Origin of the sequence: Lachnoclostridium sp. An169 (genome assembly GCF_002160525.1) — a bacterium.
Taxonomy (GTDB): Bacteria; Bacillota; Clostridia; order Lachnospirales; family Lachnospiraceae; genus Mediterraneibacter; species Mediterraneibacter cottocaccae.
The window spans coordinates 1-90,393 of the sequence record NZ_NFKT01000020.1; the positions used below are offsets into that span (position 1 = coordinate 1).

81 protein-coding genes, 1 tRNA gene and 1 pseudogene are annotated in these 90,393 nt (G+C 49.4%); 7 read left to right on the top strand and 76 right to left on the bottom strand.

The window, feature by feature from the left end:
• Window positions 1–532: 532 nt before the first annotated feature.
• The 22 genes and pseudogenes from B5F07_RS13815 to B5F07_RS13925 form a co-directional block, all read right to left on the bottom strand.
• Window positions 533–1,084 carry a Coenzyme F420 hydrogenase/dehydrogenase, beta subunit C-terminal domain gene (locus B5F07_RS13815; protein ID WP_087161871.1) on the bottom strand — a complete coding sequence of 184 codons (552 nt, stop codon included), beginning with the start codon at window positions 1,082–1,084 and terminating at the stop codon, window positions 533–535.
• Complete coding sequence (locus B5F07_RS13820; protein WP_087161872.1) at window positions 1,051–1,347, bottom strand: coenzyme F420 hydrogenase/dehydrogenase beta subunit N-terminal domain-containing protein; 297 nt, start codon at window positions 1,345–1,347, stop codon at window positions 1,051–1,053. Before B5F07_RS13820 ends, B5F07_RS13815 begins: the two co-directional genes overlap by 34 nt.
• Before the next feature lies 1 nt (window position 1,348).
• Window positions 1,349–2,914 carry a polysaccharide biosynthesis protein gene (locus B5F07_RS13825; RefSeq protein WP_204248848.1) on the bottom strand — a complete coding sequence of 522 codons (1,566 nt, stop codon included), beginning with the start codon at window positions 2,912–2,914 and terminating at the stop codon, window positions 1,349–1,351.
• Window positions 2,915–3,270: 356 nt separating this feature from the next.
• Entirely contained in the window at window positions 3,271–4,311 is a 1,041-nt protein-coding gene (locus tag B5F07_RS13830) for a polysaccharide pyruvyl transferase family protein (protein ID WP_087161873.1), read from the bottom strand.
• Window positions 4,312–4,329: 18 nt separating this feature from the next.
• Window positions 4,330–5,472 (bottom strand): annotated as a pseudogene (locus tag B5F07_RS23705) (acyltransferase).
• Window positions 5,473–5,533: 61 nt separating this feature from the next.
• A complete protein-coding gene (locus tag B5F07_RS13845; protein WP_087161876.1) occupies window positions 5,534–6,442 on the bottom strand; it encodes a glycosyltransferase family A protein in 909 nt (302 codons plus the stop codon).
• A gap of 41 nt (window positions 6,443–6,483) precedes the next feature.
• The gene (locus tag B5F07_RS13850) at window positions 6,484–7,425 is read right to left on the bottom strand and encodes a DUF6625 family protein (RefSeq protein ID WP_087161877.1); all 942 of its coding nucleotides are present in this window, start codon (window positions 7,423–7,425) and stop codon (window positions 6,484–6,486) included.
• Between the two features lie 4 nt (window positions 7,426–7,429).
• Complete coding sequence (locus B5F07_RS13855; RefSeq protein WP_087161878.1) at window positions 7,430–8,602, bottom strand: O-antigen ligase family protein; 1,173 nt, start codon at window positions 8,600–8,602, stop codon at window positions 7,430–7,432.
• Between the two features lie 23 nt (window positions 8,603–8,625).
• Complete coding sequence (locus B5F07_RS13860) at window positions 8,626–9,702, bottom strand: glycosyltransferase family 4 protein (RefSeq protein ID WP_087161879.1); 1,077 nt, start codon at window positions 9,700–9,702, stop codon at window positions 8,626–8,628.
• 4 nt (window positions 9,703–9,706) lie between these two features.
• Complete coding sequence (locus B5F07_RS13865; RefSeq protein ID WP_330397829.1) at window positions 9,707–10,627, bottom strand: ATP-grasp fold amidoligase family protein; 921 nt, start codon at window positions 10,625–10,627, stop codon at window positions 9,707–9,709.
• A gap of 11 nt (window positions 10,628–10,638) precedes the next feature.
• Window positions 10,639–11,889: a nucleotide sugar dehydrogenase gene (locus B5F07_RS13870; protein ID WP_087161880.1), complete on the bottom strand. Its 1,251-nt coding sequence runs from the start codon at window positions 11,887–11,889 to the stop codon at window positions 10,639–10,641.
• A 114-nt stretch (window positions 11,890–12,003) separates the two neighbouring features.
• Window positions 12,004–13,068: an NAD-dependent epimerase/dehydratase family protein gene (locus tag B5F07_RS13875; protein ID WP_087161881.1), complete on the bottom strand. Its 1,065-nt coding sequence runs from the start codon at window positions 13,066–13,068 to the stop codon at window positions 12,004–12,006.
• Between the two features lie 148 nt (window positions 13,069–13,216).
• The gene (locus B5F07_RS13880; protein ID WP_242972533.1) at window positions 13,217–14,401 is read right to left on the bottom strand and encodes a glycosyltransferase family 4 protein; all 1,185 of its coding nucleotides are present in this window, start codon (window positions 14,399–14,401) and stop codon (window positions 13,217–13,219) included.
• 166 nt (window positions 14,402–14,567) lie between these two features.
• Window positions 14,568–16,010, bottom strand: a complete 1,443-nt coding sequence (locus B5F07_RS13885) for a sugar transferase (RefSeq protein ID WP_087161882.1) — start codon at window positions 16,008–16,010, stop codon at window positions 14,568–14,570.
• 139 nt (window positions 16,011–16,149) lie between these two features.
• A complete protein-coding gene (locus tag B5F07_RS13890) occupies window positions 16,150–16,863 on the bottom strand; it encodes an LPXTG cell wall anchor domain-containing protein (protein WP_087161883.1) in 714 nt (237 codons plus the stop codon).
• A gap of 25 nt (window positions 16,864–16,888) precedes the next feature.
• Window positions 16,889–17,656 carry a class B sortase gene (gene srtB, locus B5F07_RS13895; RefSeq protein WP_087161884.1) on the bottom strand — a complete coding sequence of 256 codons (768 nt, stop codon included), beginning with the start codon at window positions 17,654–17,656 and terminating at the stop codon, window positions 16,889–16,891.
• A 52-nt stretch (window positions 17,657–17,708) separates the two neighbouring features.
• Entirely contained in the window at window positions 17,709–18,704 is a 996-nt protein-coding gene (locus tag B5F07_RS13900; protein WP_242972534.1) for an LCP family protein, read from the bottom strand.
• Window positions 18,705–18,753: 49 nt separating this feature from the next.
• A complete protein-coding gene (locus tag B5F07_RS13905) occupies window positions 18,754–19,452 on the bottom strand; it encodes a CpsD/CapB family tyrosine-protein kinase (protein WP_087161885.1) in 699 nt (232 codons plus the stop codon).
• Window positions 19,434–20,195 (bottom strand): YveK family protein, encoded by a 762-nt coding sequence (locus B5F07_RS13910; RefSeq protein ID WP_087161886.1) that lies wholly within the window; start codon window positions 20,193–20,195, stop codon window positions 19,434–19,436. The genes B5F07_RS13905 and B5F07_RS13910 overlap by 19 nt, the downstream gene beginning before the upstream one ends.
• An 18-nt stretch (window positions 20,196–20,213) precedes the next feature.
• Entirely contained in the window at window positions 20,214–20,936 is a 723-nt protein-coding gene (locus B5F07_RS13915) for a CpsB/CapC family capsule biosynthesis tyrosine phosphatase (protein WP_087161944.1), read from the bottom strand.
• Between the two features lie 338 nt (window positions 20,937–21,274).
• A complete protein-coding gene (locus B5F07_RS13920; protein WP_087161887.1) occupies window positions 21,275–21,631 on the bottom strand; it encodes a SpoVA/SpoVAEb family sporulation membrane protein in 357 nt (118 codons plus the stop codon).
• Between the two features lie 25 nt (window positions 21,632–21,656).
• Window positions 21,657–22,688: a stage V sporulation protein AD gene (locus B5F07_RS13925; protein ID WP_087161945.1), complete on the bottom strand. Its 1,032-nt coding sequence runs from the start codon at window positions 22,686–22,688 to the stop codon at window positions 21,657–21,659.
• A 195-nt stretch (window positions 22,689–22,883) separates the two neighbouring features.
• Here B5F07_RS13925 and spoVAC point away from each other — a divergent pair, with 195 nt between their 5' ends.
• Window positions 22,884–23,348 (top strand): stage V sporulation protein AC, encoded by a 465-nt coding sequence (spoVAC, locus tag B5F07_RS13930; protein WP_087161888.1) that lies wholly within the window; start codon window positions 22,884–22,886, stop codon window positions 23,346–23,348.
• A gap of 19 nt (window positions 23,349–23,367) precedes the next feature.
• Here the strand turns inward: spoVAC and B5F07_RS13935 are convergent, their stop codons facing one another.
• From B5F07_RS13935 to B5F07_RS13995, 14 genes are all read right to left on the bottom strand, one after another.
• Entirely contained in the window at window positions 23,368–24,021 is a 654-nt protein-coding gene (locus tag B5F07_RS13935) for a PBECR4 domain-containing protein (protein WP_087161889.1), read from the bottom strand.
• A 281-nt stretch (window positions 24,022–24,302) separates the two neighbouring features.
• The gene (locus B5F07_RS13940; protein ID WP_087161890.1) at window positions 24,303–24,725 is read right to left on the bottom strand and encodes a stage V sporulation protein AB; all 423 of its coding nucleotides are present in this window, start codon (window positions 24,723–24,725) and stop codon (window positions 24,303–24,305) included.
• Window positions 24,679–25,350 (bottom strand): stage V sporulation protein AA, encoded by a 672-nt coding sequence (locus tag B5F07_RS13945; RefSeq protein ID WP_087161891.1) that lies wholly within the window; start codon window positions 25,348–25,350, stop codon window positions 24,679–24,681. Before B5F07_RS13945 ends, B5F07_RS13940 begins: the two co-directional genes overlap by 47 nt.
• A complete protein-coding gene (locus tag B5F07_RS13950; protein ID WP_191403481.1) occupies window positions 25,319–25,495 on the bottom strand; it encodes a hypothetical protein in 177 nt (58 codons plus the stop codon). The genes B5F07_RS13945 and B5F07_RS13950 overlap by 32 nt, the downstream gene beginning before the upstream one ends.
• 72 nt (window positions 25,496–25,567) lie before the next feature.
• Window positions 25,568–26,284: an RNA polymerase sporulation sigma factor SigF gene (gene sigF, locus B5F07_RS13955; protein ID WP_087161893.1), complete on the bottom strand. Its 717-nt coding sequence runs from the start codon at window positions 26,282–26,284 to the stop codon at window positions 25,568–25,570.
• Complete coding sequence (gene spoIIAB / locus B5F07_RS13960) at window positions 26,263–26,718, bottom strand: anti-sigma F factor (protein ID WP_087161894.1); 456 nt, start codon at window positions 26,716–26,718, stop codon at window positions 26,263–26,265. The genes sigF and spoIIAB overlap by 22 nt, the downstream gene beginning before the upstream one ends.
• Window positions 26,715–27,029, bottom strand: a complete 315-nt coding sequence (locus tag B5F07_RS13965) for an STAS domain-containing protein (RefSeq protein WP_087161895.1) — start codon at window positions 27,027–27,029, stop codon at window positions 26,715–26,717. The genes spoIIAB and B5F07_RS13965 overlap by 4 nt, the downstream gene beginning before the upstream one ends.
• 202 nt (window positions 27,030–27,231) lie before the next feature.
• Window positions 27,232–28,620 (bottom strand): tetratricopeptide repeat protein, encoded by a 1,389-nt coding sequence (locus B5F07_RS13970; RefSeq protein WP_087161896.1) that lies wholly within the window; start codon window positions 28,618–28,620, stop codon window positions 27,232–27,234.
• Between the two features lie 38 nt (window positions 28,621–28,658).
• Complete coding sequence (locus B5F07_RS22850; RefSeq protein WP_191403479.1) at window positions 28,659–28,796, bottom strand: hypothetical protein; 138 nt, start codon at window positions 28,794–28,796, stop codon at window positions 28,659–28,661.
• The gene (locus B5F07_RS13975) at window positions 28,797–30,080 is read right to left on the bottom strand and encodes a bifunctional folylpolyglutamate synthase/dihydrofolate synthase (protein ID WP_087161946.1); all 1,284 of its coding nucleotides are present in this window, start codon (window positions 30,078–30,080) and stop codon (window positions 28,797–28,799) included.
• A complete protein-coding gene (locus B5F07_RS13980; protein WP_087161897.1) occupies window positions 30,080–32,293 on the bottom strand; it encodes an LTA synthase family protein in 2,214 nt (737 codons plus the stop codon). The genes B5F07_RS13975 and B5F07_RS13980 overlap by 1 nt, the downstream gene beginning before the upstream one ends.
• Window positions 32,294–32,351: 58 nt before the next feature.
• Window positions 32,352–35,003, bottom strand: coding sequence for a valine--tRNA ligase (locus tag B5F07_RS13985; RefSeq protein ID WP_087161898.1), 2,652 nt, complete (start codon window positions 35,001–35,003; stop codon window positions 32,352–32,354).
• 522 nt (window positions 35,004–35,525) lie between these two features.
• Window positions 35,526–36,296, bottom strand: a complete 771-nt coding sequence (locus tag B5F07_RS13990) for a glucosaminidase domain-containing protein (RefSeq protein WP_242972535.1) — start codon at window positions 36,294–36,296, stop codon at window positions 35,526–35,528.
• Window positions 36,297–36,520: 224 nt separating this feature from the next.
• Complete coding sequence (locus tag B5F07_RS13995) at window positions 36,521–36,784, bottom strand: hypothetical protein (RefSeq protein ID WP_140398022.1); 264 nt, start codon at window positions 36,782–36,784, stop codon at window positions 36,521–36,523.
• A 236-nt stretch (window positions 36,785–37,020) separates the two neighbouring features.
• Here B5F07_RS13995 and ymfI point away from each other — a divergent pair, with 236 nt between their 5' ends.
• Complete coding sequence (gene ymfI / locus B5F07_RS14000; RefSeq protein ID WP_087161900.1) at window positions 37,021–37,752, top strand: elongation factor P 5-aminopentanone reductase; 732 nt, start codon at window positions 37,021–37,023, stop codon at window positions 37,750–37,752.
• 24 nt (window positions 37,753–37,776) lie between these two features.
• Window positions 37,777–38,502, top strand: coding sequence for a microcompartment protein PduB (gene pduB, locus B5F07_RS14005; RefSeq protein WP_087161901.1), 726 nt, complete (start codon window positions 37,777–37,779; stop codon window positions 38,500–38,502).
• Between the two features lie 27 nt (window positions 38,503–38,529).
• Here pduB and B5F07_RS14010 read toward each other — a convergent pair whose 3' ends face one another.
• From B5F07_RS14010 to B5F07_RS14075, 14 genes are all read right to left on the bottom strand, one after another.
• Entirely contained in the window at window positions 38,530–39,321 is a 792-nt protein-coding gene (locus tag B5F07_RS14010; RefSeq protein WP_087161948.1) for a nitroreductase family protein, read from the bottom strand.
• 99 nt (window positions 39,322–39,420) lie between these two features.
• Window positions 39,421–40,659 carry a GTPase HflX gene (hflX, locus tag B5F07_RS14015; protein ID WP_191403473.1) on the bottom strand — a complete coding sequence of 413 codons (1,239 nt, stop codon included), beginning with the start codon at window positions 40,657–40,659 and terminating at the stop codon, window positions 39,421–39,423.
• Between the two features lie 22 nt (window positions 40,660–40,681).
• On the bottom strand, window positions 40,682–41,257 hold the full coding sequence (locus B5F07_RS14020; RefSeq protein WP_087161902.1) for a tRNA (mnm(5)s(2)U34)-methyltransferase: 576 nt from the start codon (window positions 41,255–41,257) through the stop codon (window positions 40,682–40,684).
• Between the two features lie 30 nt (window positions 41,258–41,287).
• The gene (locus B5F07_RS14025; protein ID WP_087161903.1) at window positions 41,288–42,241 is read right to left on the bottom strand and encodes an Rpn family recombination-promoting nuclease/putative transposase; all 954 of its coding nucleotides are present in this window, start codon (window positions 42,239–42,241) and stop codon (window positions 41,288–41,290) included.
• A 328-nt stretch (window positions 42,242–42,569) separates the two neighbouring features.
• A complete protein-coding gene (locus B5F07_RS14030; protein WP_087161904.1) occupies window positions 42,570–43,640 on the bottom strand; it encodes a radical SAM protein in 1,071 nt (356 codons plus the stop codon).
• A gap of 19 nt (window positions 43,641–43,659) precedes the next feature.
• On the bottom strand, window positions 43,660–44,133 hold the full coding sequence (locus tag B5F07_RS14035; protein ID WP_087161905.1) for a DUF2304 domain-containing protein: 474 nt from the start codon (window positions 44,131–44,133) through the stop codon (window positions 43,660–43,662).
• 15 nt (window positions 44,134–44,148) lie between these two features.
• Complete coding sequence (locus B5F07_RS14040; protein ID WP_087161906.1) at window positions 44,149–44,850, bottom strand: glycosyltransferase family 2 protein; 702 nt, start codon at window positions 44,848–44,850, stop codon at window positions 44,149–44,151.
• A 481-nt stretch (window positions 44,851–45,331) separates the two neighbouring features.
• Window positions 45,332–46,573, bottom strand: coding sequence for a nucleotide sugar dehydrogenase (locus B5F07_RS14045; protein WP_087161950.1), 1,242 nt, complete (start codon window positions 46,571–46,573; stop codon window positions 45,332–45,334).
• Complete coding sequence (locus tag B5F07_RS14050; RefSeq protein WP_087161907.1) at window positions 46,560–47,687, bottom strand: glycosyltransferase family 2 protein; 1,128 nt, start codon at window positions 47,685–47,687, stop codon at window positions 46,560–46,562. The genes B5F07_RS14045 and B5F07_RS14050 overlap by 14 nt, the downstream gene beginning before the upstream one ends.
• 32 nt (window positions 47,688–47,719) lie before the next feature.
• Window positions 47,720–49,195 (bottom strand): flippase, encoded by a 1,476-nt coding sequence (locus B5F07_RS14055; protein ID WP_087161908.1) that lies wholly within the window; start codon window positions 49,193–49,195, stop codon window positions 47,720–47,722.
• A gap of 20 nt (window positions 49,196–49,215) precedes the next feature.
• Window positions 49,216–50,979, bottom strand: coding sequence for an ABC transporter ATP-binding protein (locus B5F07_RS14060; protein ID WP_242972536.1), 1,764 nt, complete (start codon window positions 50,977–50,979; stop codon window positions 49,216–49,218).
• Window positions 50,976–51,803: a hypothetical protein gene (locus B5F07_RS14065; RefSeq protein WP_140398023.1), complete on the bottom strand. Its 828-nt coding sequence runs from the start codon at window positions 51,801–51,803 to the stop codon at window positions 50,976–50,978. Before B5F07_RS14065 ends, B5F07_RS14060 begins: the two co-directional genes overlap by 4 nt.
• A complete protein-coding gene (locus tag B5F07_RS14070; protein ID WP_087161911.1) occupies window positions 51,800–52,312 on the bottom strand; it encodes a S24/S26 family peptidase in 513 nt (170 codons plus the stop codon). Before B5F07_RS14070 ends, B5F07_RS14065 begins: the two co-directional genes overlap by 4 nt.
• The gene (locus B5F07_RS14075) at window positions 52,309–52,575 is read right to left on the bottom strand and encodes a PqqD family protein (RefSeq protein ID WP_087161951.1); all 267 of its coding nucleotides are present in this window, start codon (window positions 52,573–52,575) and stop codon (window positions 52,309–52,311) included. Before B5F07_RS14075 ends, B5F07_RS14070 begins: the two co-directional genes overlap by 4 nt.
• 100 nt (window positions 52,576–52,675) lie before the next feature.
• On the opposite strand from B5F07_RS14075, the gene B5F07_RS14080 reads away from it, so the two are divergent.
• On the top strand, window positions 52,676–53,788 hold the full coding sequence (locus B5F07_RS14080) for a glycosyltransferase family 4 protein (RefSeq protein WP_162613136.1): 1,113 nt from the start codon (window positions 52,676–52,678) through the stop codon (window positions 53,786–53,788).
• Here B5F07_RS14080 and B5F07_RS14085 read toward each other — a convergent pair whose 3' ends face one another.
• From B5F07_RS14085 to B5F07_RS14155, 15 genes are all read right to left on the bottom strand, one after another.
• The gene (locus tag B5F07_RS14085) at window positions 53,789–56,422 is read right to left on the bottom strand and encodes a SpaA isopeptide-forming pilin-related protein (RefSeq protein ID WP_087161913.1); all 2,634 of its coding nucleotides are present in this window, start codon (window positions 56,420–56,422) and stop codon (window positions 53,789–53,791) included.
• A gap of 6 nt (window positions 56,423–56,428) precedes the next feature.
• Entirely contained in the window at window positions 56,429–57,853 is a 1,425-nt protein-coding gene (locus tag B5F07_RS14090) for a DUF4832 domain-containing protein (RefSeq protein ID WP_087161914.1), read from the bottom strand.
• On the bottom strand, window positions 57,850–59,124 hold the full coding sequence (locus B5F07_RS14095) for a glycosyltransferase (RefSeq protein ID WP_087161915.1): 1,275 nt from the start codon (window positions 59,122–59,124) through the stop codon (window positions 57,850–57,852). The genes B5F07_RS14090 and B5F07_RS14095 overlap by 4 nt, the downstream gene beginning before the upstream one ends.
• The gene (pelG, locus tag B5F07_RS14100; RefSeq protein WP_087161916.1) at window positions 59,114–60,595 is read right to left on the bottom strand and encodes an exopolysaccharide Pel transporter PelG; all 1,482 of its coding nucleotides are present in this window, start codon (window positions 60,593–60,595) and stop codon (window positions 59,114–59,116) included. The genes B5F07_RS14095 and pelG overlap by 11 nt, the downstream gene beginning before the upstream one ends.
• 41 nt (window positions 60,596–60,636) lie before the next feature.
• Window positions 60,637–62,091: a GT4 family glycosyltransferase PelF gene (pelF, locus tag B5F07_RS14105; protein WP_087161917.1), complete on the bottom strand. Its 1,455-nt coding sequence runs from the start codon at window positions 62,089–62,091 to the stop codon at window positions 60,637–60,639.
• A 77-nt stretch (window positions 62,092–62,168) separates the two neighbouring features.
• On the bottom strand, window positions 62,169–64,121 hold the full coding sequence (locus B5F07_RS14110; protein WP_087161918.1) for a DUF2194 domain-containing protein: 1,953 nt from the start codon (window positions 64,119–64,121) through the stop codon (window positions 62,169–62,171).
• Window positions 64,114–66,585, bottom strand: a complete 2,472-nt coding sequence (locus tag B5F07_RS14115; RefSeq protein WP_087161919.1) for a hypothetical protein — start codon at window positions 66,583–66,585, stop codon at window positions 64,114–64,116. The genes B5F07_RS14110 and B5F07_RS14115 overlap by 8 nt, the downstream gene beginning before the upstream one ends.
• A 22-nt stretch (window positions 66,586–66,607) precedes the next feature.
• On the bottom strand, window positions 66,608–67,534 hold the full coding sequence (locus B5F07_RS14120) for a hypothetical protein (RefSeq protein WP_087161920.1): 927 nt from the start codon (window positions 67,532–67,534) through the stop codon (window positions 66,608–66,610).
• 4 nt (window positions 67,535–67,538) lie between these two features.
• Window positions 67,539–69,740: an NAD-dependent epimerase/dehydratase family protein gene (locus B5F07_RS14125; protein ID WP_087161921.1), complete on the bottom strand. Its 2,202-nt coding sequence runs from the start codon at window positions 69,738–69,740 to the stop codon at window positions 67,539–67,541.
• A 47-nt stretch (window positions 69,741–69,787) separates the two neighbouring features.
• A complete protein-coding gene (locus B5F07_RS14130) occupies window positions 69,788–71,014 on the bottom strand; it encodes a nucleotidyltransferase domain-containing protein (protein ID WP_087161922.1) in 1,227 nt (408 codons plus the stop codon).
• Between the two features lie 119 nt (window positions 71,015–71,133).
• Complete coding sequence (locus tag B5F07_RS14135; protein WP_087161923.1) at window positions 71,134–71,688, bottom strand: tetratricopeptide repeat protein; 555 nt, start codon at window positions 71,686–71,688, stop codon at window positions 71,134–71,136.
• 20 nt (window positions 71,689–71,708) lie between these two features.
• Window positions 71,709–73,565 (bottom strand): heavy metal translocating P-type ATPase, encoded by a 1,857-nt coding sequence (locus B5F07_RS14140; RefSeq protein ID WP_087161924.1) that lies wholly within the window; start codon window positions 73,563–73,565, stop codon window positions 71,709–71,711.
• A gap of 166 nt (window positions 73,566–73,731) precedes the next feature.
• Window positions 73,732–74,472, bottom strand: a complete 741-nt coding sequence (locus B5F07_RS14145; RefSeq protein ID WP_087161925.1) for a GTP pyrophosphokinase — start codon at window positions 74,470–74,472, stop codon at window positions 73,732–73,734.
• A gap of 90 nt (window positions 74,473–74,562) precedes the next feature.
• A complete protein-coding gene (locus tag B5F07_RS14150; RefSeq protein ID WP_087161926.1) occupies window positions 74,563–75,606 on the bottom strand; it encodes a PTS transporter subunit IIC in 1,044 nt (347 codons plus the stop codon).
• 16 nt (window positions 75,607–75,622) lie between these two features.
• Window positions 75,623–76,054 carry a hypothetical protein gene (locus tag B5F07_RS14155; RefSeq protein ID WP_087161927.1) on the bottom strand — a complete coding sequence of 144 codons (432 nt, stop codon included), beginning with the start codon at window positions 76,052–76,054 and terminating at the stop codon, window positions 75,623–75,625.
• A gap of 158 nt (window positions 76,055–76,212) precedes the next feature.
• Between B5F07_RS14155 and B5F07_RS14160 the strand changes: the two genes are divergently transcribed.
• Window positions 76,213–76,476 carry a hypothetical protein gene (locus tag B5F07_RS14160; RefSeq protein ID WP_087161928.1) on the top strand — a complete coding sequence of 88 codons (264 nt, stop codon included), beginning with the start codon at window positions 76,213–76,215 and terminating at the stop codon, window positions 76,474–76,476.
• Between the two features lie 65 nt (window positions 76,477–76,541).
• On the opposite strand, the gene B5F07_RS14165 is transcribed toward B5F07_RS14160, so the two are convergent.
• The 10 genes from B5F07_RS14165 to B5F07_RS14210 form a co-directional block, all read right to left on the bottom strand.
• Window positions 76,542–77,936, bottom strand: coding sequence for an ABC transporter permease (locus B5F07_RS14165; RefSeq protein ID WP_087161929.1), 1,395 nt, complete (start codon window positions 77,934–77,936; stop codon window positions 76,542–76,544).
• Window positions 77,899–79,545: a COG1361 S-layer family protein gene (locus B5F07_RS14170; protein ID WP_242972537.1), complete on the bottom strand. Its 1,647-nt coding sequence runs from the start codon at window positions 79,543–79,545 to the stop codon at window positions 77,899–77,901. The genes B5F07_RS14165 and B5F07_RS14170 overlap by 38 nt, the downstream gene beginning before the upstream one ends.
• Window positions 79,532–80,308 (bottom strand): ABC transporter ATP-binding protein, encoded by a 777-nt coding sequence (locus B5F07_RS14175; RefSeq protein ID WP_087161930.1) that lies wholly within the window; start codon window positions 80,306–80,308, stop codon window positions 79,532–79,534. Before B5F07_RS14175 ends, B5F07_RS14170 begins: the two co-directional genes overlap by 14 nt.
• A gap of 166 nt (window positions 80,309–80,474) precedes the next feature.
• Window positions 80,475–80,545 (bottom strand) — tRNA-Gly (locus B5F07_RS14180).
• An 86-nt stretch (window positions 80,546–80,631) separates the two neighbouring features.
• On the bottom strand, window positions 80,632–81,300 hold the full coding sequence (ung, locus tag B5F07_RS14185; RefSeq protein ID WP_087161931.1) for a uracil-DNA glycosylase: 669 nt from the start codon (window positions 81,298–81,300) through the stop codon (window positions 80,632–80,634).
• Between the two features lie 55 nt (window positions 81,301–81,355).
• On the bottom strand, window positions 81,356–82,117 hold the full coding sequence (gene hisF / locus B5F07_RS14190) for an imidazole glycerol phosphate synthase subunit HisF (protein ID WP_087161932.1): 762 nt from the start codon (window positions 82,115–82,117) through the stop codon (window positions 81,356–81,358).
• A gap of 53 nt (window positions 82,118–82,170) precedes the next feature.
• Window positions 82,171–82,776: an imidazole glycerol phosphate synthase subunit HisH gene (hisH, locus tag B5F07_RS14195; RefSeq protein ID WP_087161933.1), complete on the bottom strand. Its 606-nt coding sequence runs from the start codon at window positions 82,774–82,776 to the stop codon at window positions 82,171–82,173.
• A 41-nt stretch (window positions 82,777–82,817) separates the two neighbouring features.
• On the bottom strand, window positions 82,818–84,245 hold the full coding sequence (locus tag B5F07_RS14200; RefSeq protein ID WP_087161934.1) for an alanine/glycine:cation symporter family protein: 1,428 nt from the start codon (window positions 84,243–84,245) through the stop codon (window positions 82,818–82,820).
• Between the two features lie 168 nt (window positions 84,246–84,413).
• A complete protein-coding gene (locus tag B5F07_RS14205; RefSeq protein WP_087161935.1) occupies window positions 84,414–85,973 on the bottom strand; it encodes a sensor histidine kinase in 1,560 nt (519 codons plus the stop codon).
• Window positions 85,974–86,651 (bottom strand): response regulator transcription factor, encoded by a 678-nt coding sequence (locus B5F07_RS14210; RefSeq protein ID WP_087161936.1) that lies wholly within the window; start codon window positions 86,649–86,651, stop codon window positions 85,974–85,976.
• A gap of 306 nt (window positions 86,652–86,957) precedes the next feature.
• Here B5F07_RS14210 and B5F07_RS14215 point away from each other — a divergent pair, with 306 nt between their 5' ends.
• Entirely contained in the window at window positions 86,958–87,518 is a 561-nt protein-coding gene (locus tag B5F07_RS14215; RefSeq protein ID WP_087161937.1) for a manganese efflux pump MntP, read from the top strand.
• 274 nt (window positions 87,519–87,792) lie between these two features.
• Window positions 87,793–89,160 (top strand): MATE family efflux transporter, encoded by a 1,368-nt coding sequence (locus B5F07_RS14220; RefSeq protein ID WP_087161938.1) that lies wholly within the window; start codon window positions 87,793–87,795, stop codon window positions 89,158–89,160.
• A 104-nt stretch (window positions 89,161–89,264) separates the two neighbouring features.
• Here B5F07_RS14220 and B5F07_RS14225 read toward each other — a convergent pair whose 3' ends face one another.
• On the bottom strand, window positions 89,265–89,516 hold the full coding sequence (locus B5F07_RS14225) for an HPr family phosphocarrier protein (RefSeq protein WP_087161939.1): 252 nt from the start codon (window positions 89,514–89,516) through the stop codon (window positions 89,265–89,267).
• Window positions 89,517–90,393: the final 877 nt, after the last annotated feature.

Sequence of the window (90,393 nt, forward strand, 5' to 3'; positions counted from 1 at the left end):
TGTAGTCTGGTCAAAAAAGTTGAGTACTAAACTTTTTTGACTTCATAGTGATGAGTCTATTATCTCATATCTGATGGTTTTGAAAAGGTACTCGCTATTTTGCGTTTACACACAAACTTTGGGATACTCCTCGATGAACAGCTTGCAGAGCTGGCCCCTTGGAGTGAAAAACTCCAATCTATCAAAAATTGCATGTGAATTATAGTGAATTACTCCAACTCGCAAAGGGCTGGAGTAATTTTGTATCTGACCGCATTAATATTTGGCGCTTCCCCTTTTTTTGTTGTATAAAAGTGGTATTTCATTCATTTAATATCACCCGACATTGATCAATTATCTTCAAGAACCAAGAGCAAGCCGTAGTTTTCTATTTTCGGCTTGTCCCCCCCGCTCAATATCCGGGCGGGTGTCTTAAGGATTATTTTTTTGAAAATCTCTTTTGCTTGTCTTTTAATAGACATTTCCCCATACTTTTGTATCATCTTATCGAAACTTAATGAATCCAAATCACTGTAGAAACAATTCCGTCCATCTATCTAACTGAACTATATTCTGACGGATTGTGGCTGACACCAACTTCGTAGGAAACCGCCTTTTTAATTAAATTTTTTGAAACAATTTCAAACAGACTATCACCTTTATCGGTTCTGGTAATAACCAGACTCGTTCCTTTCCCGTCGTTCATCTCTGGAGCCACATTATCGATACCCCAGAAATCTGCAATCGTCAAATCCGACTTATGATTTTTCTTAGCTACACACTCATAACACGATGGGCGAAGACAATAATCTCTAAGAAACATCACCATATAAGGATCTGTATCTTTGGATATATACATCGCTTTATGGTGCTCATCAATTCTCTTGTTACCAAAATCTTTCCAACTATCGTCTTTGCATCGGAAATTTACGCTGATCAGTTTTGCATTTTTCTGCTTTTCTACATAGTCCACATACTTTCTCCACAGTTTTGGAGACGGGGTGCCGTGGCAGATAACGTCTACGTAATACAGCTTGTCGTACTCTTTACTAAGAAAGCCCTTTAAACCATTTATCTGACAGCTCGTTCCGGAGAAGAGGACAATCCCCCCTTCTCCAGATCTTTTTTCACATTTTTATAGGTGTCTCCAACTATTGCCTGAATATATTTTGAACCACGAAGCTTATATATATCCTCTCTGTTATCCACACGGCAATAAACTGCCGCTCTACAATCATTAGATATTGCGACGCCATAGACTATGCCTCCCTGGTCAATCACATTATTCGCCAGAAGAGAAAACACCGCTCCGGACGAACTTTTCAGTCTTAATTTTTCATCCCTGGCGTATGCAGCATATGTATTCATATCACCCCTTCAATCCTGCTATTTTTAGTATTCGCTTAGCTTTTCCTTTTGTCATATGATCTACTAGCACAAGAGTTTGTTGGTATTCATCCATCTTATGGTAGACGAGAAAATATATAACGTTAGGAACAATCAGGCATATTAAAAAACGTACCACCAGTGTAGTAATAAGCCCCATGGAGAATCGATTACAAATGAAGTATGTCATAACACAGCTAATGAATACTATCAGGCAGTAGAATAATAATTTCTTCAAGTACGGTCTTAAATATTTCTTATCAAAAATCACTGTAAACAGATTGTGAAGAAGCCAAGGCATTCCGACACAGAGAATGGCTAGTACTGTTGATAGCAATATTCCGTATATTCCGATAACCTGTGCCAAAATCAGGTTAAGAACAAGGTTTGTAAGTGCTGCTGCCAAAGGCCGCAGCCTATCCTCATGCCACATTCCTGACGCATCTTTATAAAGATTAAACAGAGCATTATATTGACGAACAAAAAAATAAATCACAAAGCAAACTACTGCGGACATAGAGAGCATATAATTATTTCCTACCCATACCTCTATAAACGGTTGATAAAGACAGAGTAAACTAGCTGAACAAAAACCAGCAATCCAGGTAATGATGAAAGTAAATGTATTTAAATCCTGATAATTTTTATCTTTGCTCTCAACCACAATGCTATTTCCAATACCAGCTGTACATGCAGAAAAAACTATTGCAATTACACTATTTATGCCATTCAAAATAAAGAAATAATTCTGGTAAACAGCCAATACGGTTAAGCCGAGAAATGCTGATATAACGATTGTATCGGCAGAATCGTAAATGATACTACCTATCTTAGACGTAAATAAATCTTTTATTCTTTGATTGATTCTTCTTACTTCGATCTTATCAACACTTCCCCTGGGCGTGAATTGTGGATATAGCATATTTGAACATATCGCAGTTACAATGTTGGTTAACGCCTGAGTTGCAAGTGCAACAATCAAGTAAATATAATAATCATGGAATATCCATAATACGAGAATCTGCAATCCATACTGAATTGTATTGGTTATAAGAGTAACCTTTGAAACCACATCTACTCGCTGATGTGCTTGAAGTATAGAGTTTTTATATGCAAACAACCAATATGAAAGAACTGTCGTTCCCAAATTTAGTAAATAGAGAATATAGATATTAATACCAGGAGGAACTTCCCCACTGATAAGCATTGGAATAAAAGGAGTTAATATACCCCCTATGACAGCAATCACAAGGCCTATCACTCTATAATATCTTCTATAAAGCTTCATAAGCGCACATATAGCTGCATTATCGTCTTTTGCAATCGGCTTATACATACTATAAACCATTGCCGATCCGACACCCAGTTCGGCAAGATTCAATACCTGAAGAACTGATGTAAATAGTGAGTTGAGTCCTAAATACTGAGCTCCCATCAAATAGATCATGACAGTTCGCATTAAGAATTGTCCCCAAATTTGGTGCGCTTTTAATATGACGCCAAAGATAATATTTCTTGTTGCATTTTTAGTTCGTTCTATTTTTGCCATAATCTATTTACCCCCTATAGTTCAGCAATTCAAAGCAACCATAAAAAGTATATGGTAATCCAACAGCTTCTATAATTACGTCCGCAATGCGATAGTGCTTTTTATACAACTTATAAAAGCTCACCAGAGCATAACCCCATTCAATATCGTTTAGGGCTGGTGAATAAATTATTAAATTGCATAATTTGCTAGGCCTTTAGACTGTAAACTCTACATTGTTTGTTCAATAATTTTGTTCAGAAAAAACAGCAACAAACAAGCCAATATATTAATTATTTTAATCATCTACTTTGTTCCACAAATCAGATTATTACTATCCTTCTTTATCTCATTAAAGACTTATGGCATACAACTATTTATTTGAATGCCTGTTTTAAAAAAGAGATAGATTGTTCTCGATTATTAGACAAATTATCTTGGACAATTTCAGTATCTACAGATGGGTTAAAATAAAAGGTCTTGTCGTTATCAAAATTATTCTTTAAGCCAACCAATTTAGCCAATGACTTGATTCTTGAACTCATATCCATTCCAGTTCTTGCAAATGTATGTACATTTTTTTTAAATATAATTGAAAATACAGTCGCATGAAAAGAATCAGTCAAAACATATTCTGCATGATGAATCAGATAAACAAACTCTCCTGGTCCCAACTTAGGAGAAATTCCAAACTTGTTCCTTTGTAATATGTCTACAATAGTATACTTTTTTGACAACCTTGATAAGTAATTCTTGAAAGCTTTATTTTTCTCTTTTAATGCGTAAACAAAAATATATGGTTTATCTGGCACAAATTTAGGTTGAACCTCAATTTCTTCCCATTTTGCTCCATCTAACAGTAATGTAGGGTCAAGTACTATTTGCGCGCTTTTATTAGAAATCTTCTCTACAATTGCCTTTCCCTCTTCTTCCCGTACAGAAATCGCCTTAAATCTATTTAGTTCACTCCCCCAGTATTTAACCTTATCTTCAGGAAAATCTGCTATTCCAAAGCTTGCCGCATACGAAATTCTCTGAGTATTCTCTGCAAAGCAAAGTAAATCACAACCTCCAACAGATTCAAAGTACGGATTCCAGACTTGATCACTTCCCGTAACAAAATAATCAAACTCCTTAGATATACCCGCAGGAAACTTATTTGCTCCGACTGAATATTTACTAAATCTTATATTTCTATTGAAATCTTTAAATTTAACTATTTTGCTATGAATACAATATTGTAAGCAACCCTTTATCTTAGATAAAATTCTTTTTTTTAGAGAAGATACTTCATTATATCTTCTAAGAGTATATACATCAAAGCCCAAAATCTTAAGAATCTCTTGTAAGGCATAATTTTGAAGACGATTTCCAAAATTTAAAGATTGAATTGTAATGATTCCTATTTTTTTCCCCATTATTTCATTCACCTCTTTTTAAAGTTTTATTAGAATGGAATTGATAATCTTCTGTAGTTTTTCTTCAATTAGATTTATATTTTTTTGATGTTTATCAAAAAGATATTTTTCAAGTCTCTGCCGAATCCAATCCACTGTAGTGCAGAAAATATATATGCTAATAACGCTAATCATCCAATATGCCACAAATGTTAACGGTCCATACGAAATATTAATTGCCATAGTGTTCCATAAAAAGGTACGCATATACTTATTTTCATGAATTAAATAAACAGCAAAAGATCCTTTAGCTAAAAATGAAATCATTTTTTTAATATGAATCGACTTGAAATCTAAACGCATGGTAGTAAAGATTAAAAAAAACAATATGCTTGATATAAAAACAAAAATGGAATTATATACGCTATTGAAAATAGTAGATCCTTCAAAAAAAATGCTCCGTTTTGTAAAAACATATAGTAAAATAAAAGGTACTTCGCTTCCTAATGCGAGAAATGCACATAAAATATACCGTAAAACATTACGTTTGCCCTTTCCAACATTATATCTTTGTATATATGAAGCACAGAAATACAGATATATAAACCAGACTATCCCGGTACTCCCACCAAAGTTCAAATTGTCGCAAAAGAAAAAAAAGTTATAGTATACTACAAACAGAATAAAGCCACAAAAAATGATAAGCGAATGTATTTTTCGATCCAACAAGTTTATAACATCACGTATAATCGGAGATAAAATATAAACTCCAACATAAGTGGTAACAAACCAGTATTATCGTGTCAAAGTAGGCATTGCTGCAAGTAATAATTCTTTTACTGTTAAATGAGCAAGATTTGTCTGCAAAAATATCAAATAAAGTATTATAGAATAAAACAGAACTTCGCATAGTATCTTTAAGAGCTTATATAAACTAAACTTAAATTTGTGAATGTAGTATCCACTAATTAAAATATAACAATTAACGGATATCAAAGATACGCTGTGAAGTATATGCTTCAAAAAACCAGTTGCCGAAAAATAGTCGATTTCTGTAACAGCCGAATTATAAGAAAAAAAATGCAGAGAAACAATCATGAGCATTGATATAATTCGCAGAATATCAATAGAATAATTTCTATTATTCTCTCCACTTTTTTTTATACTATACTCCATGTTCATTCCTCCTAGTCAAATCATTTACTAGCTTATTTTCCGCAAAAGCAAACCTTTTTGTCTTATATCATCTTTCGTGTTTTATGGTGACGTATAAGAATGCAACCGGATATCCCAAAATCGTAACAAGTACTCTCTTTATAGTTCCATTTAGCTCTCTCATCACAGTCCGATAAGATGTTCCAGAACACATTGCGGACCTGGCTATATTAAAAATTGATATCCAAACTGTTTTATTGTAAAAAAACTGATCAAACAATTCATTTAAACAGAATCTTGCAAAGTAATATCTAGTTCTCATCCTGGAAGAAGAGTGCATTCTACCTTTTGCAAGAGAATCCGCAGAATCGGTGTAGTAAACTCTAAAAACATCATTCACGCAATATGAATCATAGTACAAGGAAATCTTTTCCCATACGGTACTTTCAGTTACGAATTTTGTATCAGCATACACAGGGAAAGGATATTGCTTCAAAATTGAAACTCGTCTGCAATTTGATTTCTCCCCCCCCGCCTTGGCCATGATCTTGCGTTGCTTTCTTCCGGTGTATTGATTTATATCCTCACGATATTCCTTCCCTATAAGTTTTCTCGTTGCAGCATCTATACATCTGCCTGAAATCTGCCAAAATCGTTGTTTATCACTTGGAAGTGTATCAATAATACCATTTAAAAGCTCAATTGCATCTTCTGTAAGTTCATCGTCGGAGTCCAAATTAATGACCCATTCTGTCTTGATAAACTGATAAGAATAATTCAGTGCTGTATGTCTTCCACCATTTTCTTTTTTATGGTATTCGATTCTAAAATCAGCATTTTTCTTACATTCTTTAATAAAATCCTCTGTTTCATCAGTTGAGCCATCATCAATCACTAACCATATAAAATCTTTGCATTTCTGTCTGCACAAACTTTCAAATGGTCTTTTTAACGTATGAGCTCTATTATATGTCGGTGTACAAACTGTTACATTCATTCTAAAATTCCTTTCATAATACCCACAATTCTAATTCGCGTTTATTGCCATTGAAGTTTTGCATTATCAAACCAGCGTTTAAATCTAAATTTGATATACCAACAAAATCTCAAATCTCGAATTCTCGGGTAAAAGCAATTCTTCTGAATATCTTTTTCATCAAAGAATCCCTTCGGTGTAATTGCAAATTCATTAGTGTTACTAAATGAAGTCCTTTCAAATCGCCTTTTTTGAAAATGAGCATATATTATTTCCTGATTCGTCTGATTCTTCCAATTTCGAATATACAATTTCCCATTTTCATATTTTAAATATGTAAATACTTGCCTTTCAGTATCCATAACATACAGATTTCTGTATCGGCTAACGATATCACTACATCCTTCCACTTTTCTTAACACCGAATATCCCGCCTGCTCTAATAATTCGTTTACGCTCAAATGATTCTTTCCATACGATTCATCAAGAACATAAATGTCATCACTGTCTAGAATAGACTTTAATGAGTATCCATTATTCTCTATAGTAGTGCATATCATATTAATCAACGGATCGTTTCTGTATACCGACAAGTGCCCTAAATCCAGAATTTTGTCATAGTGCATTAAGTTATCCTTGGACAGACATTTCCTCAAGTCACCGTATACTATATCTAAATCACTATAACCCCAATATTCATACCCCATAAATATATCTTTGAATATCATTCCATATAATGGTTTATAGTCGCACAGTTTATATACTCTACTAATCCTGCAGCCGAGTACACTCTTAATTCTGTTTTTTATCTCATCAAAGTTCAATTTAATACAAGTAACATTAGAATAACGACTGTCGTCAAACACATCATCTGTAACTATATACCAATCAATAAACGCATTTACAGCCATCGACGCAAATGTAAATTTATAATTACTTGGCAAATTTCCAAAATATGGACATATAACTGCAATCTTATTTTGACTTTTATTTATCTTTCTCATTACTTTAAATTCTTTCCTCTATTTCATCCGCATGTTTCAAAAGTACAAATAATAGATAAACGTGCGCATAGCCCAAGTATTGCATTGTTATCGTACCTATAAGCATAACAAAGATAATATTCAGCAAATAGTTTTCCGTCCGCAAAATCACACTTTTTTTGTTAATCGAATTGCTCATAAAAACAATAAGCCCCAAGGTTCCTACTATTCCGTATTCAAAAACATTTTGAATCCACTGATTATGAGCCGGCCAAAGGCCATTACCGAACGGAACGAAACTTCCCCCGTTAACAATTCCGTTACCCAATATTGTCGCGATTAGACTTTGATTTTTCATTAGTGCGAGTGCATTGCGCCATATATCTGTTCTTCCCGTTAGTGTCATGCTCTTATGTAAAATATTCTCTATAACCCCGGAGAACATATACTGTGCGCCAAAAATGACGACAGCTACATTCAAGATTATTGTCATCGCCAAGACAAAATTCATCGTAATCTGCATTTTGAATACTCTTTTTATAAGTATCAGTATCAACAAAGCAACCAAGCACACTATACCAGTAGATATATTTGCATACAAAATATTGAAAACTGATAATGCTACTGTTAATATACAGAGTTTTTTCATTCTATATTTTATTAAACAAATTCCACTAGCAGCAAATGCAACAAAGATATAACTAGTATAGGCTGTTTTAATCCCTAAAAAGTAGTAGTCATTATCACCGTTGTCATATATTACTTTTGACGGAATGATACCGCCTGGAAATGCCAGTAAGCTCATCGCGTTTATGAAAATAAATATCAAGCAGACTGCTGATAATGCAGTTAGCATTTCTTTTAGGTAATTATTTTGAACACACCACTCAATTATGAGAATGTAATTGCACACCATTAATGTGAGATATCCCCACTGATCAATATCTGAAACATTTCCATTTATTATCATTATCAATAGGAAGTATATCCTTAGACATACCCAAGCAAATAAGTATTTAGATATTTTTCCGTCTTTACACACTTTATAGAAGTAGATGGCAAATACAGCCAAATTTCCGACCGCATATATCAATACGGTAATCGTATATTGTGTAAACAACTTGGGCTCAATCGTTAGTATAAATGCTATGAATAGTTGCAGCCACGCAATTTTGCTTTTTCCTAATTTAAGTACCATACTTCCACCCGTATCATGTCTTTTTATTCAGAAAGAAATATCCGGCGAATGATTGTCTCCCATTCAGAAATATTTTTATCCAAATGCAACCTTTTCACTGACTCTTTAGCCCGAATTCCAATCATCATATCATCAGATTCAATACATCTTTTTATAAGTTCGGCCAACTGTTCATCGTTCCCTATTTCAAACAGCCAGCCATTCACACCATTATCTATCAATTCTCTCGGTCCACTCACGCAGTCACTCGATATACATTGTAATCCAGCTTCCATCGCTTCACATAAGACATTGGGAAAGCCTTCATAATATGTAGACAACACAAAAATTTTTGATCTACATAATTCCAAAAAAGGTTTTTGGGTATGACCACATAATATGATTTTTGCTGTCATTTGCCGATTATCTATATACTTTTGTAAAAATTCCTTTTTTTCCCCAACACCGAATATTTTTAATGTCCAATTTGGGTATTGTATCGATACTCGGGCAAAGGCTCTGATTAGGGTTTCAAAATCTTTTTGCGGTTCGAGTCTTCCGATCGAGATAACAGTGTTTTCTTTCGTTACAACGTCCCCATCAAGCTGCTGTTCTAATGCGACATTATCAATGGGATTCTCTTGTACAAATATTTTGCTTTGGAGCGACTTCCAATAAAAAGATTTTATCTGTTTTGTTTGTACACCTATCGCATTGGCTCTTTTATATAATATGTTACTAATAAGAAAACTGAATTTTGAGTGTTCCCGCAAGGGATTATTCCGATCACATACAATTATTTTTTCTTTAGATAATAGTCCAGCAACGATGAGAAGTAAATTACATCGCATCAGAAAAGATATGCTCACATCCGCCTTAATATTTTTAAAGCACTTTCTAATAAAAATATAATCCTTAATTTGCTCCATTAATTTTCCGCAATTAGTATTATTTGATGTATGCAAATTCACATCTGGGACAAGGCTATAAAATTGTGGACGTTTCTCTAGTGAAATTACATGTACTTCATTGCCTTTACATGCCAATGTGTTTGCAATGGTGGTAAGAACTTTTTCTGCTCCACCTCCAGATAAACTACTTATATAAAATGCTAATTTCATAACTTTATTTCTTCACCCTTGTCAAATCTATCCACTCGCCAAATTTTTTATCCCAAATTGGTGGTTCGAATTTTTTAAACCCGCTCCAGTGAAAAAAAGTGATTTCACCGAAATACACTTTCCCATTCACGTCATAAAAATCTATTCTTGCCTGTGGAAGTCCTGCCGAAATTTTCTCTGCAAGTGATTTCATTTCTTCAAATGTCTTAGGCTTTTCATACTGTTTTGTGGAATTAGGATGGCCATTTGTAAATGGCAGTTTTCTGAATTCAGCATCAAAAAAATCAAATTTAGTCTCTTCTGTATTACTTTCACGATCAGATGCAATGAACATTGCCTTAACTTTACCATCAAAGCAGAAAAATTTGTAATCTTTGAGCTCATACCCAGATTCGTCTACCATATATGCTTCAGCAATAATTCTTCTCGGGACATCTTTATATGGCCACTCTCGGTTCTGCATATAGTAGTCGTTCTTTAAGCACTTATCAATTTTCTTTTTGGTTGCCGACATATTCAATTTGCTTTTATTCGTACAGATAACCAATCCTCCCGAATCATGTGTGCATTTCAAAACGAACTGATTGGGCAGTTTGCTGAAATCAATTTCGTCAAAACTGTCCCATACGCCTAGAGTTGGAATGATATATTGCTCACCAATAATATTTGCCACAATTTCTTTCACTTGGTATTTATCTACTAATTGAACATATTGCGGATTTCTATCATTTAATTTCAACCATTGCAATTTTTCATTGTATGTTTGAGGATTTTCCAAATTCAAATCATACCCAAAAACATTCTTAAATTGCATACATAGAAAATCTCTATCAGACATTGTCTTATAAAAGCCGTGTTGCGCCAAAAAAATGGTACGTTTTTCTTTATCAAATAAGAAAGTTCTTATTCCTTTAATTAAATGCATAATAGACTCCTTTAGTCTCTCTGGAAAATATCTCGGGTATAAACCTTCGTTTTCACATCATCCAAGCATTTGTCATAACGATTTGCAATGACAGCATCGCAACGGTTCTTGAATTGTTCCAGATCATTTACTACCAAGCTTCCGAAGAATGTTTCCCCATCCTTGAGCGTTGGCTCGTACACAATCACCGTTGCTCCCTTTGCCTTGATTCGTTTCATAACCCCTTGAATAGAACTTTGCCGGAAGTTGTCACTGTTTGATTTCATAGTTAACCGGTATACACCAATGACGACTTTTTTTTCTTTTCTCTCATCCCAACTATCGTTTGCTCCATAAGCCCCAGCAATCTCCAGAACTCTATCCGCAATGAAGTCCTTCCTTGTTCTATTACTCTCAACAATAGCCTGGATCAGGTTTTCAGGGACATCTTGGTAATTTGCCAGCAACTGTTTGGTGTCCTTAGGCAGACAATAACCGCCGTAACCGAAGCTCGGATTGTTATAATGGCTTCCAATTCTCGGATCCAGACAAACGCCATCAATGATCTGCTTGGTGTTCAGTCCTTTGCTTTCCGCATATGTATCTAGTTCATTGAAATAAGCCACACGCAGTGCCAGGTAGGTATTAGCGAACAATTTTACAGCCTCTGCCTCTGTGAACCCCATAAACAACGTGTCGATGTTTTCCTTAATTGCGCCCTCTTGGAGCAGCTTTGCGAACGTCTCTGCCGCCTTAACCAATCTGGCATTCTCAACATCAGTGCCAACGATGATCCTGCTAGGATACAAATTATCGTACAATGCTTTGGACTCTCTTAAAAATTCAGGACTAAAGATGATGTTATCGCAGTGAGATTTCTCTCTGATACTTGCCGTGTAACCCACCGGGATTGTGCTCTTAATTACCATAATCGCTTCCGGATTGTACTGGATCACCAGCTTGATCACGGCTTCAACTGCACTGGTATCAAAGAAATTCTTCTTGCTATCATAGTTGGTCGGTGCAGCGATTACTACAAAATCTGCATCACTATAAGCCGCTTCCGCGTCCAGTGTGGCAGTCAGATTCAATTCCTTCTCGGCAAGATACTTTTCAATATAGTCATCTTGAATAGGGGACTGCTTTTTATTGATCAGCTCTACTTTCTCAGGTACGATGTCCACAGCCATTACTTTGTGATGCTGTGCCAGAAGCGTGGCAATTGAAAGGCCTACATAACCGGTACCAGCGACAGCGATCTTTAAATCTTTGAATTCTCTCATATAATCGATCTCCTCCCCACATGCTTACGCAATGGTTCTTATATTTCACACTGTTGCCAGTGTATTTCCACCGACGGTACATTCCGTTTCTTTGTGTTCTCACATGTTATGTTTTCACATATAGAAATCCCGATACCATTCAGTAAATTTCCGCAGTCCAGTTCTCAGGTCTGTACTCGGCTTGAATCCGAAGTCATGTTCCAAGGCGCTCGTATCCGCATAGGTCACAGGCACATCTCCGGGCTGCATCGGAACCAGTTCTTTATGAGCATCAAAATCGTAATCTTCCGACAGCACACCAGCTCGTACCAACTCTTCGCTCAAAATCTGCACGAAGTCCAATAGGTTCTCCGGATTGTTGTTGCCAATGTTATAGAGAGCATAAGGTGGAACAGGAAGTCCATCCTCACCGGTTGCCTTGTCAGGAGCTTTGCCCATCACCTTTTCCACACCGGTCACAATGTCATCGATATATGTAAAGTCGCGTTTGCAGTTGCCGTAGTTGAATATCTGGATTGTCTTACCGGCTCTTAACTTATCAGTGAAGCCAAAGTAGGCCATATCCGGGCGACCAGCAGGGCCATACACTGTGAAGAACCTCAAACCAGTTGACGGAATGTTGTACAGCTTCGCATAAGCATGGGCCATCAGTTCGTTTGATTTCTTCGTGGCGGCGTAAAGAGAAATTGGATTGTCCACCTTATCATCAGTGCTGTATGGAATCTTTTTGTTGGAACCATAAACAGATGAACTGGACGCATATACCAGATGTTCCACAGGAGTATTCCCTTCATTATAAGAATGTCGGCAGGCTTCCAGAATGTTGTAAAATCCAATCAAGTTCGATTCTATATAGGCATCTGGATTAATAATGGAGTAGCGCACGCCGGCTTGTGCGGCCAGATTAACAACGACCTGGGGCTGGTACTGCTTGAACAAATTCTCAACCAGACCCTTATCTGCAATGCTGCCCTTGATAAAAACAAAAGAAGGATGTACGGACAGTTCGGTCAATCTCGCTTCTTTTAGCCGCACATCATAATAGTCATTCATATTATCGATACCAACCACCGTTACATCCTGCACATCATCGTAAAGACGCTTTACCAAATTTGAGCCGATGAAGCCGGCTGCTCCGGTCACCAATATTGTTTTCTTATGCAGATCAACACAGCTCATAACATTACTACCCCTTTTCATCTCATTCTTGCATTGTATTTTTTCTATATAAATAATTAACTGCTTATTCTGGGTATCAAATCTTCTTAATTAATATCACGCTCGCTAACCCCAAATTGATATTCACCATTATTGATCATCAAAATTCTCATGACACAATCTCCCCGGAATACCGATCCGCCTCAGCCACCTTGTTCTCATACAGCCCCAGCGTCTTCTCCGTCACTTCATCCCAGTTATATCTGCCGCAGATATAATCCGCAGCCTCATCCTTATATTTCTTCACAGTTTCCGGCTTATCTTCTAGCTTCTGCAGAACCCTCGCCAGATCTGCGCTATTTCCTTTCTTAAACACTGCCGCTTTATCCCCGACTACCTCGGTACATTCCGCGATATCTGACACAACGCAGCAGTTGCCATAGCTCATCGCTTCCAACAGACTCAGTGGCATCCCTTCCAGATCCGAGGGCAGTACATATACATAAGCGTTACTGTACAGTTCTTTCAAAAGTTTCCCCTGCACGAATCCGGTAAACAGGATACGGCTATCATCCTTTGCCAGTTCTTTCAAATCATTGGCATAGGCATCGGTATCCGAGGAGCCACCTGCAATGACAAGCTTCTTTTCAGTTTTTACCTTTTTGAAAGCTTCAATCAGATATTTCAGTCCCTTCTCCGGAACTAACCTGCCAAGATAAAGGTAATAGGAATTTTTTTCCACCCCAAACTTCTCCGTGATCAGCTCTGCCTTTTCCGGAACAGGCCGGTTGACCCCGTTAGGGACAAACACCGTTTCCCTGCCATAAGTTTTCCGGAAATACTCCTGAACCCCTCGGCTCAGTACGATGACTTCATCGGCGAACCTTGCAGCGCATTTTTCGCCAAGCATGATATAAGTACTGGCGAATTTTCCCCACTTGGTTCTCCTGTGATCCAGACCGTGGATCGTAGCCACACACCGTTTGCCGAACAATTTCGGTAGCCAGAGCATGGCGCACGGTCCTTCCGCGTGGAAGTGAACCACATCATAATTTCCCGCTGCGCAATGCAGAGCCGCAAAAAAAGAAGCCGACATTGCTGCAAGTCCTTTCTTGTCAATGGTAAATACGGATTTCAGCCGGACTCCTTTATAAGAATCTGTTTTCTTTGTATCAAAGGCCTTTCCACTTACGTGGTGCCCTTTCCGGTTATAGCAGGTTACATGATGTCCCAGGGCAGCCATGCGTGTCGAAAGCTCCTCGATCACCACTTCGATTCCTCCCTCACGGGAAGGAATCCGCTTGTGACCGAGCATTGCTATGTTCAGTTTTCCGTCGTTATGTACTGGTTTCATGCGTATCACCTGCCTGTGATCCTTTTCTGAAATAACCGCCGGAATTCCGGGATATTTATACGATCTATTGCAATCGGTCACTCGGAATCCGCTCCGCTTCTTCCTCGTAAAGCTCTCCGCTAGCGCTCCGAGCTTTAAATAATTGTTATTATTTGAAGTTCCCATCCTACTTTGATCCACTCCCCTTGAGCACCACAAGCACTGTCTTTAGTATGATCTTGATATCCATCCCGAATGTCCAGTTCTTTATGTATTCCATATCCAGCTTTACCACTTCTTCAAAATCGGTGATATTGCTTCTTCCGCTGACCTGCCACATGCCGGTCAGACCGGGTTTGATGGCGAGCCGCGCTCTGTGGGAGTGTTCATACTGCTGCCATTCATCTTCTGTCGGCGGTCTTGTCCCGACCAGGCTCATATCGCCTTTGAGGACATTCCAGAACTGCGGGAACTCATCCAGGGAAGTTTTTCTTATAAACCACCCGAGACCGTGTCTGCTGCCGTCCGGACCGCTTCCGATGATACGGGGATCATTTTCCATTTTGAACATGAAGCCCTGCATCTCGTTTTTCTTCATTAATTCCTGTTTTCTCTTCTCAGCGTCCGTGTACATGCTCCGGAATTTATAGATCTTGAATCTCTTTCCGTTCTTGCCCACACGGGTCTGCGAGAAGAAGATCGGGCCGGGCGAAGCGCTGTAGATCGCAGGTCCCAGAAACAGGAAGATAATTCCTGTCAGCAGGACGCCTACCAGGCCGCCGCAGATATCAAGTACTCTTTTCAGAAATACTTCTCTCTGCTGTGCAACTCTCAGGGAGGACGTCACGACGGTAAATCCACCCATACGGTTGATGTACTGATTGTTTCCTCCGATTCCCAGATCGCCGAGACTGTAGTGTACAGTCAGCCCCATATTGATACAGGTATCAATCAGGTGTCTCGGGATGCCGTAGCTCTGTCTTACTTTTATGAGTACCGCATCCACCCACCGCGTCTGTATATAGTCAGGAACCGCATCTGCGCAGCACACTACCGGGATTCCCCGGACTGCTTCATCTTCCCGGACGTTTCCGTCCACGAATGCGATTCCGATGATTTCAAATTCATTGAAGCTGTTCAGCTTCATTATCTCCAGTGTATCTTCCACTTCTTCTCTTGTTGTGATCAGCAGCATCTTCACTTTGTCATAGAAAAGACGTTTATGCCTTACAAGGAAGCCTTTCCAGAGCACTCTTCCTACATAGACAAATATCAGTGCCGCCGGGACAAACCAGAGAAAAGAGAGTCTTGAGAAAGCTCCGCCGTTCTGGCTTAAGAACAGGTATGCAATCTCAAATACACATACTACAACAACATGCCGCAGTACATTTTTAAATTCCTGGAAGTATCCTCTGCGCATGATACCGTGATACGGTTCCATAAAGAAAGCCGCACAGATATCAGCCAGGCCGATAAGTAATCCGATGTTCAGATACAACGGATCGTGATACGGAATATGCAATCCCCGCCTCATAATACAACTGAACACATAGGCAGCCTGAAGCATGATCAGGTCCAGAAGGATAAAGTCCCAGTGTTTCAGCCAGCTGTTTGATATTCTGCTGTACATATTTCAACATTCCTTTTGCAGCCCCACCACAAGAGCTCTTTCTTTCCCTCACGATAAGGTTGTGCAGGTTTCTTTGCAGCCGGACGGATTACGGATTTTCTCCTTTTCTCCGCCCGGAATCTTGTCTTCTCTGCCAGCCCTAACGTCTTGCTTTTCTAAACGTAACTGCTGCAACTACTGCAAGTACAACAGCTGCTCCGAGCCAGAACATCCAGACAGATGGCATACCTGTCTGCGGAGATGTACCTACTGCGGTATCTGCTGCGTTCTCATTTACATCCGCGATGATAGCAACAGGGGAGAGATCTTCAAATGTGGCCGTGATCTCCTGATTGTCATAGTCCACATCATCCGGTGTGATCACTTCCCAGAGGGCTCTCTCTGTACTGAAGTGAAGGATACGCACATTCGTCATTGCCGTTGTCAGTGAAGGTACTGACAGCGTAGCGACATAACGTCCGTCTGCATCCTGCACGCCGCCATCGACCGGAACCAGGTCAAAGAACTGGGTAACCATGCTCTTGCCTTCAATTTCCGTCTCCAGAGCGCCAATCTGCTCTTCCGTCATGTTCAGCGTCTCAGTTCCCGCGGAGACGATCTCACGTACCTTCTCTGCAAGGTCCTGAAGTGGTGTGCTGCCGGAATTGATCTCCATGATGGCTTCCACGGTCTGCGGCGCAGTCTCTATCGTATCGGCAAAGGTTTCCTCTGAAGCTTCATACACTTCGTATCTGCCGGTGGATTCGCCGGAAATTACGACGTCTGATGTTCTGCTTCCTGCTGCGAAAACCGTTGCAGCCTGCGATACAATAAGTGCAGCTGCCAGAATCGCGCCAAAGATTTTTTTCTTCATGTCCACTCACCTTTCCTTTCTTTTTTTATTGTTCTATAGAAACCAGCACGCCCTGCACCAGAAATCTATGGTCACGCTGGCTGCCATAGCAGGTTGATAATGTGACGATCTTATCGTCACTGTCCACATTCATGGACGTATCGATACAGGAACTCATATCCCTCACTGAGAAAATATTGTCCAGATACTGCTGAAAAACGCGCGGATTCTGGAAATCAAAGCTCCTGAGCAAATGTCGGTTGTCATAAGGATACGCTGCAAATATCTCGTAATGCCTGATCGCGTCCGGAGTGTAGATAATGATCTCCTTATTTGCGTCAAAAAACGCCCTGTCATCATATTCAAGGAGCGACCGGAACATAGATCCGTTTTTCATATCATGTCCATAGATCACAGTGTTCGGATCTTCGAAATCTTTACTGTTGTAATTTTCTGTAAAAATAGCTCCCTCGGTCTTCTGCTCATGGTCAATGGTATGGTTCAGATAATAACCGTTGTCATTCTCTCTTTGCAGGACCGGATAATCAATGGGCGTACCCGGCACAGTAATCCAGGCGTACACGTCCGGATTTCTCTCCTGGAGCGTCTCAAAATCAATGGGAATCTCCACGGGGTCATCCGGCACATCCACTTCCGCTGCCTCCGCCGGATTTCCGGCTTTGACAGACTGGCGGATCTCGTCGTAGACCGCGCCCGCATTCTGTTCCTGTATGTACAGATATATTCCCACGCCCGCACAGATAATAGCTGCTATGAGTATTATTATCCCTATTACTTTATACGCTCGCTTCATGTTTCTCCCACCTGTACCCTGCCGGGTTGGTGCCGGAATCTTACCATTTCACTTACGCCTCCCTGTAAAATGTCTCGATGATCTTCTGATAAAGAGCGTCATCATCGACATGGTACTCATCGTACATCTCACCTTCCGAGCCTTCCCCGGGGACTGTCCATCCCTCATTTGTATTGCCGGAAGATATACCTTCCATTATATCTAAAAACTGATCGGTTCCGATGTTCGTCACCATATAGGGTTCGAGAGCTGTATACAGTTCTGTCACGAACCCGGGATCAGTAGAAAACCGTTCTGTCGCCGCCTCACCAAAAGCACGGATATATTCTTCCTGGCGCTCCATCCGGCTGATGGCGCTCTGGCTTACCGTAATATCCCGATAGCGGACGAATGTCTCCGTCATCTCAGGTGTGAGCGTAACCTGTGCTCCCTCCTGATACTGCGGATCAATATTTTCAAGGCTGTCATTCGGGACAGTAACCGTCACCGTTCCCACGCTTTGCGTAAGCACCGGGATTCCATCCATGTTAATGGAGCAGTATCCCTGAACCGGAAGTCCATAGAAGAGATCCGACACCGCGTCTTTTGTCAGTTCGCAGCTTTCATATCCCCCGTCTCCATAAGCATAGGACAGGCTGATGTGATCTTCCACTGTTCCGAGATCCTGCCCGCCCGGACCGTATACCTGAATCCGGGTCATGGTATCTCTCGGTATGGATATCACGGTTGCTTCCGCCTCCACGCGGTCCCAGGATACCAGATAAATTGCATCCGCCTGCCCGGCATTTGCCTGACCGATTGCCGTTGCTTCCTTCTCGCGGTTATCCACTCCCATGAAAAGAAAATTGCTCAGATGATCATTATAATTATACTCTTTTCCGTTCCAGACCACATCTGCCGAACTTGAAGTGCCGCCTGTTTCCGCTGCAGTCTGCGAAGTCTCATCCTGCCGGATGGTATTCCACACCAGTATTCCTCCCGCAGCCACGGCGATAACCGCCGCACAGACCGGTATCATCCACAGCTTTTTTTTCTTTCTTCCTGCCATATTTCCGCCTTATCTTACCTGTTATTTTCCAAATTTCCCGTGTACTGTCCTATCTTTTATCTGAGCCTGTGTAATGATAGTAATGGTTATATTTCGAATAATACTTGTCCTTCTTTGTATCCACCTTATTGAGCACAGCTCCCAGAATCCGGCAGCCGCTCATCTCAAGCTGCTCTTTCGCCTTCACGGCGATCCGGTAGCTGACAAGCTCACTCTCGATAACAAGAACCGCTCCGTCGCACTGCTTTGCCACAATCGCCGCGTCGATCAGGCTGCCGATGGGCGGCGTGTCGATCAGGACGTAATCATATCCGTCCCTCGCGCTTTTCACAAGCAGGGCGAACGCCTCCTGCTCCAGAAGTTCCGACGGGTTCGGAGCTACCGGCCCGGCAAATATGATATCTACATTTTCGAAATTCGTCTGATAGATAATGTCGCTGCCGCCAGTCTGCCCGCTCAGGAACTGGGAAAGTCCTTCTACTTTCTGCTTGACTCCGTATCTCGTAATAAATGTGGACTTCCGTATGTCTGCGTCAATTACCAGCACCCGTTTTCCCATCTTTCCGATCTCCATGGCAAGCTGGAACGTCACATCGCTTTTCCCTTCATTCGGATAACAGCTCGTAAATGCGATCGTCTTCACTTCCATTCCGGTAAACTGTATATTGGTACGGAGGGTCTTAATGGACTCTTCATAAAAGTAATCCGATTTCTTCGGGTCGTTCATAATTACTTTTTGTTCTGCCATTTTTCCTGCCTCCTTCTCTTCTTTCTCTTCTTCTTCTTTGAAGCCTTTCCGGAGATATAATCCTTCCTGTCAGGTATGTTCGCCAGGGTCGGTATTCCGAGGTATTTCTCAATATCGTCCTCCGACTTGATCGTATCGTTCAGGATCGTCATCAGCACGATGACTCCCGCCGCAAGCACAAAACCTGCAATCGCTCCGAGCATCACATTTTTCTTAAGGCTGGGGCTTGTCTGTGCCGTTGGCACTTCTCCCTCCTCAATGATCTTTGGTCCGACAATCTCCATCTGGTCTCCGATAAAATCGGAAGAAACCCTGGACAGGGTATCTACAATCTCCTTTGCCATCTGCGGATCGGAATTTGTCACCGTAAGTTCCAGAATCCGGGTATCTTCCGGATTGTTGATCGTCACATTGGACCGCAGTGTCCGGTAATCCATCTCCAGACCAAGTTCGTCAATCACATCCTCCAGTACTGTCCGGCTCTTGATCAGTATACTGTAGTCGCCGGTGAGCTGCGTGCCGATCTGAAGGTCTGCCAGTGAGGAGAGGGTCGTCTCCTTTGTAAGTACGAGCATTGTAGAAGTTGCACTATAGACCGGGGTAATCAGCAGCTTTGTATACGCGCCTGCGATCACGGCTCCTGCCACAAGCGCGGCCAGAATGATCAGTATTCTTTTCTTAAGAGCAAAAAACAGTTCTCTCAGATCAATCTCAATCTCATCCTCGTCATGTGTCTTTCCCATACCTTTTTTCCTTTTCTGTTATATTTTTTCATCTCGAATGATCTTCTCTGCGTTGCCCCGCAGGAGATTCCTCATATATCGCTGGTCCAGCTTTTTCCGCATCCATCTGACCGCCGCTTCTGTCTCCGGCTTTCTCAATGTTACGTCATGCATATCTGTTCCCATAAAGTGTATGTACTGTTCCCGGAGCATTTTCCGGCACCAGCGGACTGTCTCATTCATCCAGTTTCCGGATACAGAAGAGAAATTCATCTGCATATAAGCCCCCTGTCCGGTCAGTTCCTCGAGCCGCTCTTCATCCCGCAGCGCCCGGTAGCGCTCCACATGGGCGAGAATCGGTGAAAAACCTTCCATCACCAGTGTCCGCACTGCACGGAGGATCTCAAGATAAGAGGCTCCCGGATAAAATTCTATGAGGACATAATGGCTGTCTGCCATGGTGAGAAGTTCTCCCTGTGCGATCATTCCCGGTACATTCTCGGAATAAAGGATCTCCTGTCCTGAATGAATCCTGATCTCCAACCGTTTCTCCCGGCTCATTTTCTGAAGTTCTCCGCACAGCTCCCGGATTCTTTCCGGGCAGTTATTTTGAAACCTTCTGCTGTAATGAGGCGTTGCAATCACTTCCCGGATTCCCTGGTGTCTCGCTTCTTTCAACATATGTAACGCAGCTTCCGGAGAGGAAGCTCCGTCATCAATTCCCGGCAGAATATGGCTGTGTATGTCTATGATGTCTTCCACCCTCATATCTCCTTTGTTCCGGACGTATACTGCCAGGATCATTCTCTCCCGACTAATTCAGCCTTTTAATTAGCCGTAAGGTGGATATATCCGTATTACAATATACGCCAAAAGCTCAGAACCCTGTTAATTACAACCGGATGCTGACCTTTTCTGAAGTAAAAAAATATTATCTGAAAAAGCTGCACAATTTCTCACGCCTGCTTTTTCACTAAACAAGAATAACACCTCTCTACAGGAAAAGTCAATAGCTTAACATTCTTTTTACGTAATTCGACCCGGTTCTTACCATGTATGCACAGCTTAGGTTTTACCCCCCCCCCTAAATTTACACACATCTACTTCTTCATCTTCGGTTCGAAAATAAACGACGCCAGATATCCGAATATCAGTGCTGCTGATATTCCCACTGCGCTCGCTTTGAATCCTCCCATGAAGATTCCGATAAATCCGTGTTCATCTACTGCTTCTTTCACCCCCTGCCACAGGGTGTTTCCGAATCCCAGCAGCGGCACACCCGCCCCGGAACCGGCGAACTCCTTAAAGGGTTCATAGATATTGCAGAATCCCAGCACAGCGCCGGTACATACAAGGAGCACCATGACTCTTCCGGGCATCAGTTTTGTCCGGTCCAACAGGATCTGCACTGCCGCACAGATCAGCCCTCCGGTGATAAACGCGATAACATATTCCATCTTTTTCCCGCCTTTCCATTGATTTTCAGTTATTTTCGCAGTGCTCGAGCACAATGCCGTGGGCGATTCCCGGCACGCTTGCGCCTTCGTTGTAGCTCACGGTAGACATGAGCGCCCCGGTGGGTACGAACAGCACTCTCTTCCATTCTCCCTTTTCAAGTTCAGGCAGAATAAAAGAGGCGAGTGTCACCGCCGCACAGCCGCAGCCGCTCCCTCCGGCGTGGGTATCCTGGGTCTCCTGGTCGAAAATTGTCATACCGCAGTCGATATGTTTCTTCCTTATATTATATCCTTTCCCTTTTACCAGATCGAAAAGGATAGACTGCCCCACGTATCCCAGATCTCCGGTTATGATCTTGTCGTAGTCTTCCGCTGTTCTTCCCAGGTCTTTAAAATTCTGCACGATTGTATCCATCGCCGCGGGAGCCATACAGGCGCCCATATTCTGGGAATCTTTCAGGCCGTAGTCCACGATCTTCCCTACTGTAACCGCAGTGATCTTTACGTGGCTTTTCAGCGTCCCGTTTTCCGCACCTACAAGGAAAGCTCCGCTTCCGGTCACGGTCCAGTGCGCAGACAGCGGTCTCTGGCTGGCATACCCCAGCGGAAAGCGAAATTCTTTTTCTGCACTTCCGAAATGGCTGGATGTGACGGCGAGCATATATTTCCCGTACCCCGCAGCCGCGCTCATGGCGGCAAGTGCCAGAGCTTCCCCGGATGTGGAGCAGGCGCCGTACAGACCGAACATGGGAATCTGCAGTGCCTCCACGCCCATAGAGGTGGCGATTCCCTGGCGGAGCAGATCTCCTCCGAAGAGATAGCGCACCTCATCTGCGGTTACATGTGCTTTTCCCAGTGCCAGGACGCAGGCTTCCTTCTGCATGTTGCTCTCCGCCTCCTCCCAGGTGTCCGCCCCGAAGAGATCGTCCTGATTCGTCATGTCAAACAGTTTGCCCAGAGGTCCTTCTGCTTCCTTGCTCCCCACCACGGAGGCTGCGCTTAAGATATAGGGCGCCCGTGCAAATACCAGACTCTGGCTTCCTCTTATCTGATCCATAAGTAATCCCCGTTTCTTCATATTTAATATTTCTGTTTTAATATTTCTGTTTCGTGTTTTATTATCCGCAGGCTTCCCGGAATTTATCCATAGAATTTTCCCCATCATTCCTCTGCGCATATTTTCATACTTTCCGGATACTATAAAGAGCAGGAAGAATATATTTCTGCCGAGATCGGTAAGGAGGGAGTTTTATTGGATAACATACAGAAAATGAAACAGGAAAAGCAGTACGAGGAATATGTAAAAAAGAAAACGCCGAGGCATAATGTCTGGCTTAACATGCTCAAGGCATTTCTGCTCGGCGGACTGATCTGCCTGATCGGCCAGGCCATCACCCACTACTGCGAAACACAGGGGCTTGGAAGCGAGGAGACAGCCGCCTGGACATCCCTGGCACTGGTGTTCTTAAGCGTGGTTCTCACGGGAACCGGCATCTATCCGCGCCTGGCGAAATGGGGCGGCGCCGGAGCGCTCGTTCCGATCACCGGATTCGCCAATTCGGTGGCGGCGCCTTCCATCGAATATAAGAAGGAAGGGCAGGTATTCGGCATCGGATGCAAGATCTTCACCATCGCCGGACCGGTGATCCTCTACGGGATCGTCACCAGTTGGGCGCTGGGGCTGATATACTGGGTGTGGGGGCTGGTTATAAGATAGGCGCCCTATAGGGCGCCACTTAGCTTTTATGATATATATAATTATCTAAACAAATTAATTGGCTTATATCATCTGGTAAAGTGATATTATTAAGATTTAATCCTTTTGCCACATGCTTCACCGTAAAATAAGTTGTATCACTAATGTTTTTTTCAAGAATCGCCAAAACCTGCGAAGGTGCAATTGTTAGCTTTTTGATATCTTCAAGCAACGCGGAAGATGGAACATACACGTCCTCTTCCTGTCTCAATCCAAGACAAAAATTGACGCCACCTATTAGTTTATCTACAAAAAGATAGGGCCTGACACCATTATAATCCCCACTGATTTTTGTTATTTTTGTTATATCCATCAACACGGGCAGTGCCGCTAATTTTAATTGAGTTGTTCCGTCTGGCTTAAATCTAAATTCATGCGTGCCTAATTTATTTTCTATGCATTTTCTATAGAAATTTTGGGACTGATTATGTAACACATTACCATTCTTATCTATTAATTCCAATCCAGTCAAATGCTGATAATTTCTCTCATGAAAAACAACTTCTATATATCTAATTTTATTGTCTCTTCGTTCTCGGTAAATAATAATCAATTTCTTATTCAGAAGCTTTTTCTGATATTGTTTGGCACAATTTAAAACTTTTTTTCTTGCATCTTCTTTCGTAAATTGCATAACCTCACTGAAAACTCCTATATAAATTCAAAGAGAGAGTAATAACACCATTGTGCTACATACCCTCTCTTTATGGCTAATTTTAGTGTTGTCTGCCAACGACCAGCAAACTGCTGGTATACATGCCGGATTTTAGTGTTGTCCGCCAACGGTCAATCCTGTGACTGACGAGCATTTCAGATTTAAGTGTTAGCCCACTAAGAAAAGCACGCTTTTCTTTATCTATAATATATCCAGAGAATTTTGTTTTGTCAACACGTATTTAAAAGAAAAATTTCCCGTTACCACCCCCGCCAGAAGAACAGCCCTGCCCCCAGTCCTTTCCCCAACGCCATACTGATCACGAACGCAGTCATGTACCGCACGATCTTCAGCCTTCTCATAAAGACCGGGTACACGTTGAGGATCTCTGCCAGGGCCATAGCCCAACAGCCGGTAAATATTCCCGCAAATATGCCATAGACGGCAAACAGCGGATCGCCAAGGGGAATCCGGATCTGAAATACATAGACCAGATTCCCCAGGATTCCGCCCAGGGCAACGCAGTCTTCATAAAGAAGGATATGTTCTCCCGTGTGGGTCCGGTCGGCAAAATCCGCCACCACGCCAAGCTCCACAATAAAGGAAAACAGCCCTGCCGCCACTGCCACGCCTCCGCTAATTCCGATCACTGCCAGGAGGCACTGTGCTGCCCATTCCCACATCGATCTCCTCTCCTTTCCTTGCCGAGTCCTCAATCAGGGTTGTCTGGATATCATTTTCATACAGCCGCATCTGCACTTCCATGGGCGTCGGATCCACGGTAAAGCGCTTCTTTCCGAAATGGTTGAAAAAGATGAGGATGCCGGCCGTCAGCCCTATGGAATAGGAGATCTCCAGAACCGTGAAGCCATCCGAAGGAGTCCCTGTCACCAGTTCGTGAATCTGGTCGAAAAGCTTCGTCACATCCACATCGTTATTGAAAGCCATAATGGAGAATGCCGAGCCGAAGAATGTCACCACCGCCACAAACACGGCTTTGAGGATGTGCCAGAAAAAAGCAGGAGTTTTCTGATCCTCGTAAGTGATAATGATATCCGTCTCCCCCAGATTCTGCACCTCCGCCTCCGGGTATACTTCATGGATGCACTCGATGACCCGCAGAATCGAGACCACGCATCTCTGCTGCCCGGTCTTTTTCATTTTCACGATTTTAAGCGCGCGCACCCTCGCCAGGACCGCCCGGTTCGTACACTCGATGGAGAGGATATCTCCCAGGGTAACGTCCGGCTTTGTGACTTCCACATCCCGGTCTCCCTTAATATAAAGAGTCACTGCATTCGCTGACATACTCTTCCACCTCCGGTTCCCGGATCAGAAATCCTTCGTCACTGGGCTGCTGAGGCGAGCTCAGATAGTAGAGGATCCCGACAACCACTGCCGCCAGGACAATGACCAGCAGGCAGATCCACACTTTTCTGCGTCCGTTTTCCATATCTTCTCTACATCCTTTCCGCATATTCTCTGTGTGTTATCTATTATCCGGATTTTCCCGGAAAATATGTGATCATCGGGACATTTTGCGCAGATTTTCAATGATCCGCTTCTCCATCCGGGATACCTGGACCTGAGAGATGCCCATGATCTTTCCCACATCGGACTGGGTGCGGTCGGCAAAGTAGCGCAGATATATGAGCTGCCTTTCTCTGGAGTTAAGAGTCTCCAGGAGCTGTCTGAGCAGCATCAGGTCCAGAATTTTGTCTTCTTTTCTTTCTTTTTCCTCGATTTTATCGAGAAGGCGGACCTCGCTGCCCTCTTTCTGGTGAACCGGGCGGTACAGGGATTCCACCTCACCGCCTGCCTCCATGGCCTGTACGATCTCCTCTTTGTCCACGTTCATCTCGCAGGAAAGCTCGTCCAGGGTAGGTTCCCTCCCCAGTCTGTCGGTGAGCCGTTCCCTTGCCTGGAAACTTTTGTAGGCCAGTTCTTTCAGGGACCGGCTCACCTTGATCATCCCGTCGTCGCGCAGGAACCGCTTGATCTCTCCGGAGATCATGGGGACTGCGTAGGTGGAAAATTTCACATCATAGGATATGTCAAATTTGTCGATGGCTTTCAGAAGGCCGATACTTCCGATCTGGAAAAGGTCCTCCGCCTCGGCGCCGCGCCCGTAAAACCGCTTCACCACACACCAGACAAGGCCCACATTTTCTTCCACAAGCTGTTCTCTTGCTTCTTTATCCCCGTCGTGTGATTTCCTGATCAAAGCGATTGTGTGGTCCATAACTCCCTTCCTTTTCCCACGGTTTTCTTCATCTTCACTCTTGTTCCCTTTCCCTGCTCCGACTCGACTTCCACACTGTCCATGAATGCTTCCATAAATGCAAATCCCATGCCTGAGCGGTCCTGCTCCGGTTTGCTTGTATACATGGGGCGCATGGCCTCTTCCACATCCCGGATACCACAGCCCCGGTCGCTGACTTCCACGTACAGCACGTTGTCCTCGATCCGGCAGCGGATGCACACTTTCTCCGTCTCACTGTCATACCCGTGGATAATGGCATTTGTCACCGCTTCCGAGACCGCGGTCTTGACATCCGCCACCTCTTCCACCGTTGGGTTTAACTGTGTCATAAAGGACGCCACCGCCACCCTGGCAAATCCCTCGTTTGCCGACCTGCTGTCAAATCTGATCTCCATTTCATTGGTATTTTTCATGGCTTCTCCTCCTCATATATCTGCATGATTTTTGCGGCTCCCGAGAGAGTAAGGATCTTGCGGATCCTCTCGTTTGCGTGAACTGCCCAGACCTCTCCCCCGATCAGACAGATTGTCTTATACCTTCCCATTATTACCCCTATTCCGGAACTGTCCATAAAATCTGTTTTCTCGAAATCAAAGATCACATACTTGATGTGATTCCGGTCGATCACCGCGTCCGCCTCCTTCTTCATCTCTTCTGCGTTGTGATGATCCACCTCTTTCGGCAGATAGATCGTCAGACAGTTCTCCTGCACCTGATATTTCATGTTACTCCTCCTCACTTTCCGAATCCGGTCCTTCGCCCCTGCTGCGCCGTTCGCTGCCCGTTGCCCGGCAGATATCCGCTCATGCAGGCATGGCGGCTGCCGGGCATATCGCACAAAAAAAGAAGGACATGTTCTTCACACATCCTTCTCATTCGTATCTGCACACCGGACCGCGGTGTCTTATTCTTCTGTATCTTCCGGATTATTCCGCAGCGCCGCCGGTGTCCGCACCGTCACCGGTTCCTGTGTCAGTTCCCGCACCGGCTGCCGCCGACTGGGCGATCGTATCCAGATTGGTCTGTGCCTCCGCCGCATATTCGGAATCTCCGTACTCGCTGACTACACGCTGGAAATATGTGGTGGCATTTTCTGTGTCCCCGTTTCCGAGATATGCCTGTGCCAGGCGGAACAGTGCCTCTCCGCCGTTATATGTGGAATCCATCTGCACCACTTTTGCCAGGTAGGTAACCGCGTCCGCATAATTCTGCGCATCCAGCGCATTGGTTCCGCTGCGGAAGTTGGTACGGCACGCATTGGGATAAATATCCGATGCAAGCTCATCATAGAGCGCCTGCCCCTCTGCCCCCAGACTGTCCCTGGTAATGGTGAGAAGCGTATCCGCCAGAGTCGCATCCGAGTACTCTCCGGAACGGTTCTGATCCGACACAGTCAGCAGGCTCTCGTAACTGGCTGATGTGGCTTGCGCCTTTGCAGTCGCCGCGGCAGCGTCATCTCCTGCGGCACGGTACTCGTCCAGCGTCCTCGTCTGGGCGCTGATCTGCGCCTGAAGGGCGTCAATCTGTTCGCTGTATTCCCGCATCTGGCTGTTCATCCGGTCAGACTGGGACTGGTGAACGGCAGGAGCCACAAGGAACCATATGATCGCCGCCCCGATGGCAGCCCCGATGAAAATGTTTGCCACTGCCAGGTGTCCCGCCATCTCCCGGATAGCGGAATGTTTCGGCTGAATGATGGTCTCATTGCCAAGGCTGTACTCCACGGCGTCCTCTTTCTTTTTCTTCTCCACCTTTCTGCCCCGTCCGCCTCTCTGGCGAGTCAGCTCGTGGAGGTAGCGCAGTGTCGTCTCATTTGCGGTATCCAGTTTTCTCGCAGTGCGCAGCACCTGCCTCGCACGGGAGTACTGCTCCGTATGCAGGTACAGAAGCGCCAGGAGCTGCTGTGCTTTCAGCAGGGTCGGGTGGGTCATAACCACCTTCTTCAGCTGGATGATCGCCAGGTCCTCCCCGTGCTGCCTGCAGTAGCCCAGGCACTGGTTATATTTCTTGATCGCCTGGTTCATGGTCTCCAGCTCATTAGCCGAAGACTGCACCGTGCGGATATAGTAATCCGCAATGTTGTCCCTGGGGCGGAGATTCTTGCTTATGATCCACTCCACCAGGGCCTCGGGCACTTCCCCGATTCCGTAGTATACAAGTCCCAGAAGATTTCTCGCCGCAATATTCTCCCTGTTATACTGCAGGCTGTGCCGCAGAGATACGATCGCCCCCGACATATCGCGTATCTGCGCCTTTCTCAGTCCATCATTGTACCAGTAGTTGGACTGGTACACGATTTTCTTCGCATAATCCATTTATACTCACCATTATCTTTCTAACTTCATCCGACGCGTTATTTCTGCTTCTTCTCCATAACTTCCCGGATCAGATCCGTCATATCCGACAGATCTTCCTGGTAAACTGCATCTTCAATCTCCTCCACCTCAAGGCTCGGTTTGAATTTTTTCAGTTCTTCTTCGTAATTCAGCATCTATGCATCCTCCCGGATCAGTTCCTTAATCATCCCTGTCAGGTACAGCGATCCCAGACACCACACCCGGCGCCCGTTCCGGTTCTGCCGCGCATATCCGAGCGCTTCCGGCAGATCGGTAATCACCATGACAGGCTTGTCCGTATGTTCCCTGAATATCCTGCCCAGCTCTTCCGCATCCGCAGCCCGTCCGTCCCGGATCCGCGTGACAATATAGAGATCCGCATCCATCCGGCTGCAGAGACAGGATATCATCTTCCTGTAATCTTTATCCTTCACCGCAGAAAAGAGAACGATATTCCCTCTTCCGTCTTTGGGGACACTCTCCACAAACGCCTCCACAGCGCTGATATTGTGCGCCCCGTCAATGTAAATATCCGGCAGGATCTCTTCCATCCTGCCCTCCCACTTCACTTCTGCAAGAGCCTCTCTCCACCGGTCCCGGTGTCCCTCATCCCCGAAAAGATAACGCATGGTCTCCATGGCAAGCATGGCGTTCCCCGGCTGGCAGAGTGCTATATTGTTCAGTGTCCACGTGGTATTTCCATAATAAGCATTTGCACAGGAAAATGCAATACGTTTATTCTCAATTCCGAGAATTTCGTACGCGTCTTTCCCGATTTTTTTACAGAAACTGTGCCGCGCGGCAGCCGTCTTTTCGATAACGCTGTCGCTTTCCGGGCAGGTTTCCGCGAAAAAGACGGGCACTCCTTCCCGGATGATCCCCGCCTTCTCCCCGGCGATTTCTGCCAGTGTATTTCCCAGATACTGCATATGGTCCATGCCGATGGATGTAATCACGCAGGCTTCGGGCCGATCCACTGCAGTGGTGGCATCCATCCTTCCCCCCAGTCCCGTTTCCAGGACGGCATATTCCACGCCCTCCCGGGCGAAAACAGTCATTGCCATGCCGAAAAGGAACTCGAAAAACGTAGGATGTGAAAGTCCTTTCTCCTCCATCCGCTTCACCTGTGCATAAGTATCCCCAAAGGCTTCACAGAACAGATCGTCGCTGACGGGTATCCCGTCAACGGCGATCCGCTCATTGATCTTCACAAGATGGGGCGATGTAAAACGCCCGGTTTTCTTTCCTTCGGCGCGCAGCATGGCGTCCAGGTAAGCGCACACGGACCCTTTTCCGTTTGTTCCCGCCACATGGAGCACTCTGCATTTTTCCTGGGGATTTCCCAGATATTCCAGGAATGTCCTGGTATGCTGCGCGTCATTTTTTTTCGTAAATCTGGGAATGTCCAGAATGTATTTTACCGCCTCATCATAAGTCATCATTGTTCATCCTCATCTCCGCTGACGAAAGCCTGACGTCCGTTCTCCACGGTGCTGTCATCCGGCATCTCCGTCAGGGTTCCGTTTGTATACTGGTACGTCTTCGACGTGCGGAAGATGGTATTGCTGGATCCCACCTGGGCAACCATTACCGTATCGCCATCGCTGATCTGGGAATCTGCCAGGTCAAGCCGGGTATTGTTCAGGAATTTCGTACTCTGTTTTTCCCCATTGATGTAGACTTTGCTCTGCTTGGTAAAGTTGGCGCCGTAGATGCTGTATGTCCCGTCGAGCTGTGTCACAAGCTCCGTGATCCCGGCATCTTTCACACCCATGACCATATGTCCCTCGGTAATCGGCTCGCCGCTCTCTTTATAGACATACTGATCGCCGTACATGATGTCGTACTGCAGAAGCTCCAGGTCTGCCAGGTAATTCTTGGTCTGCTTTCTCTGCTGGTGGTAGTTGAACACCGTACCGGAATGGATATCCAGACGGTCAAACACCTCCGCCATGATCTGGTATGCGGCGATGTTTTCATCGATTTTCTCCAGCCCGATATTGTCCCAGATCACATAGTTTGTATTGTAGAGATAACGGCTCTTTAAGTCCTTCGCCTCCAGATTCATGGTGGGGAGATGGTCTCCGTAGAACACGATCACGGAAGGTTCGTTTCTGGACTCCACGGCCTCAATGAGCTGTCCCACGAACTTATCCATCTCATGCACCTGGTTCACATAGTATTCCCAGGAGTTTCTCGCTCCCTCATCCTCCACTCCGGTGACAATGATCTCCGGATCTTCCAGAACCGGCTCCGTGGGATACTCGCCGTGTCCCTGCACGCTGATGGTAAAGACGAAATCCTGTCCCTCGGTGGTGTCCATGGACTCCATAATATTGGGCACGAGAATGTCATCCGTCGCCCATCCCTCCGGGGTCGTCTGCAGGATATTCATAAACTCCTTGCTTGTGTAGTGGTCAAAGCCCATATTGTTGAACACCTGGGCACGGCTGTAGAAATTGCCGCCATTGTTGTGGAGGGCTTCCGCACCGTACCCGAGACTGGTCAGGGCCGTTGCCGCGCTCTCCAGGGTATTCGTCTTCACATAAGTCTTATACGGGTACTCACCGGGACCGAAGTAGCGCATGCTCATGCCGGTGAGAACTTCAAACTCCGTGTTTGCCGTTCCCGCACCTACGGACGGCACCTTGAAATATCCGGCGGAATACTCGGCGAAGAGTTTTCTCAGATTCGGGATCGGATCCTCGGAAAACCGCAGCCACTCCACCTCCGTGGGGTCAAAGAAGGACTCCAGCTGCACGAACATGATATTCGGCAGCTCATCCGCCGACCGCCCGGTCTCATTTTTCGTAATCTCCCCGTTATTGCTGATTGCGTCCATAGTCTCCTCGCTGTAGTCCGCCGGCTCGTTGATTCCGGTGTTGAAAAGACTTGCGGAAAAGCAGTAAGGGAATCCGTAATCTTCATAGGCAAAGGCGATATTTCCGAAATAGTTGGAGATCACACGCTTGTCAATCGCCACATTGGTCAGCACAAGACAAAGGGCAAAGGAGGCAACAGCACCGATCAGTGCAACAATCCGGTGCATCCGTCCCCGGTACTGCCCGCCTCTTCTCCACATGGAGACAACCCAGAGGATCACCGCCACGATACCGATGATCAGCAGGACCAGCTCTACCGGTGTAAAATAATTTCCTGTCAGCTCAAGGGCGTCGGAGAGGACTTTCAGGTCCTGGGCGTTAAAGGGCGTAACCCTCTTGAACAGAAGGTAGCCGTTGCACGCGCCCAGAAAAAGCCAGAACACACTCAGCAGTATACGGGCGAACACCCGCCGCCGCACCAGGTACACAAGCATAAAGGTCGCAAAAATCAGAAATGCATTGTATAAAAATACCAGCGGCGTCTCCACCATGTAATCCCACGCCGCAAACAGAGAGTGGCGGGAGATCACCTCTATGAAAAAGTTGATAATGCAGGAAAGAACTAACTGCAGCGGCAGGGAAAATATATTCATCCACGCGTAGACCGGCTGCATTTTTTTTGCAAAGGGGCTGTTTCTGCGCGCCTCCAGGATGCGCTGCCGCCTCTCTTTCCTCTCCCGGAACCAGATCCGGATATCCGATGGTTTCAGGTTTCTGACCTTGAAAAAGAATCCTTTTATGTCAGGCTTTTTTATGTGAATGCGCTTCATCTGTGACCTCTTTTCTATCTTGCTTTTTTACACAGACACGCCGGGCGCCGGCGGGCTGCTATTTTGCAAGCCCTGCCATACGCTCTTTCACCTGGGCGAGCATCTGTGTATATTTTTCCAGTTTCTCACGTTCCTCCTGTACTTTCGCTTCAGGAGCCTTGCTGACAAACTTTTCGTTTGCGAGCATTCCCTGCGCCCTCTTTATCTCTTTGCCAAGTCTCTCTTCTTCCTTCTTCAGTCTCTCAAGTTCCTGTTCGAAGTCCACCAGGTCCTCCAGCGGCAGATATACGACTGCATCCGGCACTACGACGGATACCGCGTTGTCCGCCACGCCTTCTTTCGTCTCCTCGATAATGATATCGGAGGCCATCATCAGCGGTTTTACGGACTCTGTCATCTCTCCGATTCCCGCACAGAGCTCTTTGTCCTGGCAGATCACATATACTTTTGTCTTTCTGCTGTTCGGAACATCCATCTCCGAACGGGTATTCCGGATTCCTCTTGTAATAGCCTTGATGTGCTCCATCACATTTTCATCTGCCGGGAAGTTCCATGCTTCCTTATATTCCGGCCAGCTGGACATCATCAGCGACTCTTCTTCCGGTACAAGCGCGCTGTAGATCTCCTCCGTGATAAACGGCATAAACGGATGAAGCAGTTTTAACGCCTGTCCGAGCACCGTCTTGAGCACCCAGAGCACGCAGTTGTAAGCAGCCGGGTCTTCCTCTGCGTGGTAGATCCTGTATTTTGCCAGCTCCACATACCAGTCGCAGAACTCATCCCAGATGAAGTCATAGACTTTCTGCACGGCAATACCCAGCTCGAATTTGTCCATGTTCTCCGTCACGTCTTTCGCCAGTGTGTTTACCGCCGAGAGGATCCAGCGGTCCGCCGGTGTGAACAGTGCGCTGTCCGGCTCTGTGACGCCTTCCTCTTTCATGTTCATCAGGATAAACCGGGAAGCGTTCCATACCTTGTTGGCAAAGTTCCGGCTTGCCTCCACTCTCTCGTTGTAGAAACGCATGTCATTTCCCGGTGCATTTCCTGTCACAAGAGTAAGCCTCAATGCATCTGCGCCGTACTTGTCGATGATCTCCAGCGGATCGATTCCGTTTCCTAAGGACTTGCTCATCTTGCGTCCCTGGGAATCCCGCACAAGGCCGTGGATCAGCACTGTGTGGAACGGTGATTTTCCCGTGTGCTCATATCCCGAGAACACCATACGGATAACCCAGAAGAAAATGATATCGTATCCGGTTACCAGCACGTCTGTGGGATAGAAATAGTCATAATCCTCCGTGTGTTCCGGCCAGCCCAGTGTGGAGAAGGGCCAAAGCGCCGAGGAGAACCATGTATCCAGGGTATCCTCATCCTGTGTCAGATGGGTACAGCCGCACTTCGGGCACTTCTCCGGCATTCCCTTTGAAACCACGATCTCGCCGCACTCATCGCAGTAGTACGCCGGAATCCTGTGTCCCCACCAGATCTGGCGGGAAATACACCAGTCACGGATATTTTCAAGCCAGTTCAGATATATCTTGTTAAACCGCTCGGGAACAAACTTCAGCTCCCCTTTCTCAAGTGCCGCGATTGCCGGTTTTGCCAGCTCGTCCATGCGCACGAACCACTGCTGTTTTACCAGCGGCTCCACCGTTGTGCCGCAGCGGTCATGGGTTCCCACTGCATGGGTGTGGGGAACAACCTTTACCAGATACCCCTGCTCATCCAGGTCTTTCACAATCGCCGCTCTCGCCTCATAGCGGTCCATTCCCGCATATTTTCCGCCGTTCTCATTGATGGTGGCGTCGTCATTCATGATGTTGATCTCTTCCAGGTTGTGGCGCTTTCCTACCTCGAAATCATTCGGGTCATGGGCCGGCGTGATCTTCACGGCTCCGGTTCCGAACTCCTTGTCAACATAATAGTCTGCCACAACCGGAATTTCCCGGTTTACAAGAGGCAGGATCACATGCTTTCCGATCAGGTCTTTGTACCTCTCATCGTCCGGGTGCACTGCGATGGCGGTATCACCCAGCATAGTCTCCGGCCGGGTGGTAGCGATCTCAAGGAACCGGCCTTCCTCGCCCACAATGGGGTATTTGATATGCCAGAAATGTCCTTCCTGATCCTCGTGTATAACCTCGGCGTCGGAAAGGGACGTCTTACATTTCGGGCACCAGTTGATGATCCGGGATCCTTTGTAAATGTATCCCTTCTTATATAAATTGATGAATACTTCTTCTACCGCTTTGGAACATCCCTCGTCCATGGTGAAACGCTCTCTGTCCCAGTCGCAGGAGATTCCCAGTTTCTTCAGCTGGTTCTCAATGGTTCCCGCGTACTCTTCCTTCCACTGCCATGTTCTCTTTAAGAAGCCTTCACGCCCCAGTTCTTTCTTGTCAATGCCCTCTTCCTTAAGCTGGTTCGTCACCTTGACTTCCGTGGAAATGGCCGCATGGTCCGTTCCCGGAATCCACAGGGCATTGTACCCTTCCATTCTCTTGTAGCGGATCAGAATATCCTGCAGGGTATTGTCAAGCGCGTGACCCATATGCAGCTTTCCCGTGATATTCGGAGGCGGCATCACCGTGGTAAACGGCTTTCTGCTCCGGTCCACCTCGGCGTGGAAATATTTGTTTTTGCACCACTTGTCATACAGTTTTTCCTCGATTTTCTTGGGATCGTAGGTCTTTTCCAGTTCTCTGCTCATAGTTCTCTCCTTGTCTTCCCTCTTACAAAGCTTACATTTACGTGTTCTTGTCCGCGAATTGCTGCTCGTGTTCACCGAATTTTCACTTTTTTCTGCAAAAAGAAAGCCCTTTACAAATGTAAAGGGCGAAAAATTACGCGGTACCACCTTCGTTCATATATGCGCGCCTGCTGTACTGGGCCTGCATATACCTCATAGTCCTTTAACGCGGACCACTCCGGGATATCCTATCTACAGTTCTGCAGTCTCCGCGGGCTTACAGGCTTCCGTAAGGCTGCAGCTTCCCGTCTTTCAGATATCCGGTTCAGAAGCTACCTTCCACCACTCGTTTCCGAAACCGCCTTTCAGCCGGATCACCCGGACGGTTCTCTCTGACGGAGGAAATGGTGTACTCCTCTTCCTCAATACCTTTTACAAATGTTTACCAAGTTGTTAACTAATAATTAACTACAAATACTATAGCCGTCGGATTCCCGTTTGTCAAGCAGTTTCGGCGATGCTTAAGCAGATATTTCGCTTTTCTTAAGAAATGATATCATCAATCATCCCGACAATATCGTACCCATAATTGTCTGCTGTCGCCCATCCGGTTCCCGACGGGTTTTCCTGCTGCCCCAGCCACTCCACGTAGGGCGCCGAGCCTTTTTTCACATAGTCATAGCGGTCATCCACACATTCCCCGAGGAGCGGATCCGTCGTTGCATATGCTTTCAGATGCTGGATCTGGGCACGGATCCCGGTGCGCACATCCGCATAGGAGTTTCCCGGCACTCCGCCCCCTGTAGTCCCGAGTCCGGCAAAATTGAACTGCTCGATGGAAGCATCGCCTCCGTACTGAAGGAAACCGGTCTCCTTCATGGTCTGGGCAAAAGCCACCTCCGGGCGTACCCCCTCCGCAGATGCTTCCTCGTAGTACATCTGACAGAATGTCTCGATGGAATCCGCGCCGCCGGCCCCCAGCTCTTCTGCAGGATATGTATAGCCGGAAGCGTTGAAATAATCCACCATCTGCTGAACCGTCACCGAACTCTCTCCCATGATCAGGTAGCTTGCTTCCGCGGCCTCTGCGCCCTCCGCCCCATCACTGTTCTGCGTGTCTGTCTGCCCGTCTCCCGTACTTCCATTTTCCTGTCCGCTGCCGGAATAGCCGGAACTCTGTTCCTGTTCCGCACGCACAGAGCTGCCCCTGCCGGAAAATACTCCCACCGCCCCGGCAAGCGCCAGCGTCAGGACAAGCAGCACGGCAAGTCCCGCTTCCATATATAATTTCATTCTGTCCTTGTTCCAGTTCATATATGCTCCCTGTCTTTTTTCGTTTTTTGGCGGACTGCCGCTGTGTATCCGTCAGTTGTACGGATGTTACGGCGGGGCGCTCCGCTCATATGACAATATATTACTATACAAGGGAAAAATATTCAAATAAGGAAATTTTTCCTGTCTCAGATATCAGGCACAAAAGACAGAGAGAAGCAGATCCGGACAGTTCAAAGTAAACCACCCGGATCTGCGTATAATGATTATGCGAGGCAGCCGGAAATAGCTGTTACCTTATCTCCGGATACAGTATTCTGCATTTCACCCGTAGTATATGTAATATTCGTATCCTGGATGATGCCGTCACTGGTACATCTGTAATCTGCACCACCCCTGGTAATACCGCCGAGGTCATAGTAAATATATTTTACTTCATACCCACTCCCGCTATCATCACCACTTGCCGCAATATTCTCGTTCATCTTTACACTGAACACCTTCATCTCCGGTGATTTCCATGTCTTCATTCCACTCACCCCCTTTTCTTTCGCTGCAATTTTAATCATGCAGTTTCTGTTATTATACTAGCACATTTTTTCCTGAATCTCCACCTAATTTATCCTTATGGGGCATATATTTCACTCAGTATTTCGTCAATTTTCTGTCTTTCATCCGGAAGAAATCTCTTTCTCCTTTTTTTACTCTATGCTATACTGTTATGGATGGGCATAATGCCCAAATACATTAAAAAGGAGAGTTTCCTTTGAAACGCAGAACTGTTCTGATTACCGGTTCTTCCCGTGGCATTGGCCGCGCCTGTGCCCTGGCATTTTCCGGAGCCGGTTATCATGTTTTTATAAATGGCAGAAAATCGAGGGATAAACTGGAAAAGCTGGCGGAAGAGATCCGCTCATCAGGAGGGACTTGTACAGTTCTTCCCGGAGATGTCAGCAGACCGGAAGACGTGCGCGCTCTCTTCCTCAAAATCGAGGCAGAAACAGATGGTCTGGACGTGCTGGTCAACAATGCCGGGATCGCCTGGTTTGGACTTCTGACCGATATGACGGATGAAGACTGGAATACAGTCATCAGCACAAACCTCTCTTCGGCATTTTACTGCTGCCGCGCCGCTATTCCATACATGGTTTCCCGGAAAAGCGGACGGATTATAAATATCTCCTCCATGTGGGGAACTTCCGGCGCTTCCTGCGAAGCCGCCTATTCCGCCTCAAAAGCAGGACTCAACGGATTGACAAAAGCCCTTGCCAAAGAACTTGCGCCCAGCAATATTCAGGTAAATGCCATTGCCTGCGGGGTGATCGATACGGATATGAATGCCCGGCTTGATGCAGAAGAGCGCAGCGCGCTTATGGAAGAAGTTCCGGCAGGAAGATTCGCCTCCCCGGAAGAAGCCGCGAAGATGGTTCTCATGCTGGCCGAAGCCCCGGAATACCTGACCGGACAGATTATCGGTTTTGACGGGGGATTTATATAAACATAACGGAGGATTTCTACAACTATGATTGATGTAAACAACCTGACGTCCATTCCCATGGACTGTTCACTTACTGAATTTGTCGGAACGACTGTTCTGGACACTATCGGGCTTGTAATTCCCGGAATCGAGCCCTCTCTTCTGGATAAAATGAACCTGAAAAAGCAGTACAAAAGTCTCGGTCTGATCAGTTCCCGCACCGGCGCCGCAGGACAGATCAACGCCGTCGATGAGGCGGTAAAATCTACCAACACGGAAGTCGTCTCCATCGAACTTCCACGGGACACAAAAGGATGGGGCGGACACGGCTGCTTTATCATCCTCGGCGGCGACAGTGTGTCGGATGTTCGCCGGGCAGTGGACATTTCCCTGAAATATATTGAAAAATATGCGGGCGAGCTTTACATCAGCCAGGCAGGGCATCTGGAATTCACCTATTCGGCCTGCGCAGACCGGGCGCTGAACATGGCATTTAACGCGCCGGTGGGGAAGCCCTTCGGATTTTTCTGCGGTTCCCCGGCGGCAATCGGTCTTGTAATGGCAGATCTGGCAGTCAAATCCTCACCTGTAGAGATCGTAAAGTACATGACACCGGACAACGGCACCAGTCACTCCAACGAGGTGATCGCAGCCGTCACCGGTGACGCGGACGCGGTGAAAAATGCCGTTCTCACCGCCAGGGAGGTCGGACTGCAGCTTCTTGTATCCCTCGGCAGCTATCCGGAGACACCATCCAGACCATTTCTTTGACAGTATTCCGGTTTGCTGTGCCGTGCTTTATTTCCACTGTATGTCAGCCTTTTTTCTCGGCGCTGTCCTTCTGTATGTAACCGCCGGATATCCCAGCAGCATACAGCAGGCCGCCGGGAGGTCCGGTATGCCAAGCCACTCTTTCGCCTTCGGACATGCCTCCACTACGCTCTGAAGGTATCCGTCAAAGAGCACTCCCAGACCTTCGGCAACAGCCATCGTCTCCATATTCGCCGCTGCCAGCCCGGCGTCCAGGGTATTTTCCGCACCGATCACCACGCAGACCGGAGCATTAAAGAACAGGCCGTCATCCGCCCTGTCTTTCCTTCTTTTCCGGTACATGAACTTGAACAGCATGGAATAGTGGGGCATTGTCTTTTTGATACTCTCTGCCATCCGGGGCACTTCCTCCCAGAGAAGATCCTTAAATTCTTCCAGATGTTCCTGGACCACGATAAAGCGGCATCCCTGCCGGTTCTTTGCGGTTTCCGTGTACCGTCCCGCCTGAAGGATGCGTTCCAGTTTCTCCTGCTCCACATGCTGGTCTTTATATCTGCGGATACTCCGGCGGAATTTCAGGGCATGCAGAAAATGCTCCGGTTCCAGATGAAACTTCTCCGCATCATACTCTTCCACTTCATCCATGTCGTATTCCGGAATTGCCACGGCTCTCACCGGACAGACTGCCACGCAGTGTCCGCACTGAATGCATTCCGGTGTGTAAACAGCCTTTCCTTCCTCCAGCTTCAGTCTGTCTGCAGGACAGTCGCTTACGCACTGCCCGCAGCCAATACATTTTTCTCTGTCTATTACAATCATTGTCTGTCCTCCTGATACTCTTTGCACTTCTTCTCTTGCGTTTCTCTTCTTTCCGCTTCTCATCCTGCACTTCACCTGTAAGTTGCGCCGCGCACTTTCTTATACCCTGCCATATATCTCCGGCGGCACATACGCTTTTACCGCGATTCCCTCCGGCACATACTCCTCGGAAACAAGCTGTCCCCTGCTTCGGATCAGCTGGATTTTTCCGGCCTCTCCAAAGTCATACAGCCTCTCAATATAAATCTGGTCTTTCCGGATAATCTCAAGGAGAGCTTCCTTCAGTTCATCCAGTCCCTGTCCGGTTTTGGCAGAAGTCAGAATGGAATAGTCCGCCTGAAAATCCCGCTGATTCACCGGATGTTCCAGACGGTCCTGCTTATTGAACAGCGTTACTACCGGTTTCCCCTCCGCTCCAAGCTGGCGCAGCGTCTCATACACCACATGCATCTGCGTATCCATCTGTGGATTAGACGCATCCACAACATGGATGATAATATCGGCATACTTTGCCTCTTCCAGTGTACTCTTAAATGCTTCCACGAGATGATGGGGAAGTTTCCGTATAAAACCGACTGTATCGGTGATCAGGATTTCCTGGGTATTGTCAAGCATCAGCGAGCGGGTTGTGGTATCCAGTGTGGAAAACAGCATGGCATCCTCCAGAATTCCCGCATCGGTCAGGGCATTTTCAATACTGCTCTTTCCCGCTGAAGTGTATCCCACAAGAGCAGCCACTTTCAGTCCGGAATTTCTTCGCTGCGCACGGATAAGATCCCGGTGGCGCTCCACGTCTTTCAGCTCCCGCTTAAGGCGGCTGATGCGCTCCCGGATAAGCCTGCGGTCCATCTCCAGCTTCTTTTCTCCGGGACCTCTCGTCCCGATTCCGCCGCCCAGACGGGACAGCGATTTTCCAAGCCCCGAAAGCCGGGAGGCACGGTAGCGCAACTGTGCCAGTTCCACCTGGATCTTTCCTTCTCCGGACACTGCACGTGCAGCAAAAATATCCAGAATCAGAAGGGTCCGGTCCATAATTTTTACTGACAGGGCTTCTTCCAGGTTCCCAAGCTGTGCGCTGGTCAGCTCATCATCACAGATAATTCCCGTGGCGTCAGTCTCCCAGATCAGATCCTTAAGTTCCTCAATCTTCCCTTTTCCCACATACGTCCCCGGATGAACGGACTCTCTCGCCTGAATCACTCTTCCCGCCACCTGTGCGCCCGCCGTTTTTGCAAGTTCAGCGAGTTCGTCCAGGGACTGATCCGCAGGGATCTCGCCGCCTGCCTCCACAGCTACGAGAATTACCCGCTCCTCAACATGTTCCATATCATACAACATAAGTTCGTTCCTCTGTCTTTCCTTATTTTAACCGGATAACAAACACCGGAAGCGGCGGATCGTTTTTCCTGTTATAAAATTCATGTATCAGTACAAGCCATTTCCCGGGATCCAGATTTTTCAGATATCCGAGCAGTGCTTCCTTTTCTTCATAGCCTGTATCTCCTCCGCTGTAGATGCACAGCCCCATCACCCCTCCTGTTTTCAGAAGGTCAAGTCCCTGTTTCACTGCCATAAGGCTTGTCTCTGCCTTTGTCGCCAGACTGTGATCTCCTCCCGGCAGATAGCCGAAATTAAACATAATCACGCTGATCTTTTCCCGGACATATGAGGACATATGCTCGTGTCCGCCGCAGATTAATACGGCACGATCCTCACATCCTGCTTCTGTCAGACGGCGGCGGGTGTTTTCCACGGCTGTCTCCTGTACGTCAAAAGCATATACTTTTCCTGCCCTTCCCACATTCTGACAGAGGAAAAGAGTATCATTCCCGTTTCCGCAGGTAGCGTCAACACAGCAGTCTCCTTCACAGATATAGTCTGCAAGAAAATGGTGACAATATTCTGTTATCTGGTATTTCGTTCTGAAATCGGACATGATCTCCTCCTGGTCGTGAAACACGCCGCTTTATTGCGACATAGTCTGCTCCTTATTCCATTCTTCCTGCAACTCTTCTGCTTCTTTCCTGTTTATTTCCAACATGTCTGCCGCCACATCAAGGCTGATTCCGTTTTCCAGCATTTTCCCAAGCATTTTCTTCTGCGCAGCCCGTTCCCCCAACTCAAACCCACGCTTTTCTCCGCGCCGTTCCGCACTCCTCATCTGTGTGTTATAATCCAGGACAGCCCGTTCTCTCGCCTCATACTCCAGCCTCTTTTTCTCATCCATGCTCAGCCTCTTTAATTCATTATAGGCTTCTTCAAAATATTCATCTTTCTCTGCCATATCTTCGAACTCCTTTTTGGTCTTCCCGCTTAGAAAACGCATCCAGCGGATCACACCTTTCTCGTTCTTATCTTCCTCCGGCAGTTTTTTCAATTCCAGAATGTGCAGTTCCATCAGGTTCGTATACTGTTCTCCGGTCTCCACATCACATAGGGCAATTTTCCGATAACAGCGATTATCCCGGGGAAAATGAAGGAAATCAAGGATACTGACATGGATACAGGGTTTTAACACCTCATAGGACTCACCCTTTCGGATCTGCCCGGTATATACCTTGCATTCATAAAACAGAACCCGGTTCGGCCAGAATTCAAAATACGGAACCTGCATCTCCATGTTGAGTTTTCCGCCGCCTTCCAGTTCCACGCTCACATCAAGAATTCCCAGTTTATCGTCTCCGGAATCTTTACGCAGCTCTGTAGGGATCAGTGTTGTCCTACGTATCTCCTCCGGATTTTTTCCGAGAACAGCCGCGATAAACCCTTTCCGCACCTTCTCATTGTTCATCAGCTCTTTAAAGCAGAAATCTACCGTGGGAAGCATAATAAAATCGTCATTCTTTCCGCTGTTTTCCTGGTGTTCTTCATACGTTAAGTTTTCTTCACGGTCATTGACTTTTCTCTCTTCTTTGTTCATATTGTCCTCTTTATCTTACCACGTTCTCTCCGAAAACACCACCCGTCAGGTTACTGTTCAAACTCTGGATTATCCCGGCAGAACTGCCGGCTGAATTATTTTTCAGATCTCCTGTCTCAGAGCTGCTCTGTTCAGATTTCTCAGAATGTTTGAATGCACCCGGAACTTGCTCCATGCCAGACGGCATTTCTATTCTCCGGGTGCATTCACCATATCATGATTCACTTTGAATTACAACCACTGTTTTATAAAAAGCAGGGTTATCAACAAACTAACAGAAGTTATGAAAAGTTATCCACATTGTGTTTCTTATTTTTCTCAGTAATCCTTAATTATCCAGCGGTTTTCCATAGAGCAGATAATTGTACTCCGCCTTTCTGCAGAATCCTTCGGAGATCCTGTCGCAGCCGCCGTTTTCCGCATACAGCAGACCCGGACACCGCTCACAGTACTGCTCGTATTTACAGGAACGGCATTCCTCCGGCTGTCTTAAAAGTTCCAGTCTTCCCAGGAGCTGCTCCCAGCACTCCATAAATCTCCCCGGCTGCACCGGAACTGCCGGTTCACTGAGAAAAGCGCACAGCTGCAGCATTCCATTCCACGTCAGGCAGAATCCTGTCCGATAATTTCCGCACACTTTCAGGAAATCCGTACATGGTTTTCTCGGGAATTTTCCCCTGCTCTGTGCCCGGATCTGCCGGATCACTTCCGTCGGAGGAAGCTGCCGCTCAATCTCATGGCTTTTCGCGTCTGCCGATGCTCCCCGGACCGGATTGATCAGACTGGATGTGTGAATGATCGGAAGGCGATTCTGCTCTGCATACCGGTAAATTCCTTCCAGATCACTTTCATTTTCCTTTGTAACCGTTGCTGCCAGATAGAGCGGAATTCCCGCCTCTCTCAACAGCTCCACCGAGCGCTTCACTCTTGTAAAACCGTCAGGAATCCCGCAGACGCTCTGATAACTCTCATCGGAGGCGCCATAGAGAGTAAAACGCATCACCCGGGGAGGCCGTTTCACAAGCCAGGAAATCATCTCCTCGTCGAGCAGGTATCCGTTGGAAAAAATCTGGATCAGAAATCCCATATCGTGAACCGCTTCGTAGATCTCCCGGAAGTCCCGGCGCACGAAGGGTTCGCCGCCTGTAAGCGTCAGTTCGATCATCCCGGCTCTCTGCAGCTCTTCTGCGATACTGATCCATTCACCTGCAGAAAGCTCCCTGCCCACCGAAGGGATTTCATCCGGTTTCAGATGAACATAGCACATATTGCAGTTAAAATTGCATCTGGGTGTGAGCTCAAAGACTCCTTTAAATGGAAGCTTTCTCTCATACGCTGCCTTTCTGATCTGAGACATATATTCGTCCAACCCAAATTCCAGGAATCCACAATCCGGCATATCGTTTTTCCCCCTTCTGTCAGCTTTCGCTGTAATATTTGTTCTCCGGATTTTCACGTTCACATCCCGATCCGGACGTATGGAAATAGCAGATTTTCATCTCCGGTTTCACCCATACTCTTTCCTTTTTCTGTCCTTCGAGTATCTTTTCTTCCGACACCTGCACCGCTTTGTCACGGATCGCGAGTTCCTCCACAAGGATCCGGATCTTGTGCTCCATCTGGGAACTCTTGATCGTAAGTTGGAATACCCGCAGCAGCAGTGCAAAGATAATAAGCAGGAAGACCATGTTTACGGTCGAATAAATCCCAAGTCTCTGAGCCATCCAGTCTGCAGCCTTCGGGAAAATACTGACCAGTATCAGGATACAGGAAAACAGGATCCAGAATATCGTGTCATGGGTATCAACCTGCGCTTTTTTCAGTTTTCTTGATATGTAAAAGCAGGTGCCGACGGACGCCAGTATAAGAATAATCCGCAGAACCAGTGACATTTCTTTTTCCTCCTCCTATCTCAGCCAGTGTACCACCAGAATGGAAGTACAGATATAACACATATATTTTATGGAATTGGTAAATGTAAGATAGCTTGCACCGTAAAGCCTCTCGTTCATCACCGCAGGAATCTCGCAGACTTTTGCCCCGCCTTTGAGAAGGGCCGCCAGTGTATCCGGCTCCGGGTCATAATTCATCTGCATTGCCAGTCTTTTTATCACGGATCTGTCATACAGACGCATTCCCGATGTAGGATCCTTGATCCGCTTTCCTGTGGCGATCCGTATACTCAGGCTGATCAGCCTGCTGCCGATTTCCCGGAGCGATTTTCCCTTTTTCCCTTCAATGTACCGGGAAGCAATCACAATATTACACTTTTTATCTTCTGCACACTTTTCCATAGAAGGAATGAACTCTGCCAGATGCTGTCCGTCCCCGTCAAACTGAACTGCATATTTATACCCGTTCTGCAGGGCGTAGCGCATCCCCGCCTGAAATGCCCCGGCCAGCCCCAGATTGACCGGCAGATCGAGAATGTTGTATCCTGCCTTCCTGCAGACATTGAGAGTCCGGTCAGTACTGCCGTCGTTGATAATCAGATAATCATACTGGGGACAGTTTCTCTGCAGGTCTTCAATAACCATATGTATATTCTTCTCTTCGTTGTATGCCGGTATCACTACAAGCAGTGAACTTCTCTTTTGCTCTTCCTTCATCACAGTTCCTCATTCCGTGTTTTCTTACATCTGCCGGATCCGCCACAGCCCGGTGCCATGCTTTATACAGGAGAAAAGGGCTTCTGCATCTGTAAAAATGCTCTGCCCTTCTCTTAAACTCTTAATAGTCAGTTATTTGAACAACCAAAACTGATATATTCTCATATCATTGAATATCTAACGTGCTAAGCTAAACAGGAAGAGACTGCTGCAAAGTAATCACCTGTGTGCCGTTTCCGCTGTCCGCAATATTCTCATCCATCTTTACATTAAAAACTTTTACTTTCGGATTCTCCCAGCTTTTCATCTATATTCTCCTTCCCTTTTATTCCCCATTTGGTTACTACATATATACTATCGCTTTTTTTCCGGTTTTGCAACCGTTTTCCTGATTCTTACGCACCCGAAAAATCAGGGAAACGTCAATTCTGTCTGATACAGCCTGCTCCGGATACTGTTGCAGCTGCTTCGCTGCTCCGGATCAGTCTCTCCCGAAAATATCCCTCGTATAAACTTTATTTTTCACGTCATCCAGACATGCGTCATACCTGTTTGCCAGAATTGCCTGGCTCTGCTTTTTGAATTCTTCCAGGTCATTGACAACTCTGCTTCCCAAAAATGTCTCCCCGTCTTTCAGCGTCGGCTCATAAATGATCACTGTGGCGCCGTTTGCCTTGATCCGTTTCATAACACTCTGGATGCTGCTCTGGCGGAAATTGTCGGAATTGCTTTTCATTGTCAGGCGGTATACCCCGATCACAACGGTTCTTTCCCTGCTTTCATCCCATGTGTCGTCTGCCCCGTATGCATCCGCAAGTTCCAGTACCCGGTCGGCAATATAATCCTTTCTTGTCTGATTGCTCTTCACTATCGCTTCGATCAGATTCTCCGGAATATCCTGATAATTGGCCAGGAGCTGCCTGGTGTCCTTGGGCAGACAGTAGCCGCCGTACCCGAATGACGGGTTGTTATAGTGAAATCCGATTCTCGGGTCAAGACACACCCCTTCTATAATCTCTTTTGTATTCAGCCCCTTCATCTCCGCATAGGTGTCAAGCTCATTAAAATAGCTGACTCGCAGGGCGAGATATGTATTGGCAAAAAGTTTCACCGCCTCCGCCTCGGTAAATCCCATAAACAATGTGGGAATTTCTTCTTTGACCGCACCCTCCTGCAGAAGGCGCGCGAAGATGTGCGCCGCTTCCTCAGTGGCAGGATCACAGGAGACAATAATCCGGTTGGGATAAAGGTTATCATACAGGGCTCTGGATTCCCGCAGGAATTCCGGACTGAAAATAATGTGATCCGTCTTTTTTTCATTTCTGATATGTTCTGTATAACCTACCGGAACGGTGGATTTAATTACCATGACGGCATCCGGATTAACCTTCATGACCAGATCGATGACAGCCTCAACTGCGGAAGTATCAAAATAGTTCTTTTTACTGTCATAGTTGGTGGGCGCTGCGATAACGACAAAGTCCGCCTCCGAATAGGCCGACTCTCCGTCCAGTGTTGCCGTCAGATCCAGATTCTTTTCCGCCAGATATTTTTCGATATACTCATCCCGGATCGGAGATTTTCTGCTGTTGATCAGTTCTGCCTTTTCCGCAATAATATCCACGGCTGTCACTGTATGGTGCTGGGCCAGCAGTACGGCAAGCGAAAGCCCCACATAGCCCGTGCCGGCAACAGCAATCTTCAGTTCCTCAAACTTTCTCATTTTTCCTTCCTCTTTCGTCCCCTCTTTGCTTCCCCGCATTCCCTCTTTTCTTCCGGTAACGGCGCGTACTCACCTGATTTTCCACCTCCAGCAGGAGCATCGCCTGGAACATGAGACAGGCAGTGCCGCTCATCCGGTGTTCGGTCAGAAACGCCAGTATATCGAACAGTATTTTCCACATAAAGCTTCCGAACTGTTTTCCATATTTCTCTCTCCGGTATCTGCGCGCAGCCCCGGAAACTACCGGAACCTCCATATACGCTGCCAGATGTTCCCGGATCTCCCGGGGAATCATTTTCCCTGCCAGGATCTCCTGTTTGCCGTAATAGTAGAGTCCGAGCAGAACATGGGTTGCCGTCAGATCCCCCATCCTTTTTTCCTCCGGAAGACCTGCCTGTGTCTCGTCGAATTCTTCTGCGATGGCTGTCCAGACAGCCGGGAACTGCTTTTTATAGGAAAATGTAACTCCGTTCTCATTCATCCGGTACCGGTACACGCTTTCGTCTGTAAAAGCATACTTTGCACCAGCCAGGCAGCATTTCATGTTAAATGCCTTATCCTGGGTAAACGGATAGGGCGTATGATGTATCCCGTTTTCCCGGATAAAATCCAGCCGGTACAGTTTTCCCCATTCATAGGCCAGGTGCCCGTCCCGGATAAAACCGCAGAAACGGAAGCGGACGCAGCGCTGGTCCTGCATGTGGAAAAAGTGCTGTTCTTTTCTGGCACTCAATCCTTCGCCGCTCTCCCTTCTGTAGTTTCCCACCGTAATATCCGCTCCGCTCTGCTCTGCGCGCTCTGCCAGGACAGCCAGGGCATTCTCTCCGTCCAGACAGTCGTCGGAATCAATGAAGGCAGCCCATTTTCCCGTGGCCAGCCGGATGCCCGTCTCCCTGGCAACGGCTGACCCTTCATTCTTTTTATGGATCACCCGGATTCTCTCATCCTTTGCCGCCGCGGCGTCGCACAGCGCCGCAGTCTCCCCATCCGAGCCGTCGTCTATCAGGAACACCTCAATATTTTCCCAGGTCTGGGAGAGAATGCTCTCCACACAGTCTCCCAGATATTTTTTTTCGTTGTAAACTGGCACAATCACACTGATCCTGTCTTTCATCTGTCATCCCTCCGGTCCTTCGTCCAGCCTTCTTATCTGTCATCTTTTCTGCCGTCCCTGCCCGTCCGGCACGGTATCATGCGGAGCATCTGACTGCTTATGGTCGCAAACACAGTCTTTTCAAACTGTCTCAAATACAGGAACACACATCCGCTGTAAAGCATTCCGCCTGCCGCCACATCCAGAATCACTCTTGCGGTCAGGTTCTCCGTAATCTCACGGATTCCCCGGCACGGGATCAGAATCAGCGCCCCCAGGATGCAGTAAACGACTGTTTTCCTGAGATAGCGGATCACCCGGAACTCCCTCTGCACAAAAGCGGTCTGGATCGCAAGGACAAGGAATTCCGCAGCCAGGGTCCCGATCACCGCGCCGGTACTTTTCATCCGCGGTATCAGCGCAAAATTAATCAGGAAATTCGCTCCGGCCCCTGCTGCGAGTGCGATCATATACTCCCGGTCCTTATACTGCGGCAGCAGGAACACGTTCCGGATCAGGTCCGAGTATCCTGTCAGCAGCACAAGAGGCGCCACCGTCATGAGCAGGGGAACACTTGCGGTGAATTTTTCTCCGTAAAACCATGGAACAAAGGAGTCTGCCACTCCGATCAGCCCGAACATCATCCCCACCGCAAGAAATGTGCTCAGGTGGAACGCCGCGGCAAACAGCCGCTCCGCCTCCTCTTTTTTCTTCTTTCCGAAGTACAGCGTCATCTGGGGCATGATCACATCCCCCAGGGCGGTGAGCACATGGACCAGGGTGGTAGTGATGCTCTGCACATTTTCGTAATATCCCACCTCTGTGATTCCCACCATCCTGCCGATCATGATCTTGTCCATGGTGATATACAGATATCTTGCCAGCACCGGAAAAAACAGGAGCACCATGCTCTTCCAGTGCCGGTTTGCCAGGAAGCGCAGCGACAGCCTGATATCGATGTAACGGGGCAGAAAAGCCCAGAGAATCAGCTGCACAAGGAGCATGGAAGATGCCAGGATCAGAATGTATATCTCCGTGTCATTGCCGGTTCTGACAAAGACAAATACAAAGACAACCGAGAGCAGCTTCACGGCGCTGCTTACCAGCGCCGTCTTCCTGAACTCCTGCATTCCCCAGAACACCCAGCTGACATCTGCCACATAGGAGAGAATCACCGGTATCTGCATGAGGAAAGCCGTCCGGTACTCCCCCGCAAAGAAACGGATGTAGAGAAGGAAGCAGGCCGCTACGACAATGCCGCAGGCAATCTTCATGGACATCAGCTCGGCAAAGATCCGGGAACATTTCTCCCGGTTGTCCCTGCATCCCGCAATCTCCCGGTTCCCGTATTTGAGCACACCCAGGTTGGCGAACAGGGCGGTCAGGGCGGTGATGGAATAAGTATAGGAGTAGGTTCCCACGCCCTCCGGTCCGATAACCCGGGACACATAAGGTGAGAGGATAAAGGGCACAACGATAATCAGAAGCTGATACCCTGCATTATACAAAAAGTTCTTAAATACATTCATATTGCCGCGCCATCTCCTGTTCAGAACTCCATCATACTCCTGCGGATGCCCTCCTCATCCAACTGTACCATCCCGTGTCCTTCGATCCGGTATACCCTGGTGCACATCGTCAGAACGCTGGGCCGGTGTGTGGTCACGATGCAGGTCTTGTTTTTCGCCGATTCCATAATGTTTTTCAGCAGCCTGTGCTCCGTCGCCACATCCAGGGCGGAAGTGGCTTCATCCAGAAGCAGGACAGGAGCATCGCAGAGCATGGCCCGGGCGATGGAGAGTCTCTGGAGCTGTCCTTCCGAGAGTCCCCCTCCCTGCTCTTTTAAGTAAGTGTCAAGGCCTTCCGGAAGTCTGCTCACAAATTCGTCCGCGCAGACCTCTCTCAGTGCCGCCCAGATCTCCTCGTCCGACGCATCCGAATGAAGAAGCTGCAGATTCTCCCGGATGGTTCCGGACATCATGGTATTTCCCTGGGGTACGTATGCGAAAAGTGTCCTTGCCGCAGGGGAGATCACCAGCTTTCTCTCTCCTGCCTCAGCCCGCACTTCGCCGCCCCTGGCCCCCACAAGTCCGAGAAGAATCCGGAGCATGGTGGTCTTTCCCTCTCCGGACGGTCCCACCAGAGCCACCGTTTCCCGGGGTTTCACATGGAAAGATACGCCGGAGAGAACCGTATTTCCATCCTGATACCAGAAGTCAAGATTCTCGGCGCGGATCGTAACGCCCCCTGCGGTGCGCGCATACTCCTTGAACGCCTCCGCTTCCGCCGCATCCGCCTGCTCCTCCTCCGGCAGGTCCGTGACCGCCATGATCCTCCCCGCCGACGTAGCTGCCCCCACCGCGGTAGGCACCATGTTTACCAGACTGGAAAACGCCGCTGAGAGATTCCCCGCCTGCTGCAGGAAAAGCGTCATGGTTCCGTATGTGATGGCACCGGTCCAGAGGCGGTAGACGCCCCAGCCGAAACATGCCCCTGTGACCCCCATGCCCACGATGGACATAAGGGAGGACGTCATAATTGAAAACTTATTGTAATCCAGCTGTACATCGCGGTAATAATCCTGCTTTCCGCGGAACAGTCCGCTGTATTTGTCCATCAGCCCGAACGCCTTGATGTACTGGAGATTCTGGAACGCCTCCTCATTGAAAGCCATCATGTCAGAATTCACTTCCAGCATCTTCTTGTTGTGGAAACGCATCTTCCTCATCAGTACCCGGGACATTGCCAGCGTGACCGGAGCGCTTGCCAGGGCAAGCAGGGCCATCATGGGATCGTAGTACAGGATCAGCGCCAGCGTGGAGAAGAACTGAACTACCCCGGTGATAAAGGTCGGTATCCATCCCAATACGCTGGTGGCCACGGTGTTGACGTCGGAATTCAGCCGGTTCAGGAGATCGCCGGAATGATACTCGGACAGCTTCTCCCAGTCTGCACCCAGAACTTTTCCGAACACCTCCGCCCGGATCTCCTGGTTGACCATAATCCTGTTTTTCGCCGTCACTCTCCCCGACCATGCGCTCACGCCGACCTGCAGAAGCATCATAGCCACATATCCGGCCGCCGCAGGGAAAAGAGCACTGCTGTCATACCCGGTAACCGCATCGATAATATATTTCGAGACGACACCGGTTCCCAGTCCCATGGCCGTACTGAATATTCCCAGAAGGATATACAGCATGACAGCTCCTTTATAGCGGATGCTGTATCTGCCGATCCACTTCATCTCATTCAGAACTTCAAAGAGCAGCCCCTCACGGAGCCGCTTCCGCACATGACTGATATACTCCTTCACTTTTCCTCGTCTCCCCATACGGTGCGGCGGACAAGTTCCACCGCATCAGAATCCGGCAGGCAGGACAGGAAATAGACCGGCACCTTCCTCACAAGCACATCCATGGACCACATGACTTCCGCCACACATACCTCGCTCCATGAGGGATAGAATACGTGGGGGAAAAATTTTGCCGTGGTCTCCTCCCCTGTCAGTTTCCGGATCCGGTTCTCCTTCCCCTGTTCCAGTACAATGACTGCTCTGAGCGGCACACTCCTGTTCACCGCATAGGGGGATGACCCCTTCCAGGGAGAGCCCCATGCCCGGATCTCTTCCTCCCGACACTCAAGGATCACCTTGTCCCCGTTCAGGATCTCCGCATCCCTGTATTTCTTCCACAGCTCTGCCTGGGTTGTCTTGCCGGTACCGGAAGGCGCCGTAAAGATCACGCCCTCCTCTTTCCAGCTGATGCAGGAAGCATGGACCAGAATGCCCCTGTGGTAAGAAAGCCGGGAATAGAAGGCTGCCAGAAATACTTCCATCACACCCTCCATCCCGCAGGCGGCGCCCTCGATCACCAGATGCTCCCACGCCCGGTCCGCTTGCAGACGTACTCCCGGCGTCTTACGGCTGATAAAAAGATGAGGGAAATCTTTCTCCGACTGGCAGTAATCCAGCCCGTACCACTGATGAAACAAATGCTCATGCCAGTAAATATCCACATTTACCGCAGCGCCTCCGGACGGCTTCTCCGCCTCGAACCTGCGGAACATCTGGGGAGGTTCATCCTTTTCCAGACGCATCTTCACTGTAATTCCCGCTATACTGTAATATTTTACCGTCACTTTTTCTCCGTCCTTCCGTTCCTTTCTCTGAATCTCCACCTGGCAGAAGCTATACGGATCATGATTCCCCTCACCGGGAAAAGCATCTGCCACAGCGCCACGAAGATTCTGTACCTTTTTCCGTCGCAGGATATATACCTTTCTTTCCGGATAACCGCTTTTGCAGCCGCCAGAATCTGTTCTTTCCGGATATCCTCCGTCCATGCCTGGGCATCGCCGTTCACCACGAAGACGCCTTCCTTCTCTGCCCGGAGGATCCGGTGCAGCACGCATTTTCCGTCTGTCCTGCGGAAAAATACGATCTCTCCGCGTTTCAGGGCTCTTTTCTCCGGCGGGACAAGAACCACCTGATCCCTCAGATGCTTCAGACAGGGGCCCATGCTGTATCCGGTCACCGTAAGCTGCAGAGGTCTCCCTGTGGAAAACTCCCGATTCATCAGGCTGACCAGCTCCTCTGCCCGCACCGTCTTTTCTTCTGCTGTTCTGCTGCCTGCCGCTGCGCGCCTCATCGCTCGAGCATTTCCTGCTCTTCCAGTTCCCGGAGGAATGCATGGACACTCTCCGCCAGGACCTCCTTCTTCTCATCGTAATTCATGGCAAGGATTTCCACCACTTCTTCCTCCGTATGGTCGTCCTGCAGAATGTTCCAGATGTCCGCTGCCGTCTCGTTGAGCGCCACAAGGCCGTGTATTTTTCCCGCCATGCTTCCCACCGGGACCGCCATCCACGAATCCGCAACCTGCCTCAGTACAAATCCTTCTCTTATCTTCATGTTACATTACCTCTCTTTCCTTATACGTTCATTGCCAATCTCCGGCCAATGTGCTATTCTTGATACAGACCGATTCGATTTATCTGCAAAGGAGAACATCATGGACATTCAGACCCAATCAGACAAACTCAGACTGTGTATTTTCTCAGGAGATATCACCCGTCCCGGGGGAACGGAACGTGTGGCCGCCTTCCTGGCGGACGGGCTCGCCGCATCTCCCCGCTTCGACGTATCCCTCGTCAGCCTTACGGAATCTTCCGACACCCCCGCTTTTCCGGTAAACGATGGAATCCCCCGGTTTACCCTTTCCGAAAAATGGGTGCAGCCCGGTCCCGGATATCTCCGGGTGATCCGCCGGCTGCTGCGCCTGATCCGCAGGGAAAAGTTCTCTGTCATCATCGACGTGGACACCGTGCTGGATCTTCTGTCCGTCCCCTGCAAATGGCTCACAGGAATCCGCGTTGTCTCCTGGGAGCATTTTCACTATACAGAACTTCTGGGAACATCGTACCGTTCTCTGTGCAGAAAAATCACCTGCCGTTTCTCCGACTGCATCGTTCCCCTGACGGAACGGGATGCCGGAGTCTGGCGAAGCAGCGGACATCCGTCCTGCCCTGTGATACCGATCCCGAACCCCGCCAACTATCTGCCGCCCTGCGCGCCTCCCGCCAGGCGCGGGAAAATCATCCTGTCCGCAGGAGGCCTGGTCCCCATCAAGGGTTTTGAGGACGTTATACAGGCAGCCCGTCAGGTTATCCCCCGCTTTCCGGACTGGACATTTCTGATCGTCGGCGACGGTCCGGAGAAGGAGCATCTTCTCCGTCTGATCCGGCAGTATCATCTGGAGGATAACGTGATCCTCAAGGGCTACTCCAGCGACATGCCCTCACTGTACCTGCAGTCCTCCATCTATCTTCTCACTTCCAGAAGCGAAGGGCTGCCCATGGTGCTCCTTGAAGCCAAATATTACCGGCTTCCCACCATCAGCTACGACATCGAGAACGGTCCTTCCGAGATTCTCCTGGACGGAACCAACGGTTATCTTGTCCCCCCGGGACGCACAGATCTTCTGGCGGAAAAGCTCTGCGCGCTGATAGAGGATGACGCCCTGAGGCAGTCCTTTTCCGAACATGCCTGGGACAACATCGACAAGTTTGACAAGGATGCCATCCTGAACCGGTGGACAGACCTCCTGCTGAACCTCTCCGCCTGATTATTCCGCCAGTCTGGGACTGATCAGCTTCACATCCACGCGCTGTCCGTCGAAGGTCAGCGATACATAGTATACCGCCTCATTAAGCGCGTATCCGTGCGGAGTGCCCACTTCTTTTACAATATAGTCTCCGCAGGGAATATCCTTAAAAGAGAACACACCGTTCCAGTCCGCAACAGACACCAGCACTGCCCGCTCTTTAGCCAGCTCGGAAGTGCCTGCAGCGAAAAGTCCGATTTCCGCCATGGCGAGGGGATGATTGTTCTGGTCCGCGGTCACGCCGCCGATTGTCCCGCGGATCATCTCGCTGCTGATCGGGTTGCCGTCGTTGACATAAAGGTGAACTTCCTCCGTGTCCTGATCCTGATATTCCACCTTTACCGGATAGCGCCTGTCAGAGCATCTGTAGTGGCTGTCTGCCAGGATCTCTTTCACATAATAACTGCCCCAGGGAAGGTCCACAGAGGAACATGCCTTTCCGTCATCCCTGCAGTACAGGACTTCCAGCAGACTGTCCGCCGGAATCTCACTGCCGTCCGCCATCTCCATCTGCTCCGCCGTGAACAGGCCGAACGCAAATCCCCGGATCTCTCCCAGCGTTCCGATCCCAAATATCCGATCTTCTCCCAGTGTCTTTTCCAGATGAATCCTCACCTTCTGCCGCTCTCCGGCAAAGGATGCTCCTGCCTCTGTACAGGGCACTCCACTCTCCTCATATTCCAGGCAGACCGTGCAGGGCTCTTCCATCCGTACCAGTCCGTACGGAGCTGTCTTCTCTTCTATCCGGTATCTTCCCAGATAAAGTTCCATACTCCAGGCGTCTCCGTTTTCGTCCGTAACCACGGTTTCAACCACCGTGTCCTTTGCCGCCCGGAGTGTGCCGTCGGCCGTGATGATATCTTCATCCGCTATGATATCGCAGCAGGCGCCCCTGCCGTTTCCTTCCTCGAAACAGGGCGTATAGACCTCGTTTTCTCCCACCGGGTGTCCGGCGCTGTTTTTCAGCGTATTCTCGGATCTGGAGAACACCGCACGCACCGGTCCGCTTCTGTGCAGGTGTATCCTGCCTTTCTGAGGGCAGCTCTCTGCAGACACCGTCACCACGGGAATCCCGTTTTCCAGTTCAGCCGTCTGTTCCGATACGCGGAAAGATACCGGGGCATCATTTTTTGCATACCCATATGGAGCCGTATCCTCGCTGAGGTAATAGGTTCCGTATCTGAACTTCTCCGGAGTGATAAAATACCCGTTTTCCCCGGTCTCAAAGCATTCCAGAACCCGGGGTTCCGGATAGGTGACGGTCATCGACAGCAGAGCGCCGTCCTCATCCGTGAGACGGTATCCGCCGCCGGAAAGCGGAATCGTCCTGCCGGTTCCCGCGTCTGTGCGCACAACTTTGACAAAATACTGCTGCCAGGGACTGCTGACCGATATGGTATGCGTCTTCCCGCTCCGGTCGAGGGTCACTTCAAAGTCTTCTGCCGGAACGGTTCCCTCCTGCCATCTCTCCTGATGCACCACATAAACGCCCTGGGACATTCCCTTTGATCTGGCATATCCCTCGTCGTCGCATACCAGCGTATCCCGCTCATTGGTCCGCGCCTGTTCAAAACTTCCCGCACTTTTCAGATAAATCTGAAACTGTGCCTCCTTTTCGGGAATTCCCCTGCCGTCCTTCCCGCTGACAGATTTCACAACAGCAATGAACTCTTTTTCCTGCTGTGTGACAAGATCATAGGACGGGAGCTGCTCCTGCACGGCTTCCGCCTCCGGTTTTCCTCTTTTCTTTCCAAGTCTCATCTCCAACACCCTTATCCTTACTGCATATTTTATCCAGGTAAAATAATATCTTTCCGTTCTGTAGCAGACTGCGATCTTCCGGTACAGCTCCAGCCTGGCGGCCGGATTTTTCCGGTACATCTCCTGATGTTTGCTGTACAGCTGCAGGTATCCCACCACATCGATAAGCCGGTGGGATCTGCGGAGCACATCCCGCTCCACATAGCTGCAGACAAGGTTCTGGTCCACCGCCGCGATCCGCGCTTTTCCTGCAACCCGGATCCACATGTCATAGTCATCCTGTCTGCGGATATGTGTGTCAAATCCAAGCAGTTCGTCGAACACCGTGCGCCGGAAAATCACCTGAGACACCGAGCGGATCTCCTCCTGGGAGATCAGTCCCGCCGTCTGCCCGGTCTCTGCCGGAAGCTGAGGCGCCCTGCGGTATCCCGTGGAAAGGGCGTCCTCCTCCTGTGCCCAGCTGTGGCAGAACACAAGCCCCACATCCGGGTGTTCCTCAAGCACCTCGATCTGGCTTGCCGCGCACTCCTGGTTCCAGGCATCCCTGGCCATCAGAAATGCGAGATAGGTGCCGTTTGCCTGTGCCGCCCCTTCATTTTTCGCCGCCGCAAACTCCCCTTTCCTGCTGGGACATGTGATTACCGGAATGTCCGGATACTGTTCCATATCCTCCCGCAGTCCCAGGCTGTAATCGCTGCCGCTCTCATTGGCGTCCACAAGAATAATCTCATAATTCCTGTAGCTCTGTTCAAGCACGCTTTGAATCGCCCGTCTCAGAATAAGAGAGGATGTCTCAAAAGAGACAATAACGATACTCAGTAACGGTTCTCTCATATTCTGTCACTCCCCTTTCTTAATTGTTCCTAAAAAGCAGCCCCCGTCTTCTGCCGTAATCTTCTCATTCGCAAACAGGACCGCTGTCCGGTCCTTTTCACCTGTCACCTTCATATATACGTCATACGCGCCCGCCGGAAGCTCCGGAAGTTCCACAGTAAATGACGTCTGCTCCCCCGGTTTCCACGTTCTGGCGTCTGTATCGGCCGTGACAGTCCGCTCCTCCCCGCTCTCCCGGCTGCGGAAAATAATCTCCGTACGGCATGCCGTATAGCGGGGCGCATATCCCACATTCTCCACATTTACGGTAAGGGATGGTTTCTCCCATTTCCATCCGCTTATCTTTGCAGACACATCCCGGATCACAAAGCGGTATCCCAGATGCCTCTCGATATAGTCATAGCCGGACATTCCGTCATATACGGAACCGGAATCCCGGTACTGTGTATTTTTCCACTTTTCCAGCACCTGCATGTCATGCGCCCTGTTAAGGTATGACACATGCATGGTGCGAAGTGCCTCATCCGCGTTTTCCAGATCGTTGAGCGCATTGTCCAGAACCACCTCGCCGCCGTTCGGGACGTAGAGGTTAAGCTCTTTCTGAAAATCCAGTTCTTCGGAGCGCACCCAGGAATCGCTTAAGCTTTCCGAATCTTCTTTATGGAGATCCCCGTAAGTGCCGCAGTCAAGCCAGGTCCCCAGGATTCCGTCATTAAACAGGGACAGCCGGGAAATCATCTCCTGCGTCTTCCAGGCCTCGCTCTCCTGCAGGGGTTCCGTCCTTCCTGCCGCCATCCGCCAGTAAGCCGGCGTCCGTACAGCCAGGAACACATTTTCCGGCATGACTTCATGCATTCTGCCGATCAGAGTGAGATAACTTCTCTCCGTCAGATACCGGGAACTGTGCATCTCTGCCCAGCTTCCCACGAACACGCCCTGTACGATATACACCTGATCCTGAAACTCCTCAAGGAGCTCCCCTGCCTGCTCCATGTGGCGCAGCACAATACTGATGGAAGCGGGATCGCTCTGGGCCCCGTTCCCGTCCCAGTCATAGAGGAAACGCACGATCAGGCTCACCGGCTGCTCCCTGTCGGCATATGCCCGGAATACCCGGCGGATCTGTTCCACGCCGGAGGAACTGATCTCCCTGTCCTGATAGGTTCCGATATGAATCTGGAGCAGTTCCAGAGTCTCCATCGGATGTTCCCTGCTGATTCCCTCCAGGATCTCCCCGGACACCGGCGAATCATCGGATATTCTTATACCTCTCATATTATAAAATCCGCGTTCCCTGTTTGCAAGGAATTTATCGGATTCTACAAAATTTACCGCCTCCCAGGCAATCTTCCATCGCATTCCCATAAAACACATCCCCACGATTATGATAACTCCCGCAAAAAGCAGAAGCAGCCGCGCCTTTTTCTTCATGGCAGATCCGCTCCCCCTGCCAGGCTTAAGAAATCGGCAAGCCCTTCCAGGTATCCTGCCTTTCTGTCCGCCGCGGCTCTCCCGTATGCCTCCCGGAGCTCCGGGTGCCGGATCAGCTCTCCCACCGCGCCGGCAAGCGCTTCCGGTGAGTTTCCGGCGATCACGCCGTCCTTTCCGGACTCGATCTGCTCGGCAATTCCCGTGCAGTCCGCGGCCACAACAGGTTTTCCAAGCGCCTGGGCCTCCTCGATCACAATGCTCTTCCCCTCATACCGGGAGGTACACACATAGATATCCGCCTGCCGGAAATAGGGATAGGGGTTGTCCGCCGCGCCGGCAAAGAAAAAAGTCTCTTCCAGTCCGTAGTCTCTGACCAACTTTTTCAGATGCTTTTCCTCCTCCCCCTCGCCCAGGGCATACCAGCGGAACTCATATCCCTGTTTCTTTAATATGGCCGCGGTACGGATGGCAGTGTCATACCCTTTCTGATAATAAAGACGCCCTACCGTGAGAAGTCGGATGCCTTTGTAACCGTCCGAAAATCCGCCGGGCTCCTCCGCCCTTCTGCGGATGTGTTCCCGGTTGATGATATTGTAAAACAGCCGGGTCTTCCGGGCATGTTCCGGATACATTTCCAGAAAGTTTCCGCGCACCTCTTCCGACACGGCGTAAATGCGGTCGAAAGCGTCATAGCACCCGTTGTCCAGATCTCTGGTATAACCTGCACGCCTGTAATCCACATGCAGAAATGCGGCTTTTTTCTCCGCCCGGATCTTCTCCGCCACATACCAGGTGGCAGGTCCCTCCAGGTAAGCCACCGCCAGATCGAAGCTTCGGGGAAGGGCGGGAGTCCCGTCGGCGAGCATCCGCCGCAGGATTTTCTCCGTCCGCACGCCGCTGTCCGGAGCTGCCCCCGATTTTTCTGTGCCGTTCCGGTCTGCTGCGCCGTTCTGCTCTGGCCGTCCGTCCCGGACCGCCAGACGCCGCAGGGCGCGGATACCGCTGCCGCCGTGCAGCGCCGCTTTCAGGAGCCTTCCTGCCACGAAGATCTTCCCGTCTGTGGAGAGAACCGACCGTGCATCTTTCTTCCGGTTCAGTACCGTCACATACTCCGGCACTTCAGCGAACAGCTCTCCCCTCGGGATCAGAACATACAGGAAGATCCGGTATTTCTCCGGGTCCAGGACCCGCATAAGCTCGATGAGTGCCCGCTCCGCCCCTGCCCTGCCAAGGGTATTCATGACAAACAAAATCGTTTTCTTACTGTGCATGCCCTTCCTCCTTCTGTTTCTTCCGGATCTCCCTCAGGTCATAAACCTTGGAATCCGGCATGGGCTCGTCCACACTTTCCAGCAGGGTGCCCCGGCAGAAAATATGTTCTTCCAGATGCTTTTCCAGCCAGCGCAGCCTTCCATAGGCGAAGCTCCATGCCACGATGCTTCCTGCGAACACGCCGATTCCGTACCAGTAATCCGGAAAATCTCTGGCGAACACGCTTACAATCCCGGTCACTGAGACAAAGATCAGACTGGTCAGGGCGCTGCCCGTCAGATCGTTAAAATACTGAAGAAAGAGAATGATCGTATAGAGCAGGAAGAGCACGAAATATCCGGCTGCCAGGCACGGATAGATGGTCATCACAAGTCCGGTCATTCCCATTCTCGGGAGCAGGATAATACACAGCAGGAAAAGCACAACCGAGATGATGTACTGCAGCTGTGTCACCCGCATGAGCTGGTCTCCCATCAGACGGAACATCCGCTTCTGCGCTTTCACGATATCCTTGAGCCGCCCGCCCAGAACCGCCTCGGTGTAATCCTGGTAGCGCTTGTGGAAATGCATTTCCACATAGGCGATGAAGATCACGCTGGCGGACAGATTCGTAAACATGGCGATACAGGTCGCCATGTCGTAAGGCTGGTTGCAGATATAGGTGTCGGCGAGCACAAGGTTCATGTCATCTTTGGTCCAGAACACAAAGTTGTGGATGTAGAGCCCCAGTATATAGAAGAAATTGGTAAAGATCAGTTTCCAGTACACCCGGAAATAGCGCAGCACCTCCCGGTAATGATGGCTGTTCTCGCAGAAATAAGATTTTGCAAAGCCGAATTCCAGACAGGCGATCAGGAAAAATCCCAGCGTCATGGCAAGGAGCATGCTGTATGTCACTGAAAAATTCAGGAGAAAGCGGAATACCAGGGACAGCACAAAACAGAGCAGCATGCCCAGGAAGAAGAACAGAGAAATCTTCTTGTACGCTTTCACAATCGACAGGTAGAGCATCTGATAGAAACAAAGCCCCAGGCCGATATAGGCGCAGAAGGCCGTAAACACCCAGTACAGGGGGATCTCTCCCACCACATAAGCCCAGATATGGAAGGGAATCCCGATCAGGGCCGCAAGCCCCATATTCAGCGCCAGCCCCACATAAATGCAGGGAAGGATGTCTTCATACCGCTCCTCAAAGATCCGGTCTCCCACATACTTGGAGAGCACGGAGTTGAACGGAGAGGCCGCCAGAAGAGAAAAGATGAACACATAGAGGATCGTACAGGAAAAAAGCTCCCTGTCATAGTATCTCACGGAGTCAAAGCCGAGAAAGATATACATCAGAAGCATGGTTCCGATGACCACCAGCATGGGCGTGACGGTGGCGAGCATGCTGTAGCCCGACCCGTACAGCGTGTGTACCAGTGTATGCCGTTTGAATATCCGGTTCAGTTTGATTCCTATTCCTGCCATGAAACTCTCTCCTCTGTTCCTGTCATAAAATTAAATCTCTGTCATATCACAAGCGGTTCCTCCGGCCAGGGCACCCCCGCCGCATCCGCCATTTTCCGGTAAATTTTTTCGTAGGTGGCGCGCATGTCCTCGATCCGGTAACGGCTGCACAGTCTTCTGTACCCCGTCTCTCCCATCCTTTTCCTTCTTTCCGGGTCAGACGCCAGCTCCACGATGGCATCCGAGATCCGGTCGATGTTCATGACGGGAACCACAATTCCCGCCTCCCCAAAGTCGTCTGCCTCCCCGTAGATCAGTCCCTCGCAGTTTCCCACGTTGGTGGCGATCACCGGTTTCTTTGCCGCAAAGCTTTCCAGGATGGTAAGAGGCTGTCCTTCGCTGATGCTTGTCAGAATCGTCATGTCCATCCTGCCGATATACTCTTTCGTCTGGATCCGCCCGGTAAACACCACATCCTCTGCCTGCAGGTTTTCCACAAGGTCGAAACATTCCTGGGCGTACTCCCGGTCCTCGTCCCAGGGACCCATGATCCAGAGCTTGAGTGCGGGCTCCCGCTTTTTTGCATAGTAGAAGGCATTGATCATGGTCTTTACGTCCTTGATGGGCGCCACTCTCAGGATCGCACCCACATGGATCATCGGATCCTCCGGATCTTTTCCCGGGATATCCGCATAATCTTCCACCCGCACGCCGTTGGGCGTGACGGCAGTCTTTTCCTCCGGGCATCCCAGTTCGATCTGCAGGGATCGGGCGTTCTCAAACAGCGAGGTCACCATATCGGCGTGTTCGTATGCGCACAGGGAGAGCTTGCGGAACTGTTCGATCCAGAAATCCTTGTAGACTCCCTGCACCCAACGCGCCTTGATGATCTCCTCCTCCCGCTCTCTCGTGTAGATCCCGTGTTCCGAGATGAGAAGCCGGCTTCCGTACATCTCCTTTGCCATGCTGCCGATTATCCCGGAATACCCCGTTGCCACACAGTGGTACAGATCTGCCTGTGCAGGCTGAAACTGCAGGACAAACCCGAGCGGCAGATAGATGGAGCGCAGCGTCCAGAGGAAGTCGGAAAACACGATATTGTTGTAGCGCAGTTCATACACCTCTCTGGCAATATTCAGGAAATCTTTCCCCATCAGAAGCTGGTCAATGGACATGTTTTTGTTCTGAAACATGTGGAATACCACTTTCCAGTTTACTTTCTCCCCCAGCACCAGCCCCCGCAGCGCGTCATATTCCTCTGCATTGAGGGACACTTTTGCCATGCGGTGTTTCTTCCCGCCTCTGAGCCACTGGCAGTCGTTCAGATAGATTTCCCGGACCTCTGTCAGATTTTCCGGCAGCGTATAGGCAAACTTTCCTCTGACACTGCGGTCAGCCACAATGGCAGCCACGGTGAATTCAATATTCGGAAACTGTCTGATCAGGCTGTGCACCCAGCTGGAAACCCCGCCGACCACATAAGGGTAACACCCCTCTGCCACAATACACACTTTCATCTGCCTGTCTCCTTCCTGAAATTTCTCATCTTTTCGGACATCTGCGCTCCCTCGATACAAGTTTCCCGGACTTTGGCTCACTCGATATAGTAATCCGCATGATTGATCTGATCCAGCGTGACCTCCGCCGTCTCATCCGTTACCGTGAGCAGATACCAGCCGTCCTCGATCTCCTCATATGATCCGCCGCTGACCGCAGTGACCTCCTCGCCGTGTACGCGAAGGACAAAATAGCTGTCCCCGTCCGGGGCGTCCACATGGAGCTTCAAGCTTCTTTCGCCGCCCGTCCCCGTGCTTCCGGCATCTCCTGCCACGGCTGCATTTCCTGTTCCGTCGGCATTTTCTGTTCCATCAGCACCTCCTGCTGCCGCATTCCCTGCCCCGGCTGCATCTCCTGTCCGGTCCACACGCTCCGTCAGTTCCGTCTCATACTCCAGCGCCAGGTAATTGCGCACCCGCCGGTCCGCCTCCGACGCCGTGGTCTTTTCAAAACACTCAAAAGGCACCCGGAAGGGACGGTAATTTTTCGACCAGTCATTGCTGATAATATTCCACACGTCATCCTCGGAATCCGGATAGATCACTTTCGATGTATCCAGCGCCGTGCCGAAGTATCCGTATGCCGTCTGCAGGCATCTGGAACGGAAATCATCGTCATTGTTCATCACCCGGCTGTCCATATAGATAGGCAGCTGCAGGACGCCGTTTTCCAGATAGGAGAAAAAGGGCTCTTCTCCCTGCCCGTCATAGTCTTTTAATACAGTATTCACATCTTCCAGGAGATTTCCCTCCCCCACAAGATCTTCATATTCCTCTTCCTCAAGTCCGCCTGCCTGGAACGTCAGGATCGTATAATCCGGAATCACCTGTTCGTAGACTTCCAGATCCTGCTCCAGCTTCTCCTCAAGCGGAACATCCGATACCTGATACCCGGACAGCCCCATCTCTCCCGACATCTTTGTGATCTGTTCGTAATAATACTGAAGCAGCGACTCATCCAGTTTCGTATCCTCATCATAGTCGAGACGCAGCGCCCCGGTTACGGTCATGGCGTCATCCGTATCATAGTAGACCGTTACAATCGAGGGCCAGAGAATATCCCGGAATACAAGGGACGACGACTGCCCGTACTCTCTTTCCATGACGTCTCCGTTCTCGTCGGCAAGCACCGGGTAGTTCTCCACCACCGACACCTGCGCGTTTACCACCGGGTAAACGCTGACCTCCTCACAGTCTGCGGCAAACCCGGTGAGTATCCCTGCAGCGAGCTGGCCGTTAAGATAATCGCCGTTTACAATATACCGTCTGCCCTCATCGGGAGCGTATCTCCAGATAATCGCTGGCAGTTCCTCATTTTCCAGTTCCTGAAAGCTGTCTTCTTCGGACCATGCAACCGCGTAGGCAGTCACAGAACTGCCGAGCCTCGCGTAGGGCATCTCCTGTTCATAATCCTCGTACACGGTTTCCCCGCCCATCACCAGTCCTGCAAACAGGCGGAAACCGTCCACGGTAATCTCATCCTCCACAATTTCCAGAATTCCCAGGCAGTTCCTCAGCTCCGGGCTTTCATCCAGCACCTCTGGCTCCGGAAGACCGGAAATGACAACATGGCGTCCCTGGGCGGACAGAAGTTCCAGCGTTTCCACATCCTCCGCCCCCAGTTTTGTGCCGTCTGTGATCAGGAATCCCGCGCCGTCTTCGTCCGCCGCCGCATCAGCCAGGCTGTCGTAACGGCAGTACTCTCTCTTCTGGGCGATGCACCAGTTTCTCCCGGCGGTCAGGCAGGCGTCCGTCTTCGGACCTGCCAGTCCCACGCAGGCCTCTGTGCCCTCTGCCAGAAGCAGGGATTCTGTCTGCTCTTCATATCTTTGCTGTTCCGTCTTTTCCAGTTCTTCCGGCACAGCCTCCTGTGCATAGATATTTTCCCCCGTATTCATCAGCACGTTCTCCGAGATGCCGGTGAGCTGAAACATAAGCAGCACGACGCACATGATCAGTGTGATTGCAACATAATTCGACCTGCTAATCATTTCGACTCACCTCCGTTGCCGTATCTGTATTTCCCGCGCTGCCTCCGCCTCCTGTGCTGCTGCCGGAACCACTGTTATATCCGTAGTCAATGGCAAAATTGTTCAGATAATATTCATTCTGCTCAATGAAATAGCAGATGAAATCATCATCCTCATAGTAGACCTTCAGTTCATTCGGGAAACGCTTCTGGTATTCCTGCGCCCAGTAGTACATCCGCGAGTTTACGATAATCCGGTTGGTTCCGCTGTACTGGGCGAGTCCGCTCTTGGCGGGAAGCCTCTCCGAAGCCCACTCTTCGCTTACATCTGCATCCACATCAGTAAACTCCGCTTCCGCATAATTCAGGCTTCTCTTCTCTATGAAGAAAAATACATACTGCGTCGGGATATACATCTCATCGTCATCGCTGTAATTCTCCATGCTCCGCAGGAAATCAATGGTTTCATAATGCCATGCCACCGGGGATATCATGTTCCGCTCTTCGTTGCAGGATATGATGGTCCACTTCTCATCCGGATATTTCTCCATAATGTCAAACACACAGAGTGCTGCGCCGTCCCGTTCAAGCAGGGAGGATCCTGTGTTTTTCGCCCTCACATCCCCCATGCTGACCGCCAGGAAAATAAACGCCCCGGTCATCATAAACGACACCGCCTGCCAAAGCCTCTTCACCTTTATGATCCTGCCGAAGACCACCAGAATCCCGTCTGCGGCAAGGCTCAGCGCCGCGAAGATCGTATAGCTGAAAAAGATCGTGCTCCGCTCCGCATCAATCAGGGACGGGAGCCCGATCCTGCCGGAAATGCTCAGCAGAGTCATCAGTCCCGAATAAACCGTCATCATGATCAGATACCGGCTGTACTCCCACTCACGCAGGATCCACATCACCGGTATGAGCACAATCACCGCCGCCATGCACCATATCCATGCCTGAAAGATCTCTTCCGAGGGGAATATATAGGATTTCAGCGTTCCCACTGCCGCATTTTTCACCTGCTCCGCATAAGCTGCCAGGCGTTCCGTCAGGGAAACCTGCACCGATTCTTCCGCCGGAACTTCTCCTTCCGCGGATGACGCAGTTCCGGATGATGCACCTCCTTCCTCCTGGTCTGCATTTCCGCTTTCCGTGCCGGACGAACCGCTTTCCGCAGAACTTTCTTCCTCATCCGAATTCCCGTTCTCCGGAATCTCCGTCTCTTCTGCATCCGTATTCGTTTCATGCCCGGGTCTCTCGATTCCCATGACGGACAGTGCCCAGAACAGGGATCCCTGCAGAGGGGTGCCGCCGGCAAACGCCGCAGCCATGGGGAGAATCGGAATCACAAGGGCAATCACCGCCGCACACACAAGGCGGCGGAATGTCTTCCAGTTGAAAATATATCGGATATAAGCCACAGCTGCCGCGATCACAAGCAGACCGGCAATGATCGTATCATAGAAATGGGCGGACAGGGTCAGTCCGAAGCTGATGATCAGCACCCAGAGCTGAACCGTGGATTCCCTCCATCTGTGTTTTCCGTCGATCCTGGTGTACAGAAGATGCTGTTCCTGCATCCTTTTATACTCCGCATTTTCCTCCCTGACCGCACGGAAAAAACGGATCAGCGCGATCCCGCAGGGCAGAAGAAAAATCATGCCGAACTCCTGGGGCAGCGCGGAATAATAGCGGGTATATCTGGTAGAGATCAGATAATTTCCCACTGCAAACACAAAATAACTCAGATACGGCGTATACCGGTACCGGCACAGCTCCTTGAGGAATACAAGAAGCATTGTGAAAATATAAAAAGTCTGAACCGTCCCGAACAGCAAAACCAGTCTCACTGTGGGGATATCAAACACTGCGTGCATGTAATAGAGCAGGGCATGCATTCCGAAAGGGTAAATTCCTTCCCGGAACAGAACGCCGTCATCCACCCCGTTGATCCAGTACATATGCACCACAAGATCCGAAGCCCTTGGGCCGAAATGATCCGTCACGCCGAAAAACCAGAGCACAAACGCGCTGCATCCGGTAAAGAGAATCAGTTCAAACAGATTCCGTTTCAAAAAGTTTCCCGCTTTTCCCAACAGTTTCCGGACGGTTTTCCACATCCATCTGCAGAATATCCTCCGGGTATACCGGAAACTGTTCTCCCGGCGGATAAACCGGGATATATGAATCCACACCTGTTTTAAATATCTCTCCCAGATCTGCCTGCCGTTTTGCACCAGCATCACTCCGGGAATCACAAGCGTCGTCCCGATCAGAACATACCGGTTGGTGATGTGGAACAGCCCCCAGATCAGCACGATCATGATATAAAAGAAATTCCCCGCCACCACACAGAACACAAATTTCTGCGCCAGGCTCCGCCCGCGCAGAAATTTTCTCATGACAATATAAGGCAGTACGACTACCATCAGCGTATACAGTATGAAAATTCTCGCAATCCACGCTGCTGTCACCAGATTAAATGACATGTTCTCTCCTCCCAGTTTCGTTTTATACCGTTCCTCCGAACATCCGGATCAGTTCCATTATCTCTTTGTTCACGACAATCCCTGATTTTTTCAGGCGGTCCAGGCATCGGAAAAAGGCGTCCCTGTCGTTGTAGGTAAAATACAGCTTCAGGCATCCGATGTAGGTATCCAACTGGTAATCTCTGTGTTTCAGGGCTCTCCCCGCCCATTTTTCCGCCAGGGGATAGTCCCGGATCTCCACCAGCGCCTCGATGAGGCGTCTGTACTGTTCCCCTTCCATTTTGGACGGATAGTGCAGGAACAGTGAGTCACCGATCTCATCCACCGTATAGGTGTATGCTTTTCTCTCATCTCCGGACAGAAGATTCTGGCGCAGGACTTCATCGATATACTCGAGAATCAGACTCCCCAGATCATAATTTTCCGGATCTTCTTTGAATTTCATATACATATTCTGGACAGTTCCCCGGAATTCGGAAAGAGCATCCATAATGACAGAAGCCGCGTAGTGGGACGTCTCGGAATCCGGATTGTCCAGGGCGATGGCAATCGCCCCCAGCGACCGGCGGACATCCTTCTTCATCACATCGAGAAGCATCTTTCTTCTTCTCCTGACATCACTGATCAGAAGTGTCTCCTGCATGGGGGTGATATTGATATCCCTGTCTATGTCGGCGTGTGTATAAGTCTTCACCCTCTCCCTGCTGAAGGACACATCCGCCATATCCACCTCTCTTCTGGAAAACAGCAGATACAGCAGATGGGAAAACGCCAGGAAGAAGGGACCGATCAGGGGACAGACCAGCATGACGAAGGAAAGCATGAAATACTTCGCCCTGTGTCCCCGGTCTTTTTCCCGGTCATTTCTCCTGAGGAGCCCCCACAGGAGATAGGCAAGGGCAATGATGGTATTAATAATCAGGATCAGAATCAATACAGCAAGTTCCATATTCTCACATACTCTCTTTCAGACTGCAGACAACTCCCTGTGATGCGAAGCGCCGGATCACGATATCCGCCTCCTCCGCATTGGAATTCGCCAGAAGCACATAGATATGCCCGTCCTTCCCGACTCCGAAACTGTCGGTCTCTCGCACATTCTTTGACAGAATATTATTGTAGCGCTGCAGTTCATTCTCATCTTTTTGCAGTGTCTCTGCATCCCCTGCCGACTGAACCCAGAGAAGTACGGACTCCGCATAGTCTCTCCGGCGGATTTCCGTACTTGTTTTCACAACTTTCTCAAACGCCTCGGTGTTCAGGATATTAGTATCTCCCAGATACCTCTTGTCCCTGACGGCATCCAGATATGTGTCCGCCCTGGTGATGGCGTTCTGGATCATATATCCCACTACCTTGAGCAGATTCATCTGGTGAAGGGACATTTTTTCATAGGGAAGGTTCCAGACCATGATAATATATTCCAGGTCGTCCCCGTGCCGCAGGCCATAGGCCATAACCGGCATCTCCTTTGAAAGATCCCGGTTTACGAACACTTCCCGCTTCTCCAGACATTCATCCAGTTCCTTCCGGTCTGAATATTTCAGTGATTTTCCAAGCTGCCGCGCCTGGTCTGTGGTTCCCACCAGAAGTCTGCAGTAATCCCTGTTGGAGACCTTGTAGATCGCCACATCGTCTGTTCCTATGACTTTGGACAGCACTTCCGCGGCCTGATACATCGCTTCACCCGGATTCAGGTGCTCCAGGCTCTCCGTCATGTTCTGCAGCACGCCCAGGCTGTCATCGTAGGAAACAATGTGGTCCTCGAGGATATTTTTCACTTTCAGGTTGCTGCTGTTGATATCGTAAATGTCATCCAGCTGTCCGGTAAGAAAGGCGATCTCCTCGTCCTTGTCGTCCGTTATGATCTTCAGACTGTCCCGCAGATGTCCCACCGCCATGCCGACGATAAAGAGCTGTGCCATCCAGATATAAATATTGTAATCCACGAGCACTTCGATTGCCGTCCGGAAATATGCCTGCCGGAAGATGAATCCCGCCGTGCTTAAGAGCGCCGCCACAATCGCCTGCCTTTTCCCGTAGAACACCGCAAAAAGCACGACATAGAGGAGAAACACATCCACCCGCCGGAAATAATCACTGTCCGCGGTCCGGTTGTTCAGCATGAACACAAAGAGAAAGACAACCAGATTCTCGATGAAGGGGATCAGGGCAAAGATCACCTTCTCAAACCGCCGGAACATCCGCTGCAGCCAGCTTCCTTCCCGCTCCTCCCGTCGCAGAAAATCATTGCGGTTCCGGTCCATATATTCCATGATGCTGCGCACACGCTCCTCATAGCTGAACCGTGTTCCGAGCCCGAATTCCTCCCGGAGCCGCTGACCGGACATGATATTTTTCCTGGTCAGGCCCACAGTATTGTCCCGGATCGTCACGCTCCGGGCCGAAACTGCCTGGATGGTCTGCGCCACCCGGATCTCATTCTCCTCCTCCCCGGTTGTGATCTGGTAGATTCTGTGCTGATGCTCCGGTCTGCCGGATACTTCATAGACTGCAAAAACAGCGTCGGAAATATACACGGACGAAAAGATATGCTTCTCCGAAGCGGGAATCTTCCGGTCCCGCAGGGCATACAGGCAGAGTTTTGCATGAATCTCCCCCACTTCCTTCCGGTTCTTCGGCATCCAGTACATATGGTCCAGGCGCAGCACTATCGTATCCATATCCGTCGTCTCGCCATAGCGGATCACCAGGTTTTCCCCCTGGGCGACCAGCATCCCCTTTGTGGACACGGGAGAAGCCGGCTGTTCCTCCGTAATCGGCTCTGTATAGCTCTCCTCGTACACCTCATGAGAGGAAATGTACACAAATCTCGGCACATGCAGCATCTGGCACGCCATCAGAACATTGACCAGGCTGGACATGTAATACATGGACTCCCTCCTGGTCTTTCCGCTGCTCAGATTACTGTCATATGCTCCCGTAAACACCACCAGATCCGGTGAGGCGCTGTCCAGAATCTCCTTGATGCTGTCCGTATCATACCGGAAATCATACTGTTCAAACACGTACGGATGACGCCTGGACGGATTTTTATTTCCGCTCAGAAGATAGACTTCCCAGCCTTCTTTATTGAATTTTTCAATCAGCTGGCTGACAAATACACTGTAGCCCCCAACGATCAGAACATTCACTTTTCATTCTTCCTTTTTTTGTGATTTCTTCTTATTCTTTCTGATTTTTATCCGAATATCTTCATCTGCTTCAGAAGCTTCTCCCGCTTCTTCGCACTCTTTATAATCTCACCGGTCTCGCCCCGGTCCAGCCTTCTGTTGTTTTTCAAAAACACAGCTATGGTCATTCCCCACAGGAAAGGCCAGGCAGGAATCCACCTGCATGCCCGGGGAAAACGGAATTTCATGGCATGGTGTACCGCTCTTACACAGGAAACCAGAACAGAAGAGCCGTTCTGGAAGATCATCATGCGGGACTTCTCCCCTTTGCCGAACTCTCCCCCGTATATAATATCCGTATAGAGCATATCTGTACTTTCCCTATACGTTCTTCCGTCAATGCCGCCCAGCCACTCCACATAACTTTTGTCCAGCCCCATATGATCAATACAGATCTGTGTGACCGTCCAGGCAAAGCCCTCCAGACCGGTTCTGTGCAGGTAAGAGAGGAACTTCTCCGCCGGAACCCCGCTGCCCTTCTCTTTCCAGAACACACTCCAGTCACAGAGCAGCCGGAGTCCGAACCCCTCGTGGACGAAATGCTGCAGCATGTGGAGAAGCAGCTGAAAGGCAAACTCTGCGGGCGGGAGCACCGGCACCATAACCCCCGACACGCGGCAGGTATCCGGCGCATAGGGAAGTCCGCCATAGATCTCCGTGACTGCCCGCTCGGCATCCCGGTCAGAGATTTCCTCACAGGGACGCCAGTGGAGCTCCAGAAGGCAGCTGCGCTCCCCGATCTGCTTTGTATATCCGCTGTGGAAATCCGCAAAGCCTCTCTCATACATGAACCCCCGCTGCCTGAGGATTCTGTCTGCCCGCTCAAAATCTTTCCGGTCCGGGACATAGACATCCGCATCTGCCAGTTTCCGCATCTCCTCCCTGGGATACATGGCATTCAGTGCAATCCCCTTAAGGACATAACACGGAATCGATTCTGCCGCCAGCAGATCCGTAACATATGTAGTGAAGGAAAGCATATAATAATACTGATACGCCAGATTTTCCTCTGCCTGGCGGAACCGTTCCGCAGCGTTCTCCGGAATCTTGATATCCGGAAAGTGCCGCAGGCCTTCCCCCACAATGCCCCATATCTGATGAAGATCTGCGTAATGCCAGAGTTCCTCCCAGTCCTCCTGATTCATCCCGGAAAGAACTCCGCCTGTCTTCCGGCTGTCATATCGATTCCCCAGGCCGGCGGTAATAAGAGAATCCAGTATGTAGCCAGTCTGCATCTGCTACTCCCTCCAAACTGTATATTATCTGCATTATTATACAATATCAGGCTGCTATATACAAGATATCCGCACACTTTACACCCGAACCGCTAAATATTGACAAAACGCTGACAACTCTATCTGGTCTGCAGGAATTGTGCCTCTTTCTGCGCGTTCTCATCATCCGGGTAATCTGCCAGATATTCCGTGATCTTCTGCTTTGCGCTCTCCCAGTCCGCCTGCTGCTCACAGCAGACAATCTCATTGTAGCGCATCTCCCGGATCATCTCCGCACCGTCTGCATCCTCTGCAGACACCGTATCCGTCAGTTCCAGTCCTGCCTGGATATACTCCAACGCCGTCCCGTAATCCCCGGTCTGCATGGCGCATACCCCCGCCATATTGCAGATCTGGGGCGTCTTTTCGGCCCCGCTGTCAAAGGCGTTCCGGAAAGCTTCCAGGGCTGCGGCATAATCCCCGGTCTCATAGTACGCCATCCCCATTCCCTGGTAGCCGTCCGCCATCTCGGACTTATTGCCGCTTTCCACAGCCTCCCGGAACCGGGAGAGAGCACCCGCATAGTCTTCCTCACGGAGCGCTTCCACTCCCCGGGATGCCGCATCCGCACAGCCCGTCATCAGAAATACTGCTGCCAGTGCTGCTGTCACTATCTTTACTGTCCTGTTCTTCATTCTCTATACTCCTCCTGATCTTACTCCGGATACTTTGTGATCCAGAACGAATTCAGAATATTAATCAGCATAACAACCATATCGGCAAGAATGGCGTTCTGCATGGTGATATATCCGAGAAATGCCAGAATCACCATAACCACTTTCATCCCCACCGCGAAAATCATGTTCTGCCTTACCGAGCGCATCACAGCCCCGGATATCCGGACCGCATTGATGATCCGGGAAGGCTCGTCCTCCATCAAAATAATATCGGCTGCCTCCAGAGCCGCATCGGATCCCAGGCCGCCCATGGCGATCCCTACATCCGCCAGCACCAGAACCGGAGCGTCGTTGATCCCGTCGCCCACATAGACAAGTTTCTCACCCTCTGTCTCACTCTCCATGAAGCTTCTGACCTGCTCCACCTTATCCTCGGGCATCATCTCCGCAAACACACTGCTGATTCCCAGTTCCGCCGCCACGCTCTCCGCAATCCGGTCATTGTCGCCGGTCATCATCACCGCTGCCAGCTCCTTTTTATTCAGCCAGCGGATCAGCTTTTTCGCCCCGGGCCTTATGATATCCGAGAGAATGATGCATCCTGCATATTCGCCGTCCACGATCACATACACCGCTGTTCCCGGCTCATCTGCCGGCACATACCGGAAGTTCTTCCGTTCCATCATTCTCTCATTGCCCACATAAACCGTGCATTCATCCACTACCGCCCGCAGTCCGCAGCCCGGATATATTTTCACACAGCTTACGCGGTCCGGGTCGATGGGCTCTCTGCAGGCGCTGCAGAGCGACTGTCCGATGGGATGTTCCGAATAGCACTCGGCCGCTGCTGCCAACTCAAGCAGCCGTTCCTCCGGCATTCCCTCAGAGAGTATCTTCCTCACCCGGAATCCGCCTTCCGTAAGCGTTCCCGTCTTGTCAAACACAAAGGTATCCGCCTTTGTCAGCGCCTCCATACACGCCCCGCTCCGGACCAGAACGCCCTGTCCGGACGCAGCGCTGATCCCGCCCAGAAAGGCAAGGGGCAGGGACACCATCAGCCCGCACGGGCATGCCGCCACCAGAATAATCAGCGCCCGGTATATCCACGTGGACTCATCCCCGCCCAAAAGCAGAGGCGGCAGGAGCACGGTAAGCACTGCAGCCAGGATGGCCGCCGGAGTGTAGAACCGGGTAAAACGGTCCGCAAAGGCGAGCGCTCCTGTCTTCTTCCCGTTTGCCTCCTCCACGATCCGCATGATCCGGGAGGCGGTGGAATCCTGATAAAGTTTCTGTACTTTCGCCTCCAGCACGCTGGTCAGATTGACGCTTCCGCTGTAAAGCCTGTCCCCCACTGCAACCGGCTTCGGATCCGACTCGCCGGTGAGCGCCTTCATATCAATCATGCTGCTTCCCTCTGTGACAACCGCATCCACCGGAATCTTTTCCCCCGGTCTGAGCAGAATCGTCTGCCCTTTCTTCAGCTCCCGGGTCAGCACCGTGCGCTCGCCGCCCTCCTCTTTCAGGATGGCAGACTCCGGACGGATATCAAGAAGGTCTGCGACAGATCTCCGGGTTCGGCTTAAGGAGATCACCTCCACCAGTTTTCCCACCTGATAGAAAAGCATGGCGCCTGCAGCTTCCCGGCTTCTCCCCACACAGAACGCCCCTGTTGTGGCGAGAATCATGAGCAGATTCTCATCCAGGAAACGGAATCCCGGCACTTTTTTCAACTGTTCCCAGTAAGTGGACGCCGCCATTACCGCATATGCCAGGATGAACCCCCACAGCGCATGTCTTTCTTCCAGAATCCCATAGGAAGCCATTGCCCAGACACCGGCATAAATCAACGCCCCCGCTCCGACTTCGACTGCTTTGTACTTCACTTCTTTTGTCATATCTTTTTCCCAAAACAGGAACGCCGCGAATGCTGCCGCATCCCTGCCCCCTCGTTTTTGTACTCTCTCATGATACCATACCCGTTTTTGTTTGTCGAGCCGCAGAAGACGCGGAAAAAGCCGGATCAGGAAGTTTTCTTCCTGTCCGGCTCCTCTTCTCTGCTATTCAGTTTTCACTCAAATGAAATCTTTTCTGCTCTGTCCTGGTCCCTACGACATGGTCGAGAACGTCATCCATAAACTCTCTGTTGGCGTCATGCACGATGCACTCCTGAATCGCTTCGTTCAGCGACAGCATCTTCTCATCCAGCTCTGATACCATCTTCGCACATTCCCGCAGATCCCTGCTTATGTAGTCCGGGGCATTCCCCTCGAATTTGTAATAAATCTTATGCTCCAGACTGGCCCAGAAATCCATGGCAATCGTGCGGATCTGGATCTCCACTTTTGTGTCCACAACACTGTCCGACAGGAAAATCGGCACGGACACGAGCATATGGTAGCTCTTATACCCGCTCTCCTTGGGATATCTGATATAATCCTTGATGGAGAGCACCTTTAAGTCACTCTGGTTGCCTATCATTTCTGCCAATCGATAAATGTCTGACGTAAAAGAACAGATAAGGCGTACCCCCGCGATGTCGTTCACATACCGCACCATATTCTCAATCGAAGTCTCGTAGCCGTAGCGCTTCAGTTTTTTCACGATGCTTTCCGGCGTCTTGATCCTGGTCTTGATATGCTCAATCGGGTTGTACTGATGCACATGCTGGAACTCATCGTTTAAGATCTCCAGCTTTGTCCCAACTTCCTTGAGTGCTGCATTGTAAAGAAATATAACTGTCTTCCAGCTGTCGACGTCCTCGTAGCTCTTTAACGCAGCCTCAACCTGTTGCTCACCTTTCATCACGGACATCCCCCATTGGTTGTTTTGTTCGTGACAATTATACCATATTTTGTACCTGTTGTCACAGAGTTTACTCTATTTTTATAAACTCTAAAGTTCCAGCTTCATATCCCCCGGATGGATCCAGCGCTTCTTCCGCATAAATTCGGATATAAGCAGGGTGATCACCGCCGGAAGCACGAACTGGATCAGGACGATCTTGAGCATGACAATCGCCTGTGCTTCTGTCTGCGTCATAACCTGCCAGGTCATCAGCGGCCCCACAAGCCCGGCTGTCCCCATTCCGGACCCGGTGGCATTGTTGGTCATATGGAACAGCATGGTGCTGACCGGCCCCAGTATGGCGCTGGAGAGAATCGGCGGGATCCAGATCTGGGGATGCCGCACAATGTTCGGCACCTGCAGCATGGATGTCCCCAGTCCCTGGGAGAGCAGACCGCCGATCTTATTCTCCCGGTAGCTGGCCACCGCAAAACCGATCATGTTGCAGCAGCATCCCACCGTGGCAGCCCCCGCCGCAAGCCCGGAAAGGTTGAGAATAACTCCCAGGGCCGCGGAACTGATGGGCAGGGTCAGGATCATTCCCATGAGCACAGAGACCACGATTCCCATGACAAAGGGCTGCTGTTCTGTCCCCCAGTTGATCAGCGAGCCAAGCCAGGACATGAATGTGGAGATCGGCGGTCCCACAAACAGTCCCACCGCCGATCCCAGACCGATGCACACCAGCGGGGTCAGGATAATGTCAAGCCTTGTTTTTCCAGAGATCAGGATGCCGACCTCGATGGCTATGTACGCTGCCACAAAAGCTCCCAGAGGCTCCCCCGGTCCGCTTAAGACAACCGCACCGCCTGAGAGAATCGCTCCGGAGCGGATATTTCCGGCAAACGCGCCGATCATTCCCACCACCCCGGCCGATGCGATCACCAGGTGCGGCGCATCCAGCTTCCTCGCAGTCGCCACACCGATTCCCGCGCCGGTGAGAGATGCCGCGACTTTTCCCAGGAGATATATGAGGTTCCCGATGTCTCCTCCCGCGAAAAGTCCGATCTGCTGTATGATTGTGCCAATGATCAGCGTGGCGAACAGCCCCTGCGCCATTCCGCTCAAACCGTCAATAAATATTCTCTTCATCTGTCTCCCCTTCCCGTCAGTTCCTCGAAAGTACGCTCCAGCTTCCTTCGCTGTCCGAAAGCCCCGCAAAGCAGTCCACAGCCTCGTTTTTTTCATCAAAAAGCGCCGGCATATGCTGCGTCTCTTCCATATTATAATCTGTCAAAAGCCAACTCGCGATATTGACATTGTCCTTTCTCCCCGCCACGCGGTCCGGAGCCATAATCCCGAACATCTGCTCCAGGAAGTCCACTTCCACCTTGTTTTCCTCACTGTACAGGAGAAGATTCCTGTACAGCCAGAGGTAAACGCCCCGGCAGACCTCTCCTTCCACATCCACATAGACGGTCTGAAACCTCTCGTCAAATCCGTATTTTTCGATGGCTGCAAGAACCGCGCGTCCGTAAGGCTCGCCTTCCAGATACTTTCTCACCATCTCCATGTCGCTGACTGTACATTCTCTTATCATTTCCGGTTCCTCCTGCTTATCCTGTGATCTTTTTTCCTCTGCACGTCAGTATACGGATTTTTCTTTTTTCTGTCAAGAAGCTCCCCGTGACTTTTCCCGTCTTTCATGGTATAGTGATATACTGTGAAACAGAAGTTTATTTCGAAAGGAGTTTTTACATGTTCCGTTTATGGGCGAAAGAATTTAAAGATAACCGGATGCTTCGGGACACCGTCATCTGCGATGAGACGGAAGATACACGCACTCACAAAATATTCAACGCTCTCGATGCCGTCTGCTATGAATTCGATCTGAGCAAGCCGATCTGGCTTGACTCCACCATTGCAGAATTCAAGCGCCACGCAAAAGCGCGTTTTTATCAGGATAATTTTGTAGATTCCATCGATTTTGACTACCTGGAAATTCAGATAATCGAAGAATAGGCGCGGCTTTTTTACAGCCGCGCCCGTTTTTTCGTCAGTGATCTTTTCCTGTCCTTCTCCGCTCTCTACTCGCTTCGTATCGCTGCCAGAGGGCTCAGCTTCATAGCCCTTACCGCCGGGAAGAAGCCGGCCGCCATTCCTACAAGTACGGCGAATCCCATGGAGAGAAGCATCAGCCACACAGGGATATAGGATGTCGTCCCGCCATAGGTCATGCCGCTTCCCGATGTGACAAAATTGATTGCCGCAGAGAGCACCGCGCTTAACACATTTCCGATAACGCCTCCCAGAAATCCGATAAACGCCGCCTCCAGAAGGAACATCTGCCTGATATTGCGCAGGCTGCAGCCGATCACTTTCATCACGCCGATCTCTTTCGTCCGCTCATAGATGGACATCATCATCGTGTTGGCGATACCGATCGCCGCGACAAGAAGGGACACGGCTCCGATTCCGCCGAGGGCAGCCTGGACGGATGCCAGACTGGCTTTCATACTGTTGATATATTCGATATTTGAATATGCATCATATCCCATACTGCGGATCGTATTGCAGAGATCCTCTACATTGTCCATATCATCCGCCCGGACTGCCGCGGACGAATAAACAAATTTGCTGTACGGCTTCCCGCTCTTCGTCGTAGGCTGTCCCGGAATCGCTCTCCCGCGGAACTCCTTCTGAAGAGTCTCTTTCAGGCGGGTGAGATCACAGAACACACTGTAGGAATTGTTGCTGTAGGTATCCGGGCCTCCTGCCAGCACACCGCAGGCGCCGACCACATATTTTTTCGCCGTCTTCGGGCCGGATACGCTGCCGCCCTCTCCTCCCATGGGCTCAGAATACTGGGACTGGTAATAGGTATCCTGATCCAGAATCAGAAAAATCTTGTCCTTTGCCAGGTCAAAATCCGGTTCATTTCCCTCCCAGAATCCTTCTCCGGTATTCCGGTCATAGAAGTTCATAATCACAGCATTTCCATAGAGGAGCTCCAGTTCCGGGCTCTCCGGATCCGGCAGGCTTCCGCCCGGCTCCAACTCCAGTTTCATGTCTGCCAGCGCCTCAGGGGTCATCCCGTAGATATCAAGCCATGCCTCGTAATTTCCTTTCAGCGCAAGCCCCTGCACATTGAGCACCGGCTCTGCGCTCACCACATGTTCCAGACTTCTGAGCTGATCGATCAAATCGTCCGTGACATATGTCTGGGACTCTTCTTCCCCGCTCCCGGACGCACTGTCATAGTAGTACATGCTGCCTTCCCAGCGTCCGCTCACCGTGATACTTGTCGAACCGCCGCTCTGCTCCACTTCCTCGTACATGGACTGCTGCAGTCCCAGGCCGAGAGAAATCATGACCACGATGGATGCCGTACCGATCACCACGCCGAGCACCGTGAGAAACGTGCGCAGTTTCCGCCGTTTCAGGCTACTCGCGCTCATCCTCAGTAAATCGCTCCACCTCATCCATCAATTCCTCCTCTTCCTCTGCCATCCTCTTCTTCTTTCTGCGCTTTACCACAACCACAACAGCGATCACAACCAGCACGATGACCGCTGCAAGGGCTGCAAGGATCCCCGGAAGCGGGCTGCTCTGAGTCTCCTCAGGGAACTCCTCATACATCCCCACATCCGTGATCTCCTCCATCGGACTGACCATCACCGTAAAGGGCTGTTCAACCGTAGTCACATTGCCCGCATCATCTTCATAGGAAAGCACCAGCTTACAGTTCGAGTCATCATAGGACTCGGCTACTGCGCTCACGATTGCATCCACGGTTCCGGTTGCGCCGGAGTCCAGATTGCCCACGAACTGTTCCTGTCCCTGAATCGCCTCGCTCTCGAAACGGACTTTCACGTTATACATCTTCACCTGACCCAGGTTGTACAGATTGCAGGTGATATTCGCCTCTTCTCCCACAGATACGCTCTCCGGGTTGACCTGGATCTCGCTGAACTCATATCTTGCCTCCTGCTTCACCGGGATCGCCAGGCTGGACTGTCCGTCGTATTGTACCGCGTTTTTGTCTTCATAGAGCATGCTCATGGTGATGCTGTAAGGCTTCTGTACAAGATCCGCCCTTGCGTTCAGGTCGATGGAGATGTCTTTCGTCCCGTTCGCCGCAATATTTTCCAGATAAACGGAACTGGAACCTGACACCGGAAGAAATGCCGGAGCCTCCGCCGCCGCGTCCGTCCCCGCTGCCGGAGCCTGGAAATCAAAGAGCATGTTGGAGACACCCGTCCGTTTGGACGTATTCTTCAGATGCACGATCAGCTTGAAATTATCTCCCGCCTTAACTTCCGCAGGCTCTGTGCTGAATCCGGTCACAATCACCCTGGGAACAGAAGCACTCTCCGTGTCTCCGCCACCGCCGCCTGAGATTACCGGATCCTCGTTGTATACGCCGCCGGGTTCAAGAACATCACCGCCGGCACTTCCGCCCGTACTCCCCGGATTCGAAGGCTCCTGGGGGGTCTGCGGATCCTGAGGCGTCTGCGGATCCTGGGGCTTGTCTGTGCTGTCCCCGTCGTCCGGCTTCTCCTCCGCCTGAGTCTTTACGAAAACATACTTTTCTGTCTCATATATTTTCTGACCGTCGTCATATGTAATCTGAAACATCAGCTGATAGGACTTTCCCGTGACATCACTGCTTACAGTCAGCGGCTCCTTCTCGCTGCCCCACACCGCGGCAGCCTGCTTTCCCGCCTCAATCGTCCCCAGCTCAAGCTCGTAATTCAGCTTGTCCATATCGAAAGGCCATTTGTCCGTGCTTGTCACAACAGGGGTGATCCTTACATTCTGCGCATCTGTATTTCCCTTATTGGATACGTTGATCGTAAGCGTGGTCTTCTCTCCCGCTGCAAACACCGGGGTGTCCTGTCCGTCGCCCACACTGATCGCGATCTGCTGCAGTGTACCGCTCCCGGCCTGCTCGCTGCTCCCGGTCAGAGTATTTCCTGTCAGTTTCGTCTCCGCTGCCGGATTCTTCGCCCACGCTCCTGTTGAAAAAATCATGGAGCACGCAAATGCGGCGCAGAATATTTTTACTCCTGTCTTTTTAATCGGCTTCATGTCTGTCTCCTCCCTCATTCTTTTTCCCGGACTCTTCCGGTCCCGCTTCTTTTTTCCGGTATTCTCCGGCGGCAGGGCGGTTCTCTTCCACCCGGATGATCTTTCCGTCTGATATGTGGAACACCCGGTCCGCATATCCCGCCAGATGATTGTCGTGGGTTACCATCACAAGTGTGCGTTTCTGCTCCCTTACGATCCTCTGCATCAGGTGCATCACATCCTCGGATGTATGGGAATCCAGATTCCCCGTAGGCTCATCCGCAAAGATGATCTTCGGATCCGCCACAAGCGCTCTCGCCACGCCGACTCTCTGCTGCTGTCCTCCTGACATCTGGTTCGGCAGATGCTTCCGGTGCTTTTTCAGATCCACCAGAGCAAGCATCTGTTCCGCCTTCTTCATCCTGCTCTTCAGCGGTTCTCCCTTAAACATCAGGGGCATCGCCACATTCTCCAGGGCATTCATCGTCCCGATCAGGTGAAACGACTGGAAGATGAAACCCACATTCTCCCGGCGGAACTTCACAAGCTCATCCTCGTTCATTTTCTCAATATGCCTGCCGGCGACAACCACTTCGCCCCGGGTCGGTTTCTCCAGACCTGCCAGCATATTCAGGAGCGTGGACTTCCCGGATCCGGACGTACCCACGATCGCACAGAACTCTCCTTCAAAGATATCGAAGCTCACCCCGTCCAGGGCGTGGACAACCGAATCTCCGACGCGGTAGAGTTTGTACAGATTTTTTACACTGATTACACGCTTCACGTTCTCCTCCTCATTTTTGCCATATAGTAAAATTTTAACAAAGATATACGGGATTTTCCTTAGATAATTATGAAGATTTTCTTAAGATTGTGAATACAGAATTTTCTGTCCGAAAAAAGATATATTTCCTCACAAAAAAAGTCCCGTAAATACGGGACTTTTCGAGAGCAGATGACGGGAATCGAACCCGCCTCGCCAGCTTGGGAAGCTGGAGTTCTACCGATGAACTACATCTGCATCGGAACGAGATTAATTATACCTCTGTTCCCTTGAAATTGCAAGAACTTTTTACGCACTCCTGCCGTCTTTTTCAGTGTCTTTTCTCACTCGATCTGCCAGTCTATGGGCTCGATTCCATGCGCTTCCAGAAAAGCATTCGTCTTGCTGAACGGCCTGCTGCCGAAGAACCCGCGGAAAGCGGAGAGCGGGCTCGGATGGGGCGCTGTCAGAATCAGATGTTTCGGATTGTTCAGCATCGCTTTTTTCCGCTGCGCCGGCGCTCCCCACAGGATGAAAACGATGGGACGGTCCTGGCTGTTCAGCGCCATAATCGCCGCATCGGTAAACTCTTCCCAGCCGATCCCCCGGTGGGAGTTCGCCTGATGGGCCCGCACGGTCAGCACCGTGTTGAGCATGAGCACTCCCTGTTCCGCCCATTTTGTCAGGCAGCCGTGGTTCGGAATCGTACAGCCCAGATCGTCATGAAGCTCCTGATAGATGTTCACCAGAGACGGAGGGATCTCCACCCCCTTCTGCACGGAAAAGCACAGACCGTGTGCCTGCCCGTTGTTGTGGTAGGGATCCTGCCCCAGGATAACCACTTTCACATCTTTCAGGGGCGTCAGATGAAATGCATTGAAGATATCTGACGCGGGCGGAAAGATCAGCCTTGTCTTATATTCGTGGTTTACCGTCTCAAACAGTTTCTTATAATATGGTTTGGAAAATTCCCCTTTTAACGCTTCATACCAGTCGCCGTTTAATCCTGCCATATCCGTCTCCTTATCGTCCGTAATATTTTCTGATTTTCCGCCGGTTTTACAGCTTTCACAGTCTCACCGGCACACCTTCCTGCCGGAGATACTCCTTCACTTCCCGGATCTCAAGCTCCTTATAGTGGAAGAGGGAAGCCGCAAGCGCCGCGTCCGCCCCGCCCACAGTCAGTGCTTCTTTGAAGTGTTCCTTTGTCCCCGCGCCGCCGGAAGCGATCACCGGAATGGACACACTGTCGGCAACAGCACGGGTCAGTTCCAGGTCGTACCCCGCTTTTGTGCCGTCGCAGTCCATACTTGTGAGAAGGATCTCCCCGGCTCCCAGGGATTCTGCTTTCTTCGCCCACTCTACCGCATCGATACCAACATCGATCCTGCCGCCGTTTTTATAAATATTCCATCCGCTGCCGTCTGCCCGGCGTTTTGCGTCAATCGCCACCACCACGCACTGGCTTCCGAACTTGTCCGCCGCATCACGGATGAGGGAAGGGGTATTGATGGCGGACGAATTGATGGAAACCTTATCCGCACCCTCCCGGAGTATGGCGCGGAAATCATCCACCGTGCGGATTCCGCCGCCGACGGTAAACGGGATAAACACGCACTCCGCCACTTTCCGCACCATATCGACCACGGTTGCACGGGCATCGGAAGATGCCGTGATATCAAGAAACACCAGTTCATCCGCACCCGCTTTATCATAGGCTTTTGCGATCTCTACCGGATCTCCGGCATCTTTGAGATCCACAAAATTTACGCCTTTAACAACTCTGCCTGCATTTACGTCCAGGCAGGGAATAATCCTCTTTGTGAACATATCCATTCCTCCTGTTTCCCGCTGTCCGTCCTTTTCCGGAACAGCATCTCACATTACAGCTCCACGAAATTTCTGAGAATACGCAGTCCTGCCCCGCTGCTCTTCTCCGGGTGGAACTGGCATGCGAATATATTGTCTTTCTCAACAGATGCATGGATATGCGTGCCGTATTCCGTGGACGCCTTCACGATCGTTTCGTCTGCAGCCTTCAGATAATAGGAGTGGACAAAATAGACATACTCCCCTTCCTCAATTCCCCGAAAGAGCCGCCCGTTATTTTCAAGGTGAAGAGAATTCCACCCCATATGGGGGATCTTCAGCCCCGGCTGATCCGGGATCTTAAGAATCTCACCTTTCAGGATTCCAAGCCCCTCCACACCGGGCGCCTCATCGCTTCTCTCAAAGAGAAGCTGAAGCCCCAGGCAGATTCCCAGGAAAGGCGTGCCTTTGTCCGCCACCTGGCGTATGGTTTCGTCAAGCCCGGTCCTCTTCAGATTCGCCATGGCATCGCCAAAGGCCCCCACGCCGGGGAGCACGACTTTGTCTGCCTGCAGGATCTCCTCCGCCCTGCCGGTAATGACAACCTCCTGACCGAGCAGAAGGAGCGCCTTCTCCACACTTTTGATATTTCCTGCATCATAATCGATCACTGCTATCATGCTATCATCCTCTCACAGCCATGTTTTATCTTTTTTATTTTTTATCTTTTTTTACCTTTTCCGTTCTTTTTCCCGCCCACTCCGGTCTCAATTACCGGTATCGGTGTGTCATCCACAGCGTCAAGGTTGTTCACGTATTTCTTTGTCTCCTTCACAATCACCGGAGACAGAAGCAGCACGGCGATCAGGTTCGGAATCGCCATCAGCGCATTCAGGATATCCGCGATCAGCCATACAAGATCAAGGGCAATCACCGGCGCGATCAAAGCTACTATTATGTAAAGAACACGGTACGGGATCAGCCCGATCTTTCCGGAGAAGTATTCCACGCACCGCTCTCCGTAATACGCCCATCCGAGAATCGTGGAGTAGGCAAAGGTAATGATGCCGACCACAAGAATGAATGGTCCGATATACGGAATCTGGGAAAATGCCATCGTCGTCAGCTGTCCGCCGTCCACAATACCGCCGGAAGCAAGTTCCGGTGTCTTCATCATGGTGGAAACAAGCACCAGTCCGGTCATCAGACACACTACAACGGTATCCCAGAATGTTCCTGTGGAGGACACAAGCGCCTGTCTCACCGGATTTTTCGTTCTCGCCGCCGCTGCCGCGATAGGCGCGGAACCCATACCGGATTCATTGGAAAAGAGACCTCTTGCGACACCGTACTGGATGGCATAGCGCAGACCGCCGCCCACAAGACCTCCGACAACCGCTCCCTGATCCGCAAATGCCAGCCTGCAGATCGTAGTGATCGCCGGAATCACGAAATCATGGTTGATCCCCAGAATAACAAGGCAGCCGATCACATAGAACAGCGCCATAAACGGGACCAGTTTCTCACACACACTTGCAATGCTTCTGATTCCCCCGAAAATGACAAACGCCGTGAGCACAGCGATGATAATGCCTACAGCTACCGGAGGGACTCCAAGGTTGCTGCTGCAGACCTCGGCAATCGCGTTCACCTGCGTCGCGCAGCCGATTCCGAAAGAAGCGAATCCGGCAAACACCGCAAAGATCATGCCGAGCCATTTCATGTGAAGTCCGCGGTCCAGAGCATACATGGCACCGCCCTGCATACGTCCGTCCGGAGTCTTCACCCGGTATTTGACTGCGATCAGCGACTCCGCATACTTCGTGGCAATCCCGAATACGCCCGTAAGCCAGCACCACAGCACCGCTCCCGGTCCTCCCAGGGCGATCGCCGTTCCCACACCGATAATATTACCGGTTCCGATCGTAGACGCCAGAGCCGTGGCAAGCGCTCCGAACTGGCTGACCTCACCGTCTGCACTCTCCTCTTTCGACACAGACAGCGGGATCCCTTTTGTAATCGTCTTTCTCTGGATAAATCCTGTCCGTATTGTCAGGAACACATGCGTTCCCAGCAGAAGCAGAATCATGCCCCAGCCCCAGACGACATCATCTACAGACTGCACAAAATCATAGATCTTCTCATACATCGGCTTTATTCCTCCTGTTCTCTCATCCGATCATTGACTGCCAATAACAGATAAGGCATACGGAATACCACTGGTCTCAGCCGGCATGCCGTATGCCCGTTATGTCAAATGTCAACGTCAATATTTTACATCATTTTTCCTGTATTGTAAAGGAAATGTTTTTACAAATTACTGCGTTGATACGTTTTCAATGCGCTGTGATAAAGTATCCTCCGTTCCGCCGTCTGTCTCCGTTCCGTCCCCCGGTCCGTCATACTCCTCCTCTGCCCTGGCGTCCAGCTCGAACCAGAACCCCACGCCGTTGTCGAAGTTATTCACCCCGTATTTCTGATGGAAGGACTCCATAATCGCCTTGACGATGGAAAGCCCGATTCCGTTTCCGCCGTATTCTCTTGTATGCGCCTTGTCAACTTTATAGAACTTATCCCACAGCTTCGGCACATCTTCCTCCGGTATCGGTTTGCCGCTGTTGAATACCGTCACGCGGGCTTTTCCATCTGTCCGGATGATTCTCACTTCGATCCGCTTCTCGTTTTCCACATGGTGGATGGCATTGGTGAGATAGTTGCGGACCACCTGTTCCGTCTTAAACTCATCCGCCCACACATAGATCGGACCGTCTACGACAAAGTCCACTGCCGCTCCCGCCTGCTGGATGAGTATCTCGCAGCTTGAGATGACTCCCTGCACAAGCCCGGTGATGTCGAACCGCTCAAACTGCACCTCGTCGGAACCGAACTCCAACTGGTTGAGGGTAAGCAGATTCTTCACCATCATGTTCATCTTGGACGCCTCATCCATAATAACGTCGCAGTAGAATTCCCGGCTCTCCGGATCGTCGTTAACCCCTTCTTTCAGACCTTCCGCATATCCCTGGATCAGTGCGATAGGCGTCTTGAGCTCATGGGAGACATTTCCCAGGAACTCATTTCTCATATCCTCGATCTTCTCCTTCTGTTCCAGGTCCTTCTGCAGCTGGTTGTTGGCACTTTTCAGCTCTGATATGGTCTGCTCAAGCTGCCGTGACATGCGATTGAAATTTTCCCCCAGGATGCCGATCTCATCGTTGCCGCCGCTTGTATATTTGGCATCAAAATTCAGGTTCGCCATATTTTCCGAGAGCTGCGCCAGCTCCAGAAGCGGCTTTGTAATCTTTCTGGAGAAAAGCCAGATAAGCACCGCACCCAGCACAACTCCGATGACGCCCAGATATATCAGGAACTGGTTGGCAAGAGCCGCACTCTCCCGGATACTCGCAAGAGGACTCCTCATGGTAAAGAAGGAGCCGTCATCGAAAAAGCCGGACATTTCCAGATAATCCGTGTTATTCTGGGGATCTGTGATCTTGCCGAGACGGTATCCGTTGTCATAGTTGTTCGTGACAGCGAAGAAATTCCTCACCATCTGGAAATACAGAAAGCTCCGCTCCTCATTTTCCGTGATAAATGTAACCTGGATATTCCCGCTGCTGTCCACGTTCATCGCACACAGGTCGATATTGCCCCGCTCTGTCTGTCTGCGGATCTGGTTCTGCATATCCGTGCTGTCAAAACTGTCATTCGCCAGCATCCGGTTGATCCGGTCGTAAGTGCTGATCAGTTCCTTCTCTTTGTGGGAAACATAATAGTCCTCCAGAAAATTGGAGTTGGCAACAAAAAGAGAACCAAGGATAAAGACAAGTACGCCGACAAAAATGACCGTCATCTGCCTTCGGATTGAATACTTCATTTAGTCCACCTCGAATTTGTAGCCCATCCCCCAGATGGTCTTGATATATTCCCCTTTATCTCCCAGTTTGCTTCTGAGCTTTTTCACATGGGTATCGATCGTTCTGGCGTCCCCGAAGTAATCATAGTTCCACACATTATTCAGAATCTTTTCCCTGGACAGGGCAATCCCCTGATTCTCCACAAAATAGGCCAGAAGCTCAAATTCCTTGTAACTGAGTTCTACCGGCTTCCCGTCAATCTTCACGATGTGGGCCGCCTTGTCGATCACAATGCCGCCCGCCTCCAGCGTATCGCCCCCTGCGCTTCCCATGGTCCTTCTCAGGATCGCGTTGACCCTTGCCACAAGAATCTTCGGGCTGAACGGCTTGGAAATATACTCATCCACGCCCAGTTCAAACCCCTGCAGCTCGTCCCGCTCCTCTGCGCGCGCGGTAAGCATGATAATCGGAATTTTCGAGGACTCCCGGATCTCCCGGCACACCTGCCATCCGTCCATCTTCGGCATCATCACATCCAGAATGACCAGCGACAGGTCCTTTTCCTCATAGAAAATATCCATCGCCTCCATCCCGTCTCCGGCCTCCAGCACCGTGTAGCCCTCCCGCACAAGGAAGTCCTTCACAAGCTTGCGCATCCTGCTCTCATCATCGACAACAAGTATCTTTGCTTTTTCCATAGTGTTCTTCTCCTCGCATCTTACTATCCAATATCCTAATATTAGCAGGAAAGTATGTCAATAATGTGTCCGCAGAGATGATTTTTCCCTTGCAAAACAGAGACGTTAATGATAATATACTATCAGTTCATGAGGGAGTAGTTGGCGTATGCTTATACGTGGTAAGTCAACATACTGACTTTCTGAAGTCTGGCTTATCTTAAATAGTGAGACTCATGTACAGTGTCTTTGCTGTACATGTTTTTACCGGCAGGTGCGGCAGGGCACCTGCTTTTTATTTTATTTTTTACAAAGGAGAATTAAAAAATGGGATTACTGGAACTTTTCATTCTTGCCGTGGGGCTCTCCATGGACGCCTTCGCGGTCTCTGTCTGTAAGGGGCTCGCCATGCCAAAGATTTCACTGAAAAAGGCCGGCATTGTAGGGCTGTGGTTCGGAGGTTTCCAGGCGCTGATGCCTGCCATCGGCTATCTGCTGGGCTATCAGTTCCGCGATAAGATCACCGCCATCGACCACTGGATCGCCTTCATCCTGCTCGGGATCATCGGCGCAAACATGATCAAGGAAGCCTGTTCAAAAGACTGCGAGAAGGAGGACGATTCCCTGGATATCAAAACCATGTTCCTCCTGGCCGTGGCGACAAGCATTGACGCCCTCGCCGTAGGGATCACATTTGCATTCCTGGACGTCCACCTCTTCGCCGCCGTCTCCTTTATCGGCGTGACCACCTTCATCATATCCGCCATCGGAGTAAAGATCGGAAATGTATTCGGCACAAAATACAAATCCAGGGCTGAATTTGCCGGAGGGGTCATCCTGATCATCCTGGGCGTAAAGATTCTTGTCGAACACCTGGGCATCCTGTAAGGCACGGAAATCCCCGGGAACATACGCTCATCCCGCAGGCCAGCGGCATCCTGCAGACGTTCATCACGCAGGCCACGGCATCCCGCGGGTCACGGCATCCCACGGGTCAGTTGACATGTCTCCCGGGCTGTGTTATGATTACGTGAGGTTAAAGAATTTCATATTATTATTTCAAGTCATATGGTTTTCCTGTTTCAGAATTCAAACAGGCATATGGCTTTTTTATATGCAAAATTATATGAATCATCAATAAATAAAAGGAGATCATCTGTCTATGGAAAACAACACCGCACCCGAAAAGAAAAATACATTTATGCAGACAAAACCTGTATTCTCACTGCTTCTGTCCATGTCCTTCCCAATGATGCTGTCCATGCTCATCCAGTCTCTCTACAACATCGTTGACAGCATCTACGTATCCTGGCTCGGAACCGGAGCGCTGACTGCCGTCTCTCTCGCCTATCCGCTCCAGAACGCCATCGTATCTGTGGCTGTGGGCATCGGCGTAGGAATCAGCTCCGCCATCTCCATCCACTTAGGTTCCGGGAACCAGGAGAAGGCAGACCGGGCCGCCACGCTGGGAATGGCACTGACCGTACTGCACTGCGTTCTCTTCATCCTGGCAGGCATCTTTATCACCGGACCTTTTCTCTCCCTGTTCACGGACAACCCGGACGTCTACCGGGATGCCTGCGACTATACATACATTGTGCTCTGCTTTTCCTTCGGCTCTCTGCTGCAGATCTCCTTTGAAAAGATCTTCCAGGGAATCGGGGAAATGAAAATCACCATGTATTTCCTGGCGGCAGGATGTATTATCAACATTATCCTGGACCCGATCATGATCTTCGGGCTTCTGGGCTTCCCCGCACTCGGCGTCACCGGAGCTGCCATCGCCACTGTGCTCGGCCAGATCGGTTCCTTCCTGCTCTACGTCATCGCCTACCTGAGAAGACCGTATGCAGTGAAAATCCATCCGAAGTACCTTGTATTCGACAGGAAGATTATCGCCCAGATCTACCGGGTGGGCATCCCCTCCAGCATCATGATGCTGCTGCCCTCCGTGCTGGTCAGCATATTAAACCGCATCCTGGTAGCGTTCTCCGAAGTCTATGTAGCAGTCCTGGGCGTATATTTCAAGCTTCAGACATTCATCTATATGCCTGCAAACGGGATCGTCCAGGGTATGCGCCCGATCATCGGATACAACTACGGCGCCGGCAAGGCAAAGCGGGTGAAAACCACAATCCGCTACAGTCTTGCCTGTGCGGCCGTACTCATGCTTGCAGGCACATTGCTCGCCCTGCTGATCCCCGGACAGATCCTCTCCCTGTTTGACGCTGACGCCGAACTGATGGAAGCAGGCACGACTGCACTGAGGATCATCAGCCTGGGCTTCCTGGTCTCCTCTATCGGCGTCATCTACTCCGGCACCTTTGAGGCGCTGGGGAGCGGCAGGAACTCACTGATCATCTCTCTTCTGCGCCAGTTTGTAATCACTATTCCGTTAAGCCTCATTCTGGCCAGACTGATCGGTCCTGCAGGAGTATGGATTTCCTTCCCCGCAGGAGAGCTCTGCGCCGCTGTTGCCGCATATTTTCTTCTGAGGCGGTATCAGAAGGGCGCCTTCGCACCGTTTTAGGCGGCCATTGAAAGTCAAAAAAACTGCGGACATAACGCGCCACGCTGGAAACGGCATATCTTTCCGCGCGGTTTATGTCCGCAGTTTTTTCGTTTTTACATGATTTATTTTACCGCACCTTCAAACTCATAGTTTGTAAAGTACTGATGAGCCAGTTCCTCATCCTCCCCGTTTACTATCAGCCGCATCGGCAGCCCAAGCTTTATCGACATCAGTCCCAGAAGAGATTTCCCGTCAATGATAAAATTCCGGTTGGACATATCCGCCACATCAATGTCCGATTTCATCTTCTGACATATTTTACAAAAACTCATCAGCTGCCCTGATGTAACAAACTTGATCTTCTTTTCAACCATTTTTCCAAACCTCCCATTTTTGCACCTTGAGTAGTATAAACCAGGTTTGCAAATTGGGCAAGCTGAAAATTCAATTTTAATCTTTTCTTAACATTCATGGAGAATGGTACAGATTATGACGTCGTCTATGGATATCGCATAGCGGCGAGAAATTATAGGACACCCCTGTAAATTACGGGGGTGTCCCGCTTTTTTGTACTCATTTTAGATTATTTTAGGGCTTGCTCATAGATCAGATTGCACCATTCTGGAAAGTGAGAGAAAAAGGCCATTTAGAAAAATTGGTCTGCCGCACCACTTCTGACGCGGATATTTTCTTTGCACCAATCTTTTAAGGGGGCGGCACGGATAATTACAACTATATCAATTTATAAATCATTGCCTCTGTCTTTCTCTTTCTCTTGCTTTGTTTGTTCACAAAATCGCAACAGTTAACCGTTATCTGCATATATGAACATCATGTGGTTACATCCAAATAAAGTAGGGAAGTTCTCTCAACTTAAGGAGATTATCAAAACGATCTACCCTGCATTCTTTCTTCTGTATCTTCTCATGTATGACAAGATAGTGTCACGATTGTTCAATTTTCCTTATAATTTACACAGATTTTACCGAAAGTAGATAGTCACTCGATATCGCCTATTATATTATTAAAATGGAAAATTATATTGGATTGTATTCTGGCAGCAGAAATAATGAACGCGTTTTCTATGTTTTTCACTTCAAGAGGAGAAGCCAGCCTATGAAGGTAAATGGTATAATGATTAGGCCACTTATAAATGATTTTCTACGCAAAATGGCAAAATTTCGGTATCAGTAAATCAGGATGTAAGTGCAGGAACAAGGATAAGATTTTTTATGGTTAAACCGGCAGCTA

Bases quoted from the DNA above. Each gene is read 5' to 3' on its own strand.
- B5F07_RS13820 (WP_087161872.1), bottom strand. From the start codon at position 1,347: ATGAATACATATGCTGCATACGCCAGGGATGAAAAATTAAGACTGAAA.
- B5F07_RS13825 (WP_204248848.1), bottom strand. From the start codon at position 2,914: ATGGCAAAAATAGAACGAACTAAAAATGCAACAAGAAATATTATCTTT.
- B5F07_RS13830 (WP_087161873.1), bottom strand. From the start codon at position 4,311: ATGGGGAAAAAAATAGGAATCATTACAATTCAATCTTTAAATTTTGGA.
- B5F07_RS13845 (WP_087161876.1), bottom strand. From the start codon at position 6,442: ATGAATGTAACAGTTTGTACACCGACATATAATAGAGCTCATACGTTA.
- B5F07_RS13850 (WP_087161877.1), bottom strand. From the start codon at position 7,425: ATGAGAAAGATAAATAAAAGTCAAAATAAGATTGCAGTTATATGTCCA.
- B5F07_RS13855 (WP_087161878.1), bottom strand. From the start codon at position 8,602: ATGGTACTTAAATTAGGAAAAAGCAAAATTGCGTGGCTGCAACTATTC.
- B5F07_RS13860 (WP_087161879.1), bottom strand. From the start codon at position 9,702: ATGAAATTAGCATTTTATATAAGTAGTTTATCTGGAGGTGGAGCAGAA.
- B5F07_RS13865 (WP_330397829.1), bottom strand. From the start codon at position 10,627: ATGCATTTAATTAAAGGAATAAGAACTTTCTTATTTGATAAAGAAAAA.
- B5F07_RS13870 (WP_087161880.1), bottom strand. From the start codon at position 11,889: ATGAGAGAATTCAAAGATTTAAAGATCGCTGTCGCTGGTACCGGTTAT.
- B5F07_RS13875 (WP_087161881.1), bottom strand. From the start codon at position 13,068: ATGAGCTGTGTTGATCTGCATAAGAAAACAATATTGGTGACCGGAGCA.
- B5F07_RS13880 (WP_242972533.1), bottom strand. From the start codon at position 14,401: ATGAAACCAGTACATAACGACGGAAAACTGAACATAGCAATGCTCGGT.
- B5F07_RS13885 (WP_087161882.1), bottom strand. From the start codon at position 16,010: ATGTACAGCAGAATATCAAACAGCTGGCTGAAACACTGGGACTTTATC.
- B5F07_RS13890 (WP_087161883.1), bottom strand. From the start codon at position 16,863: ATGAAGAAAAAAATCTTTGGCGCGATTCTGGCAGCTGCACTTATTGTA.
- srtB (WP_087161884.1), bottom strand. From the start codon at position 17,656: ATGAAGCGAGCGTATAAAGTAATAGGGATAATAATACTCATAGCAGCT.
- B5F07_RS13900 (WP_242972534.1), bottom strand. From the start codon at position 18,704: ATGGCAGGAAGAAAGAAAAAAAAGCTGTGGATGATACCGGTCTGTGCG.
- B5F07_RS13905 (WP_087161885.1), bottom strand. From the start codon at position 19,452: ATGGCAGAACAAAAAGTAATTATGAACGACCCGAAGAAATCGGATTAC.
- B5F07_RS13910 (WP_087161886.1), bottom strand. From the start codon at position 20,195: ATGGGAAAGACACATGACGAGGATGAGATTGAGATTGATCTGAGAGAA.
- B5F07_RS13920 (WP_087161887.1), bottom strand. From the start codon at position 21,631: ATGGAATATGTTATCGCGTTTATCACCGGAGGGCTGATCTGTGCGGCA.
- B5F07_RS13925 (WP_087161945.1), bottom strand. From the start codon at position 22,688: ATGGATCAGATAAGAGGAAGCCAGAGTCTGGTATTTGCACGGGCGCCC.
- B5F07_RS13935 (WP_087161889.1), bottom strand. From the start codon at position 24,021: ATGCAATTTACGAAAGAAGATGCAAGAAAAAAAGTTTTAAATTGTGCC.
- B5F07_RS13940 (WP_087161890.1), bottom strand. From the start codon at position 24,725: ATGTGGGAATGGGCAGCACAGTGCCTCCTGGCAGTGATCGGAATTAGC.
- B5F07_RS13945 (WP_087161891.1), bottom strand. From the start codon at position 25,350: ATGTCAGCGAATGCAGTGACTCTTTATATTAAGGGAGACCGGGATGTG.
- B5F07_RS13950 (WP_191403481.1), bottom strand. From the start codon at position 25,495: ATGGAAAACGGACGCAGAAAAGTGTGGATCTGCCTGCTGGTCATTGTC.
- sigF (WP_087161893.1), bottom strand. From the start codon at position 26,284: ATGGACCACACAATCGCTTTGATCAGGAAATCACACGACGGGGATAAA.
- spoIIAB (WP_087161894.1), bottom strand. From the start codon at position 26,718: ATGAAAAATACCAATGAAATGGAGATCAGATTTGACAGCAGGTCGGCA.
- B5F07_RS13965 (WP_087161895.1), bottom strand. From the start codon at position 27,029: ATGAAATATCAGGTGCAGGAGAACTGTCTGACGATCTATCTGCCGAAA.
- B5F07_RS13970 (WP_087161896.1), bottom strand. From the start codon at position 28,620: ATGGATTATGCGAAGAAAATCGTGTACCAGTCCAACTACTGGTACAAT.
- B5F07_RS22850 (WP_191403479.1), bottom strand. From the start codon at position 28,796: ATGCTGAATTACGAAGAAGAACTGAAAAAATTCAAACCGAGCCTTGAG.
- B5F07_RS13975 (WP_087161946.1), bottom strand. From the start codon at position 30,080: ATGACTTATGATGAGGCGGTAAAATACATTCTGGACATTCCCAGATTT.
- B5F07_RS13980 (WP_087161897.1), bottom strand. From the start codon at position 32,293: ATGAAGCGCATTCACATAAAAAAGCCTGACATAAAAGGATTCTTTTTC.
- B5F07_RS13985 (WP_087161898.1), bottom strand. From the start codon at position 35,003: ATGAGCAGAGAACTGGAAAAGACCTACGATCCCAAGAAAATCGAGGAA.
- B5F07_RS13990 (WP_242972535.1), bottom strand. From the start codon at position 36,296: ATGAACTGGAACAAGGACAGAATGAAATTATATATGGAAGCGGGACTT.
- B5F07_RS13995 (WP_140398022.1), bottom strand. From the start codon at position 36,784: ATGAAGACATGGAAATCACCGGAGATGAAGGTGTTCAGTGTAAAGATG.
- pduB (WP_087161901.1), top strand. From the start codon at position 37,777: ATGATTGATGTAAACAACCTGACGTCCATTCCCATGGACTGTTCACTT.
- B5F07_RS14010 (WP_087161948.1), bottom strand. From the start codon at position 39,321: ATGATTGTAATAGACAGAGAAAAATGTATTGGCTGCGGGCAGTGCGTA.
- hflX (WP_191403473.1), bottom strand. From the start codon at position 40,659: ATGTTGTATGATATGGAACATGTTGAGGAGCGGGTAATTCTCGTAGCT.
- B5F07_RS14020 (WP_087161902.1), bottom strand. From the start codon at position 41,257: ATGTCCGATTTCAGAACGAAATACCAGATAACAGAATATTGTCACCAT.
- B5F07_RS14025 (WP_087161903.1), bottom strand. From the start codon at position 42,241: ATGAACAAAGAAGAGAGAAAAGTCAATGACCGTGAAGAAAACTTAACG.
- B5F07_RS14030 (WP_087161904.1), bottom strand. From the start codon at position 43,640: ATGCCGGATTGTGGATTCCTGGAATTTGGGTTGGACGAATATATGTCT.
- B5F07_RS14035 (WP_087161905.1), bottom strand. From the start codon at position 44,133: ATGTCACTGGTTCTGCGGATTATTCTTATACTGGCGTCCGTCGGCACC.
- B5F07_RS14040 (WP_087161906.1), bottom strand. From the start codon at position 44,850: ATGAAGGAAGAGCAAAAGAGAAGTTCACTGCTTGTAGTGATACCGGCA.
- B5F07_RS14045 (WP_087161950.1), bottom strand. From the start codon at position 46,573: ATGAGAAAGTTTGAGGAACTGAAGATTGCTGTTGCCGGCACGGGCTAT.
- B5F07_RS14050 (WP_087161907.1), bottom strand. From the start codon at position 47,687: ATGAAAGACAGGATCAGTGTGATTGTGCCAGTTTACAACGAAAAAAAA.
- B5F07_RS14055 (WP_087161908.1), bottom strand. From the start codon at position 49,195: ATGAATGTATTTAAGAACTTTTTGTATAATGCAGGGTATCAGCTTCTG.
- B5F07_RS14070 (WP_087161911.1), bottom strand. From the start codon at position 52,312: ATGAGGCGCGCAGCGGCAGGCAGCAGAACAGCAGAAGAAAAGACGGTG.
- B5F07_RS14075 (WP_087161951.1), bottom strand. From the start codon at position 52,575: ATGAAGATAAGAGAAGGATTTGTACTGAGGCAGGTTGCGGATTCGTGG.
- B5F07_RS14080 (WP_162613136.1), top strand. From the start codon at position 52,676: ATGGACATTCAGACCCAATCAGACAAACTCAGACTGTGTATTTTCTCA.
- B5F07_RS14085 (WP_087161913.1), bottom strand. From the start codon at position 56,422: ATGAGAGAACCGTTACTGAGTATCGTTATTGTCTCTTTTGAGACATCC.
- B5F07_RS14090 (WP_087161914.1), bottom strand. From the start codon at position 57,853: ATGAAGAAAAAGGCGCGGCTGCTTCTGCTTTTTGCGGGAGTTATCATA.
- B5F07_RS14095 (WP_087161915.1), bottom strand. From the start codon at position 59,124: ATGCACAGTAAGAAAACGATTTTGTTTGTCATGAATACCCTTGGCAGG.
- pelG (WP_087161916.1), bottom strand. From the start codon at position 60,595: ATGGCAGGAATAGGAATCAAACTGAACCGGATATTCAAACGGCATACA.
- pelF (WP_087161917.1), bottom strand. From the start codon at position 62,091: ATGAAAGTGTGTATTGTGGCAGAGGGGTGTTACCCTTATGTGGTCGGC.
- B5F07_RS14110 (WP_087161918.1), bottom strand. From the start codon at position 64,121: ATGATTAGCAGGTCGAATTATGTTGCAATCACACTGATCATGTGCGTC.
- B5F07_RS14115 (WP_087161919.1), bottom strand. From the start codon at position 66,585: ATGTCATTTAATCTGGTGACAGCAGCGTGGATTGCGAGAATTTTCATA.
- B5F07_RS14120 (WP_087161920.1), bottom strand. From the start codon at position 67,534: ATGGAACTTGCTGTATTGATTCTGATCCTGATTATTAATACCATCATT.
- B5F07_RS14130 (WP_087161922.1), bottom strand. From the start codon at position 71,014: ATGCAGACTGGCTACATACTGGATTCTCTTATTACCGCCGGCCTGGGG.
- B5F07_RS14135 (WP_087161923.1), bottom strand. From the start codon at position 71,688: ATGAAGAACAGGACAGTAAAGATAGTGACAGCAGCACTGGCAGCAGTA.
- B5F07_RS14140 (WP_087161924.1), bottom strand. From the start codon at position 73,565: ATGACAAAAGAAGTGAAGTACAAAGCAGTCGAAGTCGGAGCGGGGGCG.
- B5F07_RS14145 (WP_087161925.1), bottom strand. From the start codon at position 74,472: ATGAAAGGTGAGCAACAGGTTGAGGCTGCGTTAAAGAGCTACGAGGAC.
- B5F07_RS14150 (WP_087161926.1), bottom strand. From the start codon at position 75,606: ATGAAGAGAATATTTATTGACGGTTTGAGCGGAATGGCGCAGGGGCTG.
- B5F07_RS14155 (WP_087161927.1), bottom strand. From the start codon at position 76,054: ATGATAAGAGAATGTACAGTCAGCGACATGGAGATGGTGAGAAAGTAT.
- B5F07_RS14160 (WP_087161928.1), top strand. From the start codon at position 76,213: ATGTTCCGTTTATGGGCGAAAGAATTTAAAGATAACCGGATGCTTCGG.
- B5F07_RS14165 (WP_087161929.1), bottom strand. From the start codon at position 77,936: ATGAGGTGGAGCGATTTACTGAGGATGAGCGCGAGTAGCCTGAAACGG.
- B5F07_RS14170 (WP_242972537.1), bottom strand. From the start codon at position 79,545: ATGAAGCCGATTAAAAAGACAGGAGTAAAAATATTCTGCGCCGCATTT.
- ung (WP_087161931.1), bottom strand. From the start codon at position 81,300: ATGGCAGGATTAAACGGCGACTGGTATGAAGCGTTAAAAGGGGAATTT.
- hisF (WP_087161932.1), bottom strand. From the start codon at position 82,117: ATGTTCACAAAGAGGATTATTCCCTGCCTGGACGTAAATGCAGGCAGA.
- hisH (WP_087161933.1), bottom strand. From the start codon at position 82,776: ATGATAGCAGTGATCGATTATGATGCAGGAAATATCAAAAGTGTGGAG.
- B5F07_RS14200 (WP_087161934.1), bottom strand. From the start codon at position 84,245: ATGTATGAGAAGATCTATGATTTTGTGCAGTCTGTAGATGATGTCGTC.
- B5F07_RS14205 (WP_087161935.1), bottom strand. From the start codon at position 85,973: ATGAAGTATTCAATCCGAAGGCAGATGACGGTCATTTTTGTCGGCGTA.
- B5F07_RS14210 (WP_087161936.1), bottom strand. From the start codon at position 86,651: ATGGAAAAAGCAAAGATACTTGTTGTCGATGATGAGAGCAGGATGCGC.
- B5F07_RS14215 (WP_087161937.1), top strand. From the start codon at position 86,958: ATGGGATTACTGGAACTTTTCATTCTTGCCGTGGGGCTCTCCATGGAC.
- B5F07_RS14220 (WP_087161938.1), top strand. From the start codon at position 87,793: ATGGAAAACAACACCGCACCCGAAAAGAAAAATACATTTATGCAGACA.
- B5F07_RS14225 (WP_087161939.1), bottom strand. From the start codon at position 89,516: ATGGTTGAAAAGAAGATCAAGTTTGTTACATCAGGGCAGCTGATGAGT.